The sequence below is a fragment of the Paraburkholderia sp. BCC1884 genome (assembly GCF_900996225.1).
Classification (GTDB): Bacteria; Pseudomonadota; Gammaproteobacteria; order Burkholderiales; family Burkholderiaceae; genus Paraburkholderia.
On the sequence record NZ_CAAJGL010000068.1, the window covers coordinates 571366 to 684408 of the forward strand.

Genomic DNA, 113043 nt, shown 5'->3' on the forward strand with positions numbered 1-113043 from the left:
GACTATCGGCGATATGCAGCGGGATAAAAGACCGCGTGAGAACGGCAAGCTGTTCGTCACCGGCTATTCGCAAGGCGGCTTCGTCGCGCTCGCGACACACCGTGCATTGCAGGCGGCCGGCGTCAAGGTGACGGCGTCGGCGCCGGGGTCGGGTCCGTACGCGCTGGCCGCGACAGCCGATGCGCTGATTCAGGGCGAGGTGAACCTCGGCTCGACGCTCTTCACGACACTCATCGTCACGGGCTACCAGCATGCTTACGAGAATATCTATCGCAGGCCCAGCGACTTCTACGAGGCCGCATATGCGCCGGGTATCGAAACGCTTCTGCCGAGCTTGACGCCGCTCGACACGTTGTTCGCCACCGGCAAACTGCCATCGACGCAACTCTTCAGCAGCACGCCGCCCGCTCCGCAGTTTGCCTCGATGACGCCGCCCACGTCACCGGCGCAAGCACCGCCTGCGCTGATCCCGTTGTTCGCCGCGGGATTCGGCAACGCCGAGCTCGTGCGCAATGTGTACCGGCTGGGTTTGCTCGAAGACGCCGCCGCCAATCCCGATGGCGCGTTCCCCAACACGACCGCGGCGCTGATGCCGGCCGCCCGTCCGCAGCATCCGCTGCGGCAGGCATTCAAGCGTAACGACTTGCGTAACTGGCAGCCGCGCGCGCCGGTTCTGCTGTGCGGCGGCGGCTCGGATCCGACCGTGTTCTTTTTCAACGCACGCATCGAGCAGGCGTACTGGTTGAATGCGAAGGTGCCTGCGGGGTTGACCGCCGTACTGGATGTGGATGCTCCGGTGGCCGGACCGACTGATCCGTATGCACCGATCAAGCAGGGTTTCGCGGGTGCGAAGGCGGCGCTGGCGAGCCAGGCCGTAGCGGGCGGGGCGACCGATGGCGGCGCCTCTGCCGTGTTGCAGGCCTATCACGGCGAGCTGGTGGCGTCGTTCTGTATGGTGGCCGCGCGCGCTTTCTTCGGCAATTTTTGAGGGGCTGCGCGCGTTACGCGGTTCGCTTCCTTGCGCCTCGCGTTACCGCGCCTCAGTTGCCAAATAACGAGGCCTGCGTGCCACGGCTCGGCTCATGGCGTGCAACGGGCTTCTTACGCGGCACGACCGGTGCCGCTTGCGCCGGCATACCGGCTTGCGCATCCGCCGATGCTTCCAGCGACGTCTGCCCCGCTTCCAGCGACAGCAGCAGCATCTTGTTCGCGAGGCCGCCCGCAAACCCCGTCAATTCTCCCGATGCGCCGATCACGCGATGGCATGGCGCGACGATCGAGATCGGGTTTCTGCCGTTAGCCGCGCCGACCGCCCGCACCGCGTTCGCATTGCCGATCTGCCGCGCGATTTCCGCGTAACTGCGCGTCTGGCCGAATGGAATGGTCAGCAACGCAGCCCACACCTGTTTCTGAAAGTCGGTGCCCTGAAAGTCGAGCGCGAGATCGAACACATCGCGCGCGCCGGCGAAATACTCTTTCAACTGTCGTTCGGTCTCGATCAGGATGGCGCGATCATTCGCTTCGAGCAACTCGCCGAGACGCACCCGGTTCGGCTTGTCGTTCTCCCACAGAATGGCTGCGAGGCGCTCGCCGTTAGCGACGAGTTTCAACTGACCAACGGGCGAATCCATCAACTTATAAGCGTGTGTCATGTAGCGTGCTCCTGGTGCTCCAGATCGTGCGGTCCCATTCTTTCACGAAGAATGACTGATACGGTCATCATACGGTGCATTTTGAAACCTGCCGGCCCCGATCGTTCCGTCACTCAGTAGAATTGAACCCTTTGCCACGACCCAATCCGCCATCCGGCGTTTTTCCACGACTGTGACGACGACACTTGAACAACTGCGGGCCGGTCAACTGGCAGGGGCACGCCAGCTCAAACTCGCCTGCGGGCTCACTGAATTTCCGCGCGAGATTTTCGAGCTGGCAGAGACGCTGGAAATGCTCGACCTGTCGGGCAATGCGCTGTCCTCGCTGCCTGACGATCTGCCGCGCCTGAGCAGGCTGCGCATTCTGTTCGCGTCCGACAATCCGTTCACCGTGTTGCCCGACGTGCTCGGGCAGTGCACGCAATTGAGCATGGTCGGCTTCAAGGCGAACCGGATTCGGGAGGTGCCCGGCGCGGCCTTGCCGCCGTCACTGCGCTGGCTGATTCTCACCGACAACGCGATCGAGACGCTGCCGGCCGAAATCGGCAACTGTATGCATCTGCAGAAACTGATGCTGGCGGGCAATCGTCTGCGTAGTCTGCCGCCGGAGTTGGCGGCCTGTACGCGGCTCGAACTGCTGCGGCTCGCCGCGAATCAACTGGAACAACTGCCGCCCTGGTTGTTGCGTCTGCCGCGTCTCGCGTGGCTGGCATCGGCTGGCAATCCGTTCAGTGCGCAGCGGGAGAGCGTGGCGCTGGCCGACGCGTCCGTCGGCGGAATTGCCTGGCAGGATCTGACGCTCGAGCAGAAATTGGGCGAGGGCGCGTCGGGTGTGATCTATCGGGCGGTGCTGGCCGATTCTCGCCACGGCGGCGCGGCACGGCCGGTCGCCGTCAAGCTGTTCAAAGGGGCCGTGACGAGCGACGGCTTGCCGGACTGCGAAATGGCCGCCTGCATGCGCGCCGGCGATCACGCCAACCTGATTCCGGTCACAGGCAAAGTGAAAGGTCATCCTGCCGATGCGCACGGTCTCGTCATGGAGCTGATCGATCCGCACTTTATGAATCTCGCCGGGCCGCCGAGTCTTGCGTCATGTACACGTGATATCTATGGCGAGAACACGCGCTTCGATCTGGCCAGCGTGTTGGGCATCGCCTGCGGGATCGCCTCGGCGGCGCGTCATTTGCATCGGCAAGGCATCATGCATGGCGATCTGTACGCGCACAATATTCTGCATGCCGGTCTTGGGCGTGCCTTGTTAGGCGATTTCGGCGCGGCTTCGTTTTATGACGCCAACCATCCGCAGACGGCGGCCGCGCTCGAGCGCCTCGAAGTCAGGGCGTACGGCTGCCTGCTCGAAGAATTGATCGACCGATGCGACTGGCCGGATGCGCACACACCCATCGCAGCGAAACTGATCGAGTTGAAGGACAATTGCCTCGCCGAGACGATCGACAGCCGGCCTTTGTTCGATGACATCGTCGCTCGTGTGTCGGCGTTGAGGGCCGATTGATGGCGATCCGCCAGCCAGGCCGAGGAGGAGGGAAGCAATGACGCAGAACATGCGCCGCCGCGTGCTGCTGGCCGGCACGCTGGCAGCGGCCGGTCTGACGGGCGCCCCGGGTGCCGGCGCCATGCCGGACGGCAAACTGAAGATCGCGCTGGTTTTGAAGTCGCTCGGCGATCCGTTCACGGTTGCCATGACGAATGCCGCGCAAAACTACCAGCAACACTACGCATCGCAGTTCAGTTTGACGATTCGCGGCACGACCACGGAGAGCGCCACGTCCGTGCAGATCAGGATGGTCGACGATCTGATCAAGGCGAAGATGAATGCGATCGTCATCGCGCCGACCGACTCGAAAGCGTTGACGGCGGTCGTCGCGCGCGGGATCAAGGCCGGCATCATCATGATCACGATCGACAATCCGCTCGACGACGCCGCGCAGGATGCCGCCGGTATTTCCGTGCCGTTCGTCGGCCCGAACAATTTCAATGGCGCAACACAGGTCAGTCACTTTCTGGCAACGCGGCTCAAGCCCGGCGACGAAGTGGGAATCATCGAAGGCATATCGGCGGATCGCAACGCGCAGCAACGCATCAGCGGCAGCAAGGACGCGATGGCCGCGGCCGGCATGAAGGTCGTCGCGATTGCGTCAGGCGACTGGGACTACGGCAAAGGGCGCGATATCGCCTCGAAGATGCTGAACGATCATCCGCAGATGCGCGGGCTGCTGTGCGGCAACGACAACATGGCGATGGGCGCGGTCGACGCGGTTCGCGACGCGGGGCGCACCGGCGGCGTGTATATCACCGGCTACAACGACGTCGAAGCGATCAAGCCGTTGATCGCCGACGGCCGCGTGCTCGCCACCATCAACCAGTTTGCCGACCGGCAAGCGATCTTCGGGATCGACGTCGCGTTGAAGGCAGTGACCGAGCAGCGAAAGCAGAGCGAGTTGTCGAGAGTGATCGAGACACCGCTGCAACTGGTCACGGCCGCGACGCGTTAGGGCGGCGAGCGCGCGGGGCTCGCCGCTGGTCGCCGATCGCCGATCGCCGATCGCCGATCGCCGTTCGCATCGATCGCGAGCGTGGTCGCAGGCGCGGCGCGAACGGTTGACGCCCGCGTGCTTACTCCGTCGCGACCTTGTGCGGCTTGGTCGCCTTTTCAAGTTTGTTGTATTCGAATTCGGGCACGGACTTGAGCGCGTCCTTCGTGGCGCCGGCGAGGAACAGATTGCCGTCGCGGATCTCGAAGTGGTCGATCGGAATCGCAACGTAGTGCTTGCCCATGCCAAGGAAGCCGCCCACCGACACCACCGCGTAGGTGGCTTTCCGATCGGGTGAAATGATCACGTCGTAGATACTGCCGATCTTGTCGTTCAGGTCGTTGTAGACCGGTTCGTCGACGAGCGCCCGGCGCACGCTCCAACCTTTCAGTAGCGAATTGGTCTGCTCGACCGTGCCGCCGAGCGGCTGCAGGCCGGCAACCTGCGCGAAGGCTCCTTGCGAGGCGCAGACGGCGGCGAGAGCGGTCGCGCAAATCAGTGTTCGTGCTTTCATTTCTGGCTCCTGGTTGTCTGTCGAACGGTAAACGTCGTACCAGGAGAATGCGGCAGCACGTGGCGTGCCCGAATCGGGTAGCCAACGCGACGCGCGTAAAGACGCCATTCTGCCGGCTTAGGCCCCTGTTGACTCAGGAAACTAAAATCGTGATAATAGTTTCCATCGGGCAACGAACCGTATGTCCGCGCTTCCCGGCAGTCATCCGAATAGCTTACTTATCAAAACGACGCGATCGCCCGCCGGACCTGTTGTGCCACTCTGGTAAGCGAGGAAGTGATGATGGACTATGCAGCACCCCCTGTTCTGATCGTCGGCGCCGGGCCGACCGGCATCACGTTGGCGCTGACATTGCGCCGTTATGGCGTGAATGTACGCATCATCGACCGCAACGACGCGCCGGCCGACCTGTCCAAAGCGTTGGCGGTATGGAGCGGCAGTCTCGAAGCCTTGAGCGGCTTCGGCGTGGTCGACCGGTTTCAGGCCGCCGGCGTTCCGCTCAAGGCGCTGACTTTCGGTGACGGCGATCGTGTGCTCGCGCGCATTGAGTTCGGCGACGGCATCGACAGTCCTTATCCGCAACCGCTGTTATTGCCGCAGTCGCGCACCGAGGCGATCCTGACCGAGGCGCTGGCTAACGCGGGCGTGGTGGTCGAGCGCAATGTGGAGTTGGTCGGTGTCGCGCAAGACGCATCGAGTGTGACCGCGAGCTTGCGTCATGCAGACGGCCGCGTCGAACCAGCGAGTTGCCTCTATCTCGTCGGTGCGGACGGTGCGCGAAGTGCCGTGCGTCATGCGGTCGAAATCGAGTTCGACGGTTACACCGAGCCGGAGACTTTCCTGCTCGGTGACGTCCACATTACCGGCGCGACACTGGACCGCAACAGCATTCATATCTGGTGGCATAACGGTGGCACGGTCGCGCTGTTCCCATTCGAAAGCGACGTCTGGCGCATCTTTTCCAGCAGACCCGCAAGCGAAGGCGACGCAACGCCCACCCTTGACGAATTGCAAGGCAAGATGGACCGCCACGGTCCTCCGGGCGCACACCTTCACGATCCGGGCTGGCTCGCGGCATTCGCCACCAACGAGCGGCTCGCCGCGCGTTACCGCGCCGGACGCGTATTTCTCGCCGGCGATGCCGCGCATATCCATAGCCCGGCGGGCGGTCAGGGGATGAATACCGGCCTTCAGGACGCGGTCAACCTCGGCTGGAAACTGGCGTTCGCGCTTGCCTCACGCGGCGACGCCGAACTGCTGCTGTCCAGTTACGAGGATGAACGGCGACCGGTCGCGAAAGACATGATTGCCGCCGCGGCACAGAAACTTCACGCGGCTTCGGCAGCGAATCCAGTCGCGCGCGTATTGCGTGACTTTGCGGTGTCGGTCGTGGGGCATCTTCCCGCCGTGCAGAAGAAGCTGGAGCGCGATCTGTCCGAGACGGAATTGACCTATCAGGCGGGCGCACTCGTCGCGCTCGGCGCTCCACCGCGCCATCCGGCGCGTGGCGAGGCGGGCACACGCGCGCTGGACATTCACTTCGTCGATCCGGCCAGCGGCGCCGCTCGCACGTTGTGGCCGATGCTGGGCGAAGCGCGCCATACGCTGCTGGTGTTCGGCGACGTCGACGGATTCGCGGGCCTCGGCGCGATCACGGCGCAGTTCTCTGGTGAACTAGCCGTGCTCGTGTTGGACACCGCGTCAGATCGCACGGGCGAGGCCCGCGCGCGTTATCGGATGGACGCATCGGGTTGGGTGTTGATTCGCCCTGACCAGGTGGTCGCCGCACGCGGCCCGGCGCATGACCTCGCGAAGCTGGCGACGTATCTCGACCACGTCGTCAAGCCGAGGCTCGAGGCATGATGGCTCGAGCCTCGTCCCAGGCAAAGACGGAATTGCCCGACGTCGATTTCGACGACGGACCGGCGGGCCGCATTCTCGCGGCAGCCCGCGAGATTCTGCTGCGCGAAGGTTATAGCGGCTTGACGATGGATAGCCTGACAGCCGCGCTAGGCATGAGCAAGAAAACGCTCTACGTCCACTTCGCGTCGAAAGACGCGATGGTCACGGCGATCTTCATTGCAACCGGTGACACGATTCGCCGCAAGGTGGGCGAATTGCTGGACACGGCGGGTAGTTTCGGCGAAACACTCGACGGCACGCTGCGCATCGTCGGCGAGCACGTGGGCAGCTTGTCGCCCGACGTGCTCGACGATCTGCAGCGTCTCGCGCCGCAACACTACGCCGAGATCAACGCCATGAAGGCGCGCAATATTCCAATGATGTTGACTCGCGTATTGAAGCTCGGTGTCGAGCAGAAGATGGTGCGCGCCGATGTCGATTTACCGTTTCTAAGCGAGTATTGGCTGCTGGTCGCGAGCGGATTGCACGACCCCGCCTTGCTCACACGAACCGGGCTCACGCCGCGCAAGGCCTTCGACAAAGCGCTCGATCTGTTTTTCGCGGGAGCGTTGACGGCTTCGGGCAAGGCGCAGTTCAGAAAGCCGGGGTAGGAGACCTACTGGGGCCGCCTGCGGCGACGTAATAGTACTGATGATCCAACTAGTCGACGGTGCGATTGGCACGTTGGTTGTCCGACCCTCGACGTCGGGACGCGCGCAAGCGGCACCGATCGCACTCACGGGTTTGCGCTGGCCGCTAAACACGCAGGCGTTGTCGTGCCCGCTTCGTGAATGACGGTTGGGCTGGCACAATCCCGATGGTTCCATCTTCGTTTCTTCGGGAAACCTCATGCCAGACGCCGTCCCGCCTTCGCCGCGTATCGGCCCCCTGTTCTCCCTGTTTCCTTTCCTGCGTCCCTATGTCGGGCGTTGGGCACTGGCGTTTCTCGCGCTGGTGACCTCCGCGGGCGCCACGCTCGCGTTGCCGGTGGCTTTCAAGTACCTGATCGACCGCGGTTTCGCTGCGGGAGACCGTGCTCATATCGATCGCTATTTCCTCGCGCTGTTCGTCGTTTCGCTCGTGCTCGCCGGCGCGACGGCGCTGCGCTTTTATCTCGTTTCCTGGCTGGGCGAGCGGGTCACGGCCGACTTGCGGCGAGCGGTCTATGGTCATGTGCTCGAGATGAGTCCGCAGTTCTTCGAAACTACGCAGACCGGCGAAGTGTTGTCGCGACTTACCACCGATACCACCCTGATCCAGACGGTGGTCGGCACCAGCCTGTCGCTCGGACTGCGCAACTTCTTTCTGCTGACGGGCGGCGTGGCGATGCTGGCGGTGACCAGCCCCGTGCTGTCGGCTTACATCATCGTGACGCTGGTCGTGGTGGTCGCGCCCATCGTTATATTCGGCCGACGCGTGCGGCGACTTTCGCGGGCCAGCCAGGACAAGGTGGCGAGCGCGAGCGCGCTGGCGGGCGAAGTGCTCAACGCCATGCCTACCGTGCAGTCGTATACGCAGGAGCCGTTCGAGGCGCGGCGTTTTGCCGGCGCGGTGGAGTCGGCCTTCGAGACCGCGCTCACGCGCATCCGGGCGCGCGCGTGGCTGACTGCCGTCGTGATCGTGCTGGTGTTCAGCGCGATCGTCTTCGTGCTGTGGCTCGGCGCGCAGGCCGTGCTGGCGGGGCGGATGACGGGTGGCCAGTTGTCCCAGTTCATTCTTTACGCCGTCTTCACGGCAGGAGCAGTGGGCGCCGTAGCCGAAGTGTGGGGCGATCTGCAGCGAGCCGCCGGTGCCGCGGAACGATTGCTGCAATTGCTGGCGGCGCGCTCGCCGGTCGTGCAGGCCGAAGCGACGCTCGCGTTGCCGACGCAGGGCGACGGAATCCGCATCGAGAACGTCAGCTTTTCGTATCCGTCGCGCCCCGGCATAGCCGCACTCTCGGCGCTGTCACTCGACATCCGTGCGGGCGAACATGTTGCGCTGGTTGGACCCTCGGGTGCCGGCAAGACGACACTGTTTCAACTGCTGCTGCGCTTTTACGATCCGCAGTCGGGCCGCATCCTGATCAACGGTGTCCCGACGCAGCAGGTGTCGTTTGTCGAGTTGCGCAAAGCCATCGGGGTGGTGCTGCAGGAGTCGGTGATTTTTTCGGGCAGCGTGCTCGACAACATTCGCTACGGCGCGCCCGACGCCACGCTCGCGCAGGTGCAGCGTGCCGCCGACATGGCGGCGGCTGCGGGCTTCATCGAAGCCTTGCCGCAAGGCTACGACACGTTTCTCGGCGAGCGCGGCGTGCGATTGTCCGGCGGACAGCGTCAACGGATTGCGATTGCGCGCGCCATTCTGAAGGACCCGCCGATTCTGCTGCTGGACGAGGCCACCAGCGCACTCGACGCCGCCAGCGAACGGCTCGTGCAAACGGCGCTGGATAACGCCGCGCAGAATCGCACCACGCTGGTCATCGCGCATCGGCTCGCGACCGTCAAGCAGGCAGATCGCATCGTGGTACTCGAGCATGGGCGCATTGTCGCGCAGGGGCGGCATGCCGAGCTCCTGCTCAGCTCGCCGCTCTATGCGCAGCTTGCCGCGTTGCAGTTCGGCGAGCCTGCCGGGCAGGTGGGCAACGGTGACGCCGTGCGCGATCAGATAGGCTCGGCATGAGGACACCGTGCAACGGTCGCGTCAACCGGGCAGACCGCCATTTCTGGAGAGCGCAGCCTTGGCAATGAAAGCTTCGTAGGTGTTTTGGTCACGTGCAAGACCAGGGTTGTTGGCTTGGTGCGGTATTCGGCGCCCATCGCTGCTTAGCGCGATAACCGGTGAGCGACCGACGCTTCGAACTCGAATTGGTAATCATTGGATTTGTCGCCGCCGAAATCGAGCAAGCCGGACTGATTGGCTTTCGTAAAGCGCCGCGTACCGTTGAGCAGCAGGCTTTAAGCGAGCATCAGCCTGGTCTTGGACAGATAGAAGTCCATGCCGGAGTCGCTCGTCGCGCCGACGGCCCTTACCAGGTCGCCCTGTTCCCGATCGGCCGCGCTGCGACTCGCCAATCTTTCCGGGTGTTACGCCCTTTGACATTGGTAATGGATAAGGCCGTCTACACGGCTTGTCCGGTTACGTCGGAAATATGGCCCAACAGTCGGTCGGTTGCCATCCCCGGTGTCGCTTGCTGTAATCGGCTTCCGATAACGCGTTGCGGGTAATGGCATGAGCGAGCAGGGTGGCAACGACGATGCGTCGATCGCGCAATGCATCGGGGACGTGCTGGGCGAGCGGCCGCTGCGACTCGAGCGCCAGATGTTCACCCACAGCGGTAATGCCGTGTACCGCGCGCATCTGGCGGGCGAGCGCTCGCTGGCGGTGCGTGTCAGCCCCGAAGCACAGACGTTTTTGCATACCCGTTCGAATCTCGCCATGTTGCGCGGCCTCGGGCTGCCGGTGCAAACGGTGCTGGCGCAGGGCGCCACGCCCGCTGGCGGCGATTTCGTCGTGCTCGACTGGCTTCCCGGCCGCGATCTCTTCTATGTGTTTGGCTCGCTCGACGCAAGTCAGACCGAGCGGATTGCGCAAGCCGTGGTGGCGTCGCAGTGCAGGGTGGCGCAACGGCTGCCTGTCGCCGGCGACGGCGGATTCGGCTGGGCTGCGATCGGCGCTCGCGCGCCCCATGCGCGCTGGACGGAGATCTTTGGCGAACCCGCGCCGGAGGCGCTGCATGCGGCGACGCTCGCGCGCGCGGACGCCACGCCGCTCGAACGCTTCCGCGCGCGCCTCGGACTCGTCCGTGCCTCGCTCGAAGCCTATTTCGACACGCTCCGCCCGGTCTGCTTTCTCGACGATCTGACTATCAAGAACGTTCTGGTGGAGGACGGCGAACTGCGCGGCCTGATCGATTTCGATACGGTTTGCTACGGCGATCCGTTGCTGGTGCTGGGCTCGACGCTCGCGCACATCGACACGGAGGTGGGAGTGCGCGGGCATCCCTATGCCGAGGCGCTGGTGCGGTACTGGGCGCCGCAGGGAGAGCGCTTGCGGGCGACGGGCTTCTACGCGTCGCTATGGGTCATCGGCCTTCTGTCGCTCGCAATCGAACAGGGCAACGCCACGCGCGTGAACTCGCTGAGTCCGGTTCTCGACGATCTGCTGCGCGTGGCGGAGAGCGCCTGAGTCGCGGCGGGCCGCGCCGATAGCGTCCGGTTCGACCGTTCGCGTAGACGGGCGACTACCTGATCTCGACTTCGACGAACACCACTTCGTGCTCGCTCGCGTTGACCACGTTGTGCTCCACGCCCTTCAGGCCGGCATAACTGCTGCCGGCATGCAGTTGCGACTCGCGATCGCCGGTTTTCGTTTCGAGCAGCAACACGCCGTCGGTTTGCGGCACGACCACGTAGTCGTGCCCATGGATATGCCAGCCTGTCTCCGACCCCGGCGCGAATCGCCACTCGGTGACAATCACGCGATCGTTCGACACTTGCTGTGTGGGTATGGCCTGGGAGCGGGTCATGCTGATTCCTTTCGATTGCGGGATGGAAATCTCAAAGTGGGGGAATGCGCGCGTGCCAGTCGGTGAGCTGCTGATAGTGATGCCCGATCCGGAACACCATTTTTTCGCCCAGTGGACGGCCGATTATCTGCATGCCGTTGGGTAGACCGTTCTGCGTGAAGCCGATCGGTACCGCCAGGCCCGGCAAGCCGAGATAGTTGATCGCGCGGGTCCAGAACGACAGCTGACCGAACGCCCGCTCGTTTTCCGCCAGCGTACCAGCAAGCGTCTCGGCGATTGTCGGCACGGCGAACGGAAGCGTCGGCAGGATCAGGGCATCGGTTCCCGGAAGACATTGTTGGAGGAACCGCTGCAGAAGAATCGGCCGCATGCGCAGGGCTTCGATATAGCGCACGGCGGGATAAAGCAGACCGCGCTCAATGCGCCTTCTGACCTGCGCGCCGTATTCGTCTCCGCGTTGCGCGAGCCACGCACGGTGCGTGGCCGCCGCCTCGGAAGCGGACACCACATTCGCCAGATCGCCAATTTCGCCGAGATCGGGCAGCGTGACCGGCACGATCGTCGCGCCGGTTGCGCTTAGAGTGGCGATGGCTGCGTCGAGCAACGTGCGCACTTCGGTAGTCAACAACGCATCGTCACCGAATATGGGTACCGCGATTTTCACGTCGGCTCCAGGCCGGCACTCGATACCTGCTTCATAGTCTTGCGTTTCTGTCGCGATGCAACTCGGGTCGAGGGGATCAGGACCCACCACGGCGCTCAGAAGTCGCGCGCAATCCCGCGCGGTCTGGGCAAGAAAGCCCACGCAATCGAGCGACGGCGACAGCGGCATCACGCCATGCACCGACACGAGGTTCTGCGTCGGCTTGATGCCGGTGACGCCGCAAATCGCAGCGGGCAAACGGATCGAACCACCCGTGTCGGAGCCGAGCGCCGCGCTTACCAGCCGGCCGCCCACCGCCATGCCGCTGCCGCTCGACGAGCCGCCGCTCACATGTTGCGCCGACCACGGATTGCGTCCGGGTCCGAGATGTTCGTTGAGACCGGTAGGGCTCATGGCGAATTCGGCCATGTGCAGTGCGCCCAGGTCGACGCCGCCTGCTGCTTCGAGTCGCGTAACGACCGTGGCGGTCTGCTCCGGGCGATGGCCCGCGAGAATCCGGCTGCCGCACTCGCACAGTTCGCCTGCCCGAAAATACATATCCTTGCGGGCGAATGGAATGCCGTGCAGCGGGCCCGCTTTGGCCTGTGCCGCATTGCCGCGCACACCTTCGCGTAGGCGTACGAAGCCGCTGTGTTCGCGGGTCGCGATGGCATCGAGACATTGATCGACCACCTGCTCACCTGATGTAGCGCGCCCACGGATGGCATCGGTGAGGTCGGTCATCGAGCAATCCAGTCCCCGTTTGGCGCTCATTGCGACGCTCCTTTTTCCGCGCGCAGGACTGCGCTGAACTCGTGGTTCGCCGTTTTCCAGTCGAGTAAGCGATCCGCCGCGATGCCGGTGGCACGCGAACTTTTGATCGACGCGTGCGACACGTCCACCGCATCGGACGCGCTCAGGGGCGCGCCGTTGAGCACGCTCGCGTAACGCGACAGCATCGCGGAGAGCGATGCCGGGTCGCCGCCGGCGCCCGGTGGCACGGTGTCGGGGTCGAGAGTCAGTTGCGGCGCGACAAGGGTCGCCGCGAGTTCGACCAGACTGAGATCGCTGCCGCGCGGACCCATCAGCGAGATGCCAAACGGCGCACCGTCGCGGCTTGCGAACGGTAGGGACACCTGCGGCAAACCGCACAGCGGCGTCAGGCCGAGCAGATGCGTCGCGCGGTTGCGATAGAGCTCGAAGGCGTCGTTTTCGATGTTCAGGAGCGGCGCGATGTCGGGCATGGTCGGCATGACCACTACGCCGTCGCTACCGAGCAGGCGCGTGACATGGTCCGTAAAAGTCTTTCTGACTGCCGCCGCCGCCTCGGCCTGTTCAGCCGTGACCGTCTTCGAGAAAGCGAAGCGCGCTGCGACGTCAGGCCCAAGCCGCAGCCCCACGCTTTCGATCAATTCGCCCGCCTCCTGCCAGGCTTCCCATCCCTGCAGAATGCGATATGCGTGGTAGAGCTCGTCGAGCCGGCCATCCGTCACGCTGACGGGTGTGGCTTTGCCGAACGCGGTTTCCATCACCGCGATCGCCGGCTTGAGCGCGGCGATCGCGTCCGCGTCGAGCATGGCGAAGAGGTCTTGAGCGAACAGTAAGCGCGGATGCACGGGTAGCGGCGCTGCATCGGCACCGAGCAGCACGGTGGCGACCAGGGCGAAGGTTTGCGCGTCGCGCGTCATGAACCCGCAGGTGTCGAAGCTCGCGCATAGCGGAAAGCAACCCGCGAGCGAGATCCGGTCCTGCGTCGGGCGGATGCCGTAGAGTCCGCAGTGGCTCGCCGGGGCACGCACCGAGCCGCCGGTGTCACTGCCGAGCGCAAAATCGGCGAGCCCGGTGGAGACGGCCGAGGCCGAGCCAGACGACGAGCCTCCCGTGATGCGCCAGGGCGCGGCGCCGTTGAGCGGTGCGCCGAAGTGCGCGTTGTTGCCGCGCGCGGAGAACGCCAGTTCGTCGGTGATGGTCTTGCCGACGAAGCGCGCGCCCGCATCGAGCAGGGTCGCGACGACCGCCGCATGGCGGGTTTTGACGCCCGAGCGCGCCAGCATGTGCGGATTGCCGGCGCTGGTCGGATAGCCGGCGACATCGTAGATATCCTTGACGGCGAAAGTCAGCCCAGCGAGCGGGCCACTGGCTGCATGCGGGACGTCCACGGGCGGGAAGGGCAAAAACGCGTGAGCGGGTGACGACGGGACGAGCATTGGATCTCCGTGGAAGGATCTATGAACCAGCCGGCATGGGGGCAGCTTGTAGCGCCGGGTCCACCAAAACACAACGGACATGGTGTCCGCTACTCACTTCGGTCGGCGGTGGCATGCGCTCGGAACAGACCTGGCGAGCGTACGCGCAACGCGGTGCAAATGAGCAGCCGGGCGCGAGTTGCGAGAGATCGGGCGGAGAGCCGCCGATCGTCGCGAGGCGCTGCCCGCGAACCATGCCGCCTTCGCTGCGGCTGTTGAGCAGGGCGATGGTGTACGGGTGACGTGCACTGCGGATCAGATCGCGCACCGGACCCTCTTCCACGATCGCGCCGCCATACATCACCGCGACGCGATCGGCGATCTCGACGGCGGCCGCGATGTCATGCGTGACGAACACGATCGAGAGCCCGAGCTCACGCTGCAATTCGCGCAGCAGGATCAGCACCTGGATCTGCACCGTGGCGTCGAGCGCGGTGGTCGGCTCGTCGGCGAGGAGCACGGACGGGCCGCCTGCCAGCGACATGGCTATCATTGCGCGCTGTCGCATGCCGCCTGACATCTCGTGTGGATAAGCGTCCAATCTGCGCTCGGGGCTGGGGATGCGCACCGCCTGCAACAGCTTCAACGCTTCGGCGCGAGCTTCGCTGCGGCTCATCGGACGATGCACGCGAATCGCCTCGCCGATTTGCTGGCCGACGGTGTAGACCGGATCGAGTGCGAGCAGGGGTTCCTGGAAAATCATCGCGACCCGGCCGCCGCGCAGCTTGTTCAACTCGGCGCGCGTCATGGCGAGCAGGTCGTCGCCTTCTATCGCGATCGTGCCGGCCAGCCTGGTCGTTCGAGGGTCGTGCAGACGCATCAGCGAGCGCAATGTGACGCTCTTGCCCGAACCGGATTCACCGAGCAGGGCAACGGCCTCACCGGCCTGCACATCGAGCGATACGCCGTTGACGGCGCGCACGGGACGGCTGCTGCGCGTGAACGTCACTTCGAGATTGCGTACGGATATCGCGGGTCTACTACGGTTGACATTCATGCCGATACGCCTCCTTTCGCCGCGCTATGACCGGAACCCGGCTCGTGCATCAGACAGGCGACCATGCCCGCGCCGGTGTCGCGCAACGCGGGCATGCGGGCGGCGCAGATCGCCTCGGCATTCGCGCAGCGCGGATGGAAGCTGCAGCCCGTCGGTACATCCACGGGGTTGGGCGGATCGCCCGCGAGCGGTGGCGTTTGAGTGCGATGGTCGGGGTCCATCGACGGTACGGACGACAGCAGCGCCCGCGTATACGGATGCAGCGGTTGCGTGAAAATCTGCTCGTTGTCGCCGATTTCGATGACCTTGCCGAGATACATGACGAGCACACGATCGCACAGGTAACGCACCACGCCGAGGTCGTGGCTGATGAAGAGATAGGTCAACTGGAACTCTTCTTTCAGGTCCAGCAGCAGATTGAGCACCTGTGCCTCCACCGATTTGTCCAGCGCCGACACGGCTTCGTCGAGAATCACCATGCGCGGGCGCAACGCGAGCGCGCGAGCAATGTTGACGCGCTGCCGCTGGCCGCCGGATAGCTCGTGCGGATAGCGTCCCGCGAAGCGCACCGGATCGAGCCCCACGCGCTGCAGTAACCGATGCGCGCGATCGAGCGATTCGTCGCGGCTCACACCATGCACGCGCGGCCCGAACGCGATCGACTCCTCGATGGTCATGCGTGGATTGAGTGACGAGTAGCTGTCCTGGAACACCATCTGCACCTGGCTGCGATAGCGGCGCAAAGGTAGTGCGCGGGAGCCGACACTTTGCGCGTCGAACACGAGTTCGCCCCTGTCCTGCGCCGACAGCTGCATGAGAAGCCGCGCGGTAGTCGACTTCCCGCAGCCCGATTCGCCGACCACGCCGAGCGTCTCGCCTTTCCTTACGTCGAAGTCGATGCCGTCGACGGCTTTCACCGAACCGCGCGACGCGCCCGGCAAGGCCCCGCGCAAGGGAAAATGTCGCACCAGTCCACGTACCGACAACAGCGGCTGGAGCGGGCCGCCGAGGTCCTCGTTCAAGATGTCCGCCATCGTTTAGCCCTTGATTTCCATCGCCTGGCGAATTGCGTCGGCGAGCAGGTTGAATGAAATCGACGTGATGAAAATCATCACGCCGGGCAACGCGGCAATGATCGGCTGCGTGTAGATCGCGTTGCGCAGCGCGTTGAGCATCAACCCCCATTCCGGGCTCGGCGGCGTCACGCCCAGGCCGAGAAACGAGAGGCCGGCGGCGAGAATCATCGAGACCGAGATCAGGCTCGTGGCGTACACGAAGATCGGCCCGAGCACGTTGCCGAGCAGTTGCACGCGCACGATGGTGAAGGGCGATGCGCCGGACGAGCGCGCGGCGTCGATGAAGTCGCTATTGCGCAATTGCGTGGTCACGCTTTCAGCCACGCGGATCACCTGCGGGATGAACACGATGGTCAGCGACAGCAGCGCGTTCTTAATGCCGGCGCCGATCGTGCCGGAGAGGGCGACCGCCAGCAGCACCGAGGGAAACGCGTAGAACACGTCGACGGTGCGCATCACGAGCGTGTTGGCGACGCCACCCGAGTAACCCGCGAAAATGCCAATCGAGCCGCCCACCAGAAATGCGATCACGACGGGCGCGATGCCCATGAAGAGCGACAGGCGTCCGCCCATGATGAGACGTGACAGCAGGTCGCGGCCGAGTTCGTCGGTACCGAGCAGATGCCCGGGCGTGCCGACGGGCTTCAGACGCTCGAGCATCGATGCCTGGAAGGGATCGTGCGGCGCGATCCAGGGTGCGAGGATCGCCATCAGCAACAGCAGCGCGACCACGGTCCCGGCGACGAGCGCGACGCGGCTTTTGCGCACGCGCCGCAGCGTGTTGCTCCAGTAGCCGGGAGAGCGCAGCGGGGCCGTATCGGCGACATTGGCCGGGGTTAGCGGAGTGGACAATTTGCTTTCCATGGTCAGGTGCGCGCGATGCGTGGATCGAGGACCGTCTGCAACGTATCGACGATCAGATTCACCAGCACGAAGAGCAGCGCCAGCGTCAGGATGGTTCCTTGCAGCAGCGGATAGTCGCGCTGGAAGATAGCCGTGTTGAGCAGGAAGCCGGTGCCGGGCCACGAGAAGATCGTCTCGATCAGGATCGAACCGCCGAGCAGATAGCCGAGTTGCAGCCCCATGACGGACAGCGCGGTAGGCGCGACGTTCTTCGCGACATGCGCGAGGATGGCGCGGTTGCCGAGCCCTTTCGCGGCGAGGCCCACGATGAACTCCTGACCGAGAATGTCCCCGACCAGCGCGCGGACCGTGCGTGCGATGATGCCCATCGGAATCACGGACATGGCGACGGCCGGCAACAGCATGTAGCGCACGTGCTGCCAGTCCCACGTCCAGCCAGCGGCGCCGTCCGGGCCGCCGCCGGTGGCGGGCAGCCACGGCAGGTACACCGCGAAGACGATCACGAGGACGATGGCGAGCCAGTAATGCGGCACGCTCACGCCCAGCACCGACACGAACGACGACACGCGATCGACCAGCGTATTGCGGTAGTAGCCGCCGATGAAACCGAACATCCCGCCAAAGCAGAAGCCGAGCAGCGTCGCGACGAGGGCCAGCCGCAACGAATAGGCGAGTGCGCCGAAGACGTCGGTGGCGACGGGGTCGCCCGTGGAAATCGAGGTGCCGAGGTCGCCGTGCAGCGCGCGCCACAACCACGTCACGAATTGCACCGGCAGCGGCTTGTCGAAACCGTATAACGCGAGCATCTGGTTGCGCAGTCCTTCCGAGGCGTCGGCGGGCAGCACGGATGAGAGCGGGTCGCCTGGCGCCAGATGCAGCAGCAGGAAGCACAGTAAGGTCACACCCAGCATGATCGGGATGGCATAGATCACACGGCGGATCAGATACATGAACATCGCAAGCTCCATCGTGGGTCACGGCACGAAGCCGTGACCGTTTTCATGAACGCGCTATTTGATCGACATCGTGGCGATGTCGATCAGCCAGTTGTGCGGTTGCACGACGCCGGTGACCTTCGGCGACATGGCGCGCGGTCCGACGTCATGCGCGACGAAGATCATCGAGTTCTGGTCGGTCATATAGGCATGCAATTGACCGAGGTAAGCGTCGCGCTTGGCCGGATCGAACGAAGTGCGGGCTTCCTGCACCAGCTTCTCGGTAGTGTCGTCGCTGAAATAGCCCCAGTTGTTCGACGCGGGTGGAAACGCGCCCTTGCTGGAGAAGCGCACCATGCCGAAGAACGGGTCCATCGTGCTCGCGCTGACGTTGATGACATTCGCCCCGTGCGCCGCCGGATTGCTTGCGCCGAGACGCCAGTTGGTCAGCAACGTGTTCCAGTCGAGCACCTCGAGCTTGACGTCGAAGAAGCAGGCTTTGAGGCTCTCCTGCATGTATTGATTCATTTCCTGCGGCTGCATCTGTCCCGAGCCCGACGATGACATCTGCACCCTCACTTCCATCGGTTTGTCCTTTGAGTAGCCCGCTGCGCTCATCAGCTTGCGTGCCTCGTCGGGGTCGAACCTGATCTTGTTGGTGGGGTTGCCCCACCACGGATCGCCCGGCGAATAGATGCCGAGCGCGGGCGTCATATAGCCGCCGAGGAGCGTCTTGAGGCCTTCACGGTCCACGCATTCGTTAGCGGCCTGGCGCACCCGCTTGTCGAGCCAGGGCGAGCCCGGCGCGAACGACAACTGCCACGGCCAGATATGCGGCTGGGTGTTCGCGTAGATCGTGTAGCCGGCCGACTTCAATTGCGGAATCGCATCCGGTGCGGGCGCTTCGATCCAGTCGACCTGATGCGAGAGCAACGCCGCGGTGCGTGCGCTCGCTTCCGGCATCGGCAGCAGGATCAGGCGGTCGATCTTCGGCACACGTTTTTGATCCCAGTACGCAGGGTTCTTCACCATCTCGATGCGCTGGTGGGCGACGAAGGTCACCGCCTTGAATGGACCTGTGCCCGACGGATGCGCCGCGAACGCCGACCATGCCTGTGCGGAACGTTTGGCGGCATCCGTCTGCGAGGCCGGCACGGCGGCCAGGTCCTTGGACCATTCCACGGGCGAAGCGAAGTAGAGGTTGACGAGGTTGTACGGGAAAAAGGCGTCAGGCACGCTCGTGGTCAACTCGACCGTGAGGTCGTCGATCTTGCGGGCCGACACGAGTGTCGGCATGCGCGAGAGCGTGAGGCCGGCCTGGCGCGGATCGAATTGCGGCGCCTGTTTGTCGAGCACCTTCTGCACGTTCCACACCACGGCATCCGCGTTGAACGGCGAGCCATCATGGAACTTCACGCCCGGGCGCAGTTTGAATACCCATTTCGTCCTGTCGGCGTCGTCGACTTTCCAGCTTGTCGCGAGGTCGGGGATCAGGCCGGAGGGCACATTGGCCTTGGACAGATCGAACTGGATCAGCGAATCGAACATCGTGATGCCGGTGAAGCGATTGCCCTCGTATCCCTGGTCCGGCTGGCCGCCGGTGAATGGAATGTCGGCGGCGGTCATGGCTACGCGCAATACCTTCTCCTGAGCGAAGGCAGGAGCGGCGACAACGAGGCTGAGCGCAAGTGCGGCGGTCACGGAGCGCAAGCTGGATTTAGGCGGATTCATGCGTGAACGTTCCAGAGGTTGAGGGAGGCCAAGGGGTTGAGAAAGAAGACATCACGGCTGGACAAAACTGATGCCGATGCGCGCGGCAGCGTTGAGCAGATGGGTCTGCATGGCGAGCATGGCCGCGGCGGGGTCGCGCGCGCAGATCGCAGCGGCGATCGCGCGATGCTCGGCGGCGGGCTCATCGACTCGCTCGCGATTGGAGAAGGGGCGCCGAACGCTGTCGGTGATGCGATCTTCGAAGTCGTGCGTGAGTTGGTACAGGTGCTCGTTGCCGGTCAATTCGGCGATCAGTTGGTGGAATTCGAGGTCGGCTTGCGAAGCGGTGACCAGATCGAGCGAACGCAAGGCTTCTTCGAAGCGCGCCTGCACGCCCCACAGACGCGGCGCGGCGCGCGCATCGCAGAGTCGCGCGGCGAGACTCGCCGCGGCGGGTTCGAGGAGAAAACGAAGTTGCATGATGGCGCCGGACGGCGCTTGCGTCGGCAGAATCGGATTGGTTTCGGTGTCCGCGAGCACGCCATTGCGACCGGAGACGAAAGTCCCTTTGCCTGCGATCGAACGCACGAAGCCGAGTGCTTCGAGCATCGAGATGGCTTCTCTCAAGGAGCCCCGGCTAATGCCGAGCGATTCGGCCAGATCTCGTTGCCCGGGCAGCATTTCGCCGGCGGCGTAAGTGCCAGCAAGGATCTGGCTCTGCAGCGTCTGCGCCGCAATCATGGGCATGCTCATGGGTTCCCTTCGGACGGCGAGGACGGGACTGGACCAACCGGTTGGACCAATGCAAGCTGCGTGCCATCGAGGGTTTGCCCAAGCGCCAAGGGGCTTCTACGTATTGCGAGGCGCCTCGGCGCGCTGACGCGGGGCGTGTCGCACGGACATGGGTGAGGGGTGCGCGTCTTTGGGGCGCGAGGGTGCGCCGGTCCAGAGCGTTGCAGCGATGCGCTGCGCGAGTTGCAGACGGGGTGGCGGAGGTCCCGTCGCCGCTACTGGCAGTCCGCCTGATACCAAACATCGACCCGGCGTTGCGCCGCCTGCAGATCGTCCGGGTAGTCCGGATCGAACCATCTCGACGGGTCATAGCCCGCTTTCCTCAATGCCGCCAGCTCGCTCCCGTTGCGCTCGCGCGTAAGCGGCTCGTTGTTCCTGAGCGCGGTGAGGTCGCGGCATTGAGTCGTGCTCAAATGCGTCGTGTTTTGCGGCATTGAGCCCGTCGCGCAGCCAGCCAGCAAGAGTAGCAAGGCCGGATGCAACGACCGGATCGTTCGTGCGAACTTCATGGTTCTTTTCCTTGCGGCCCGCAGCGGGTCATCGCGGCTTCACGCACCGAAATCCTGCGTACACGTACTGATAATGCGGCTGAAACCAGTTTCGGAAAGCAGGCCGCAACATGCATTGCGCGGTCCGTGCCGAGCCGCCTTTGATAACGTAGTGCTGGCCGTCGAAAAAGTTGGCCGAATAGCCGAGATAAAACGGAAACGCTTCGAATCCGGGTAAGGCGTCGAATACGGTCGACGTCCATTCCCAGCCGTTGCCGAACTGGCCTTCCACGCCGAATGCGCTGACGTTGTCCGGATGCGCGTCGACTGGTTTGGGGTCCCAGCTGCGGAAATCGAAATTACCCGACGCGGCGTGTGGCGCACCGTGAGCCGCGCGTTGCCATTGCGCCTCGGTGGGCAGCGTCTTGCCGGCCCAGCGGGCGTAAGCGTTGGCTTCGGCATGGCTGACGTAGGCGGGCCAGTCGAGCGGCAGCGGCACTTCGTCGAACATGGTGCGCAGCAGCCAGGCGTCGTGCTTGCCGTTTGTGTCGCTCGCGTCGCTTGCGTCGTTTGCCTCGAGCCGCGACCAGCAGGCCGGATGGTCGATCTGTTCGGCTTCTCTCCACGCCCAATCCGGCGCCGACCACCACTTCGGCTCGCGATAACCACCTGCAGCGATGAACGCCAGAAATGCGCCGTTCGTCACCATATAGCGGTCGATCTCGAAAGCGGGCACGTCGACGCGCAACTCGCCGAACTCGTTGTCCCAGCCAAATTGCCCAGCCTCGCGCGACATGCCCAGCACGGTCGAACCCGCCGGTATGCGGACCATCGACGACAAGCTGTGATCGCGCCCGGCATGCGTCACCGCCGCTTCGCGCAACTCGGTGACCTTCTGCGCGAGCGGCAGTTGGTGAAGCATGTATGCCAGCGTCTCGGCATGCATCAGCCGATGTTCGATCGCAACGTTCAGCAATTGCTCCGAAGTCTCGGCTTGTGCGCCGTCGTGGCCGAGGCGCGCCGCGGCTGTCATGGCGCCGAGTTGCCGATCGATCTGTTCCCGGGCCCGCGACGTGTACGCGTGCACGGTATCGAGCGACGGCCAGTCGCTGGGTTGGTCGGTCGGAAAACCGCCGTCGACGGGATCGATGCCGAAGGCAAACAGTTCGTCGAGAGCCGGGTCGAAAGCAGGCAGATCACACAGGCGCTGATCGAACAGATTGCGATCGAAGGCTTCAAGGTGGCCGATATAAAAGACGATCCGGTGACGCTCGCGGATCGGCCGTTCATATAGAAACTCGGGTTTGACGATGGAAAACAGCGCGTCAGTGACCTGACGCGCGTCGATCAGACGCTGGACGAGCGGATGGTGCGGGGCAGGGTCGCGATTCATTTCGCCATGTCTCCTTGCGGGGGACGGACTAAAGACTGTACCCGCTCGCAGGAGCCATGCCAAGCCGAAAGCGCGCTATCCGAGGCTGAACCGGGCGCCTGGCGGCGCGTCGGGAACCCGGCTGGCCGGTTTAGACCTGCCGCAGCGCTTCCAGATCGACGATCCGGATGTGCTTGCCTTGTGTGTCGATCAGGCCGCGTTTTTGAAATCTTGACAGGGTGCGGCTGACGGTTTCAAGCGTCATGCCGAGATAGCTGCCCATGTCTTCGCGTGTCATACGCAGGTTGAATTCCGACCACGAATAGCCGCGTTGTGCGTTGCGTTCCGACACGTCAAGCAGAAATGCGGCAACCCGTTCGTCTGCTGACAGCGACCCGAGCACCATCATCTGCGCGGCCTCGCGGACGATCTGCTCGCCCATCAGTTTGTGCAGGCGCTCCTGCATGGAGCCGATTTCGCGGCACAGCGACTTCAGCGCAGTGTAAGGGACGATGCAGACGGTGCTGTCTTCGAGTGCGAGGGCGCTGCAAGCATGCGTGTCGTCGCTGATGCCGTCGAGACCGAGCGCCTCGCCGGCCAGCCGCAGGCCGGTGACCTGTTCGCGTCCGTCGCGGTGCGCCATGATCGTTTTCATGGAGCCGGAGCGTACCGCGTAAATATTCTCGAAGTGGTCGCCGCTGCGATACAGCGCCTCGCCGCGTTGCACCGAGCGCGCGGAGCAGATCAGCGTTTCGAGTTTCGTCAGTTCGTCGGGCGACAAACCTTGAGGCATGCAGAGTTGTCGCATCGCGCAACTCGAACAACGTGCCGTAGTGCGCGCGGTTGCCCGCACGGGAGTCGCACGTCGGCGGGTGCGCGGCGGCAATGAATTTGCGGTGGAGTCGGGAGCGTCGGCAGCGTCGGCAGGGCGAGTAACAGCGGTAGGAGTGAGCATGTTCTGCAGCCATTTGTCAGGGTAGTGAAGGATTGTCCCACCGCCCATGGCCGCCGCTTCGCGACAAAATGACGCGCTTGGTCGTTTAGGGGTATTGAGCAATGTCACGCCGAGCGTTCGTCGCTTTGGATATGGACTGCTATGTATCGTCAAATGATGGCTGGAGCGCGCAACGGCGACGGTCCGTCGCGTTGCGCGTAGCCGGTTCAGGCGGCGGCTTCGCTCTCGCGGCCGGCTGCGGATGGGATCAGCAGCACCGGCAAGGTGGCCTGGCGGATGCAGCGTTCGGCGACGCTACCCAGAATCAGGCGCTGGAAGCCACGCCGTCCGTGTGTGCCCATCACGAGCAGGTCGGCGTTGAACGCGGCAGCCGCCTTCAGTACCGCGACCGAGACATCGTCGAGCGACGACGCTTCGCCGACCACAAGGTCGCCTTTCACACCTTGCTCAGCCATGATTTTGGCGAATTCCGCGCCGAGTTCCTTACCTTCCTCGACGAGACGGTTGCGCAGCACCGAAGGATCGTAGCCCGGCGCTTCGAAATACATGGGCGTGTTCTCGACGACGTAGAAAGGTTGCAGCACCGCGCCCGACGATTTGGCCAGCGCGAGCGCGGCGTCGAAAGCGCGGCGCGAAGTGTTGCTGCCGTCGACCGCAACGAGAATGCGTGTGTACATGATGACTCCGCTTCTGAGAGATCCAGCTCCTATTGGAGCTTAAATGATTGCTGAAAAAGATGCATCGCGCCAAGATGTAAATCAAACATCTGTCAAATTTTTCGATAAACCACACTTCACGGCTGAGGGCCGACCAGCATGGCTTGCCGGCCGGCGAGTCAAGCCGGGACGCATACATCGGATCGAGTTTGAGGAAAGTTTGCCTTACAATCGATCCCTATTCAGACAAGCTGTTTCAGCCCCGCTGATGAACGAGCGCAAAACCACGGGCTTGCCCGAGAAGATCTACGGCGACATCCTCAATCGCATTCTCGAGGGCGAGTACAAGGAAGGGGAGCGCCTGCCGACCGAGCATGCGCTGGCGGAGCGCTTCGCGACGTCCCGGCCGACGGTGCGCGAAGCCTTGGCGCGCTTGCGGGCGGACGGCATCATCATGACGCGGCACGGCTCGGGCACCACCGTTGCGCGTCGGCCCGATCCGGACGTGCGCCGCTTCGCGCCGCTGGAAACGCTGTCCGACATCCGTCGCTGTTACGAATTTCGCATCGTGACGGAGGCTGGCGCCGCCGAGCAGGCCGCGCTCAAAGCAGATGCTGACGACATCGCCGCCATCCAGCACGCCTGGGATCAACTGGAGCGCATCGTCGAAACGCAGGGGATCGGCGCGCAGGACGACTTCATGTTCCATCTTGCGGTGGCGCGCGCCTCGAAGAACCCGTTTTTCATCACGGTGATGTCGTTCATTGAAGAACAGATTCTGTTCAGCATGAATCTGTCGCGCAATCTGTCGCTCGTGAAGACGGTGGAGCGGCAGCGGCTCGTGCAGGCTGAGCATCTCGCCGTGCTCGCCGCGATTCGTTCCAGGGACGCTGCGGGCGCTGCGGGCGCGATGCGCGCTCACCTCGAGAATGCGCTCGAACGGATGTTTGGCTCCTGAGCGAAGCGGCGTGAGGCACGCGTTGAATGCAGCGCGCCATTGGCGCGCTGCACAGCCGACTGGCCTCGGGTCGTGACCTTCTGTGAATTTTATGTGACCGTTATGCCGCCGCGGCCATCTGCCCGAACAACGCGGTTCGGGTTTTCAGACTCACCGCGATATCCAACGCCACGGCCCGCTCCACGCCGATCTGCAGCGGCGCCCCGAGGCGGGTGATCTCGATGCCGGTCTTGCGTAGCAAGCGCTCGATCGGCGTGGTGGTCACCGTGACATAGCGCGTGATGCCCATCTGGTCCGCGAACGTCACCAGTTCGTGGATGGCGCGCATCGTTACGTCGGCAAAACCAAACGACTGTTCCTCGCCGCCGGTTTCGATCGCGAACCGGCTGAGTTCCCAGATGTGCCGCCCGAGCGGCGCCTCCGCGCCATGGAGCAATTGCGGGAACGTGTCCTTGAGCATATTCGGGCCTTCGGTCGGCATCAGGCGCCAACATCCCCGCACCTGCCGATCGTCGCCTTGAATCAGCATGTAGTGCGGCCCGAGCGCGTCGTAACCGTCGATCTCCATACCCGCGATGGTCGGAATCTCCCAGCCGAGGCGGCCGTGAAACACCCGTGCCCGCAGGCGATACATCTCGTTGATGTCGGCGTTGTCGAATTCCTGACGCATTCCAATCCGGATTGCAGTTTGCATGACGTTCTCCTGAACGTGTTGGGGTACCCAATACGCAAGAAAACTTATGCATTTTGAATCGTTCTGCCACCTACCTACCTGGATAGGTGTGCATGCTTATCGGATAACGCAGAATTCGAGACAGGTATCCGCACACAACCGACAGGGCTCAAAAATGGAACTTCTCGAAAATCACTGGCAACCGCAAACCGGTCTTCAAACCCGCCCGGCGGAGGCTTCGTCGGCGGTCGACCGCGTTCTGATCATTGCTTATCGCAAGAAGAAAAAGGAGAGCCAGCGCCGCTTCTGGGCACGCTTTGGCGTGACGCAGTCGCGTGGCAGCCGGTTCGAATCGGGCGCGGAAATTCCGGCGCCGGTGTCGATCCTGCTGGGCTTGTACTTCACCAAAACCGTGTCCGACGCCGACCTGGGCCGCGCCGAGCGGGTGTTGTACAGCCGCGAAGCCGCTGCCTTTCTCAACCCGGGTCAATAAGACCTAGCTGAGTTGCGATCACGGCCGCCGCGCGCCGCGAATTCACACCGAATTTCGTCCTGATGTTCTTCATGTGGAAGTTCACTACGGCTTCCGAACAACTCAGGATGTGGGAAATCTCCCATGTGGATTTGCCGCGCGCGGTCCATTTCAGGCATTCGCGTTCGCGCGGCGTGAGCTTGGGCAGCAAGGTCTGAGTGTGCGTATTCAAATGACGCTGGCTCGTGTCGATCACCAGATCGCGCAATAGCACGAGATTCGGCAATGCAACGTTGATGTGACGCCAGAATTCGTCGTTCGGATTGCTGTCGTTGACGAAACACATCATGCCCGCTTCCTGATTCGGACCATGAATCGGCAGCGTGACGCCAGAGCGCAGGCCATGCGCGCGGGCCTCCTCATACATGGACTGCTGTGGTTCCGTCGTGAAAATGTCCGGCGACCAGATCAGCGGCGTCGCGCGCGTATGGCAATGCGCGACGGTCGGGTCGATGTGCATCATTCCCTGTTCGTCATACGTGCGCCGCCATTCCGGCGCGTAGGTGCTGCGAATGTAGGCGTCTTCGAGTCGGATGGTCGGGCGCGGCAGCATGGCGATCAACAGCCTGTCGAAGCCCCATGTCTCGGCAAGTCCCGTAATCGCGCCGAACCAGGCCGCTTCATCCGCGGCGTCCAGCAACGGTGCCATCTGCTCGATAAAATGTAGCGACAATTTTTTAACTCTCTCAGGCTCGCAAACGTCCCGTTGCGGTTAATCGCGGTACGGTTTTCCGTCCGGCTTTTATCTATACAAGATATCACTAAAAAATATTTCGCCAAGCCGGCACACTCTCCAGACCTAAAAGCCCAATGGCCGCGGCCCCGCCGGGGACGTGAACGGCACGAACTTTATATAGGATTTACGAAACCAATTATCATTCCCCGCTCAATAACATGGGTAATTGTTCTTGTGCCGGCGTAATCATGCTTTTGATCGGCGACATTATCGGCGCTCCAATACGTTTGAACGCTAACGCCCACATGTCGGCAAAACCGCGCTTTTCTCCGCGAGCCACGACCGCTAGCGCGCAAGCGACGGCTTGCAGCTCGATATCCGCACGCGCTATTGTCATACAAAAGCCGCGCCTTGCGATCCGCCATCCACCTTAGGCACCGGTTTCCGACGCAGTCCCACTATGCCGCCGACATTGCCGCCAGCGCAATTCGACGTCGCCCGGGCATCATGCGAAGATCGACGACGCCGCGCGCATCCGCCCGCGCCGACAGCGCAATCTCGCCAACCAACCCTACCGAACCGTCAACGCCTCCGCATGCCCGATACCAGCCGACGCTATCCCGACCCTTCCATCCGCGTGTTCGACCCGCGTTTTAAACCGCTGATTCTCGCCTCCGCTTCCGTCGAATGTCTGTCTCAGGGCGCGCGCTGGTCGGAAGGGCCGGTCTGGTTCGGCGACGGCCGTTATCTGTTGTGGAGCGATATTCCTAACGACCGCATTTTGCGATGGGACGAACCGAGCGGCGTGGTCACGACGTTCCGGCAGTCGTCGAACAATGCCAACGGGCACACGCGCGATCGCGAGGGGCGCCTCGTCAGTTGTGAGCACCTGACGCGCCGCGTCACGCGCACCGGGTACGACGGCTCGATCACCGTGCTCGCGGACCGCTATCAGGGCAAGCGCTTCAATTCGCCGAACGATGTGGTCGTCAAATCCGACGGCTCGATCTGGTTCAGCGACCCCACCTTCGGGATCGACAGTTTCTACGAAGGCGAGAAGCAGGCGTCGGAGTTGCCGGCCTGCGTCTACCGCGTGGATGGCCAATCCGGCGAGGTGACGATGGTCGTCGACGACGTGCTCGGTCCCAACGGCCTCGCGTTTTCGCCGGACGAGTCGGTGCTCTACATCGTCGAATCCCGTGGCGAGCCGCGCAAGATCCGCGCGTTCGATGTCGACGGCAAAGGTGCCACGCTGTCGAACAACCGCGTGCTGATCGACGCGGGACCGGGCACGCCGGACGGCTTTCGCGTCGACATTCACGGCAACCTGTGGTGCGGCTGGGGCATGGGCACCGACGAACTCGACGGCGTACGCGTCTTCACCGCGCAGGGCGAGCCCATCGGGCATATTGCCTTGCCGGAGCGTTGCGCGAACGTCTGCTTCGGTGGACGTCATCGCAATCGCTTGTTCATGGCGGCAAGTCACGGTCTGTACGCCCTGTACGTCAACACGCAGGGTGTGCGCGGAGGCTGATCGCGTCATGCAAGTTGCCTGACAAGTGGCGGCGCGAGCGCGGCAAGCCCTCCGGGTTTGCCCTTTGATGCGGCGCGCAAACCGCTGGCGTGAGGGGATTTCCGCGAAAATTGGCGATTTTCACGAGGAGCGACGCGCCGCGAACATTTGCTTGACATCAGCTATTCCGCTTCGCTATGTTCCATGCAGAGACGAGAGCAGGACACCATGCGCGACTTACCTGGCCCGGTGTCCCTCCATACGAAGAAGCGAGGAGACGCAATGACTGTTTCGGGCAGGTTGGCGCTCAGGCTGGTGTCTTTATGTCTTGCGGCCAGCGCCGCTTTCGCATCGGCCGCGCGCGCGGCTGACCCGGTCACCCTCAATATCGTCGACGTCGCCGGCGACTTGCAACTCACGCAAAAAGCCTTCGAAGCCTTCAAGGCGAAGTATCCGAATCTCGTCGCCAACTTCACCTTCACGAATGCGCCGGCGCCCCAACTGCCCGGCAAGATCAAGGCGATGCAGGGTGCGGGCCGCTCCGACATCGATCTCGTCCTGACGGGCACGGACGCTCTGGCGGCCGGCATCGAACAAAATCTCTGGATCAAGCTACTGCCCGACAACGCGGCGCAGTTCCCCGGCGTGCTCGACAAATACGCAGCGGGCCCGCGCAAGATGCAAGACCTCGCGCAAGGCTACGGTCTCGAAGTCGCTTATATGCCGGCAGGTCCGCTGCTCGAATACAACCCCGCCAAAGTCAGCGACCCGCCGAAGACGCCTGAGCAATTGCTGCAGTGGTGCAAGGCGCACCCCGACAAGCTGATCTACGCGCGTCCGGCGAATTCCGGCCCCGGCCGCACGTTTCTGATGGGTTTGCCCTACGTGCTCGGCGACAGGGACCCGCAGGACCCGATTCACGGTTGGGACAAGACCTGGGCCTTTCTCAAACAACTGAACGACTGCGTTCCCTACTATCCGGGCGGCACCTCGGCCGTGATGAAAGAACTCGGCGAAGGCTCGCGTGACATGACCGTCACGGTGACGGGCTGGGACATCAACCCGCGCGCGCTCGGCATCGTGCCTGCGGAATTTCGCGTTCAGGCATTCGACAACATGACGTGGGTGAACGATGCCCACTACATGGTGATTCCGAAGGGCGTGCCGAAGGAAAAGCTCGACGTGCTCTACAAGCTGATGAACTTCATGCTTGAACCGGCGCAGCAGGCCATGACCTACGACGACGGCTATTTCTATCCCGGCCCGGCGATCAAAGGTGTGACAGTCGACCAGGCGCCCGCGCACAGCCAGGACGTGCTGAAGAAATATGGTCGGCCGGAATACGCAAAGCTGCTGGCCGAGCGGCCGCATGCATTGCCGTTGAATGCAGCGGCGATGGTCGCCGCCTTCAAGAAATGGGACACCGACATCGGCGCGCAGAAAACCAGATAGCGCATGCGCTGGCGTTGACCGGCTCACCGTTTCAGCGCTTCAGGAAACCACCATGAAGCATCACTTCGAAGAGTTGCGGCTCGATTCGGTGAGCCGCAGTTTTACCAGCACGGAAGGCCAGCCGATCGCCGCGTTGCAAGGTCTCGATCTCACGATCCGGCGCGGCGAGTTCATCGCCTTGCTGGGACCTTCGGGGTGCGGCAAATCGACGGCGCTCAATTGCATCGCCGGTCTGCAGCCGTTGAGCGGCGGCGGTATCTGGCTCGACGAGAAACGCATCGACGTGCTGCCGCCGGAGAAGCGCGGCTTCGGCATGGTGTTTCAGAACTACGCGCTGTTTCCGCATATGAGCGTGCTCGATAACGTCGGCTTCGGATTGAAGATGCGCGGCATCGGCAGAGGCGAAATCACGCGACGTGCGCGCGCGGCTTTGCAACTCGTGCAACTGGTCGGACACGAACGTAAATTGCCCGGTCAATTGTCCGGCGGTCAGCAGCAGCGCGTTGCGATTGCGCGTGCCATCGTGATCGAGCCGCCGCTGATCCTGATGGACGAACCGCTGTCGAATCTCGACACGAAACTGCGCATCGAGATGCGCGCCGAGATTCGTCGCATCCACAGTCAGCTCGAACGCGCGACCCTCTACGTCACGCACGATCAGGACGAAGCGCTCTCGATGGCCGACCGCATCGTCGTGATGAAAGAGGGCGTTGCGCAGCAGATCGCCACGCCGAAAGAGGTGTACACGCGACCACGAAATCTGCACGTCGCGCGCTTCATGGGTTACCGGAACGTGCTGGCGTTCGAACTCGACGGCACCCAGGGCGACAGCGTGGCGGTCAGCGCGAACGGCGTGCGTCTGATCGGCACGCCGATGGCGGGTTTCAACAGCAAGCGGGTGAGCGTCGCGCTGCGGCCCGAAGATATCGAGCGCGCGCCGCCCGGCGCCGACAACGCTTTCGACGCTACCGTCATCACCGTCGAATACGGCGGTCATGATTCGCTGCTGCGTATCAAAACCGCATTCGGCGAGCTGTGGGCCCGCATGGCCGGCGAGTTCGCCGAGGGCGTGCGAATCAGCCTGCGCGTGCCGCCGTCGCGCATACTGATCTACGACGACGAGGCCGCATGAACACGCCTATGCTGTCGCCGCCGCTTGCGCCGCGCGACGCCAAGGCGTGGCTGGTCGCACCGGCGCTGATCTTCATCGGCGCGCTGTTCATCTATCCGTTCGCGTACGGTCTGGCGCTGTCGTTCCGGCCGATGAACGGCGGCAGCCCGTGGGCCAACTATCTGACGTTCTTCACCGACACGTCGATGTGGCCGACGATTCTCGTCACGCTCAAGCTCGCCGTGCCCGCGACGCTAATCAACGTCGGCGTCTCGGTGCCCGTGGCATTCGCGCTGCGCCGCTACTCGCGCTATCAAAAACTCGTCACGACCTTGCTGGTGATTCCGGTGACACTCGGCACGGTGCTGATCGCCGACGGCATGCTTACGTATTTCGGCCCGAACGGCTGGTTTCCGCAAGCGCTGCACGGTTTGCATCTGTACACGAACGAAGTGCGCCTCACGCACAACTTCTGGGGCGTGCTGATCTCGCTGATCGTGTCCGGATTTCCATTCGCGTTTCTGTTGACGCTCTCCTACGTGACCGGCATCGATCCGACGCTGGCGAGCGCGGCCGCGACGCTCGGCGCGAGTCCGTGGCAGCAGTTTCGCCGCATCTATTTTCCGCTGCTGCTGCCGGGCTTGACGATGGCGGCGTGTCTGTCGTTCGTGCAGGCGTTTTCGGTGTTTCCATCGGCTGTGCTGCTGGGCGCGCCGGCCGGACCCACGCGTGTGATGTCGATCGCCGCGGCCGAAGCCGCATTCGAAAGTTACGACTACTCGCTCGCGTCGGCAATCGCCATGGTGATGGGCTTCGTGCAGTTGCTGGTGGTCGCCGCGATGCTCGGCGCGCGCCGCTTCTTCTATCGCGGTCCGGTAACGGGGGGCAAAGGCTGATGACGAGCGAACATCGCGCGACGCCGCCTGCGTGGACGGCGTCGTCACACGATCAGCACGATGGTGCGCGCGAGCCCGACAGGCGCGTCGAGCGCGTCAAACCGCAAGCAAGCTTGCCGGGCCGTGTGTGGCGCTGGCTGGTATGGGGCGCAATGGTGTTTTTCCTCGTCAACGTCGTGCTGCTGATCGCGACCGTGGCGGTGAATTCGGTGGCGACGCGCTGGTTCGGCACCTTGTTGCCGCAAGGCTTCACGCTGCATTGGTATGCGCAGGCCTGGAGCGATTTCCAGCTCGCCAGCGTGTTGTGGGTGACGGTGGAAGTGGTCGGCGCGGTCGTGCTGCTATCGGTGCTGCTCGGCGTGCCCGCGGCTTATGCGCTGGCGCGGGTGCAATTCCGCGGCAAGCGTATGGCGATGCTGATCTTCCTGTTGCCGCTGATGGTACCGCCCGTCACGTACGGCATTCCGATGGCGACCGTGATGTACAGAATCGGCCTGGCCGGCACGCTTGGCGGCGTGATTCTGGCGAACCTCGTGCCGGCGCTGCCCTTCGTCATTCTGGTGATGACGCCGTTCATCGAACAGATCGACCCGAACCTCGAAGCGGCGGCGCGCATTTTCGGCGCGAACACCTTCCGTTATTTTCGGCATGTGCTCTTGCCATTGCTGGTACCCGGCATGCTCGCGGCGGGCTTGCTGGTGCTGGTGCGCACCATCGGCATGTTCGAGTTGACGTTCTTTACCGCCGGGCCCGCGACGCAAACGCTCGTCGTCGCTTTGTATTACGCGGTCTTTTCAACTGGCGTACGCGCACCGCAATCGATCGATGCGATGGCGATGATCTATATGGCGATCACCCTGATCTGGGTGCTGATCGCGCTGCAGTTCGTGAGCCCGACGCAGATCGTGTCGCGCGTGAAGGAACCGACGCGTTGAAGGTTTGCCCGCATCGGGGCAATTACCGATGCCGCAGCAGTTGCTGCAGAAGGAGGCTCGCGATATGTTCTGTATGTGGGAGGTGCGGCGCGACTGTCTGGCGAGCCGACCATTCACCGACTTTACCCAGGGCCGTGAGAGAGAGTGAAGCTGCCGGAGAGTAGCGACACGCAGGATGGGAAACGCGATGCGGCTGGGCCGCATCGCGTGTGTCCCGATCGGACCGTCAGTAACCCACGCGATATACACGACCGGTTTGCACGCCTTCCACGCTGCGCACATAAGCGAGCGCGGCGCGCTGGGCGCTGACCGGCTCGAAGCCGCGAAAGTAGGGGGCATAGGCGCCCATCGCTTCGGTGAGCACAGTCGGGCTGACCACGTTGATCCGAATGCCGCGCGGTAATTCGACGGCTGCGCCGCGCACGAAACCTTCGAGTGCGAGATTGACCGTGGTCGCGCTCGCGCCCTGGTAGATCGGCTCGTCGGCGATGATGCCGCTTGTCAGCGTGAACGAACCACCGTCGTTCAGGTACTGCTGCGCGCCGAGCACCACGTTAATTTGACCCATCAGCTTGTCGCGCAGCCCGACCCAGAATTGCTCGACGGTCATCTCCGGCAGCGGGCCGAAATGCACCTTGCCGGTCGCCGTGACCACACCGTCCACCTTGCCGATCTCGCGAAAGAGCCGCTCGACGCTTGCCGGGTCGGTGCTGTCCACGTGATAGCGGCCGCGCGTCGCGCCCACTTCGATGACTTCATTGCGCGCTTTCAACTCTTCGCACACGGCCGTACCCAGCGTGCCGGTGGCGCCAATCACGACGATCTTTTTCATCTCCTGCTCCGTTTCGGGTTGAATGCAGTCGATTGTGCCGACCTTGGCCACCAGGAAAAAGCCGTACGGATGCGCAAGTCCTGCAACCCTGAGTTTCTAATCCAGCAGAAGCAGTCTGGCCGTGCGCACCGTGAATCAAACGGTGCGCACCAGGTTATTCCCTGGTTAATCGGCTCTCGCGTCGCAATTCAAACGCATTCATGAATCGCGAATTTTATTTCACCCGATGTAATTCGATCACACGCGTCGGCCTCATATGGTTGAGCGCGTAATGAATACGACCACGGTCCTGGCGGCTGCTGACCGGACGCGGATCGTCGTATTGGTGATCTGCGGAGTACGCGCCTTGCGGGGGCACCATGCCCTTGTCGATTACCGTATAACCCGGTTCGAGCGCGAGCAGCAGGTGATTGCCGCCGACCCGGCTGTCGAAGCCCGCCATGCCGTCGTGCGCCTCGGGCACGCTGTTGACGAGGGTCGCATTGCTCGTGGTGATCTCGTCGGGCGAAATCGGGCTATGGCCCGCAATGCGTGCGGCCTCGAGATTTTTTCCGTCGGTGTCGACCGTGCTGTCGTGCGTGCGGTCGTTATGCAACTCAGTCGAACTCAGGCCGTGCATGGCCGGTTGCTTGTCGCTGTCTGCTGGCTTGTTGATATCGCTGTTCATCATGCATTCTCCGTTGAAGAGGACATGGTGTGAGGTGCAGCAAAACCCGTTCCGGCTACCGCAATACCTGGTTCGCCGCGTTTCTGCCGAGCTTTCGCGGCGCGCAGAAGCGCGAGATATTCAGTCGCCAACTACATCCGAGATTCTTTTCGATTTTTTTAATGGACGCGTATTTTCTACAGAGTATGATCTTACTCCGGCGAGCGAAGCACGGTTAATTCGACGAGATTTGCGGCTGACTTTTACGATGGCCGGCAACAACGACCGTGCTACTCAAAACATTCTATGGGGCCGTCAGGGCGGGTGACACATGCACTTCGATGCTGCATTCACACATCGCGGCTATTTGTTGAATTGCGCGCCTGCGCGCGCCGGCGATGGCACTTGGCAACCGTATGTGGTCATCTCCCGTTCGAGCGACGGCGAACTCGTCGCTAACCGTTTTTTCCCCACTGACCTGCGCTTCGCCGACGAAGCCGCCGCCATCGCCCATGCGCGCGACTGGGCGGTTCGCTGGATCGATGCGAGCAGCGTGACAATCTGAATGAGCGCATTTCGCGTCGACGCCGCTGCGTGAGCCGCGCCGCCTGGGCGACGTTACGCGAGTGTGCGCAAAACGCGGTAATCTCTCGGCATAATCACTTCGAACCGTGTCAACGCACGGCGCTGTCTTTTATGCCTAACGTGCCTGCCCATAACTGGGGCCTCGAACAGATCGTTGCCGACTTGCGCGCCTCGCGTGAAGAATTACATCGCACGCGGCATCCGCTTGGCATTCGCGAATTGCCGTCGCGCGAAGCGGTGAGCAACATCGTCACCGGGCTGCGCGCCGCGCTGTTTCCCACGCACTACGGCGCGCCCGATCTGACTGACGAAACCGTCGATTATTACGTCGGCCACACGCTCGAAAGCACCTTGCGTCTGCTCGCCGAACAGATTCGCCGCGCCTTGCGGTTTCTGCCCGAATTCGGCGAGACACCCGACGCCGATCTGAAGGAGCGCGCCTTCAACGTCGCGCGCGAATTCGGCACGCAACTGCCGGCCATTCGCGCGCTGCTGGTAAGCGACATTCAGGCGGCGTTCACTGGCGACCCCGCCGCGCAACACATCACCGAAATCCTGCTTTGTTATCCGGGCGTGTGGGCCATGACACATCATCGGCTCGCTCACGCATTGCATCGTCTCGGCGTGCCGTTGCTGGCGCGTTTCATCAACGAGATCGCGCACTCGGCCACCGGCATCGACATTCACCCGGGCGCGACGATCGGGCCGAGTTTCTTCATCGACCACGGCACGGGCGTGGTGATCGGCGAGACCGCGATCATTGGCGAACGTGTGCGTGTCTATCAGGCGGTCACGCTCGGCGCGAAGAGTTTCGCGGCGGACCTCGACGGCACGCTGATCAAAGGAAACGCGCGTCATCCGACCGTCGAAGACGATGTCGTGATCTACGCCGGCGCGACGATTCTCGGACGCGTGACGATCGGACGAGGCTCGGTGATCGGCGGCAATGTGTGGCTCACGCATAGCGTGCCGGCGGGCAGCAGCGTCTCGCAAGGCAAGATCCGCGAAGGCGAGCGTACCGACGAGGCGCGTCGATGATGCGCAAGGCGGCGCGTGTGGCATGGGTGTTACCTGGTGCGTCAGGAGAGTCGGGTGCGCCGGGAGCGCCGCATACGCCAAGAGCATCGCCTGCATCAGATGCGTCACATCCACCAGGTGCATCACACGCGCCACGGCCTGCGCGGCGCCAGGCGCCAACGTGCGCGCTCCCGCACCACGGCTGAGCACCGAGTCATGTCGCGCGGCCGTATCCACATGCCTCGCTGTGCGATTACCGGCATCGAAGCGACGGTGGCTGAAACCGCCCATTCGTTTCCGCGTCATTCACACGACCGTTTCGGCGTGGGGGTGATCGTGCGCGGCGGACATCGGTCGGCGAGCGGGCGGGGCCCCGTCGAAGCGCGTGCGAACGACGCGATCATGGTCAACCCCGGCGAAGTCCACGACGGCGCGTCGCTCGACGAGCGCGGGCGAGCCTGGCGCATGCTGTATTTCGAGCCGTCGATGTTATCCATTGCCGCCGCCGAACTGAGCGGCGCCGCGGCGCGCGAGATCGAGCTGATGCAACCGGTAGCGCATGACGCCTTGCTGAAGCGTCTGTTCGAGCGCTTGTTTTCGGTGTCGGTGGAAGCGCCGTCCGTGCTGGACGATCTGGTGCGCGAAGAGGCGTTGCTCGAATTGCTCGCGCATCTGGTGCGCACTCACGCGACGCAATCCGCGCCGTTGGTGCGTGTTGTCGCCGGGCCGATCGCGCGAGCCAGAGCGCGTATCGACGACGACCCGGCTTCGCCGCTCACCCTAACCGATCTGGCAGCCGATTCCGGCATGAGCCGTTTCCAGTTGCTACGCAGCTTTGCGCGTGAGACGGGTCTGCCGCCGCATGCGTACCGAATGCAGCGGCGCGTCGTACTCGCGCGGCGCTCGATCGCGCACGGCGCGACGCTGGCGGACGCAGCAGCAACAGCGGGCTTCGCGGACCAGAGTCACATGACGCGGGCGTTCGTGCGCCTGCTTGGCGTGACGCCCGCCAACTACGCAGCGGCGGTGCGCCAGCGCGTCTAGCCGGCTCGCAGATGCTGCAACCAGGGGACTCCGTGCATTCCGTGCAACCAGACTTGTTGCCCGACGAAATACGCCGCCGCCCACGAAGCCGCCACCACGATCAGATCGCAGTGTCCGCTGTTCCACAGATTCAACGAATGGCGTCGGGCAATCCAGGGCACGCCGAGCGGATTCGGCCAGTCCGCAAACAAGTGCATCAGACCTCCGCAAGCGAAGCCGAACGCAGGCGCGGCGTACGCCGAATGTCCGAGCCAGTGATAGGACACCGCGAGCAGAGCGAGCCAGCCGATGCCCCAGTGCGTGAGCGTACGATGGGTGATCCACAAACGCCGCGCGCGCGACCACCACGCTACCTCGAGCCAGTCGGGCGCCGTGCTGCCCGCCACGCCGGCAACGAAACTCAGCAGCACGCCGATATGAAAGGGAGCGCCACCGCCAATGCGCGCGACGATCGCCGCCGCGATGACGCCGGCGGCAAAACCGGTGGCGTGATGTGCTTTGCTGGATGCCATCGAAACTCGCGGCGTCACGCGCCGCCTGTAGAACAAAGGGCGGCTATGTTGGCAGAAGGGACGATAAAAAAATAGCCGACGCGCGAGTTAAAAAAATCACGTATCGGCTTTGCCGTTGGAAACGCCGCGGCTCGATCGAAAGTTCAGGTCGCGCAGCGTGCAATATCGAAGCGCATTTCCGGTTCCGGTGGATCGTCCGGTGCATTCGCGGGATGCATCACCTTGATGACCGAGCCGGTGTTCGACGGTGTCAGCGTGACGAAGTAGGAGTTGTTCGAATCCGAGCCGACCGCGATCTCTGTCGCGCTGCCGACGCGAGACAGACGCACGCGTGACAAACGGCTTTCGAGGCAATCGGCAATGTAAGCGGGCGCGCGTTGCGACGACACGTACACCAGGGGTTGGGAGGCATCGCGCGCGGGGCCGCTGGACGAACCGCAGGCAGCGAGTGAAGCGAGGACGGCAACAGCGGAGGTAAGCAGGAGAAGTCTTTTCATGGTCACATCGTCGTGGCAAGGAAGGCGGCCGGGCTCAGTATAACCACCGCATGCTCGCGTCGTCACCCGTTGAGGCTGCCAGGCTTGTGTCGAAACGTAAGGCCCACAAAAAACCCGCGCACGATCGTGTCGCGCGCGGGTTCGGCAGCAGGACGAATCGGTCGACTCGCCCCGCCCGGTTCGACAAAAAACTCAGAAGCGGTGACGCAGCCCGACAGCCGCTGCGATCTGGTTGCCGTTCGACGACGGTGCCAGCGTATTGATCGCCGCGACGTTCGAGCCGAAGTTACCGAGTTCGCCCGATGCATGCTGATATACGCCTTCCACGTACACATCAGTGCGCTTGCTCAGCGAGTAGTCGCTCTGCAGCGAGACCGTGTGCCACTTCGGATCGCCCGTGCCGTTCGCGCCCGACATCTTGCCGTCCGTGAACGTGTACGATGCCGCGAGACTCAATGCCGGCGTCAGCGCGTAACGGCCGTTCAGTTCGTAGTTGTCGAGATGCAGATTGGTGCCGGCTACGCCCGGCAGGGTCGCGCCGCCGACGTCGACGCCGGTGATGCCGTCCAGTTGCGTGTGCGTGTACACGAAGCCCGCGGTGGCCGGGCCGTACGTGTAGTTGATGCCCGCACCGAACGTGCGCTGCAGATCGGCCGCAATGGCTGCGGTGCCGTCGCCTTGCGAAACGGCGCCGCTCAGGTTCGAGCTGCCCGACTTGTTCAATTGCAAATACGCAGCGGCGACGCTCAACGGGCCGTTGTCGTACGAAGCGCCCGCGCTCCACGCGCGATTGTTCGAGAACTGGCCGGCCGAGTTACTGAAGCCATACAAGCCGCCAAATTTGAGGCCCGCGTAATTTGCGCTGGTGTACTTCACGGCGTTCCTGATCGAGAACGAGTTGTCGAGATTGTCGTTGTCGAACGGATGGGCGGCCAGGTTGTTGCCGTAGCCCGCGCCGGCTTCGGACAGCGGTGCCAGATAGTCGACCACCGAGTCGTACTGACGGCCGAGAGTCAGCGCGCCGTACTGATCGCTTTGCAGGCCGACGAACGCCTGACGATTGAACATCGTGCCGCTTTCCGTGTCCTGGCCATTGTTCAGGTTGAAACCGTTTTCCAACGTGAAGATCGCGTGCAGACCGCCGCCGAGATCTTCACTGCCGCGCAGGCCGAAGTAGGTGTTCGACACCGAGCCGCTACCCTGCTGCCAGTTGCTGTGGCCGCCCTGGTTGTTCGAGTAGACCAGGCCGGCGTCGAGCGTGCCGTACAACGTGACGCTGCTTTGTGCGTGAGCGGTGACGGCGAATACGCTCATGAGGCCGGCTGCAACGAGGATTTTTTTCATGATTGGATAACTCCGGGACAGTGCATTGGGGATTCGCATTCCAGTGTTTGCCGCCGATCGAACCGGCGGCCTGACGATCCGCTGCGAAGTGTATGCCGCCTATTCGCCGGTTTAATCGTGAATGGCACAACAATGAATTCTTGAATCCGGAATGAAAAATCGGACCGATGTAAGTGCGGGTAAATAAAGAAAAAATCTGTTTAATGGCGAATGGCTGCGTAGTGTGTCAATTCACTGCGTGTTGTTCGCTTGCGACGCACGCCTGGCATGCCTGTCTGGCTTGATTTTGCGCGATCGTTCCGGTGTCGGAAGATTCATTCTGTTTTCTGCAAAGCACTCTTCCAGTTAATGTGATCTATTGCAATGAAATACGGTTCTACAATTCGCCTTACCCTTTGACCAAGGGTGTCTTTTTCATCTTTTATACGCGGCCTTCGGGCCGCGTTTTTTTATTCTGCTTTTCGAATAGATTGAGAAATCACGGTAAATCTCGAGATCGGACGTCGCAGCGGGTGAAAGGCCCGGTTCGCCTTGTCCGTTCGTCAGAGGGCCGGGTTCGGTGCGGGCGGGGCGGGTAGAATTGCGTGCTCGAAATGTGTTTCTGCCCCACGAACGTGAGTAAACCTGTCATGACCGATATACCCCTTCCCTCGTCCGACGACGCTGCCGACCTCACGACGGAAGGCGCGCCCGAGTTGGGCGATAGCGTGCATGAAGCGCGCTTGTGGCGCGATGACGGCTGGACCGCGCGCGTCATCAAGAACGAAGACGACGAAGGCTGGGCCGTCGCCATGATCAAGGACGGCGAAGCGGAACCCGCGCTCGTCGGGCCGTGGACGATGGGCCGCAACAAGAAAGATCCGAAGCCGCTCGACACCTCGGCGTTCAACACGCTGGTCAAGACCGCATCTGAGGTGCTGCGCCGTCACGAGCAGCAATTGCGTGCGCAACTCCATAAGGAAGTGCGCGTAGCGACCGCGGACGGCAACGGCGAACTCGACATTACGCTCGACATCGTCCCCGACGAAGACGAGCCCTACGCGTTGCTCACCGCGCTCGACACATTTGGCGAGCAGCTCGCGCAAGTGCAGGTGGCGCCGAACTTCAAGCTCAGCAAGGCAAGTGCCGCGGCGTGGGTCGAAAACGAATTCCGCCGGCCGGGCTAAGGTCAGTCAGCCGTGAAGACCGGCAGGCGACCTTTGACACTCGGGTAAACATTACTAATCACTGTCAATATACTTTCATATTCACTTCATAGAATCCTCGCGTCATAGCGGCGCGAGCGTGAACCATCCGGTTTGGGTCTGAGTGCGTGCCGACTGTGCATCCACCCACACTACTCAAACTCTGGATCACGACAACATGGCCGAGCCCTTCGACCTTTCCCGCCGCAAGGCCCTGAAACTTCTCGCTGGCGCACCCATGTTGCCGTTAGGCGGCCTCGCCACGGCGTCGATGCTGAGCGCCTGCGGTGGTGGCGACGAACTGGCCGCGGCGCCGGCTACGCCCGCCACGCCGGTCGCGAATTTCAGCGCGGCGTCGTTCTCCAGCATGGCGGCGCCGTCGCTGGCCGACCCCGCGCAGATGGCCACCACGGCCGTCGGTTCGGCCCTGACGGTGTCGTACTCCGATGGCTCGCAAAAGGCCTACAAGCTCGCCTATCAACCGTTCTTCATGACTGGCGACCTGGTGCCGGACGGCAAGGGAGGCACGGTGCTCGCCGGCGGTTACTTCAATATCGACAATCAGCCGATCTACGACGATTCGGTGCCCGCACAGCGCCGCCAGTTCTTTTCGGATTCGCCGGATGGCACGTCCTTGCTGAAGATCGACGGCGCGAAAGTGGCCGGCGTGAAAGGCAACACCGTGTTCGCCGTGGTCCAGTTCGAATACACGACGTCGGCGCAATCCGGCACGAGCATGTATGGCCGCCTGCCTTCGCCCATCGCGGTGCTGACACTCGATCAGGACGCCGCGACGGGCAAGCTCACGCTCGTCAAATATCACAACGTGGATACGTCGCCGGCGAACGGGTTGTGGATTACGTGCGGGGCGAGTCTGTCGCCGTGGAACACGCATTTGTCGAGTGAGGAATACGAGCCGGACGCGTTCACCACGAGTTCGAGCAATCTCGCGCAATACAAGGCGTTCAACGACAACCTGCACGGCAACACGAGCACTACCTTCAATCCCTACCTTTACGGTCATTTGCCCGAGATCACGGTCAAGGCCGACGGTACCGGCACGGTCAACAAGCACTACTGCCTCGGGCGCATTTCGCACGAACTGGTGCAGGTAATGCCGGACAACCGCACCGTGCTGATGGGCGACGACGCGACCAACAGCGGCCTCTTCATGTTCGTCGCGGACAACGAGAAAGACCTGTCGGCCGGCACCCTGTATGTGGCCAAGGTGGGCGCGGGCTTCTCGGTCGATCCCGCGGCGGCAGGCGCCGATTTGAAGTGGCTCAAGCTGGGTCACGCGACGAGCGCGGAAGTCGAGGCGATGGCCAAATCGAATCGTCCGCAGGATGTGATCGACGTCAAATGGAGCGATCCGGCCGACGCCCGCTACAAGAAGATTTTCGCGAGCGGCGTCGCGCAGTGGGTCAGGATCATGGACGGCAAGGACAAGGTCGCCGCGTTCCTGGAAACGCATCGCTACGCGTATCTCGCGGGCGGCAGCATGGGTTTCACGAAGATGGAAGGCACGACGGTCAACATCAAGGACAAGGTCGCGTACTCGGCGCTGCAGAACATCGTCGATTCGATGGTGAAGGGCAGTTCGAAGGGCTGGAACGCGGAGAGCAACATTTCAGTCGATGCCGCGATCAATGCAGGCGGCGTGCTTCAACACAAGCTTGCCGGCGGCCAGAAGGACGATCAGGGCGCGGCGATCAACAGCGAGTGGGTGCCTGTGCATACGAGCGCCTTACTGGTCGGCAAGGACCTGCCGGCCGCCGACGCGCTCGGCAATCTGGCCGATCCGGAGCGTGTCGCCAACCCCGACAACCTGAAGTTCTCGGAAAAGCTGCGCACGCTCTTCATCGGCGAGGACAGCGGTTATCACGTGAACAATTTTTTGTGGGCTTATAACGTCGACACGAAGCAACTGTCGCGTCTGCTATCGACGCCGGCGGGCGCTGAATCGACGGGGTTGCATGCAGTCGACGAGTTGAACGGTTGGACCTACATCATGAGTAACTTCCAGCACGCCGGCGATTGGGGCAGTCAGCATACGAAGGCGCTGAAGGATGCACTGGAGCCCTTGGTCCGCGCGAATTACAAGGATCGGTTCGGGGCGTCGGTGGGGTATCTGACGGCAGATCCGGCGGCGGTGAAGTTGTAAGAATCAAGGGCATGGCATAGGCCATCCGGCCGAGGCGCCGACTCGGGGGAATCTCGCGATAATTTGCGGTTTCCCCCGCGGCATCGGCGCAAAATGGTCGATCTGCCGCCACCACTTGCCGGGACCGGCTTGCAGTAACCCGCCTCAACTCCGCTTGCAAAAAATCGCCGTAATCAGCGGCGCGACGTGATGCACGATGGCCGTGCTGCCCGCTGCGGTCACAGCGGCCTTCACCTTGGCTTCGCTGCCGAACACGACCACGCCATACGCCGAACTGGCGACCGGGTCGCCGTCGCCGACACGAAACATCGGATCATCTTTTTCGTAGCCGACCACCGCGAATACACGAAAGCCGTACGCGGTCATCGCGGCGCCCTGGGCCGGCGAAAAAGCGTTGATCGAATTGCTCTCCACGCGCGTCGGTTTCGGGTCGATCAGTTGTTGTTGAGCGAGGTCGGCAATGAACTGGTGTCCGCTTTCATTGCAAGCGAGCGGCGTGTCGAGCGATGCAGCGTGACTGGTCAGCGGCAGGGCGGCGAGTAGCGCAAGGAGTGCAGAGCAAAAAAGGCGTTTCATAAGCGTGAACAGCGGCCTGAGTTCGATGTAGTGAGTTCGCAACGGGCGGCGGCAAGGCGCCGGGATCCGAAAAACGTTGCGCATCGAAACGAACCCACGCGACAGACGCAACTGGATTGGCACTTTATATCGATTCAGCAAATTTTGCTCGGCCGAAAGCATAGCGCGGTAACGTGCGAATCTCAAAGAAACGTGCGGGAAGAAAGCAATGTTTCTCGATCCCGTATATATTTCCGGGTTATGAATTCGCGACCCCAAACTCCAATCAACGTTCCGCCGCCCAGAACATGGGACGCGCGGCTCGCCCGCCGCCTCGTGACTCCGCTCGTGAACACGTGGGTCACCCCAAACCATCTGACTACCCTGCGTTTGCTGATCGGGCTCGCAGGCGCGCTGTGTCTGGCTCACGGCGACTTTGCCTGGGCCAATGCGGGCGCCTTCCTGATCGTGCTGTCGAACTTTGTCGATCATACGGACGGCGAACTCGCGCGCATCGGCGGCAAGTCGAGCCGGATCGGTCATTTTTACGACCTCGCCTGCGACGGGATCGTGACGATCACCTTGTTCATTGGCATGGGCATGGGGGTTGGCGCTGCGCAGACGAGCGCATTGAAAGTCGCGCCGGGCTGGCTTGGCGCAATGGCTGGCGTGGCGATTGCCCTGATCTTTTTCTTGCGCATGCGGATCGAGGAAATGGCGGGCAAGGCGGGCACGAGGCAGGCGTCGGTCGGCGGTTTCGAAACCGAAGACGTGCTGTACCTGCTGCCGATTGTCACGCTCACCAGCGTGGTCATGCCGTTCGTCGTGATCGCATCGATCGGCGCGCCGCTGTTCGCGCTGTGGGTCGTGATCGATTTTTGGCGCGTGGCGCGCCGTACGGCCAGCCTGTCGCCGGTTGCGGCAGCCGTCGCGCCGGAAGCCAGTCGAGTGTGAGTCAGGACATGAGTACGCCCGCCCAAGACGACGTGATCGCCCCCGTGTCCGTCGAGCAATCCAAAGCCGCTTCACCGGCAGCACCGAACGCCGACCGCGCGGTCGCGAGCCGCACCCGCGCGTTCGACAATCCGCGTCTGCGCAAAGATTTCGCCGATCAAGGCGCGTTCCTGTACCTGGAAGATTTTCTGGCCCCCGAAGTCACGGCGCAGTTGGTCAGCAGCGCCCGCGGCCTGCTCGACGAAGTGAACCGCAACTATCTGCCGGGCCACAAGCAGGGCGGCAGCGTGAGCCGTCACACCATCGACCGCCTCGCGCCGTTCATCGCCGAGTTGTATCGCTCAAAGGAACTGATCGGCTGGCTCGAGCAGATGAGCGGCGACAAGCTGCAGCTTTCGCCCGTCGACGATCCGCACGCGTACGCGCTCTACTACTACACGCGGGCTGGCGACCACATCGGCTGGCACTACGATACTTCGTACTATGACGGTCGCCGCTACACCGTGTTGCTCGGCGTGATCGACGAATCGTCGTGCCGGCTCGACTACGAATTGCACACACGCAATCCGGATGTGCCGGATCAGCCGGGCTCGGTGCAGATCCCGCCGGGCGGCCTGGTATTTTTCGACGGCGACAAGCTGCGCCACCGCATTACGCCGGCCAGCGCGAACGAAATGCGCGTCTCGCTTACGTTCGAATATGTCACCGACCCGAATATGCGGCCGTGGCGCCGCTTCATCTCCAACATGAAGGACGCGATTGCGTACTTCGGGTTCCGCCAGGTGTTTCGCCAGATGACCGCGCGCGGCAAGGATCGCGCATGAGTCGCGCGGCTTTGATTCTGCTGTCGATCGGGACGGCGCTGTTTGTCGGCCTGCTGGCCTGGCAGGGTTTCGGCTCGGTCGCGTCGACGCTGCTCGCAGCGGGCTGGGGCCTCGCGCTGGTGGCAGTGTTTCACATCGTGCCGCTCGCGCTGGACGCGGCTGCGATCTCGGTGCTGTTCCATCGTCGCCGTGACGGCGTGCATCACGATCTGACCTTGCGCGACGCGCTGTTCGCCCGCTGGATCGGCGAATCGGTGAATAGTCTGCTGCCGGCCGGCCAGATCGGCGGCCCGGTCGTGATGGTGCGGCAACTGTCCCAGCGCGGCATGCGCATGCGCGACGCGGCCGCGTCGATCACGGTCAGCACGACCATGCAGGCGCTCGGGCAGATCATTTTCGCGCTGGCCGGCCTGTTGCTGTTCGGCGCGTACGCGGCGCACGGCGCACTGCACGATTTGCGAACCGCCACGCTGATCGCCACGGGCGTGCTCGGCCTGATGATCGCCGGCTTCTACTATGCGCAACGGCGCGGCCTGTTCGGCCGCCTGCTCGGCGTGGTCTCAAGAATGTTCGGCAAGCGCGACTGGTCGGCTCTCGCCACCCGTGCGGAAGCCGTCGACGCCGCCGTCGAGGCGCTGTATCGCGAACGTGGCCGGGTGGCCGCGAGTTTCGCGTTCAGTCTGCTGGGCTGGATCGTCGGCACGGTCGAGGTATGGCTCGCGCTGCGCTTTCTCGGCCATCCGGTCGACTGGGTCGACGCCTTGCTGCTCGAAAGCCTGGGGCAGGCCATCCGTGGCGCGGCCTTCATGATTCCGGGCTCGCTCGGCGTGCAGGAAGGCGGTTATCTGCTGCTTGCGCCGATGGTCGGTTTGCCGCCCGATGCGGCGCTGGCATTGTCGCTCGCTAAACGCGCGCGGGAAATCCTGTTAGGCTTGCCGGGCCTGCTGGTTTTGCACTTCACCGAACGAAGCTGGCAACGGCGGCGCGCCACTGGGCGCGTGCCGGTCGTCGATTAATTTCCGTATTTTTTCAAAGGACTGCGCATGCGTGCCATCATCCTCGCAGCGGGCCTCGGCCTGCGTCTCCAGCAACCGCCGCAGGCTCAGTTCCCCAAGTGCCTCTTGCAGTTCGACGGCATGAGCCTGCTCGAGCGGCATCTGCAGATGCTTGAAACCGCTGGTGTGACAGACGTCGTGCTGGCGCTCGGTTTCCAGCCGGAGTCCGTGCAGGCGGAACTGGAACGCATCAACTGGCCGCATCCGGTTGAAACCGTGCTGAATACGCGTTTCGATCTGGGCAGCGTGCTGACGATGCACACGGTGGCCGATGCGTTGACGCGTGGTGGCGACGTGCTGGTGATGGACGCCGACGTGCTGTACGACGAGCGCATCCTGAACGCACTGGTGGCGGGCGAATCGGTGAACCGTCTGTTGATCGACCGTGACTTCGAAGCCGGCGACGAACCCGTCAAGCTATGTCTGAAAGACGGCGTGCCGGTCGAATTGCGCAAGCAGCTGGCCGTCAATCTCGAGTACGACACCATCGGCGAGTCGGTCGGCTTCTTCCGGTTCCGCGAAGAAACCGCGCGACGTTTCGCGCAGATCGTGGCCGGCTACGTAGACAGCGGCCGATCCAACATGCCGCACGAAGAAGCGGTGCGCGACCTGCTGCTCGAACGCAGCCAGGTGTTCGACACCGCCGACGTGACCGGCGCGCCGTGGATCGAAATCGACTTCCCGAACGACGTAGCACGCGCAACGGCCGAAATTCTGCCGCAGTTGCAACCGCTGGTCAGCGCGTCGCGCTAATAACCCGGCGCTGAGTCCTGCCGCCCGCAGTTTTCGCGGGACGACGCTTCACCATGAGCCGGCTCGATGCCGGCTCATTGCTTTTCCGGCCCCGAGCAGCGCCCCATATCGCCGACGCGATGCCATAATCGACGCTTTACATCGACGGCCTAGCCACCCGTCGTCATGCCAATGCCTCTCGCTTTAGGCACCTTCATTGTTCCGCTCATCGTCGCGTGCGCGATGTTCATGGAGAACGTGGACGGCACGGTCATCGTGACGTCGCTGCCGGTGCTGGCACGCGATCTCGGTCAGGACCCCATCACCCTCAAGCTGGCCGTGACTGCGTATGTCATCGGCCTCGGCGTGTTCATTCCCATCTGCGGCTGGGTCGCGGACCGCTTCGGTTCGCGCACGGTGTTCCGCACGGCCATCGGCGTCTTCATGGCCGGCTCGCTGATGTGCGCGGCTTCCACTTCGCTCGGCACCTTCGTGGTGGCGCGCTTCGTCCAGGGTATCGGCGGCGCGATGATGGTGCCGGTGGGACGCATCATCATTTTCCGCTCGGTGCCGAAGTCGGACTTCATTCGTGCGGTCAACTATCTGACGGTGCCGGCTTTGCTCGGTCCTGTGGTCGGGCCGCCGCTTGGCGGCTTCATCACGACGTATCTGCACTGGCGCCTGATCTTCTTCATCAATATTCCGATCGGCCTGCTCGGCATCTGGCTGGCAAACAAACATATCGCCAACGTGCGCGAAGCGCATCCGGGCCGGCTCGACTGGACTGGTTTCATCCTGTCCGCGAGCGGGGCGTCGCTGTTCATGCTGGGGCTTTCGCTGGTAGGCGGCGAATTGGTGACAAACGAGGTGTCGGTCAGCATGTGTGTGATCGGCGCCGTGCTGCTCGCGATCTACTGGTTCTATGCGAGCCGCGTCGAATTGCCTGTGCTCGATCTGCGCTTGCTGCGCATTCCGAGTTTTCACGCAAGCGTGGTGGGCGGCTCGCTGTTTCGCATCGGACTCGGCGCGGTGCCGTTCCTGTTGCCGCTGGCCTTGCAGGAAGGCTTGGGCATGACCGCTTTCAAGTCCGGCTCGATCACGTGTGCCTCGGCGTTCGGTTCGATCTTCATGAAGGCGGCGGCCTCGCGCATTCTCGAACGCTTCGGCTTTCGCACGGTGCTGATGTTCAACGCCGCTTGCGCGGGTCTCGCGATTGCGATCTATGGCCTGTTCTTCCCCGGCACGCCGCATTGGCTGATCTGGTGTGTCGTGCTGTTCGGCGGCTTTTTTCCGTCGCTGCAATTCACGTCGCTGAATACCTTGGCCTATGCGGATATTCCAAGCCGCGACGTTGGTCGCGCGACGAGTGTCGCGAGTGTCATCCAGCAGATTTCGCTGGGGCTCGGCGTGACCATCGCGGGTATCGTGCTGCAGATTTCGCATAACGTGCAGGGTCATTCGAGCATCGTTTTCTCCGACTTCTGGCCGGCGTTTCTCGTGGTCGGTCTGTTCTCTTTTCTGTCGATTCCGATCACTGCGCGTTTGCCTCAAGGTGCTGGCGATGAGATCGCCCGCGGCAGTCGCGGGCGTGCATAACCGCTCGCCGCACCTGAAATTACAGGGTGGGGCACGCGCCTTGCTACCCACAGCGTGGCAAGTTTGCTGGAAGCTTTGCATCGCGCGCCGCCGGTCCCGGTTTTACACGTTGCAGCAGGCTATTCATGAAAATCTGCCGCTACGCAAGGGACTCGCCCGCAGGTCGTCAGCCCAAGGCAGCTTGAATTATTTTCAGACGACAGCTGTCCCGGGGGACAAACAATGAAGTGGTTGAGCAACGCTAAAACGTCTGCGAGCGGGTTTGCGCTGATTGCACTCGTCTCTGTGTCGACCGGCTTTCTGGAGGCCACACCGGCCTATGCGAAGGCGCCTAAAGGTCAACCCGCCGTACTCACCGCCTCCGCAATCGCGGTTGCGGATAAATACAGCGCCGATGCCGCCGAGCAGATCTTCAAGGAAGGCGGCAATGCCGTCGATGCGGCTGTCGCCATCGCCTTCACGCTGGCCGTGACCTATCCGGAAGCGGGCAATATTGGCGGCGGCGGGTTCATGACGCTGTACGTCGACGGCAAACCGTACTTTCTCGACTATCGCGAACGTGCGCCGCTCGCGGCGACCAGGAACATGTATCTGGACGACAAGGGCGCGGTCATTAAAGGCATGAGCCTGTTCGGCTATCGCGCCGTGGGCGTGCCGGGCACCGTCGACGGTATGTGGCAGGCGCAACGCCGCTTCGGCAAGCTCAAATGGAAACAGGTGCTCGCCCCCGCGATTCAATACGCGCGCGATGGCTTCGTAGTCGATGCGCAATTGCAGCAACGCCGTGACGATGCCGCGAAGGACTTCGCGGGCAAGACCAACTTCGACACCTACTTCGGCAATCTGAAAGAGGGCGTCAATTTCAGGCAGCCCGATCTGGCGGCTGTCTTGCAGCGCATCTCGGATGAAGGCGCGAAAGACTTCTACTCCGGCAAGACCGCCGATCTGATCGCGGCGTCGATGCGCGGCCACGGTCTGATCACGAAGGCCGATCTGCAGCAGTACAAGGCCGTCTGGCGTGAACCCGTTCAGGCCGACTGGAACGGCTATCGCGTCTACACCGCGCCGCCGCCGAGCTCGGGTGGCATCGGTCTCGTGCAATTGCTGAAAATGAAGGCCGACCTCGCGCCCGACTTCAAGGGCGTCACGCTCAATTCCCCGCAATACGTGCATCTGATCGCGGAAATCGAGAAGCGTGTGTTCGCCGACCGCGCGCAGTACCTCGGCGATCCCGACTTCTACAAGGTGCCGGTGGCGCAATTGACCGACGACGCGTATATCGCCAAACGCGCCGCCGAAGTCAATCCGGGCGCACCGTCGGACACGAAGAGCGTGCAGGCGGGACTCGGCACCAGCATGCCGGAGAAAGCGGAAACCACTCATTTCTCGGTGATCGACAAATGGGGTAACGCGGTCTCGAACACGTACACCCTCAACGGCTATTTCGGCTCGGGCGTGGTGGCCGACCGTACGGGTATCGTGCTGAACGACGAGATGGACGACTTCTCCGCGAAGCCGGGCGTAGCGAACATGTTCGGCGTGGTGGGCAGCGACGCGAATGCGATCGAACCGAAGAAGCGTCCGCTCTCGTCGATGACTCCAACCATCCTGACCCGGGACGGCAAGGTCTCGCTCGTGATCGGTACGCCCGGTGGCTCGCGTATCTTCACGTCGATCTTCCAGGTGATCAACAACGTCTACGACTTCAACATGCCCTTGCCGGATGCGGTTGCCGCAATGCGTTTCCATCACCAGTTGCTGCCGCCGAACACGATCTTCTGGGAGCCGTATAAGCCGATCGACGGCGAGCTCGCGAAGCAGATCGAAGCCAAAGGCTACAAGCTGGAAGGGCAGGATTTCAGCGGCGACATTCAGGCGATCAAGGTGAACGGCGATACGCCGGAAGCCGCCGCCGATCCGCGCGGACGCGGTGTGACGCGGGTGATCCCGTAAGCGCTTGTCAGACCGACCCGGGCGGTGCTTCGCTGCAGAAGCACCGCCTCAACTCACCTGTTCGACCGGCGTCAAATTCAACTCGAGACGCTGCGCACCGCGCAGCACCGTCACGTTGGCCGGCCGATCGATTTTCGATGCATCGAGCGTGCGCTGCAGGCTATCCACGTCCTGCACGGGCTGACCATCGATCGCGATGACGGTGTCGTCGGTGCGCAATCCGCCGAGTGCGGCGGGGCTGCCCTTGACGATCTCCATCACATACACGCCGCTCTCCGAACTCAGGCCGAAGTAACGCTGCACACGCCGTGACAAAGGACGTGTGGTGCCGGCCACGCCGATATACGCGCGCCGCACACGGCCGTGCGCGAAAATCTGCATGATGACCCACTTGGCGGTGTCGATTGCCGTGGCAAAGCAGATCGCCTGCGCGCCCGGGATGATCGCCGTATTCACGCCGATCACCTGCCCCGCCGAATTGATCAGCGGACCGCCGGAATTGCCTGGATTGAGCGCCGCATCGGTCTGGATCACGTCGTAAATCATGCGGCCGGAATCCGAGCGCAGCGAACGGCCCAGCGCCGAAACCACGCCCGTTGTCACGGTTTGCGCGAGACCGAGCGGATTGCCGACGGCGATCGCGATCTGCCCCACGCGCAAGCTGGACGACTGGCCCAGTTCGACGTGCGGTAGCGGTTCGGGCGAGCCGATCCGCAGCACGGCCAGATCGCTGCCGGGATCGTCGCCGACCAGATCGGCGTCGAATTTTGCACCGTCGGCGAGCGTCACCTGAATGTGGGTGGCGTTGTGCACGACGTGGCTGTTGGTGAGCAGATAGCCGTCGGGCGTAAACAGGAAGCCTGAGCCGGTGCCGCCGCGCGTGCGGCCGGGCGGCTCGCCGGCAACACGGCGTTCCACGGAAATGAAGGCGACCGCCTGCTGTACGCGATCCAGTGCGCCGATCACGGTGCGAGAATAGGCGTCGAGCAGGGCTACGTCGGATAATGGGTCGAGTGAATGTGGCCCGGGTGCGTCGGATGCGGCGCGCGACAGGTCATCGATGAAGCGCGGGCGGCTTCCCATGGCGATGCTCCGGATAAACGGGAAAGCAGATGCGGGGCGTCGGCAAATTTTTCAAGAGTGCCCTGAGCAGCAGACAAAACCGGGCACGCTCCGTGCCTCGCATAGGAATAGTCCGCGAGTCACTCGTGCAGCACATGCGTTCAATGCGCGTCCTTTCAAGGAGCCAACCGTCATGAATCCCACCGATCATTCCTCCGCCTCTGAGGCGACCACCGGGCCGCAGATCGAATCCCTCAGCGCCATCACGCTTGCCACGCGCGACATGCCGCGCGCCGTGCTGTTTTACGAAGCCCTCGGCTTTCCGATGAAATTCGGCGGCCCGCAGGAGGCTTTTACCTCGTTCGAGTTCGGCGGGTCGTATCTGAACCTGATTGTCGATTCACGCGCGCCGGTCAACTGGTGGGGCCGCGTGATTCTGTACGTGTCAGACGTCGACGCGCTATACCGTAAAGCGCTGACGGCGGGACTGAAGCCGTCGCTCGAGCCGTCCGACGCGCCCTGGGGCGAGCGCTATTTTCACATCAGCGATCCTGACGGCCATGAGATCAGTTTCGCGAAACCGTTGCGTTAGCCACGGTTGGCGGCTTGAAACTCGCTATCATGAGAAACCCCCAGCATTAAGCGCGGCGTCGCCTCGGTAACACGGCTGACACCTCGTGCTTCGATAATCAGACGCGTTCGCGTCGCGTTTCTCGCCGCGCGCCTAATCATTTCCGTTGCAGGAGAGCCGCAATGAAAGAGCAGGATCCCAGACCTGAAGCCGAAGTGATGGCCGAGCGGCAACGCCGTTTCGAGGAAGACCTCATCGACGCCTACGACGAGGAACTCGAGATGGAGGTGGACGACCGCATCATCGACGGCGCGGAGGGCTTCACGCCCGAGCATCGCGAAGCGCGCAAGGTGTACTTCCGCGAGCTGTTCCGCCTGCAAGGCGAACTGGTCAAATTGCAAGACTGGATCGTGCAGACCGGACATCGCCTGGTGGTGATTTTCGAGGGACGCGATGCGGCCGGCAAGGGTGGCGCAATCAAACGCATCACGCAGCGCCTCAATCCGCGTGTCTGCCGCGTGGCGGCACTGCCTGCGCCGAACAACCGCGAGCGCACGCAATGGTATTTCCAGCGTTACGTGTCGCATTTGCCGGCCGGCGGCGAGATGGTGCTGTTCGATCGCAGCTGGTACAACCGCGCGGGCGTCGAACGCGTGATGAATTTTTGCAGCGACGAGGAATACGAAGAGTTTTTCCGCTCGGTGCCTGAATTCGAAAAGATGCTGGCGCGCAGCGGCGTGCAGATTCTCAAATACTGGTTTTCGATCACGGACGAAGAGCAGGAAATCCGCTTTCAGAACCGTATCCACGATCCGCTGAAGCAGTGGAAGCTGAGTCCGATGGATCTGGAAAGCCGGCGCCGCTGGGAAGCCTATACGCAGGCCAAAGAGGTCATGCTGCAGCGCTCGAACATTCCCGAGGCGCCTTGGTGGGTGGTGCAGGCCGTCGACAAGAAGCGCGCGCGCCTGAACTGCATTCATCACCTGCTGAGCCAGGTGCCGTATCACGAGATCGAGCATCCGACGGTCGAGTTGCCGTCGCGGGTGTATCACGACGAATATAGCCGTCAGGCGGTGCCGGCTTCGATCATCGTGCCTGAAGTGTATTGATCGCAACGTAGCGTTGTTCTGCCTGGAAACAAAAAAGCGCGGCTTCTGCCGCGCTTTTTCTTTATGCCGTTCGATCGATTCAGAACACCATCCGGAACACCCAGTACAAGCCTGCCGCCAGCGCGATCGACACCGGCAGCGTCAACACCCAGGCCATGATCAGGCTGCGCACGGTGCCCCATTGCAAGCCGGAGCCGTTTGCCGCCATCGTGCCCGCTACGCCCGAAGACAGCACGTGGGTCGTCGAAACGGGCAGGCCGTACATGTCGGCGGCACCGATGGTCAGCATCGCGACGAGTTCCGCCGAGGCGCCTTGACCGTACGTCAGATGTTGCTTGCCGATCTTTTCGCCGACCGTTACGACAATCCGCTTCCATCCCACCATCGTGCCGAGACCCAGGGCGATCGCCACGGCCACCTTCACCCACGTCGGAATGAACTTGGTGGCGTGATCGGTCTGCGCCTTGAAGTTGTCGATGACTTTAACGTCTTCAGGCGAGAAGACCGGCTGTTTGGCTTTGTCCATCAGGCGAATGGCTTCGGAAGCGACGTACATGTTGTTGCGTACGTTGTCGACGATGCCTTGCGGTACTGCGGCCATCGAGCCCGATGCGCCGACCTGATTGCCGATCAGATCGGTCAGCTGTTGCAAGGCCGGCACGGTGGCCGGCGTCAAGTGACGGGTGCGGACGTACGCTTCGACTTCGGCGCGCGGATTCGCGGGCGACGCGACACCCTGGGTGTATTTGCCGAGGGTCGTCGAGGCCTGATGCGCGACCGCGAGGAAGGTTTGCGTTTGCTCCGGCGTGACGGCCTTGTTCAACGCATAGGCCGTCGGCACCGTGCCGATCAGGATCAGCATGATGAGCCCCATGCCTTTCTGACCGTCGTTAGAACCGTGTGCGAACGAGACGCCCGTGCAGGTCAGAATCAGCAGGCAGCGAATCCAGAACGGCGGCGGTTCTTTGCCCTTCGGTTCGGCATACAGCGCGGGCACGCGCACCACGGCTTTCAGAATCAGCAGCAGCAAGCCCGAGGCGAGAAAGCCGACCAGCGGCGAAAACAGCAGCGACTTGCCGACGCCGAGCGCCTGGTTCCAGTCCACGCCGCTGGTGCCGTTCGAGCCATGCATCAGCTGGTTCATCAGGCCGACACCGATGATCGAACCGATCAGCGTGTGCGAACTCGACGACGGCAAGCCGAAATACCACGTTCCCAGATTCCAGATGATCGCGGCGATCAGCAGCGCGAAGACCATGGCGAAGCCGGCGCTGCTGCCGACTTGCAGAATCAGCTCGACGGGCAGCAGTTGCAGAACGCCGAAGGCGACTGCGCCAGTCGAGGTCAGCACGCCGAGGAAATTCCATGTGCCGGACCAGACCACCGCCGCGTTCGGTGCGAGCGAGTGCGTATAGATCACGGTGGCGACCGCATTGGCCGTGTCGTGAAAGCCGTTCACGAACTCGAATCCGAGCGCGATCAGCAAGGCAACGCCGAGCAGCAGATACGGTAAAACCGAGCTTTCCCGGACGGGCTGCAAGTCATCCATCAGATTGACTGCACAGTAGACAGCGCCGACTGCGATCACGACGAGAAAAACGATGAGGCTGATACTGCGCCCCTTTGGACTTGCAGTTCCCGGTTGCGGATACGAAAGTTCCGGCATGGCGTGTGCCTCGAAAAGTTTGTCGCGGAACTACCGATCCTGCGGGGCCGGTATGTCGTAATGATGACAATAACGTGACGCCAGACGGGGCGTGGCTTCGCGGCAGCACGTTGCAAAATTCGCAGCGCGGCGTCTGGACGGAAGTTCTGAAAGTGGCCGATCCGGAAGCTCAGACGTCCGAAAGAAACTATGGGACGGTCGAACTGCGCATCGGCGAGCAGGCTGAGGGATGCTATGCGTCTCAGCTAGGAAAAGATGCCAGGAGCCGCCAGGACCTTTTTTTGCTAGGCTTTGATTACGCCGTTTGAAGAGCGTTTTCCAAGGGGAGCTATGAAGCAGGCGAGCCCGAAGGTGATCCGCAAAGCCGATCGACCCACTGAAAATGACAGCCCGGCCGTCGGGCAACCCTCCGCGCAGGCCGCTTTCACCTCGTTCGCGGCGCCGCTCGTCGACGATGCCATTGGCTATGCCCATGCGGTGCGAGAAGACGCTTCGCCCGAAGCGCTGCACAAGCTGCGGGTTTCACTGCGGCGTTTGCGCTCGCTGTGGTGGGCATTCGAACCCTTGCTCGACAAAGGCGAAGGCACCCGTCAACGCGCCTTGTACAAATATCTGGCGACGGCGGCTGGAAAAACGCGCGATTGGGACATCCTGATCGAACTACTTGCCCAGGAAGACGTCAGTGTGCGCACAGAGGTTCGCGAGATGGCACCCAAAATGGGCGAGGCTCGCGACAACGCGTTCACGGCAAGCCGTGAGACGCTCTCGAACGCGGACGTGAAGCATCTGCTGCGTGAGGCGCTTACGAGCGCTTCAACGACCCTGAACACCTCTAACCAGCGCATGCCGTTGCGCAAGTTCGCCAAACAGCGAGTGGCGGCATCGGAGCGGTCGTTGCGCAAGAGCGTGAGACGTGCAGCGCGCGCGAGGCGTTCCAACTATCCCGCCTTTCATGCTGTCAGGAAAGCGGGCAAGAAATTGCGCTATCTGCTCGAGTTCTTCGAGCCGATTCTGGGTGGCGGCCGCAAGCGCGCGCTCAAGCGTTTGAAGCAGATTCAAAAACGCTTCGGTGCACTCAACGACTTCGTCGCGAGCGAGATGTTGCTGCGTGAGAATGCAAGCCTGCTTTCCGCGTCGAGCGATACGGAGGCGGCGCTCCACTGGCTCAAGCAGGAGCGCAAGCGCCGCATGCGCGCGGCGGCTGGGTTGTTGCGTAAGCTGTGATGGGCGGGAACTGCCTGGCATACATCGGTGCCGGGCGATTCGGCTAACGACATAGGCCGAGCGTCCGCATCGCAATCAGGGGTGCGGATCTTTTGCAAGGAGGTGCTGCGCAGGTGCCACATCAAACGCTTTCGCCGCGTCGACGGTTGCGCCAATTCGTGCGCGCTGCGGGAATCGGCGTGTCGCACTATGTGGGCAATCATCCGTTTTTCGCCGGGCTGGCCGGCACGCTCGTGGCCGTTGCCATGGCGGGATTGACGCTGCTCACACTCAGCGATGGCCGCATCGAGGCGCTCGATCACGCGCGCGAGACTTCGCAGAATATCGTTTCGATCATGTCCTCCGACCTCGAACGCAACGTCGAAATCGACGATTTGTCCTTGCAGGCGATGGTGGACGGCGCCCGCAATCCGGCCTCCTGGACTTTGCCCGCCGACGTTCAGCGCGCCGTGCTGTTCGATCGCGCGACAACGGCAGCCTACCTGGGCGGCGCTTATGTGATCGGCCGGGACGGGCAGGTGATCGCGACGCAGACCGGCGAGGTCAAAGGCTCGGTTCGTCTCGCCGATCGTGACTATTTTCTGGCGCATCAACGCAGCCCGTCGGTCGGACTGTATTTCTCGCATCCGTTCCGCTCGCGTTTGCGCGACGGCAAACTCTCGATCGGTCTCACACGGCGCATCGACGATGCCGCCGGCGCGTTCGCCGGTGTCGCATTGCTGGCCATCCGCATCGAATACTTCCAGAACCTGCTCGACCGGATCAACACCGGCAAGCAGGGCTCGGTGTTCATCGTGATGGACGACGGCACGCTGCTCGCACGCAAGCCATTTGCGCCGAACGATATCGGCGGGAGCATAGCGAAGTCGCCCACCTTCCAGAAAATGGCGGCCCGTGATGCGGGCACCTATGTCGCTATTTCGGCCGTCGACGGCGTGCGCCGCATGTACACCTACTCGCGCGTGCCCGGCACGCCGCTGATCGCCGTGGTGGCGCCCGCCGTGGACGACGTGCTGGCGCCGTGGCGGCATCGCGGCGTGATAGTCGGCGTGTTGACGATCGCCTTCGGCGCGGTCTTCGTGATGGTTTCGTGGTTGCTGGCGTTCGCGCTGCGCGACAAGCTGCATGCGCAGGCCGCACTGGTCAGGCTCGCCGCAACCGACCCGCTCACGGGTCTGAGCAACCGGCGTGTGCTCGACAGCCGGCTCGATGAAGAGTGGCGGCGCGCGCGGCGCACCCGGCAACCGCTTTCGGTGCTGTTCATCGACGTCGATCATTTCAAGCGGTTCAACGATACCTACGGCCATGCGAGCGGCGACGAGGCACTGATCGCCGTGACCGAATGCATCACGGCGGTGGTGCGCCGCTCGATCGATGTGGTGGCGCGCTACGGTGGCGAGGAGTTCGCGGTGGTGTTGCCGGAGACGTCCGTCGAGGGCGCGCTCCAGGTGGCCGAGAAAATCCGCCGCAGGGTGCAGAACCAGAGCATCGCCCAGAGCGACGGCGAAAAGACGGCTGTGACGGTCAGCATCGGCTGTGCGACTTCGGTGCCGGCCGACGGCGTCAATGTGCTCGATCTGCTGGCCGCCGCCGACCGTCAACTGTACGCGGCCAAAGCGGCCGGCCGCAATCAGGTCAGCTCGACCGCGCGCATCGAGCGCCCGGTGACCCAAGGCTCGCCTTCATAGGCGGATCGGGATTACACGCTCTGACCGCTGCGGGGCGCAAAGCCTCGCAGCGTGACCGCGCCGCGCAAGTCGCCGGCCGGTTCGGAAGCGCGTTTGCCGGTGACCAGTTCATCGACCGGGCCGAGCGGCTGAACCGGAAAGCCGCGCCGCTGCCATGCATCGAGACCGCCGCGTAACGCGCGGATGCGCGTGTAGCCATTGCGGCGCATCTGCAGGGTGATTTCGACGGCGGTCGCGCTGTCGGGGCAAATGCAGTAAATCACCATATCGTGCGCCCGCAAGGCGCCGTCGATCTGCTCGGGCGAATGCGGGTCGAGCGCCAGCGCGCCGGGAATGCCGCTTTGCGCATCGGACATCGACGCTTGCGGGCGGGCGTCGAGCACCTTGGGTGCGGCGATCCTGCGCCAGCCCGCGATTTCCGGCGACATGTCGGCGGCCGCCGCGGCCGCGAGACGGCGGCGCGCGCGACGCCGCTGCAACAGGCGATAAGCCAGATAGGCCAGCGCCGTTGCCAGCAGAATGTCGATGACCGTGCCGCCACGGCTTCTGACGACGGCCAGCAGCATATGGAGTTGCCGTTCGGCCGCCGCGCCGCCGAGCAGCCAGAACGTCGCCCATGCCAGCGCGCCGAGGAAATCCCAGGCGGCGTAGATGCGCGTGTCGACGGCGGTGGTGCCCATGAGCGGCGGAGTGATGAGCGCGAGGCCGGGGACGAACTTCGAGATCGACACGAGCGGAACCCCGAAGCGCTCGAACAGCGCGCGCGCTTTTTCGACCTTGGCATCGAGCGCGGGAGAGATCCGGCCGAGTGCGGCGATCAGCTTACGTCCGTAAAGGCGGCCGGCGGCGAACCATGCGCCGTCGCCGAGCAGCGCGCCACAGACGGCGGCGGCGAGCGTCGGCCAGAACGGCAGCGTGCCGGCGGCGATTGCCGAACCCGCGAACAGCAGCACGGGAACTGCGGGGATCGGCACGCCCAGACGCGTAACCAGCACGTTGAGGAACACGATCGCGCCACCCCAGGTGGATACCGCCGAAGACGGAAATTCTACCAATTGAGAAACTCCTGTTTTTAGCGGTAGGACCGGCCACCTGCAGACGTTTTTTTACACGGATGCAAAGTGTGTTCCCGAAGCGCGTTTTTTGGAGCTCCTGGATTCGACGGAGCATTCCTTACGATCAGGATACTCGAATGGTCCTCCGCGACTCTCTGCAATTTCGTTCAAGACCGCGTGGTTGCGCACGCCTAAGCTGCGTCCTCAATATGAAAAGAAGAGGACGGCGGCATGAATTCACGCTATATGGGCTATCTGTTTTGCGCGCTGGCGATGATCGGCGTGGGCAGCACGGTCGTGGTCAGCAAATCGATCGCGGCCGGCTTGCCGCCGTTCAGTGCGACCGCGCTGCGCTTCGCGATTGCGTTCCCTGTGTTCGTGGTGGTCATGCGCTGGCGTGGCGTGCGCTGGCCGCGCCTCGACCGGCGCGACACCTGGCTGGTGATCGCGCAGGCCGGCGCGGGCAGTGTCGGCTATACGGTGTTGCTGATCAGCGGGATGAAGCTCGCCTCCGCCGCCGACGCCGGTGTGATCGCCGGCACCTTGCCGGCCGTGTCGGCGGCACTCGCCATGTTCGCGCTCGGTGAGCGGCCCGCGCCCGCGCTGATCGGCGCAATTCTGCTCGCCACGATCGGCGTGCTGGTATGCACCGTACCGGTCGATGCGTTCACCTCGGAGCATGTCGAAAGTTCGTTGCCGGGTAATGCACTGGTGTTCGCGGCAATCGTCTGCGAGTCGCTGTTCATTTTGCTCAACCGCAAGTTGCGCACGGCGGTCGCGCCGCTGCCGCTGTCGGCGTTGATGTGTGGGATTGGTTTCGTGGTGGCGATCGTGCCGGCCTGCTTCGAAAAGCCCTGGACATTGCCGGTCGATACAGGCGCACTGCTCGGCGTGTTGTATTACGCGCTCGTGCCGACCGTGGCGGGCTTCGTGCTCTGGTATGCGGGCGCCGCGCGCATCAGCGGGGCGGAAGCGGGCTTGATGACCGCGCTTGTGCCCGTGAGCGCGGTGGCGTTGGCCGCGCTCGTGTTGCACGAGCCGGTCAGCGCGGCGCAACTGGCCGGGGTGGCGTGCGTGCTCGGCGCGGTGCTGCTTGCCAGCTTTGGCCCGTTGCGTTCGACCCGTGGTGCGGCGTGAGAAAGACGCCTGCCGACTCAGGTATTCGCGACCGCGACCACACCCGGATTGCCGACGATCGACAGAAACTCCCGGCGCGTCGAGGGATCGGTACGGAAGGTGCCGAGCATGCGCGAGGTGACCATCGTCACGCCGGCCTTGTGTACGCCGCGCGTCGACATGCATTGGTGCGCCGCTTCGAGAATCACGCCGACGCCGGCCGGTTGCAGCACGTCGTTCAGCGTGTCGGCGATCTGCACCGTCATCTTTTCCTGGATCTGCAGGCGCTTGGCGAAAGCATCGACGAGCCGGGCCAGCTTCGAGATTCCCACCACCCGATGCTGGGGCAGATACGCCACGTGCGCCCGCCCGATGATCGGCACCATGTGATGTTCGCAATAGCTTTCAAAGCGGATATCTTTCAGCACGATCATCTCGTCGTAGCCGTCCACTTCCGAGAAGGTGCGGGCAAGGATCTCGCGCGGGTCGACCTGATAGCCCGCGTAAAACTCCTCGTAGGAGCGCACTACGCGCGCCGGCGTGTCGAGCAGGCCTTCGCGCTCAGGATTGTCCCCGGCCCAGCGCAGCAGCACGCGAACCGCTGCTTCAGCTTCCTCCCGGCTCGGGCGTTGTGCCTCGGCTGCGGGTTTGCTCTTTTTTGCCTTGCTGCTGGTCATCCGTGAGTCCTCCGGGATCGCGCGCCGAACGTTCAGGCGCGTGCGGGTTCAGTAGTTCGATAAGTGCGGCCATTGTTCCATGTTTTGCATCGAATCGTGTCGATGCCCCTTTCGGCGTCGGGGCGCAGGCCCGACGCCGACCTATTTGGGCCACTCGTCCTTAGCGTCGTTGAAGAGTTCGGCGACCACGCTACGCAGCCAGGTTCCGCGCGGGTCGTTGTGAAACTTGCGATGCCAGTGCTGGCGCAAATCGAAGCGCGGCAACGGCAGCGGCGGCTCGACCAGCGTGATCGACGCATGCTGCGCGACATACGCAAAGCCGATCGCATGCGGCACCGTCGCGAGCAGATCGGTGCGCGCGAGAATGAATGGCAGGCTCATGAAATGCGGTGTTTCGAGCACGGCGCGCCGCTTGATGCGCTTCTTCTCCAGGTATTGTTCGAGGACTTCCTGGCTGCGTCCTTCGGAACGCACGACGGCATGACCCGACGCCACGAATTGCGCGAGTGTCAGCGGCGCCTTCGCGAGCGGATGCCCCGCGCGCATCAGGCAGATGAAACGATGCGTGAAGAGCCGCTGCTGAAAGAAGTTATTGCCCGACAGATCGGGAAAGTAGCCGACGGCGAGGTCCACGTCACCCGATTCGAGTCCACGTTCCACATGGGATGGCGGCAGCGTCACCGAGCGCAGATTGGCGTACGGTGCGCGCTCCGCGAAGAGTTGCAGAAGCCGCGGTAGAAAGACGATCTCGCCGACGTCGGAGAGCGCGATCGAAAAGGTATGCGTGCTGGTAGCCGGATCGAAGTCCTGCACGTCGAGCATGCCCTTTTCGATGCGTAGAAGCGCGTCGCGCGCGGCGGGGAGGATCGCAAGCGCACGCGGGGTCGGCTCCATGCCTTTGGAGGTGCGCACGAAGAGCGGATCGTCGAAGTAATCCCGCAAACGGCCCAAGGCGGTGCTCACGCGCGGCTGGCTCACGCCGAGCTGCTCGGCGGCGCGGCTGACGTTACGGGTGTCCTCCATCGCGACGAGGAAAGGGATGAGGTTGAGATCCAGATTTGTCTCTGACATGTCGTTTGCCACCGCCCGCGCGGGGGTGCGTTATTCGATGTGGAGATAGAGGGTACCCCAATAATCGCTTTTCTGAATGCCTGTCCGGCAGCAACCAGCCGGCGGAATCCGCGTCGAAAACCTATGATTAAGGGAAAGCCCCTGCCTTGACAAGCAACGCGCCGGGCAACCATAATCGCCTCAGCGTTCGCTAAACGAATCAGTGTTCATATATAGAACAAATTTCGGGGCGAGCAAGATCAAAGGCGTGAGCCTGCACCGCCCTCAGAGGAATCGACATGATCAACAAGATTTTCGAGTCACTTCAGTCGGCGGTTGCCGACGTCCAGGACGGCGCGACCGTCATGATCGGCGGCTTCGGCACGGCCGGCATGCCGTCGGAGTTGATCGACGCGCTCATCGAACAGGGCGCGCGCGAACTCACGATCGTCAACAACAATGCAGGTAACGGCGATATCGGCCTCGCGGCGCTGCTCAAGGCGAAACGCGTGCGCAAGATCATCTGCTCGTTCCCGCGTCAGACCGATTCGTACGTGTTCGACGCGTTGTATCGGGCCGGAGAGATCGAGCTCGAACTGGTGCCGCAGGGCAATCTCGCGGAGCGCATTCGGGCGGCAGGCGCGGGCATCGGCGGCTTCTTCACGCCGACCGGGTATGGCACCAGGCTCGCCGAAGGCAAGGAAACGCGCTTGATCGACGGCCGCCACTATGTGCTCGAATCGCCGTTGCATGCGGATTTCGCACTGGTGAAGGCGTATAAGGGCGATCGCTGGGGCAACCTCGTCTATCGCAAGACGGCCCGCAATTTCGGGCCGATCATGGCGAGCGCCGCGAAAACGGCGATCGTGCAGGTGTCGCAAGTCGTGCCGCTCGGCGCGCTCGATCCGGAAGAGATCGTTACGCCCGGCATCTTCGTGCAGCGCGTGATCGAAGTGCCGCAAGCGGCCCATGCGCCGATGCCCAACCCTCACGACGCTGCCGCCTGACCCGGAGACCGACATGAAAAAACTGACCCGCGATGAAATGGCCAAGCGCGTGGCGCTCGATATTCCCGAAGGCGCTTACGTCAATCTCGGCATCGGCGTGCCGACGCTGGTGGCGAACCATCTCGCCGCCGACAAGGAAATCTTCCTGCACAGCGAGAACGGCTTGCTCGGCATGGGCCCGGCGCCCGCCAAAGGCGAGGAAGACGACGAACTGATCAATGCCGGCAAGCAACACGTTACGTTGCTGACGGGCGGCGCATATTTCCACCACGCCGACTCGTTCGCGATGATGCGCGGCGGCCACCTGGACTTCTGCGTGCTCGGCGCCTTTCAGGTGTCGGCCACGGGCGACCTCGCCAACTGGCACACTGGCGCACCCGATGCGATTCCGGCAGTCGGCGGCGCGATGGATCTGGCGATCGGCGCGAAGCAGGTCTACGTGATGATGGAACACCTGACCAAGCAGGGCGAAAGCAAGATTGCCGTCGAATGCACGTATCCGGTGACGGGTGTCGGTTGCGTCGACCGCATCTACACGGACCTGGCGATGATCGATGTCACGGATAAGGGCCTCGTGGTGCGCGAGATTTTCTCGGACATCGATTTCGATGCGCTGCACGAGCTGACCGGCGTGCCGCTGATCGACGGCACCCAGGCCGCAGGCGCGGCCTGACCCTGGCCACGTTGCGGCCGCTGCGCCGCAACGGCTCGCTGCGCATAAAATGCACGGCGACACTTCCACTTTCGATTCCATCGATCATCGACGCCACCATGCTCGACTCCAGCGCCCGTTTGACCGGCCTCCTGTGCGGCACACAGCCGATGAACGACATCTGGTCGCCGCGCGCCACGTTGCAGCGGATGCTCGATGTCGAAGCGGCGCTCGCGCGCGCTTCGGCGTTGCACCAGGTGATTCCGCAGGCGGCGGTCGCGGCGATCGAAGCCGCCTGCCACGCCGATCAACTCGACGCCGACGCGCTCGCGCGTGACGCCGCGCTCGGCGGCAACCTCGCGATTCCGCTCGTCAAGCAACTCACTGCGCGCGTCAAAGCGGCGGACGCCGAAGCGTCGAAATACGTGCATTGGGGCGCGACGAGCCAGGACATCATCGACACGGCGACGGTGCTGCAACTGCGCGATAGCTTCGATCTGCTCGATCGCAGCCTGCAATCCACCTGCGATGCCATTGCTGGACTCGCCGCCGCTCACCGCGCCACGCCGATGATCGGCCGGACCTGGTTGCAGCAGGCTTTGCCCATCACACTCGGTCTGAAGTTCGCGCAATGGCTCGACGCGTTGCTGCGTCACCGCGACCGGCTCGACGCGCTGCGTGAGCGCGTACTGGTGCTTCAGTTCGGCGGCGCGGCCGGCACGCTGGCCAGTTTGCGCGACGCCGCACCTCGAGTCACGCAAACGCTGGCGAACGAACTCGGCCTCGCCGTACCCACGCTGCCGTGGCACACGCAGCGCGATCGCATCGCGGAAACGGCCGCGTTGTTCGGCATGCTGATCGGCACGCTCGGCAAGATCGCGCGCGACATCTCGCTGCAGATGCAAACCGAAGTCGATGAACTTGCCGAGCCGGCCGCCGCCGGCAAGGGCGGTTCGTCGACGATGCCGCACAAGCGCAACCCGGTCGGCTGCGCGGCCGTGCTGACCGCCGCGACCCGCGCGCCGGGCCTCGTCGCCACGGTGCTGGCGGGCATGGTGCAGGAGCACGAGCGCGCGCTCGGCGGCTGGCAGGCCGAGTGGGACGCATTGCCGGACCTCGCGCGTCTCGCGGGCGGCGCGCTCGCCAATATCGACCAGATCGCCACGGGTCTGAATGTCAACGTGCCGCGTCTCGCCGCCAATCTCGACATCACGCATGGCCTGATTCTCGGCGAAGCGGTGATGCTCGCGCTCGGCGACAGCATCGGCCGGCTCGATGCGCATCATCTCGTGGAGCGCGCCTCGAAAGCAGCGATTCGCGACGGCAAAACGCTCTTCGGTGTGCTCGCCGCCGATCCGGCCGTGACCGCACATCTTCCGCTCGATCGTCTGAAGCAACTGCTCGATCCCGCTCAATACGTCGGCCAGGCCCACGCCTATGTGGATGCCGCGCTCGCCCTTCACAGCAAGCGCGCCGAGCGCGCTTCCAATCAGGAGTAACCGGCATGCCTTACGCCGCAGTCAACGGCACCGAACTGCACTATCGAATCGACGGAGACCGGCATGGCAACGAGCCATGGATCGTGTTGTCGAATTCGCTCGGTAGCGATCTGTCCATGTGGACGCCGCAGGTTGCGGCACTGTCGCGGCACTTTCGTGTGTTGCGCTACGACACGCGCGGACACGGCCACTCGGAAGCGCCGAAGGGTCCATACACGATCGAGCAGTTGACCGGCGACGTGCTCGGCCTGATGGATACGCTGAAGATTGCGCGCGCGAATTTCTGCGGCGTGTCGATGGGCGGCCTGACCGGCGTCGCGCTGGCTGCGCGTCACGGAAACCGTTTCGAACGGGTCGTGCTATGTAATACCGCAGCCCGTATCGGCTCGCCGGAAGTGTGGGTGCCGCGCGCGGCCAGGGCGCGCACCGAAGGCATGCTCGCCCTGGCCGACGCCGTGTTGCCACGCTGGTTCACGTCGGACTATATCGAACGCGAACCGGTGGTCCTGGCGATGATTCGCGACGTCTTCGTGCACACCGACAAGGAAGGCTACGCCTTGAATTGCGAAGCGATCGACGCCGCCGACCTGCGCCCCGAAGCGCCCGGCATCGAGCTGCCAACCCTGGTGATCAGCGGCACGCACGATCTGGCGGCGACGCCCGCGCAAGGCCGTGAACTCGCCGAGGCGATTGCGGGCGCGCGCTATGTCGAACTGGACGCCTCGCATATTTCCAATATCGAGCAAGCCGACGCTTTCACGAAGACGCTGCTCGATTTTCTGACGGAGACGCAATGAACGACGAAGACCGTTACGAAGCAGGACTCGGTGTGCGCCGCGCGGTACTGGGCAGCGCGCACGTCGACCGGTCGCTCGCGAATCGCACGGAATTGACCGAGGAGTTTCAGAATTTCATCACACGTTATGCGTGGGGCGAAATCTGGACACGCGAGGGATTGCCGCGTCATACGCGCAGCCTGCTGACCATTGCCATGATGGTCGCGCTCAATCGCAGCGAAGAACTCGCCTTGCATTTGCGTGCGGCGAAAAACAATGGCGTGACGCGCGAGCAGATCAAGGAAGTGTTGTTGCAGAGCGCCATTTATTGCGGTGTGCCGGCGGCGAATTCGGCGTTTCACCTGGCCGATAAACTGTTCCGTGAAGACGACGCAGCGGCGGCGCAACCGTAACGCTACGAGAGTGCCCATGCAGTAAGAAAAAGCGCGCCGCCAGAACGGCGCGCTTTTTTATGCCGCGCCGCGTTGACGTTCTTGATCGTGTCGATTCATCAAAGCCCTGGCTTCCTGGGGCAGTTCTACACGCACCGCACGCAACACCGTGTCTTTGATCACGTCGCGCCAATGCGCGAGCGCGGCCTTGTCCATCAGCGGCTCGCCGAGAAATGCGCCCAACGTGTACTGGTTGGCGTTATAAAAATAGCCGAGCGATGCAATCATCAGATACACATCACGTGCCTTGACGTCGGTACGAAAAACCTGTTGCTCCTGGCCCGCGTTCAATAGCCTTTCCACTACTGAAATCGCATAGCCCGAAATCTCCTTCAGCTTGGACGACTTCCTGACATGCTTGCCTTGATGCAGGTTCTCGCTCGACAGCAGCGTGACGAACTCGGGATGATCGAGGTAATACTGCCAGACGAATTCGACCATCTGTTCGAGACCGTGCACCGGGTTGTCCAGGTCGAGATCGAGTTGGCTTTCCGCCTCGTTGAACTGCGTGTAGATCGTCTCCAGTACTTCGACGAACAACTGTTCCTTGCTGCCGAAGTAGTAATAGATCATCCGATCGTGCGAACGCGCGGCCTTCGAGATGCTTTCGACGCGGCCGCTCGCATAGCCCTGCTTCGCGAATACCTTGATGGCCGCTTTCAGGATCTTGGCGCGCGTGTCTTGCGCCTGTTTCGCACGGATGCCGGTAGCACCAGGCTTGCGGGCGGCAGTTGGACTCATGACGGTCTCGGCTCTCCTGGATTGAAGCGCGGCCCTGGCCCGGCTCAAGCTGCGATGTGGCGCTGCACCATTGAAGCGAACACTGGGAAACACATTGCGCAGTCTATTTTGATCGAGTAGATTTCAAAGCAGTTTGGTGTAGCGGATACTACACGAACGGTAAGTGACCGCAACATGGAAAAAACGCCTCACGCGAAAGTCCCATGATTTAAGGGCTATTCGTGAGCCGGGGCAGGGCCGGTTGTAATGTCGTCGTATGGGAACCCCACCATGACAGAACATACGAAGGTCGATTTCGGTGCGGAACGCGTCGACGGCGAAACCGCCTCGACGCCGGGTCCGACCGTGCTCGAGAAGGCGGTGCCGCGCAGCGAGCGTATGGCGTCGAACAAGATCGAATGCAATGCGTGCCCCGTGCTTTGCCAGATATCGGAGGGCCGTACCGGCGCGTGCGATCGCTATGCGAATGCGCAAGGAAGGTTGATTCGCGTCGATCCCGTCGTGTTTCTGTCGCGCGCGGTTTCGTCGAATGCGGCGAGTGCGGAGGCGAACACTACCGGCGCCACGGTCGAGTTTGGTGCGTCTTCCGAAGCGCACAATCCCGCCGCTGAACAGGCGCTCTTCGTGACCGGCGTCGGCGCCTCGTCCACCTATCCCGACTATAAACCCGCGCCGTTCATCGTCGCGTCGAAGCTCGACGACGTCGATATGATCACCGTCGTCACCGAAGGCATTTTCAGCTACTGCAGCTTCAAGGTGAAGATCGACACGGACCGTTTTCTCGGGCCCGAGCAATCCAATGTGCGCTGTCAGGGCGAAATCGTCGGCCATGTGACGACCGCGGAGTACGGCTCGCAAATGCTGAGCCTCGGCGGCGTGCATCATCTGACCGGTGGCAGCAAGAAAGAAGGTCGCGTGACTTGCGACATGATGCTCGCGCTCGGCAACAAGGAAGCCGTGGAGTTGACCATCGACGGCGGCGCGAGTCTCGTGATTCGTGCGGGCGCCGCGCCAATTGTGGACGGCGTCGAAGAGCGGCGCATGCGCGTGGGTTGCGGCTCGGCCACGATCGGCATCTTCGCCAAACAATGGTTCGGTCACGCCGACGAAGTCGTGGTGGTCGACGATCACATTACCGGCGTGCTGACCGAACATCAGGCGGGACGTTGCCTCGGCATGACGCGCTCGGGTCTGAAGATTCGCGGACGCAAATCGACGCCCGGCCGCTATTTTCAGGTAGCGAATCCCGGCACCGGCTGGGGCGGCACCGATATTCAGGACCCGCTGGCGATCGTGGAAGGTTTCGACCCGGCGGTCGCGAAGCCGGGCATGCGTCTGCTGATGGTGTCGACGACTGGCGAGCACGCGCAATGGTACGAGCTGGATCAGGACCTCGTGCCGCGTATCGCGGCCATGCCGGATGCGGTGCGCCGTACCGTCGAGCGGATCGGCGAAAACTGTGAACCGTCGCTCGCCACGGTGCTGTTCCTCGGCGGCGCGGGCGGCAGCCTGCGCGCGGGCGCGACGGAAAACCCGGTCCTGCTCACGCGGGCCATCAAACAGAAACACGTCAACGTGACATGTGGCGGCGCGCCGGCTTATGTCTGGCCGGGTGGCGGCATCACCGTGATGGTCGACGTCGCGCGCATGCCGGACCGTTCGTTCGGCACCGTGCCGACCCCGGCGATCGTCGCGCCGATCGAATTCACCATGACGTATGACGCGTACCGCGATCTCGGCGGCCATCTCGACGCGGTGCGTTCGCTGGAAAGCGTGCTGGCGAACGGGCCGGAGCATACCGAAGGCGCGCCGCTCGCGCGCCGCACGCTGGCGCGCAATCCCGACAACCCGTGGCCGCCGTCCATGCCGCCCATGCTCGGCTAGGCGCGATCGAACGATGAATCCCACCCGTACCCAACTCGATGCGAGCCGCTGGCATTGGCAGCATGGACCGATCGATCTGATCGTCGGCGTGAACGGCGAGCCTGCTGCGGTGCAGGCCGCGCTTGCGGCGTGCTGGGCGCGTTTTGTCGAGGTATTGCCGGAATTAGTCGTCGAACTGACGGTGTTGCGGCGGCCGGTGTGCGCCGATGTTTCGTTAGGCGACAATCCATTGCAAGGCGCGGTGGCGCGGCGGATGTGGTCCGCTTGCCATCCTCATCGCGCATGTTTCGTCACGCCGATGGCCGCAGTGGCGGGTAGCGTCGCCGATGAACTGATTGTTGCGTTCGAACGCGAAGGCATCGCCCGCGCCTATATCAACAACGGTGGTGACATCGCGTTGTATTTGTCCGCCGGGCAGCAGTACCGTATTGGCGTGTTCGCCGATCTGGCGCAGTACGAAATGACGCCGTTGTCAGCGGATCATGGATTCGACGCCAACCTGACGCTCGACGCAAGTCAGCCGGTTCGAGGCGTCGCGACCAGCGGCTGGCGCGGCCGCAGCTTTAGCCTCGGCATCGCCGACAGTGTGACCGTGCTCGCCAGCCACGCGGCCACGGCCGACGCCGCCGCCACGATGATCGCCAACGCCGTCGACCTGGAGCATGCGGGCATCGTGCGGCGTCCGGCGTCGTCGTTGAAAGACGATAGCGATCTCGGCGACCTGCTCGTTACGGTGGACGTGCCGGCTCTACCGCTGTCGCTGATCGATTTCGCGCTCGCGCGCGGTGTCGATGTTGCACAAGGTCTGCGGGAGCAAGGTTTGATCGAAGGCGCGGCGCTGTTCCTGCAAGGGCGGGTGCGGGTCGCCGGAATTCAGGGCACGGGCGGATTGCTCACGCCGCGTGCTCGGATAAACAAGGAGGCTCCGTGTTCGAAATACGCCGCGTGCTGACGCACGTCGAAGATATCTTCCACGAGTTCGGTCCTGCGCCCGCGCAGCCGTTGCGACGCGGCGCGATTGCTGCGGTGATGACGAACCCGTTCGCCGGCCACTACGAAGCGAAGATCGAGCACGCAATGGAAGCGCTCAAGCCGATTGGCTTCGACATGGCGCAACGGTTGCTCGCGGCGATGGCCGTGCCGCATGCGGCGATCGAGAGTTATGGAAAGGGCGCGATCATCGGCTCGCGTGGGGAACTCGAACATGGCGCACTGTGGCACGTTCCGGGTGGCTACGCGATGCGGGAGCTGCTGGAGAAAAACGGCGTGCCGACTCATGCCATCGTGCCGTCCACCAAGAAGGTCGGTGCGCCGTCCAGTGCGCTCGACGTGCCGCTCACGCATGTCAACGCAAGCTACGTGCGCAGCCACTTTGACGCGATCGAAGTACGCGTGCCTGGCGCGCCTGCCGCTGACGAACTGGTCTACATCCTCGTGATGAGCACGGGGCAGCGGGTGCATGCGCGCGTCGGCGGGCTTGCCAAAGAGACGATCGAGGGCAAGGACGGTTTGCGCTGAAGCGCGGCGCCCGATCGTCGCATTGGACATTGGAACAGGCAGAATACGCATCGAAACCCGGAGAGCGACATGGCAATCAAGCTTCGCAAGCTGATCGTGCAGGTGGATGAAACACGCATTGAAATGGGCCAGATCATCGATCCGCCCGCGCGTCGCGCCGTCGCGATCGCGGTGATCGATAATCCCTATGCCGGCCGCTATGAGGCGAAGCTCGACGCGCTGATCGAAGCAGGTGAAGAACTGGGCGCGTTGCTCGGCAAAAAATGCGTCGAAGCACTCGGCATTGCGCCGGGTGATGCGCAGAGCTACGGCAAGGCGGCGATCGTGGGCGAAGCGGGCGAACTGGAACACGCCGCGGCGATCCTGCACCCCAAGCTCGGCGCGCCGCTGCGCGTGGCGGTCGAAAAGGGCGCGGCGCTGGTGCCGTCGGCGAAAAAAATGGGCACGCTCGGCACCGCGATCGACGTGCCGCTCGGCCACAAGGATGCCGCCTTCGTGCGCAGCCATTTCGACGCGATCGAAGCGCGCGTGTCGGATGCGCCGCGTGCCAATGAAATCGTCGTGGCCGTCGCGGTGACGGCTTCGGGCCGCCCGCTGCCGCGCATCGGCGGCTTGCAGGCGAGTGAGATCAAGGGCGAAGACGGACTACGCTGACTTAAAGCTGCAGGGGATCGGATGCTTTCGAATTTGCTGGTACAGCTGGTCAATGGACTCGCCGACGCGTCGACGCTGTTTCTGGTCGCCGCCGGGTTGTCGTTGATTTTCGGCGTGACGCGCATCGTCAATTTTGCGCACGGGTCGTTCTACATGTTCGGCATCTATGTCGCGTACAGCATTGCCAGCCGCTTCGGACAGACGACCGGCGGCTTCTGGCTGTCGGTGCTGGCAGCCGCGCTGGTGGTCGCGGTGCTCGGCGCGCTGGTCGAAATGATCGTCTTGCGGCGCATCTACCAGGCGCCCGAACTGTTTCATCTGCTCGCCACCTTCGCGCTCGTGCTGATCTTTCGCGACGCCGCCTTGTGGTTATGGGGACCGGAAGACCTGTTCGGCCCGCGCGCGCCGCATCTGGCCGGCGCGGTCGATTTCCTCGGCCATCCGCTGCCGACTTACGACATCGCCTTGATCGTGATCGGGCCGCTGGTGTTGCTGCTGCTCTGGTACGCCTTGACACGCACGCGTTGGGGCACGCTAGTGCGCGCCGCGACGCAGGATCGCGAAATGCTCGGCGCGCTCGGCATCAATCAGGCGTGGCTGTTTACCGGCGTGTTCTTCGTCGGCGCGTTTCTGGCCGGATTGGGCGGCGCGTTGCAAGGGCCGCGCATGTCCGCGAATCTGTCGCTGGATCTGGAGACTATCGGCAATGCGTTCGTGGTGGTGGTGGTCGGCGGCATGGGTTCGATTCCAGGCGCGTTCGTCGCCGCGCTCATCATCGCGGAGATCAAGGCGCTGTGCATCGGCATCGGACATGTGACGATTTTCGGCGTTGGCTTTTCGCTGAGCCGCTTTACGCTGGTGGCCGAATTCGTCGTGATGGCGGTGGTGCTGGTGGTGCGGCCGTGGGGGTTGTTGGGCCGCGCGAGCGCCGCCGTTCGTGGCATGGCAGCGCCGGAAACGCCTTTGCGCCCGGCAGGAAAACGCCTGAAATGGCTGGCCGCCATCGCCTTGCTGATTCTCGTGCTGGCGCCGCTCGCGGCCAACGCGTTCCCGTATATGCCCGTGCTGCTGGTCGAAATCCTGATCGCCGTTCTGTTCGCCACGAGCCTGCACTTCATCATGGGACCGGGCGGTATGCATTCGTTCGGCCATGCCGCTTACTTCGGTCTGGGCGCCTATGGCGCAGCGCTGTTTCTCAAGGTATTGAATCTGCCGATGGAAGCCGCACTGCTGCTCGGCCCCTTGCTGGCAGTGGGCGGTGCGCTGGTGTTCGGCTGGTTCTGCGTGCGTCTCTCGGGCGTCTATCTCGCGATGCTGACGCTCGCCTTCGCGCAGATCGTCTGGTCGGTCGTGTTCCAGTGGGACGATGTAACGGGCGGCAGCAATGGCGTTCTCGGACTGTGGCCGTCGAACTGGTTGGCGTCGCCGGTGGCTTTTTATTATCTGACGCTGGTGTGCTCGGTGATCGGCGTGTGGCTGCTGCGCAAGATGCTGTTTTCGCCGCTCGGCTACGCCATGCGCGCCTCGCGCGATTCCGTGCTGCGCGCCGAGGCGATCGGGATCGACGTCAAGCGTGTGCAGTGGGCGGCTTTCGTGATCGCCTCGCTGTTTTGCGGGCTGGCCGGTTCGCTTTATGCCTTCTCCAAAGGGACGATCTCGCCGGAAGTCATCAGCGTGAGCCGTTCGGTCGACGGCCTCGTGATGGTCCTGCTTGGCGGCTTGCAGACCTTGACCGGCCCGATCGTCGGCGCGGCCGTGTTCACCTGGTTGCAGGACACCGTCGCGCGGCAAACCGACTATTGGCAGGCGCTGCTGGGCTTCGCGATCTTGTTGCTGGTGATCGCGTTTCCGCAAGGGATCGTCGGTTTCATTCGCGAACGCTTTGGCGACGACACCGTCGATACAACCGACACCAACGCCGTATCGCCCTCACAACGTGCCGCGATCGAGGAGGGACTATGAGCTTGCTGCGCGTGTCCAGCCTCTGCAAATCGTTCGGCGGCCTGAAGGCGGTCGACGACGTCTCCTTCGACCTCGAAGCCGGCCAGCTGCTCGCCTTGCTCGGTCCGAACGGCGCGGGCAAATCGACCTGCTTCAACATGGTCAACGGTCAACTGACGCCCTCGTCCGGGTCGATCCGCCTCGACGGCCAGGAACTGGTCGGGATGCGTCCGCGCGACATCTGGCGACTGGGCGTGGGCCGCACGTTCCAGATCGCCGCGACCTTCAATTCGATGACCGTGCTCGAAAACGTGCAGATGGCCCTCGTGTCACGCGAACGAAAGACCTTCGGCCTATGGAGGTCCGCCGGCTCGCGCTACGCCGATGAAGCCCTCGCGTTGCTCGATCAGGTCGGCATGGCCGCCGACGCCAACCGTGCATGCGGCGTGCTCGCTTATGGCGACGTGAAACGCGTCGAGCTTGCCATTGCGCTAGCGAACCGGCCGAAGCTACTTCTGATGGACGAACCCACCGCCGGCATGGCGCCCAGGGAGCGCAACGAATTGATGGCCCTGACCAGGCGCCTCGTTACCGAACACCAGATCGGTGTGCTGTTTACCGAGCACAGCATGGACGTCGTATTCGCCTACGCCGATCGCATGATCGTGCTCGCGCGCGGCAAGCTGATCGCCGAGGGCGACGCCGACACGATCCGCAACGACCCGCACGTGCAGGAGGTGTATTTCGGCACCGGCAAGACTTTCCAGCCGCGCGCGCCTTTGCATGACGCAGCGGGCGGACGGCAAGGTCAAGGAGCGCTGCAATGAGCGAGCCGATGCTGAAAGTCTCCGGCCTCAACGCGTTCTACGGGCGCGCGCATATCCTGTTCGACGTCGGGCTCGAAGTCGGACGCGGTGAAGTGGTTGCGCTGATGGGCCGCAACGGCGCAGGTAAATCCACCACCATGAAAGCCGTGATGGGTCTGCTGCCGCGCCGTCAGGGCGAAGTGCATTTTCGCGGCCAGAATATCGCCGCTTTGCCGCCGTACAAGATCGCGCGGATGGGCATGGGCTTCGTCCCCGAAGACCGGCGCGTATTCGGCGATCTGACCGTGATGGAGAATCTCGACACGGGCCGTCAGCCGCCGCGCGAAGGCGCGCCGCAGTGGACGCCCGAAAAACTGTTTCGCCTGTTCCCCAACCTCGGCGAAATGCCGCAACGTCCGGGCGGCCAGATGAGCGGCGGCGAGCAGCAGATGCTCACCGTATCGCGCACGCTGATGGGCAATCCCTATCTGGTTCTGCTCGATGAACCGTCCGAAGGCGTCGCGCCCGTGATCGTCGAACAGATGGCGAACATGATTCTCGAACTCAAGCGCGAAGGGCTGTCGATTCTGTTGTCCGAACAGAACCTGCACTTCGCCGAGCTGGTCAGCGACCGTGCCTATGTGCTCGAAAAAGGGCAGATCCGGTTCAGCGGCACGATCGGCGAACTCGCGCAGAACGAGACAGTGAGACGCGCTTATCTGAGCGTGTGATTCCATCGGCGCCGCAATCGAGCACGAAGCACGCGGGCGGCGCCCGGCAGTCGTTGCGAAAGGAGAGGCAGATGGCAGCAGAGACGTTGACAGGCTTGTCGGGCAAGGTCGCGGTAACGAACATCGGACTGCTGTTGTCCGGCGACATCGATCAGCCGATTCTAGACGCCGACACGCTGGTGATCGACGACGGCGTGATCGTCGCGATCGGCAAGGAAAAGGACTGCGATCTGGAAGGCGCGCGCACCACGGTCGATTGCAAGGGCACGACGGTCGCGCCCGGGCTGATCGACTCGCATGTGCATCCCGTGTTCGGCGACTGGACGCCGCGTCAGAATCAGATGGGCTGGATCGAATCCAACCTGAACGGCGGTGTGACGACGATGATCTCGGCCGGTGAAGTGCATTTGCCCGGCCGCCCGAAAGACGTGCTCGGCGTGAAGGCGCTCGCGATTACCGCGCAACGCTCGTTCGAAGGGATGCGCGGCGCGGGTGTCGGCGGCGGCGTGAAGGTGATGGCGGGCGCGCCGGTGATCGAGAAGGGCATGGTCGAAGAGGACTTCAAGGAGCTCTCGGAAGCGGGCGTGAAGCTGCTCGGCGAAGTCGGTCTCGGCAGCGTGAAGGGCGGCGAGGAAGCCGCGCAAATGGTGGCGTGGGCGCGCAAATACGGGATTCAGAGCACGATTCATACGGGCGGGCCGTCGATTCCCGGCTCGGGGCTGATCGATCGCGACGTGGTGCTCGCCGCCGATGCCGATGTGATCGGCCACATCAACGGCGGGCATACGTCGCTCTCCTATCGCCATGTGTGCGACCTGTGCGAGCAATCGAGCCGCGCGCTGGAAATCGTCCACAACGGCAACGAACGGATCGCTTTGCTGACTGCGCGTCATGCGATCGAACTCAAGTGTCCGCACCGCATCATTCTCGGCACCGATAGTCCCGCCGGTTCCGGCGTGCAACCGCTCGGTATTTTGCGCATGATCGCGCTGATCTCCAGCCTCGCCGACGTCCCCGCCGAAATCGCTTTCTGCTTTGCGACCGGCAACACCGCGCGGCAACGCAATCTGCGCCAGGGGCTGATCGAAGTGGGCCGCCCCGCCGACCTGGTGTTCATGGACCGCGCCCAGCACACTGCCGCCGACACGCTGCTCGAAAGCGTGCAGCTTGGCGATCTTCCAGGCGTAGGCATGGTGATGATCGACGGGCTGATCCGCTGCCGGCGCAGCCGCAATACGCCGCCGGCCACCGAAGTGCCGGTGGTGTCGTGAAGCCGCGCCGTCACGTGTGCCCGCTTCGCTCATGAACCGCCGCGTGCCGCTTGCGCTGCAGGTGAACGGCGCGACTCATCTGGTCGATGCCGCCGCCGACACGCCCTTGCTCTATCTGCTGCGCAACGACCTCGCGCTGAACGGGCCGAAGTTCGGCTGCGGACTGGGCGAATGCGGCGCGTGCACGGTACTGCTCGACGGCGTGCCGACGCGCGCCTGTGTCACGACCGCCAAGGTCGCCCTGGGCCGCGAGATCACCACGCTCGAAGGGCTCGGCACACGGGCGGCCTTGCATCCGGTGCAGCAGGCTTTCATCGAGGAACAGGCGGCGCAGTGCGGCTATTGCCTGAACGGCATGATCATGACCGCCAAGGCCTTGCTCGATCGCGATCCGCATCCGGGCGTCGAGACGATCCGCCGCGAGTTGTCGCGCAATCTGTGTCGTTGCGGCACGCATGTCGAGATCGTGCGCGCGGTGCAGCGCGCCGCCGAATTGCTGGCGGCGCAGGCCGCCGCGCAATCGTCGGTGCAGGAAGGAGCGCGCGCATGACCGGCCCGGACCTGAGCGTCGACCGACGCGTGCCGCCGCCGTCACGCAAACATTTGTACGACGCGCAGAGCGTGCTGATCGTGACGCGACCGCCGCAGGCACCCGTGAAAGCTGCGATCGGGCAACCGGGTTCACGTTCGTCGTTCGTGCCGACCGAGGCAGATCTTTTCCTCGTGGTACGCGATGACGGCAGCGTGGTCGCGTTCAATGGGCATGTCGATCTTGGCACCGGCATCGGTACGGCGCTCGCACAGATCGTCGCGGAAGAGCTGGATGTACCTTTGACACGCGTGTCGATCGTGTTGGGCCACACGGGCGAAGCGCCGAATCAGGGGCCGACGATTGCCAGCGCCACGATCCAGATGTCGGCGGTGCCGTTGCGGCATGCGGCGGCGCAGGCCCGCCAGTATCTGCTCGCACAAGCCGCGGCGCGTTTCGAGGTCGACGCGGAACAACTCGATATACGCGACGGTGTGATCTTTCGGCGCGACGCCGACGCCACCACGAAAGGCATCCCTTACGCCGAGTTGGTGAGCGGCAGGCGCGTCGAACTGCAACTCGCTACCGACGCGCCGTTGAAGTCGCCCGACAGCTACAAGATCGTCGGCAAGAGCACGCCGCGCGTCGATATCCCCGCGAAGGCCACGGGCGAATTGAGTTTCGTCCATGACGTGCGCGTGCCGGGCATGCTGCACGGCCGCGTGGTGCGGCCGCCTTATGCAGGCGTCGCGCAGGGCGACTTCATGGGCAATAGCCTGCTGCAGGTCGATGAACACTCGCTTGCCGATTTGCCTGGCATCGTCGACGTGGTGGTGATTCGCGATTTTGTCGGCATCGTGGCGGAGCGCGAAGAAGTCGCACAGCAAGCCGTCAAACGTCTCGACGTGCGCTGGAAAGCGGTCGAAGGTCTGCCTTCGCTCGACACCAGCGAAGAGGTGGAAGCGGCACTGCGCGCGAATCCTTCCAGTCGGCGCGATCTGCTGATCGAAGGCGACGTGGACGCTGCGCTGACTCAAGACCCGGCCCGCACGATGGAGCGCACCTACGTGTGGCCGTTTCAGATGCACGCCTCGATCGGCCCGTCATGCGCGGTCGCCGACTATCGCGAGGGCGCGTTGAAGGTCTGGTCGGGCACGCAGAACCCGCATTCGCTGCGCGCCGATCTTGCCTTGTTGCTGACGCTGGACGAAGCGTGCATCGAGATCGTGCGCATGGAGGCGGCGGGCTGCTACGGCCGGAATTGCGCGGACGATGTCGCCGCCGACGCCGCGCTGCTCTCACGCGCGACCGGCGCTCCGGTGCGCGTGCAACTGTCGCGCGAAGACGAGCACGCGTGGGAGCCGAAGGGTGCTGCGCAATTGATGGACGTGCGCGGCGCATTGAGCGCGTCGGGCGAACTGGCGGCTTACGACTTCGCGACGCGCTATCCATCGAACGACGCACCGACGCTCGCATTGCTGCTGACCGGCACGATCTCCGCACAGCCGCAGGTGTTCGAGATGGGCGACCGCACGGCCGTGCCGCCGTACGATTACCGGACCATGCGTATCGTTTGCGACGACACGCCGCCGATCGTGCGCGCGTCCTGGCTGCGTGGCGTATCCGCATTGCCGAATACGTTCGCGCATGAATCTTTCATCGACGAACTCGCCACGCAGGCGGGCATCGATCCCGTCGAATTTCGCTTGCAGCATCTGAGCGATCCGCGTGCGATCGATCTCGTCAAGGCGGTCGCCGACAAGGCCGGCTGGACGCCACGCGCGGCTGCATGGACAGTGCCGCGCGAAGAGGGCGACGGCGACATCGCACGCGGCCGTGGCATTGCTTATGCACGCTACGTGCATAGCAAATTTCCCGGCTTCGGCGCCGCGTGGTCCGCATGGATTGCGGACGTCGAAGTGAATCGCAAAAGCGGCGAGCTTGCCGTGACGCGTGTGGTGGTCGGTCAGGACACCGGCACCATGGTCAATCCCGACGGCGTGCGTCATCAGATTCACGGCAACGTGATCCAGGCCACCAGCCGTGCGTTGAAAGAACGCGTGACATTCGGCGAGAACGCGGTCACGAGCCAGGAGTGGGGCGCTTATCCAATCCTGACGTTCCGCGAAGTGCCGGTGATCGACGTAGTGATGATGCCGCGCCACGGCGAGCCGCCGATGGGCGCGGGCGAGTCCGCCTCGCTGCCGGGCGCGGCGGCGATTGCCAATGCGCTCTACGACGCGACGGGCGTACGGTTTCGCCGCCCGCCATTCACGCCGGAGACGATCCGCGCAGCACTCGCCGATGCCCAGGCCGAAGAAGCCGCCGCGCGAAAAAAGAAGCGCTGGCGTCTGGGCTTGCTCGGTGCGTTCGCTGCGGGCGCGGCTGGCTGGCTCGGTGCGCTTGCGCTCACGCCGCAAGCCATTGCGCCGATCACGCCGCCGCTCGCGAGTGCATTCGCCCCGGACCTGGTAGCGCGCGGCAAGCTGCTTGCGTCGCTCGGCAATTGCGCGGTGTGCCATACCGCGCATAACGGGGTGCCGAACGCCGGCGGCAAAGCGCTCGACACGCCGTTCGGCACGGTCTATAGCACCAACCTCACGCCCGATGGCCTCACCGGCATCGGCAACTGGTCGCTCGAGGCCTTCATTCGTGCGATGCGCGAAGGCATCAGCCGCGATGGGCATCGGCTGTATCCCGTGTTTCCGTACACGTCGTTCAAGAATACTTCCGACGACGATCTGCAGGCGCTCTACGCCTACCTGATGGCGCAAACGCCAGTGCGCGCCCGTGCGCCGGAAACGAAGCTGGCGTATCCGTTCAGTGTGCGTCCGCTGATGGCCGTGTGGAACGGTCTCTTCCTCGGCCGCCATACGTTCAAGCCGAGCGCGACGCAAAGCGCGCAATGGAATCGTGGCGCGTATCTCGTGAACGGGCTCGGCCATTGCAGCGCGTGCCACACACCGCGCAACGCATTCGGCGCGGAGAAATCCGGCGCGGCGTTCATGGGCGGCGGCCTCGCGGAAGGCTGGGAAGCGCCTGCGTTATCGACGCTGTCGAGCGCGCCGGTTCCGTGGAGCGAGCAGGAATTGTTCAGTTATCTGCGTCACGGTCATGCCCCTTTGCACGGCGTGGCCGCCGGGCCGATGGCGCCGGTCGTAGGCGATCTGGCCGCTTTACCCGACAGCGACATTCGCGCGATGGCCACCTATCTCGCCTCGCTCAATCCGCTCGAACCCAATGCGGACCCCGCGGCGCTCGCGCGTCAGTACGAGCAGGCCAGCGCGATCACCGGTGCTCCTGCGGGGCTCGGCGCGCGCCTCTTCGACGGGGCATGCGCCGCCTGCCATCACACGGGAAGCGGACCGCAATTGTTCGGCGCGCACCCCTCGCTCGCGCTTAACACGAATCTGCATAGCGCAACGCCTGATAATCTGATTCGCGTGATTCTGGAGGGCATCGGCTCGCCGGCGCGGCCCGAACTCGGTACGATGCCGGCTTACCGCGACAGTTTCAACGACGCCCAGGTCGCCGAGCTCGTGTCGTACCTGCGTCAACAATTCGCCGGCGGCAAGCCCGCCTGGCAGGACGTGACGGCGAGCGTGACGCGCATCCGCGCGACGCCGACGGCGCACTGAGCCGTCCACGTTGGGTCGCTGGCTTGAACGCTGCAGAACAACCACCCGCATTCCCGCAATCCTTTTGATAACGGAGAAACGCATGACCACGCGCGCACGATGGATTTCCCGCCTGACGGTATCGACCGTACTGTCGTTTGCTGCCTTGGGCGCGAACGCCCAGCAGACCATCAAGATTGGCGAGATCAACAGCTACAAGGCGCAGCCCGCCTTTCTCGGCCCTTACAAGAACGGCTGGAATCTCGCGCTCGACCAGGTGAACGCTGCGGGCGGCGTGCTCGGCAAACAACTCGAAGTCGTCTCGCGCGACGATAACGGCAACCCGGGCGATACGATTCGCGTGGCGCAGGAATTGATCGCGCGTGAGCAGGTGCAATTGCTGTTCGGCGGCTTCCTGTCGAATACCGGGCTTGCGCTGAGCGACTTCGCGAAGCAGAAGAAGATTTTCTTCCTCGCCGCCGAGCCGCTGACCGACAAGATCGTTTGGGCCGATGGCAACAAGTACACGTACCGTCTGCGGCCGTCGACGTACATGCAGGTGGCGATGCTGGTGCCCGAAGCGGTCAAGCTGAAGAAAAAGCGCTGGGCGCTGGTGTATCCGAACTATGAGTATGGTCAATCGGCGGTCGCGACCTTCAAGAAGCTGATGCAGGCGGCACAGCCCGACGTGGAGTTCGTTGCCGAACAGGCTACTCCCCTGGGCAATGTCGACGCGGGCGCCGTCACGCAAGCCATCGCGGACGCGAAACCCGATGCGATTTTCAACGTGCTGTTCGGCGCCGACCTCGGCAAGTTCGTGCGCGAAGGGAATACGCGTGGGCTCTTCAAGGATCGCAGCGTGGTGTCGCTGCTGACCGGCGAACCGGACTATCTCGATCCGCTCGGCGCCGAAGCACCGACCGGCTGGATCGTGACGGGCTACCCGTGGTATTCGATCGATACGGCGGCCAACAAGAAGTTCGTCGATGCATACCAGGCGAAGTATCACGACTATCCGCGCCTGGGGTCCGTGGTGGGGTACTCGGCGCTGATGTCGATTGCGGCGGGCATCAAGAAGGCGGGTTCGGTCGACCCGGATAAGCTTGCCGCCGCGTTCAAAGGGTTGGGAGTGGAAACGCCGTTTGGGCCGATCACGTATCGCGCGCAGGACAACCAGTCGACCATGGGCGCCTATGTTGGCGTCACGGGTCTGAAGGATGGCAAGGGCGTGATGACGTCGTATCGGTATATCGACGGCGCCAGCGTTCAGCCTTCGGATGCCGAGGTGAAGAAGCTGCGGCCCGCGGAGTAAGTGCTGCTGTGTAACAACAGGTGAGTCCGGTCTGCGGCGTGATGTGTCAGCCGCAGACTGGCTTGCTTGCAGCGCTCGCGCATGTGCAAGTGCATTGCATTGCACATGCGCGAGCGATTGCCGCGACAGCCGGCTTCGGCTATTCCTCGGCGTCGTGCTCGATCACGAAACGCTTCAGATACGCGAGCACGGCGGCCTCCACCGCCCGATGATCGGCGGTGCTCTTCGAGCCCGCGTTCTCTTCGTCGCCGAACAGCGTGGAGGGTGCGTTGTGCACATCCACTTCCTGGCCTTCCCGGAAGACGCGAATCTCATGCACGTCTTCGGCGTATTCGGCGATCCAATGCACGCCTTCGATATGTGCGCCTGCACGAACGGTCGGTATCTTCATGGACGTCTCCCGCGGGTCGGACCAGCGCGCCAACCCTCAGGTACACCATACGCCGTCCAGCCGGCAGGCGCGAGCCCCGTCGGAGCGATTCATAAAGTCTGGGCGCAACTGGGCGCGTTAGGCGCATCTTTATCCAACATCGCTGTGCTGCGTGCAATTCCATGCGACGGGTGCAGGTTGGTCGACGCCCTCGGCACACGCGTTGCTGCATGACGAAGACACTCGCCCAACAGGAGAACTGTCATGCCCGAACAACGAACCCTCAAGCGTGCCCAAGCCGACAAGCGTGCCGGCAAGGCATCGAGTACCCAGGCCGGAGAATTCGTCAAGGAACAGGTCGACAAGGTGCGCGCCGGCAAACACGGCGTGAAATCGGCGAAGCAGGCGATTGCTATTGGTCTGTCGGAAGCGCGTCGCGCAGGCGTCGCCGTGAAGTCGCCGAAGAAGGGCACCACAAGCGAAGCGACCCGCAAGAAAGCCGATCAGGACAATGCGGCTGGCCAGCCCAAGAGCACGGCCAGAAAGCGCACGGAATCGAGCGCGAAGCGTTCGCGTGCGTCGTCCGATGCGCTGAAGCGGGAGGGGAGCGCCGGTGCCTCGCACGCGGCGCTGTCGAAGCAGACGAAGACAGCAGCGGCCAAACGTCCGGCAGCCAGCCGGTCAGCAACGGCCAAGAAAGCCGCCGCGACTAAGGGAGCGGCAGGCCGTTCCGCCGCAGCAAAAAAGGCCGCCCATACACGGGCTGCACGCGCGCACCGCTAACGCCCGCGCGTCATGTCATGGAAACCGGCGCGGCCCACCCGCGCCGGCTTCCGCCCGGTCTACTTACTGCACGGTTGCCAGCACCTCGCCCACCGTCTTGAAGAGGTGCGCGATCTGCTCTTCGTCGATGATGAGCGGCGGCGAGAAAGCGAGAATGTCGCCGGTGAAGCGCACCAGCACACCCGCCTCGAAGCATTTCACGAATGCCTCGTAAGCGCGCGCGCCTGGCGCCCCCTCACGCGGCTCGAGTTCGACGCCGGCGATCATGCCCAGGTTGCGAACGTCCTTGACGTGTTTCGCGTTGCGCAGCGAGTGAGCCGCGGCTTCGAACGTCGGCGCCAGCGTGGCGGCGCGCTCGAACAGGCCTTCTCGACGATACAGATCCAGCGTGGCCACAGCGGCGGCGGCCGCCGCCGGGTGCGCCGAATACGTGTAACCGTGAAACAGCTCGATCGCGCCCTGCGCGCCGCTGTTGACGATCGTGTCGTGGATCGTGCGGCTCGCGGCGACGGCGCCCATTGGAATCGCGGCGTTGTTGATCGCCTTCGCCATCGTGATCAGGTCCGGCGTCACGCCGAAATACTCGCTGGCCGTGGCCTTGCCGATGCGGCCGAAACCGGTGATCACTTCGTCGAAAATCAGCAGGATGCCGTGCTTCGTGCAGATCTCGCGCAGCTTCTGCAGATAGCCTTGCGGCGGAATCAGCACGCCCGTGGAGCCGGCCACCGGTTCGACGATCACCGCCGCGATCGTAGAGGCGTCGTGCAACGTGACGATGCGTTCGAGTTCTTCGGCGAGATGCGCGCCCCACGCGGGCTGGCCCTTCGAGAACGCGTTGTGTTCGAGGTTATGCGTGTGCGGCAGATGGTCGACCGCCGGCAACAGCGCGCCGGAAAAAGTCTTACGGTTCGGCGCGATGCCGCCCACCGAGATGCCGCCGAAGCCCACGCCGTGATAGCCGCGCTCCCGGCCGATCAGGCGCGTGCGCTGGCCTTCGCCGCGCGAACGGTGGTACGCGAGGGCGATTTTCAGCGCGGTGTCGACCGATTCGGAACCCGAGTTGGTGAAGAAGATGCGGTCGAGACCGGCGGGCATCAACTCGGCCACCTTGGCGGCCGCTTCAAAGGCGAGCGGATGGCCCATCTGGAAAGTCGGCGCGAAGTCGAGCGTGGACAATTGCTCGGTGATCGCGGCGATGATTTCCTCGCGGCCATGGCCCGCGTTCACACACCACAATCCTGCGCAGCCGTCGAGCACCTCGCGTCCGTCCGAACTACGGTAGTACATGCCCTTGGCCGATTCCAGCAGGCGCGGAGCGGCCTTGAACTGGCGATTGGCGGTGAACGGCATCCAGAAGGACGACAGATCGTCGATGACGGGGCGCGAAGTCATGGGTATCTCCTCGAAGTGGTCCCCCAAGGTGACTTGCATTGGGGCGTAGCGAAACTGTAGCGTTCGCGGTTTAATGGCGGCATAAACAGTTGGCGTAGTGTGATGCTAACTGTGCTGGTGAATTCGCGCTAACTGTGCCGCTGGAACTGATCATGATCGAACTAGAACTTGAGCGCGACCGACGCGCCGCTCCCACCCTCGTCGAGCAGGTGGTGCAGGGCTTCACGCGCGCCATCGAGGCGCAGTCGCTGCGCGCGGGCGCGCTGTTGCCGTCGGTGCGGCAACTGGCGCAGAGCCACGCGCTGAGCACCTTTACGGTGACGGAAGCGTACAACCGGCTGGTGTCGATGGGGCTGGTGGTCGCGCGGCGCGGGTCCGGCTATCGGGTGGCGGCGCGCACACAGCCCGCGCGGGTCGCCGCGACCGACTGGCAACCGCCCAGCCTCACGGCGACGTGGCTGCTGTCGGATGTGTTCGCCGATCATTCGGTGCCGATCAAGGCGGGCGGCGGCTGGTTGCCGAACGAATGGATCAACGAAACCGGCCTGCAACACGCCTTGCGCGCGATGAGCCGGGTGCCGGCGGCGCGCCTCGGCGATTACGGCCATCCGTACGGCTTCGCGCCGTTGCGCGAACGGATCGCCGAGCAGCTCGACCGGCGCGGCTTGCCGGTGGACGTCGACAACGTGCTGCTCACGCAAGGCGCGACCCAAGGGCTCGATCTGATCGTGCGGACCTTGCTGCGCGCGGGCGACGCCGTCATCGTCGAAGACCCGGGTTATTGCAATCTGCTGCAGATTCTCAAGCTGGCCGGTCTCGACGTGCATGGCGTGCCGCGCACGCCGGCGGGCATCGATACCGAGGTACTGGAGGCGCTGGTCGCGCGGCACAAGCCGAAGGCGATCTTCGTCAACACTACGCTGCAGAATCCGACCGGCGCGACCTTCGGCATGTCGGCCGCGTTCCGCTTGCTGCAGATCGCCGAGCGGCAACGCATGTGGGTGATCGAAGACGATGTGAGCCGTGAGCTGGCGCCGTCGGGCGCGCCGCTCTTCGCGGCGATGGAGGGCCTGCAGCGGGTGCTCTATGTCGGCGGATTTTCGAAGACGGTGACGCCGGGACTGCGCTGCGGCTACGTGGTCGCCGAGCGCGCGGTGCTGCGCGAACTGGCGCGCACGAAGATGGCGGTGGGATTGACGTCGTCGGAAGCAATCGAGCGGATCGTCGACAAGGTGCTGCTCGAAGGACGCTACGCGCGCCACGTGGAAGCGGTGAACGAACGCCTCAAGCTGGCGCATGCGACGGTCGAAGAGCGGCTCGATTCGCTGGGCCTGGAATTGTTTCATCGGCCGCGCGCCGGTCTGTTTCTGTGGGCGCGCTTGCCGATCGAGCCCGCTCAGGCTGGCGACGTGGCGACGGCGGCGCTCAAACACGGTATCTGGCTGGCGCCCGGCTCCTACTTCCGTCCCGACGACGCGCCGAGCGCCTGGTTTCGTTTCAACGCGCCGTATTCCACCGACGACGCGTTGTGGCGCTTCATCGAACGGGTCGGGAAGGGCACGGTATGACCGCGCTCAAGCGGCGTGGCCGAGCAGCCGCAACGCGATCGGATACAGCGAGAGCACCAGCAGCAGCGCCATGCCGAGATTGAAGATGCGCAGGCGCTTCGGGTCCGACAGCACCGTGCGCATGGCCGTGCCGAAACCTGCCCACAGGCAGATGCACGGAAAACCGATCACATAGAAGACCGCGGCCATTGCGAGGGCATTCATGCTGTAGCTCTCGCTGAGGTGGATCGTCGTCGCGGCGGTCAGCACCATCATCCATGCTTTCGGATTGACCCACTGGAACGCCAGCGCTTCATGAAACTTCATGGGCCGACGCTCGCCCTTCTTGACCTTCAACTCGCCCGACGTGCCGATTTTCCACGCCAGATACAGCAGATAAGCCACGCTCGCCACTTCGAGCACCGTGTAGAGCACGGGGAAGTGAACAAAAGCTTCACCGAGGCCGATACCGATCGACAACATCAACAGGACGACGCCTGCGCTAATGCCCGAGAGGTGCGGCAGCGTGCGCCGGAAGCCGAAGTTGACGCCCGAGGCCAGCAGCATGGTGTTGTTCGGACCGGGGGTGATCGAAGTCACGAGCGCGAAGAGAATGCCGGCGGGCAGCGCGCTGAGTGTGAGGTAGGACATGGGATGGCTCCGCTGACGGACGAGTGAACGTCGGATCATTCTAGTCAGGGCGGCCGGTACAGTACCGGTACGGAGCGTGAGATGCTGGCCGGTACGATCGAGAGGGCGATCGGTAGGAGACGGGCGTCGACCGCCCGCAAGGCGGTGGCCGACGCATTTGTCACTCGCGCTTACGGTGTGGGAAGCGGGTTGTCGAGGATCATCTGATTGAAATAGTCCACCACGCCGTGTTCGTTCGGACCGGCTGCGTCGCGCAACTGTCTGGCCGATTCCACCACCACTTCCGATGTCGCTTCTTCGAGGAGCTTCATCGTCTCTGCAATGAACGCTTCGGGCTGCATCGCGCGCGGATCGCCGCTTTTGAAGACCAGATCCGTGTCCACCCACGGCGGGGCGATTTCCAGCACCCGCACCGAGCTATTGCGCAGCGCAAAACGTTGCGACAGCGTGTAGGAGTGGATTGCCGCCTTGGTCGCCGAATACAGCGCCGACATGGCCATCGGGATGTAGGCGACAACCGAACTCGTGTTGATGATGGCGGATTCCGGCTGTGTCTTCAGATGTTCGACGAAGGCGCCGCTGACACGCACCGGTCCCAACAGGTTGGTGTTCACGAGGTGGACCGCCTGAGCATCGTCCAGGGGACCGGTGATGTCGTCGAACGGCATGATGCCCGCGTTGTTGAAAACGACGTTGAGGGTGGGATATCGAGCGATCAGCGTCCTCGCGACACGGGCGATCTGATCCGCGTTGGTGACGTCGAGCTCGATCGTGTCGATGCCCGGATTGGCCTTTGCTACTTCATCGAGCAACGCTTTACGGCGTCCGCTAATAATGACTTTATTGCCTTTGCGATGAAGTGCCTCGGCCAGACCGCGGCCGATTCCCGATGCGCCGCCAGTAATGAAGATGGTGTTGCCGCTGAGTTTCATGATGTCCACGCCGTTCAAAGAATTTGATCTGGAGAAAATAGCGAGGGCTTATGCCTCGAATGCTTTGCGATTGGCGACAACAAATGCCTCGACCGTCTGCGGTGACTGGCCGGTGATCCGGTGAACCACATCGTTCATGCCGGCGAAAATGCCGTTCTGGTAATCGACCGCCACCTCTTCGAAGTGCTGAATGATGAATTCCGGCAGCTTGTACGATTCCAGATGCTTGCGATATTGCTCGAGGGTCGATGGGCTATAGACAACTTTGCGCCCGATCACTTGACCCACCACTTCGGCTATCTGCCGATGGTCCATTTCGACGGCGCCGTACAGCGGATAAATCTTGCCGACGTGCTCGGCGGGATGGGTGAGAAGCGCGGCAATCACACGAGCCTGATCTTCGGCGCCGATCGCCGCGTGACGACCTTCGCCGTACGGCAGCGTGATCTTGCCTTCGTTCACGATGGGGTCGCGCACCCACGGAAAGGTGAGCCATTCCGAGAAGAAGGTCGGACGGATATGCACGGTCGGCACGCCGGACCAGTCGAGCACGCGCTCCGCAATCCAGTGATCGCGTGCGGCATGGCTCTTCGCGTTTTCGCGCGCCGAGATCTGAGACATGTTCACGACGATGTCGAGGCCTGCCCGGCGAGCGGCGTCGGCGAAATAAGCGGTGGCCTGGATGAATCCCGGGCTCACCGGATAGCACAGGTAGGCACCCGCGACGCCGTCGGTCGCCCGAATGGCGTCGTCGTGTTCGAGCAGATCGCCGACGATGACTTCCGCGCCGGTTTGGCGAAGTGCGTCGGCGCGCGCGTCTTCCGTGTGGACGAGGGCACGAACCGCGTGACCGCTCCTGATGAGATGCTCCACGGTGTACACACCCGTCTTGCCCGTAGCTGCAGTGACCAGATATTTGCGCTGCTTCATGATACGAAACTCCATTCGAAAAGATGTGCACTCCTGGGAGTGCGAGAGAGGCTCACTCCGTCGTCAGTATTTCAACGGCGGGCATATCGTTAGTCTGTGTATATGCACATAAATGAGCGAAGGGAAACGGGATCACAGCTACCCGCTGCGGTCTCTAAAGTGTCTTGAGGCGTTCTCTTACAATTTCAAGCACGGACGCCGAAGCATCAGGATCGGCGATGACCCGCGCCATCGTGATAGCGCCGATCATGGTCGCTACGGCGAATATCGCTTCCGAGCGAGCGGATTCCGGCTGGCCGGGTTCGAGGCCCTTGGCGATGACGCCGACCATGTCGTCGAATCCTTTCGCTGCAATTTCACGTGTCGGCAAGTCGGCGCGTGCCAGTTCGCTGCCCATGCCGGCTAGCGGGCAACCTTCTTCAGGGTTGTCGCGATGGCCGGTGGAGACGTAGCTGTCCACGATGGCGTTGAAACCTTCACCGTCGTCGCGCTTCGTGGCGGCCTCGAATGCTTCGGTAACCGGCCCGAAACCGGCTTCGCAAGCTTCCGCGACCAATTGATCCTTGGAACCGAAGTGGCGGTAAAACCCGCCGTGGGTCAGTCCGGCCTCAGCCATCACTTCCGCCACGCCGGTAGCTTGAATCCCATTGCGCCGAAATTGTCGAGCTGCCGTCTCGACGATGCGCCGGCGAGTTTCTGCGGTTTCGGTTTTCGACTTTTTCATGGCCGTCCTTGCTCCTTCGTTTTCCTGTTTTAGATTGTATGTATCATCTTTAGCGAAATCAAGAAGATTTTTGTGGAGCCGGCAGGACGGCTGTGTACGCCTGCTTCGCCGCGCTTTGCTCGCGGCATGATTGCCCGGTCAGGCGCGCTCTCGCCACGTCGAGAATCCGGCCGGACACGGCTGGGTCATTGACGATTCGTGCCATGGTGACCGCCCCTATCATGGACGTGACCGTAAACAGTGCGCTGTCCTCGGAAACTCCGCCGTCCATCGATCCTTCGCGTCTGGCGACGATCTCGATCAATTCCAGAAACCCCGTCGTCGCCGCACGACGCGTATCCGCATCGGCGCGAGCCAGCTCGCTTCCCATCGAGACGAAAGGGCAGCCGGCCAGACTGTCGTCGTGATAGTCCGCCGAAAGAAATTGTTCGAGGTGGTCGAGGAAGGCTTCGGTACCCCCTTCGGCGGCGATCTCCGCCGAATCGACGAGCACATCCACGCCGGCCGCGCACGCCTCGGCGATCAGTTGATCCTTCGAATCGAAGTGGCGATAGAACGCGCCATGCGTCAGTCCCGCCGCAGCCATGATTTCCGCCACGCCCGTCGCGCGAATGCCGTTGCACCTGAACGCATCGGTAGCGACTTCGACGATCCGTTTCCTGGTCTCGGCTGCTTCTGCTTTCGACTTTTTCATATCGCTTGCTCCTTCTGGCCACATTCATCGGGTAACAGAAGCGCCAGCCCGACATCACCATCATAGCAAAATAGATGATGCATGCAATCTAACCTTGACTTTTTAGATTATGACTATTATCTTAAGTCCAGATAGTGCCAACTAGTCATCTAACCTGTGTTTTGCCGACGATCTGTTCGGACGGGTTCAGAGAACGAGTCGACGCGCCGGGCGCAGCGCTGCGTGTGTTCTTCAGCGGTGCACACGTCTCCAACATTGAACGAGGAATGCAATGAACGACAGCCTTTACCGGTCTGGAACCGGAACGATTGCCCCCGAACGAAAAAACCGACGCCGTAGCACGGTCCGACTCGGGACGGCCGCGGCGCTGATCGGGCTTGCCGTGGCGGGCGCGTTGGCGTGGCGTGCCAACGGGCACGCCGCGAGGGCCGTCGCGACTGCGCCGTCTGCCCCGCCGGTTACGGTCAGTGCGCCGTTGCAACGCAATATCGAGCAAAGGCTTGGGTTTCTCGGCCAGTTCTCGGCGGTGGAGCGGGTGGAGTTGCGTGCTCAGGTCGGCGGCACGCTCACCGGCATCCACTTCAAGGACGGCGACATCGTTCATAAGGGCGATCTTCTCTTCGAGATCGACCCCGTCCCCTATGAAATCAAATTGAGTCAGGCGAACGCGCAACTCGAAAGCGCGCATGCCCGGCTGGATCTGGCGACCCGCGAACTGACGCGCGCTGAAACGCTGAAGAGCACCGACGCCGGCACTGCGGAGAACGTGGAGCAACGCGCGGCAGAAAAGCAGGCTGCGCAGGCTGCCGTGGACGATGCGAAGGCGCGGGTTCGCGACGCCCAGTTCGACCTGGACCGTTGCAAGATCAGCGCGCCGTTCACGGGCCGCATCGGCACCCATCTGGTGTCCACGGGTAACCTGGTGGCAGGCAGCCGGGCGGCGAGCAGCCCCACGACTTTGCTCGCCACACTCGTCTCGCTCGATCCGGTCTATCTGGACTTCGATATGAGCGAAGGGGAGTACATGACCTTTCTCCGCGCGCGCGAGCAGCAAAAGAATCAGTTGGCGAACAGCGTGGATATCTCGCTCAGCGACGAAACGAAGTACACGCATCAGGGCACCCTCAATTTCGTCGACAACGCGCTCGATCGATCCAGCGGGACCATCCATGCCCGCGCGACGGTTCCCAACGCCGATCTGCTGATGACGCCAGGCGGTTTCGCCCGGGTGCGCCTTGCCGTGTCGATGCCGCAGGCGGCCTTGCTGGTGCCGGACGCGGCCGTGGTTCAGGATCAGTCGAACCATATCGTTCTGACAGTTGGGCCGAACGACGTCGTGACCCCCAAGCCTGTTGAACTCGGCGACATGCGCGGCGGCTTGCGTGTGATCCGTTCGGGTCTCGCGCCCACCGACAAGGTGATCATCGAAGGTCTGCCCACGGCCATGCCGGGGTCCAAAGTGTCCCCTCACGCAGGGTCGATTCAACCTGCGTCCGATCAAGGCTAAGGACGAGTCCAATCATGAAACTGGCTCATTTCTTCATCGATCATCCGCGCTTCGCCGCGGTGCTCAGTATCTTCGCGACGCTGTTCGGCCTCGTGGCGCTGACTTTCTTGCCGGTCGCGCAATACCCGAACATCGTTCCACCGACCATTCAGGTCACGGCAGGCTATCCCGGTGCTTCGGCCGACACGATCGCGCGAACGGTCGCCACACCGCTCGAACAGGCGATCAACGGCGTCGAAAACATGGACTACCTGAGTAGTCAGTCGACCAGCAACGGCGTCATCACGATCACCGTGACGTTCAAGATCGGCACCGACATGAACATCGCGCAGATGCTGACGCAAAACCGGGTGCAGGACACGCTGTCGCGTTTGCCCGACGAAGTTCAGCGGCAGGGCGTGCAGGTCAAGAAGACTATCCCTGCTGTTCTGCTCGGGATTCATCCGTATTCACCGGACGGTTCTCGCGATGCCCAGTACGTCTCGAACTACATGATCCTGCACGTCAAGGACGAAATCGCGCGGCTCCCGGGCGTGTCCGACCTGACGTCGACGGGTGAGCGACAGTTCGCGATGCGTATCTGGGTCGATCCCGACAAGGCAGCGGCGCACGACATCAGCGCGAGTGAGATTCTGACCGCGCTCAGGGCGCAGAACGCCCAGGTCTCCGCAGGGGTGCTGAATCAGCAACCGGTGCGCAGCAGCGCGGCATATCAGATCAACGTCGAAGCACTCGGCCGGCTTACCACGTCCGAACAGTTCGGCGACATCATCGTGAAGTCGGACGATCAGGGACACGTCACGCGTATTCGCGACATCGGCCGCGTGGAGTTGGGCGCGACGGACTACGGCAGCATCGCTTACGCCGACCGCAGTCCGTCTGCGCCGTATTGGGTGTTCGCCGTGCCGGGGTCGAACGTGGTCACGGTGGAACACGAGGTGCTCGACAAGATGGCGGAGCTCAAGAAGAGCTTTCCGCCGGGCATGGATTACAAGATCGTCTACGACCCGACGACTTTCGTCAGCAACTCGATCGACGAAGTGGTGAAGACGATTTTTATCGCGATCCTGCTCGTGGTGGGTGTCGTCTATGTGTTTCTGCAAAGCTGGCGCGCGACGATCATCCCGGTCATCGCTATCCCTGTTTCGCTGGTGGGGTCGTTCACCATCCTCGCGGCTCTCGGCATCTCGATCAACAATCTGTCGCTGTTCGGTCTGGTGCTGGCGGTGGGTATCGTGGTGGACGATGCCATCGTGGTGGTCGAGAACGTCGAGCGGAACATGCGTCTGGGCATGTCGCCCCGCGATGCCGCTCACCGGACGATGGACGAAGTGTCGGAAGCTTTGATCGCCATCGCGTTGACGCTGTGTGCCGTGTTCGTTCCCGCGGCTTTTATTTCCGGCATCTCAGGCCTCTTCTTCAAGCAGTTCGCGACGACGATCGCCGCATCGACGGTAATTTCCTGCTTCGTCTCGTTGACGCTGAGTCCGGCTTTGTGCGCGATTTTGCTCAAGCCGCACGTCACGGGTGACGCGCATGTCGAACCGCGTGGCATCAACCGGCTTGTTCAAGGGGTATTCGGTCGCTTCAATCTTGGCTTCGAGTGGCTGTCTACCAGCTATGGGCGTATGACGAAACGCTTCGTCCGCGCGACGTCGCTCATTTTGGTCGTCTACGCAGTGCTGATCTCGATCACGGGTTTCCAGTTTTCGAAGATGAGCACCGGCTTCATTCCGGAGCAGGACCAGGGCTATCTCGCGGCGGTGGTGCTCTTGCCGCCCGGATCAAGCCTGGATCGGACCGACAAGGCGGTCCGCGAAGTGAACGAAATCATGTTGAATACCCCCGGGATCGAACACACGTCGCCGCTGACCGGCTTCGACGTGACGACGCAGACCAGCGCGCCGAACGCCGGAACGGTCTACATCGGCTTGCCGTCGCTGTACGGCCATCACATTCCCGGCGTCAACGCTGCGGTGATGATGCAGAGACTGCGTGAGCGTCTGAAGGTGGTGAACGATGCGTACATCATCGTCGTTCAGCCGCCGCCGGTTCAAGGCCTCGGCAGTGCAGGCGGCTTCAAGTTGATGCTCGAGGATCGCGGTGGCCTGGGTCCCGATGCCTTGGCCAAAGCAACCAGGTCACTGGTAGCGGCCGCTAACAAGGACCCGGTTTTCGGCGGCGTATTTACGGTGTACAACGCGGACTCGCCTACTATTTACGCGGACGTCGATCGTTTGAAAGCGGAGAAAGTCGGGCTGACGCCAGGTGACGTGTTCTCGACACTTCAGCTTTATCTTGGATCGCAGTACGTCAACGATTTCAACTATCTCGGCCGCACCTATCAGGTGTTTGCTCAGGGCGATGAGTCATTCCGTCAAACGCCGGAGGATATTCTCCGCTTGAAAGTGCGCAATACGGCGGGGCAGATGGTGCCGATCGGTACGGTTGCCACGCTGACTGACCGCACCATGCCGTATCGCATTCCGCGCTACAACCTGTACTCCGCAGCTGAGGTGCAGGGCGCAGCGGCACCGGGCGTCGCGTCCGGTACGGCGCTCAAGCGAATGGAAGAACTGGCTCAGCAAGTCCTTCCGCCGGGCATTGCGTATGAATGGACGGACCTCGCTCACCAGCAGCAACAGCAGGGCACACCGACACTGGCGATTTTCGGTGCCGCGGCTCTGTTCGTCTTCCTCGTATTGGCGGCGCAGTATGAAAGCTGGAAGATGCCGCTGTCGATCGTGCTGATCGTGCCGATGTGTTTACTGGCTTCGTCTACTGGCTTGCATATTCGCGGGATGCCGATCGATATCCTCGCGCAGATCGGATTCGTCGTGCTGGTCGGGCTCGCGGTCAAGAATGCGATTCTGATCGTGGAGTTTGCGCGTCAGCGTGAAGACGATGGAGTCGATATAGAGAAGGCAGCAGTCAGCGCCGCGCAGACGCGCTTGCGTCCCATCCTGATGACGTCGTTCGCTTTCATCATGGGGGTGGCCCCGCTCGCGGTGGCAACCGGCGCTGGCGCGGAAATGCGTCAATCGTTGGGGACGGCCGTGCTGTTCGGGATGATGGGCGTCACGGTCTTCGGCCTGTTGTTCACGCCGGCCTTCTACACCTTCGTCCGCAAGCTGGGTGGTCAAAAGAGCGCCGAAGTGTTCAGTGAAGAGATCACGAGCGGGAGTGCAAAATGAATCGCATTGTTCCCATGATGTCGAGGACTGCACTGGCGAGTCTGGTGCTCGGACTGAGTCTGGCCGGCTGCGCTGTGGGTCCTGACTACCAGGCGCCAGCACCGCAACTTGCGGCGTTTCACAATACTGTCGGGGCGAGCGCGAAAGAGGCGGCACGAACACCGTCGCTCGATCAGTGGTGGACGGGCTTCAATGACCCGATGCTCGTCAAGGTCGTGCAGCGTGCGTTATCGGAGAATCTGGACCTCGCGTCGGCATTCGCACGAGTACAACAGGCGCGCGCGGCGGCTTCGGGCGCTGGTGCGCAGTTGTTGCCGACGGTCGATCTCGGTGCGTCGGCCACTTACGAACACCAGAGCCTGCGCGGGCCAATCGGTTCGATTGCTTCCAGTGATCCGGGTTATGCCCGAGGCACGCACGAGTACACGGTCGGGCCTGCCGCCAGTTGGGAAATCGACCTTTCCGGTGGGTTGCGGCGTGGCGCTACCGCCTCGCGTGAAGAAGCCGAAGCCGCGGAGGCCGATCAAGCGGGCACGCGTGTCACGGTCGCCGCCGATGCGGCCGATGCGTATCTGCAAATCCGGGGCTATCAGGCTCGTCTGGCGGTTGCCGAAGACCAGGTGCAGACTGACGAACACTTGCTGAGTCTGGTGCGTAACCGGTACAACGCAGGTTCGGCGACCGGGCGGGAGATCGCTCAAGCGGATGCTTTGTTGAAGCAGGCGCGCGCGAGTATTCCTCCACTTCGGATCGGCCTGGAGTTGCAGTTGAACCGTCTGGATGTCCTGATGGGCGCTCAACCCGGAACCTACGCCCAGGAACTTGGCGCGATTCAGGCTATTCCACTGGTTCCGGGTATCCCCGGCGATGACAAGCCCGTCGACATGCTGCGCCGGCGCCCCGACATCATTGCCGCCGAACGGCGTCTGGCCGCCTCCAACGAACGTATCGGGGCAGCGATCTCGGACTACTATCCGAAGATCTCGCTGTCCGGGGCACTCGGGTTCGACAGCCTGAGTCCCGGACATCTGTTCACAGGCTCGGCGTTTCAGGCGGTCGGCGGCGGTGCACTGCGTTGGCGGCTGTTCGACTTCGGCAAAGTCGACGCCGAAGTGGCGCAGGCCAAGGGCGCAAATGCAGAGGCTCTGGCGGTGTATCGTCAGGCGGTTTTGCATGCGGCCGAGGACGTGGAGAACTCGCTGATCGCGCTCTCGCAAACCCAGATTCGTGTCGATGCGGTGCAGGAGCAGGTCGACGCACTGGTCAAAGCGCGCGATCTGTCTGAGCAGGCATACCGGGCCGGATCGATCACCCTCACCGACGTGCTCGATGCCGATAGTCAACTGCTTACGGCGAGAGATGAACTCGACTCGAATCGCGCCGATGCGGCGAGGGCTGCGGTGGGAGTTTATCGGGCGCTCGGCGGTGGTTGGGAGCCGGAGGCCGTACCGGCGAAGCGCAACTCTTAGCGCTTCCAGTCCGCAAAACCTTTCGACACGAACGGACTCTGTCGCCGACAGGCGACGGGGTCATTCGTTAAGTGGGCGAATTGGCCACCGCCTGACTCATTTGATGAGTTGGAGCACGTCGCGAAATTGCGGGTGCTGACTTGAACGCAGCCATTCGAACGCCACCATTTCAACGGTTGCGATCTCCGCGCCCGCCTTGGCGAGTCGATTGATTGCCGCATCCCGATCTGTCGATTTGCGCGCTCCGACCGCATCGCTGACCAGTGTGACCTGCAGGCCGCGGTCCAGCAGTCCCAACGCCGTCTGCAGGACACAAACGTGCGCTTCGCAGCCCGCCAGCACGATTCTGCTGCGGGCCATAGGGAGCTCGTCGATGAGCCCGTCTGAACAGGCGTCAAAGTGATTCTTGGCCACCGTGTTCGAGCAGAGTGCCCGAATGTCTTGCAGGTTATTGCCGAGCCGGTCTGGCCGCTGCTCAGTGCCGATGACAGAGATGTCGAGAAGTCGTGCAATTCGACCGAGGCGAACCGCCTGCGCCACGACCCGCGTTCCATTCTCGATTGCCGGCATGAGTCGTTCCTGCAAATCGACCAGCAACACAATTGAATTCTCTGCACTGTTCAACATATCGAGCTTACCTTGTGAGCGGCGTGACGCTACTTTACCGCTTGCGGCGCGGTGAAGGAGCCCAGTTGATCGTACGACGGGAACTCAGCTTTCGAAAGGCGCATGATCGATCAGATCGCAGACGTTCGGGCAGTCGAAACCGTGCACGTGGCGGCGCGCAACGTCGGCCAGTCCCGAATCCGGTGCGGTCAGGCTTCCGATAGTGATAGGCGTAGTCATACGATCTTCCTGAAATGGAACCGACGAGGATTTCAGTGTAGTCAGATTGAGCATGGCGAAAATGACTGTTTCCAGTTGATTTGTGACGGAATAATTTCTTGTCTGAGCGATTGCAAGACATGACTGGATGCCCGTCGGGCAACGATGCACTGGCGAATGGCGCAGCGCCTCGCCGAACGCTATCCGAAGATACGGGTTGATGCGGCCCCGATCTGGGTGAAGGACGGGAATGTGTACACGTTAGCCGGTGTCTCGGCAGGAATCGATTTCGCGCTCTCGTTAGCGGCTGAAGATCCTCGCGACAACGTCGCTCTGGAAATAGCGAAGAATCTTGTTCGGTTTCTCCGTCGAGCTGCCGGACAGGCGCAATTCAGTGTTTCACTGCGGTCGCAGCAAACGTCGAACTCAGACCTCGACGAGTTGTGTGTGGATCAGTGAGCGTCTGGAGGCCGACCTCACAGTCGCCATTCTGGCAAGCCGATTGCGGATACCGAAGCGTGGACGTGTTGCGAAAGGTGTTCATGCGTCGCGTTGGGGGTAAGTCCGAGAGAATACGCGAGCCGATTTACGTGGGCTTGGCGAGAGCGTCAATCAACGATTCCACGCCTTGAATCCAGGGGTTTCTGAACTGTCGCCAACGATTCGCGTTGACAAGTGTGTAATTGCACACTAGCATTCGATTCAACACTTCTCCGTTGGCTGAGATTGACTTTGGCAGATAGGGAAGCTCATCGGTTTCCCTTCACATTAAGGAGTAGATCCATGTCAGACCACAACGGAGATCGCCACCCGTTCCTCGACGACCTGACCGCTGACGCGGTGTTGAGTAGCACTATCATGCGTCGTTCGGTTTCCGGGCGCGAGAACATCAAGAAACTGGTTGCGGCAGTTGGGTCGGTGTACGAAACCCAAACACCGCTTTACTTGGGGAGTCTTGGTAATCGAAGCCTGTTGCAATATGAAGCAGTCCTCGACAACGGCAAGGCAATTCGTGGTGTCGCAGTCGTCGAGCGGAACGAGGCCGGCGGCGTCGAACACGTCAGTGTGACATTTAGTCCGCTGGATTCCGCGCTGTCACTCTCCGCGCGGGTCGGGTCGTTACTGGAGCGGGAGTTGGGGGAAGGTCTTTTTCTTTGACGGCGGATTTGACCGTCGAGCCAATGACGCCGACGCAATACCTGTTTTTTACCCATAGTCCATGTGGAGTATGGGAACCGAAATAAGCACCGAAAATCGCAGGAGATTGACCATGCAGATCAAAAATTCAGTCGTGTTCGTGACAGGGGCGAGCCGCGGGCTCGGCCGGGCATTTGCCCGTGAGGCACTTGCCCGAGGAGCGGCGAAGGTCTACGCCGGCGTGCGCAATCCGGAAGGCTTCGATGAACCCGGCATCATCCCCGTCAAGTTCGACGTGACGGATCCCGAGTCGGTCGCGGCGGCAGCAAAATTTGCTTCCGATACCACGTTGCTGGTCAACAACGCCGGCATCGCCGAAGTAACGGAAAGTCTGTTCTCTGTGAACACGGAAGAACAGTCGCGCCGTTTCTTCGAAACGAACTACTATGGCGTGATGCGTACGACCAGCGCGTTTCAGGCGCTTCTGCCGAACGACGGAAAGGGCGGCATCATTAACGTGCTCTCGGACGCGACATGGAGCGTGATTCCTTTTCTGGCTCCGTATGCGGCATCCAAGGCGGCGGCCTGGAGCTATACCAACAACGCGCGCGCCGTTTTGAAAGAGCGCGACATTCAGGTAGTCGCTTTACATGTGGGCCTGATGGATACGGATCTCACGAAGGCTTTTGATGCTCCGAAGTCGAGCCCGGCCGATGTCGTGCGTCAAACTTTTGACGCACTCGAGTCCGGCGAAAGCGAAGTGCTGGCCGATGCCGGCACACGTGCGTTGAAACAAACGCTCTCGGCGAAAGTCCCGGCTTATATCGACCCGGCAGCCCGCTAAGCCGCATAGGCAATCTGCTGGCATCGGCTCTTTTAAAGAACGCCCCCGCGATGAAAAAGGCCAACACACCAACCTTGACTGACCTTGATGGTCCGGATCTGTGCTTTTGCCTTGCGGGGCGACGTAGCGCGCGTTACGTCGCGCGCATTTACGAAAGTTTTTTAGAGCCGGCGGGCATTACGTCTTCCCAGTTTTCCATCCTGTCGATTCTCGACTATTACCCTGGCATGACGGTGGCAGAGCTGGCCGATAAAATGGAAATGGATCGTACGACGATAGTCCGGGCCTTGAAGCCTCTGAAAGACCAGGGCTTCGTCGTCGAAGGTGATGAAAAGCGAGGTCGCGCGGCGATCTTGCAGGTCGGTCCATCCGGAATGGACAAGCTCGACGAGAGCCGTCCCTATTGGGACGCGGCACAACTGGCTTTCGAAGAGAAAGTTGGAAAGGGGATTGCTGCGCGGTTTCGCGAGATGGCGATATCCGTCATCTCGCGCTGAGTTTTTTTGTGACTTGAACATCTTACTAGGGAACGGCAATGCCTCTTTACGACTACCAGTGTGATGCGTGCGGAGTCTTTGAGGTGATGCGCAAGCTTGCCGAACGGGACGACCCGGTGCGTTGTTCGCGCTGCGACGCGCTTGCCGGGCGTATCCAGACATCGGCATCGCTTCTGCTCGGATCGGGCGGGCAGTCGTCCGAATCGCCTGAAGGTGCAGGGGCGTACGGCATGCGTCACCGCTTCGGATGCGGGTGCTGCTAGGCCGCGACAATTGCATGCCGTACAACGCGCGACAACCATCTGGCTGCCATCGCAGCGCAGTTCCTCAAGCAGCCGGCGCAGGCGGGGCATCCGAGGTGTATTTGCGCAAGCGCTGCGAAAGCAGATGAGAAGGCCGCTCGATCATTCGATAGAACGCGTAGCTAATGGCAAACGCCAAGGCCACCTGCACGAACCAGGCAAAGCGGGATGTGCCGTCGAATTGAGTCATTTCCAGAAGCGAAAGTGCCATCTTGTGGCAAAGATAGAGGCTATAAGACCACGCGCCTAAGGCAGCGAGTTTCGGCCATACGGCGGCGTCGGAGGGCGTGACGGTCTCCGTCGCGATCCAGATTGCGGCCAGGAACTGAAAAAACGGAAGCGTGATGTCCGGCGTGACGATCGGCATGAATGCCGGTTTGAGATTCGATCCGGACAGCAGGATCATGACGAACGCGCCTGCCATCACAACCGTCACCCTTAGCGCGACGAGGTGGTGCGCGAGCAACCGGGTGCTCGCAGCGAGGCCGCGAGTGATGAGCATGGTTAGGGGCGAGTAGGCGCCACGAACCTTGAACTGCGCCTTGTTGCGCTGCATTTCTGCGATCAGGCATCCAGAAATCCACCCGGCTGCATACAGCAGAGCGGTACCGGGAACGCCGTAAGTCTCGATCACGCAGCTATGGCACACCGGATGCCCGACGAGACGAACCGCTGCCACCATCACGCCAGCCGCAATCGTGCTGCCCACGATCATTTCGCCCAGGTATCGGAAGCGCATACGCATGAGCGGGTACACGGCGTAATACACCATTTCGCAATAGAGCGACCAAAGCACGGACTCGAGATAGTTTTGTCCCGTGGGAAGAGGCTGGACGAGACATAACAGAATGACCAGCGGCAATCCGATGCGGACGAACCTGGACGCGTAATAGTTGATCGGTTTGAGTGTGACGTCTCTTTGATAGGCGTTATGGATGCAATAGCCTGAAATGACAAAGAAAACGATGACGGCGGCGGGTCCGGCAAACAGCGCTGTCGATCCTGACCACAGTGCGTTGCCCAGAAAGGCCAGCCGATGCGGCAACAATTCTTTAAACAGGGGCGGCCGGAAGTGGTACATCAGGACCCACACAGCCGCAAGGAACCGGATGGCATCGACCTTGAGGGACTTCGTCAGATTCGCGGACGCTAACGGATTCGATGCGCTTGCCATGCTGTCCCCTCCTTATTCGGTTTGTGACGATTCTGCCTCCGCTAAACGTGAAAAAAATCGAAAACAATGGTGAAATTAATGCCTTGAAGAGATCATCAGGGGAACGCTTCAGATGCTCGACTCCGCTTTTTTTCTAACCGATTCGCCATACATGTCCAATTAACGAGATTGGAGGCACACCATGCGGCAGGAAGCCATTCTTGAAACGCTGAATGCACACTGGCACGCCTCGGCGGCCGGCGATCTCGACGCAGAACACGACATTTATGATGTGGATGCCATCTGCGAATACCCGCAGTCAGGTGAGCGAATCCATGGGCGTGCCAATTTGCAGGCACTGCGGGCTCATCATCCGGGCAAACCATCGGGGTTCGCGGTTAAGCGAATTCAAGGGCAGGGTAATCTCTGGGTGACGGAATACGCCATCAACTATCACGGGCAGGTGGCTTACACGGTCAGCATCATGGAGTTCCGCGACGGCAAGGTTGTCCATGAAACCCAGTACTTCTCGGAACCCTTTGAAGCGCCGGCCTGGCGAAGTCAATGGGTTCAGCGGGACGCGTAACTATGCCAATCCGACCAAAGCGCCGCAGTTCAGCGCAGACGGGGCGCTGCTGCTATCAGGCTGCGCAGGAACACCATGATCATATGGCCGATGGGTACCTCGGACAGCATTGATCTCTGGAGTGCAAGACCTTGAGAAAGCCCCATGAACGAAGCGGCCAATACGCTCGGCGCTTCGGGCGGCACTCTTTTCATCCTGCTGAAAATCTGCTCGATGCAATAGGCGAGGCCGTCACGATGGGCGTCGAGCAGCGCCTGTGAGGCGCGGGCAAAAGCGGGGTTGCGACGCCCCTGCAGCGTAAATTCCACACCCAATACAGACCACTCGGGCTCCGCATCGAGTGTCTGCGCCCAAGCCTCCAACGCGGCCAATATGTCGTCCGCTGACGCTGACGGATCACTCAGCGTTCGGGCGATATCAGTCACTTGCGCCTTCGAGCGCTCCTGCATCAGTTCGACGAAAAGATCTTCTTTGCTCGTGAAATTCGAATAGAACGCACCCTGCGTATAACCTGCCTCGTTCGCGATATCTCTGAGCGAGGTCGCGCCGAACCCTCTCTCCACGAACAGCCGCTTGGCCGCCGCAAGCAGATGTGCGCGCGTCTGCAGACGACTTTCTTCGCGAGTCAGCCGTGTAGGTGGGGTCGTCCTGTTCATGACCCGAAGGATATCAGTTGATATTTAAAATCCCGTTCGATATTATTACGATTTCATTTCATATGTCAGTTGATATGTGAAGTGGAGTGGCGTGGGTTGTGCCGGGAGCCCAATGCAATAACCGGGTCGTGTACTACGGAAAGCGAACATGAGCAGCAGGGTAAAGACGTTGAAACAGCAACTCGCGCAACTCGATGAGCGGATATCCGTGGCTTGGCAACAGGAGCAGAAGGCGGCTATCGAACATGTCCGCCAGGTCATGAACTTCTTCAACCTCGTGCCAAACCAGTTGCGGGTCGACCGTCGCGGCACCTATAACACCACGCCGCTTCAGGTGAAGTATCAGGACCCCGCCACCGGCGCGACCTGGAGTGGGCGTGGGCGCGCACCGTCGTGGATCCGGAATCGCAGCTACAACGATTTTCTCATCGGGTCGTCCGGCAGCGCCGGGCCCAGGAAGCGTCGGTAGACATTCGAGCTCGCACTGACTCGGTGACGATGCGGGAACGCAATGCGCCGAACACATGGATCGAGCGCTTGCGTTCCCACAGTCTCTTCGATCAATCGAACCTGGCCAGGTCCTGGAAAATCAATTGGGCCCAGGTGTTGCCTCGGGCCTGGATGAGCCGGCCTCCCTCATCGATCTTGCCGAGCGCGACCGGCGCGAAGCCGAGTCGATCGACGAGTGCCGCCACCGAGTCGCTTGCCGCCTCATCGTCGCTTGAAATAAACACGACCCGGCGGGCTCCATGGTGGGTCGTTGGCCCTTGCGCGAGGACTTCCGCCGGCAAGTGATTGAATGCCTTGACCACCTTCGCGCCCGGGAACGATCTGGCGAGGGCAGCGGTCGACGGCAACCCACCCAACTCTTCCGGCGGAACGCCGAACGCATTCGTGGCGTCGACCACGATCTTCCCTTGCCAGTTTTCCAGTGCGCGCCCGATTTCCCCATGCATGGCGAACGGAATGGCCAGGATGACGACGTCGGCCTCGATCGCGTCTTCGAGTTGCCGGGGGACGAGCGATGAACCGATCTGCTTCGCGCGCGCGTCCAGCGGACGCCTGCCGGCCACGGCGAGTTCGATGTCCCGATGGGCGAATGCCTGAGCGATGGCCGTGCCAATCTTGCCAAGCCCGATGATTGCGTAGCTCATTGAATTCTCCTTGATGGACGGAATGATCTCGATGCCGACTTCGCGTCTCAGACCTGAGCGATGCCGCCGTCGATCATCAGGTCAGAGCCCGTCATATACGAGCTCTGATCCGATGCGAGAAACAGCGCCGCGTTGGCAATTTCTTCGGCCCGGGCGAGTCGGCCGATCGGGACCATGCTCTGGTACATGTTCACCAGATCCTCGCGCGTCTCCGTCTGGGAGTCGAGAATCGGCGTGTCCGTCACACCGGGGCTGAGCATGTTCACGCGAATGCCGCGATCCTTGAATTCCGCAGCCCAGGTGCGGGCATAGGAGCGCAACGCCGCCTTGGTCGCGGCATAGGCGGTGTGGCCCGGAATGCCCATGCCGTGCATGGCCGACGAGACCAGCACGATCGATCCGCCGCCCGTCATCATCGGCAGCAACTTCTGCACGAGGAAGACCGGACCGCGAGCCATCAGGTTGAACGCCTTGTCGAAATGCTCCGGCGTGAGGGTGTCGATCGGTGCCTGCTCCGTAAAACCGGCGTTCGACACGACGATGTCGACAACGCCTTTTTTATCCCGAACGGTCGCGGCGACGCGGTCGAGGTCATCGAGGTTTGCGGCGTCGGCCTGGATCGCCGTGACGTTGCGTCCAATCAGTCTGACTGCCTCGTCCAGTTGAGCTTGCCGGCGGCCAAAAATAAACACGTGGGCGCCTTCGGCGACCAATCGCTGGGCGATGGCGAGGCCGATACCGGTTGTTCCGCCGCTAATGACGGCGATCTTGTCCGTGAGAGTGGGCATAAGGACCTTCTGTCGGTTCGTGAATGACAGAACCATGGTAATTGCCGTTCCGCACGACGATAATCCATGAATTTTTGATAAGATTTATGCTTCAATGGAATTGATCGGGCGAAAGGAAGTTCATGGACCGCTTTCACGAATTGAATGCTTTTATCGCCGTGGTCGAGGCGGGCGGTTTCTCCGCGGCGGCGCGCAGAACCGGCGATTCACAATCCGTCATCAGCAAAGCGGTCGGCGCGTTGGAGAAACGGCTCGGCGTGATGCTGCTGAATCGCAACACCCGCAGCGTGACGCTCACCGATCAGGGGCAGCGCTACTACGACCGGACAAAACCGCTGGTCGACGAGATGGACGAAGCCGACAGCGAACTGACGAGCAGTACGCTGGATACCTCGGGCCCGATCCGCATTGCCGCTTCCTCCACGTTCGGCCGCCTTCACATCCTGCCGCTGATACCCGAACTGTTGTCACGCAATCCGGGCCTTCAGGTCGATGTCGTTCTCTCGGACTTCGTGCGAGACATGGTGGAAGATCGAATCGATCTGGCAATCCGCGTGGGCCGGGTCGACGATCTTGACGCCGTCGTCAGGCGGGTGGCCGGCACACCGCTTGTCTGCGTCGGATCGCGGCGCTACTTCGACCAGCACGGCGTACCCAGGACCCCCGCCGAGCTGGTCGACCACAACTGCCTGTTGTATGGCGGTTTGACGGAATCGGCGAATTGGCCGTTTGTCGGACCGGAAGGGCGTTTCAACGTGTCCGTTCGCGGCAATCTGTCCTCCAACAGTGTCGAAACGATTCGCACGGGTGTTCTGGCGGGCGTGGGTATCGGCCTGTTTGCCAAGGTCTCTCTCGCCGACGAACTGCGCCACCCGGATGTGATGACGATACTCGACGAATTTATCGGCGAGGTCAGAGACATTAGCCTCGTCTGGCCGAAACGCCGCTTTGTCCCGACACGTGTGCGACGCACGACGGATTTTTTTGCGGCGGCCCTTGCCGAGCGTATTTAGGTCGAAGGCGTCACCGCGCGTCGGGATTTCTGCGTCGTTTGCCCGGTGTCCCCTTTGCCCGCTTCGAACTCCGGCTAAAGCGCTGCTCGACGACCGTCGCGCCCCATTGTTGCCCTTCGGCCTCATGCGTCAACGCGAACCCGACTGAATCGTACAGATGCCGCGCAGCATCGAGGCCTCTAAAGGTCCAGAGATAAGTCTGGTCGAAACGCTCGTCGACGAACTCCATCGCGCGACCGATCAACTGACGGCCAATTCCCGAACCGCGCAGCGAGTCGTCAACGATGAACCACCGCAGATGCGCAATCCGCGTCGCCGCGTCGCCATCGATAGCCAGCGAAGCCAACGATCGTCCGTTCTCCATATAGAGCCAGAGTGCCTTGTCGGAATGGGGCAAGGACTGCGCGAATTCCGCGAGTTCGGTTGCCACCTTGCGTTCAAAGAAGACGCCGAATCCCGAGTGCTTTGCATAGAAGCGCGCATGCAGGCTCGCTACGTCGCCGATACAACCAGGCCGATAGCCCTCGAATATCCGGCCCGCGCCGGTATCGCCTTTCGGCGTCGCGTTGCTGTCGTTGTCGTGTGCCAGAGCATCGGCGTAGAGGGAAAGCGATTTGACCAGCGTTTGCTGGTCGGCCGGTGCCAGGCGGCGCAATGCGTGCGATACCTGGTCGGTAGCAAACTGATCGATCCTGGTGCGCAGGCTTTGGCCGGCGTCCGTCAGATACAACTCCGACGAACGCGCGTCGTCGGTGGAAGTCGTGCGCGTGACAAGGCCAATCGACTCCAGTTTGGCGATTTGCCGGCTTGCATTTGATTTGTCCAGCCGCAGGATGTTGGCGAGATCGCGCGCCTGAATACCCGGCGAGGCACCGATTTCGATCACGGCATGAACGGCCGACGGGGCAAGATCGCTGTCGGCCAACGTGCTGCGCATGAATCCCAACTCGCGCACCAGCTTTCTGGAGAATTCCCGCAGGTCGAGAATGGTCCTTTCGCGCGTCTGCGCAGGTGCGTCGACGAAATCCATGGCAAGCCTCCATAAAGTTGCGCGTCGCAACCAATATACTTGCGCTTCGCAACTTGTTCAAGTGTGGAGACCATGTCTCGATCGCAAGGGAAGTTGTACCCCGAGGTCATGCATGACCCAAGGATCGGAAATTGCTCGGTTCACAAACCCCGCTGGCCACACCCGAACCTATTGGGAGCAATCATGCACTTCCTCATCAACGGCGACGAGGTCGAACTGGACCTCGACCCCAGGACCTCGCTGCTCGATCTGCTGCGCGAGCAGCGCCATCTCTTCGGCGCCAAGAAAGGCTGCAACCAGGGCGCATGTGGCGCCTGCACCGTGCTGGTGGACGGCACGCGGATCAACAGTTGCCTCGCTCTCGCCGTGCAGTATCAGGACCGCGAGATCACCACGATCGAGGGCCTTGGCGCGCCGGGACAACTCCATCCCCTGCAGGCGGCCTTCGTCGAACACGACGGCTTCCAATGCGGCTACTGCACTCCCGGCCAGATCTGCTCGGCGCTCGGCATGGTTCACGAGTTGAAGTGCGGCGTGCCTAGCTACGTGAGCGAGGCCATGAGCGCGGAAACTTTTGCATTGACCGACGCCGAGCTACGCGAACGGATGAGCGGTAACCTGTGCCGCTGCGGTGCCTACAACGGCATCGTCGACGCGATCAAGGACACGTTCGGTACGGCCAGCACCGAGCCTGACGCGCGCGAGGTGGCCTGATGAACCCCTTTACCTACGAACGCGCCGCCGACCCACAGACGGCGCTCGAACTCGGCGCCCGGTCGGGCGCCAAATACCTGGGCGGCGGCACCAACCTCGTCGACCTGATGCGCGAGACTATCGAGCATCCCACTGCGCTGATCGACGTCACGAGTCTTTCGTGCGAGATAGAAGAGACCGGCGACGGCTGTCTGCGAATCGGCGCCGGGGTCAGGAACACGGCCGTGGCGGCGGACCGGCGAGTGCGCGAGCGTTATCCCATGTTATCCGAAGCGATCCTCGCGGGCGCCTCCGCCCAGATACGCAACATGGCGACAGTGGGCGGTAATCTCCTGCAGCGAACGCGCTGCGGCTATTTCTACGACGACGCCGCGCATTGCAACAAGCGCGAGCCTGGAACGGGCTGCGACGCCGTGGATGGCTTCAATCGCATGCATGCCATCTTCGGCGCCTCCGCTGCGTGCGTCGCCACTCATCCGTCGGACATGGCCGTGGCGCTTGCGGCCCTGGACGCGCGCGTGACGGTAGACGGCCGCAACGGCTCACGCGACATTCCATTGGTCGATTTTCACGTGCTGCCCGGCGAGACACCCCACATCGAGACGATGCTGGAGGCCGGCGAATTGATCACGGCGGTCACGTTGCCTGCCGGTATCGCGGGCCGTTCCTGCTATCGCAAGGTGCGCGATCGTGCGTCTTATGCGTTCGCCCTGCTTTCGGTTGCGGCGGTTCTGGAAGTGCGGGACGGCCTCGTCGATGACGTGCGGATCGCCCTCGGTGGCGTCGCTCATAAACCATGGCGCGCCAATGCGGCCGAGGCGGCTCTCAAAGGCGGTCCGGCGACCGAAGCGGCTTTCCATGCGGCGGCACAAGCGGAGTTTGCGTCTGCTCGAAGTCTTCGCGACAACGCCTTCAAAATCGAATTGGGTCGGCGCGTCATCACCGACACGCTGGTCAAGTTGACCGCACTTCAGGAGATCCGTTGATGCCTATCCTCAAGGACACCATGCAGGCGGTGATGAAAAAGGCCATTGCTCTCGCCCCTGACAGCTTCATTCCCGGCGGCAAGCCGGACCCGCTGATCCAGCACAAGCATGGCCTGATCGGCGCACCCGTGAGCCGCATCGACGGGCCGTTGAAGGTTTCCGGCCGCGCGGCTTTCGCCGCGGAATTCCCGCTGGAGCATATGACTTACGCGGCGCTCAAGTATTCGTCGATCGCTCGCGGCCGCATCGTCGCCATGGACACCGCTGCCGCCGAGGCCGCGCCCGGCGTCGTTCTGGTGATGACGTATCGAAACGCACCGCGTCTCAAACCTATGCCGGCGTTCATGACTCAGCCCAAGGCCGCGGGCGGCGACGATCTGCCGGTCATGCAGGACGACCAGATTCACTGGAATGGCCAACCGATCGCGCTGGTGCTGGCCGACACGCAGGAACAGGCGGACCATGCCCAGTCCCTGATCCACGTTAGCTACGAGGCGGCCGGCGACGCAGTGACCTCGCTCGAAGTGGCGAAAGCAAACGGCTCCGAGCCCGGTGTGTTTCAGGGTGAGCCGCTGAAGCTCGAGATCGGCGATGCCGAAACCATGCTGGCGGCCGCGCCCCACAAGATCGATGCGCGCTACACGACCCCTCGCCAGAATCACAATCCGATCGAACTGCATGCAGCGACGCTTGCCTGGAAGGGCGATACGCTGCGAATTCACGACACGGTGCAGGCGGTCGCTCACGAAGCGTGGACCATCGCCCACGTGTTCGGCATCGACGAGAAAAAGGTGCACGTCACGTCGCCCTATGTCGGCGGCGGCTTCGGTTCGAAGACGGTGTGGCAGCATCAGGTGCTCGCAGCGGCAGCGGCGAAGCTATCGCAACGCCCCGTGCGGATCATGTTGTCCCGGGAGGGCGTGTACCGTATCGTCGGCGGCCGCACTCTCACGGAACAGCGCGTGGCGTTAGGCGCGCAAGCCGACGGGACGCTCGACGCCGTGATCCACACCGGCACGGTCGCCATGACGCAGCACAACAACATGCCGGAGCCTTTTATTCTGCCGGCGAAAAGCGCGTATGCGTCGAGAAGCTTCCTGCTCGATGTCGAGACCGTCAAAATGAACATGACGGCCAATACTTTCATGCGAGCACCGGGCGAGGCGGTCGGCACCTTCGGGCTGGAATCCGGCATCGATGAACTGGCCCACGCGATAGGCATGGACCCCATCGAATTACGGATTGCGAACGAACCGGATAAGGATCCGACAACGGGACTGCCGTTCTCGCAGCGCGGCATCGTCGAAGCGTGGCAGACCGGCCGCGAACGATTCGGCTGGGGCAGGCGTGGGGAACCAGGCGCCCGGCGCGAGGGCGACTGGCTGGTCGGCATGGGCTGCGCCACGGGTACTTATCCGTATTACCGGATGCCTGGCGGCGCGGCGCGCATCACGCTGACTCACGCAGGGCGCGCCACGGTCAGCATTGCCGCGCACGAAATGGGCATGGGCACATCGACCGCCCAGACGCAGATCATCGCGGAGCGTCTCGGGCTGACCATGGACGACATCGACTTCGAATACGCCGACTCCAGTTTTCCCGGCGTGGTACTGGCGGGCGGCTCTCAGCAGACGGCCGCCGTCGGCGCCGCCGTGATTGCGGTCCATCACAAACTCGTGAAGGCGCTGCTCCAGTTTGCGGGCAACAGTTCGCCGCTTTCCGGCCTGTTGCCGGACGAGGTAGGTGGGCGCGATGCCGGTCTTTGCGCGCTCGAAGATGAAAGCCGGTTCGAGACTTACGCCACGCTGCTTGCCCGCGCCAGAGTGAACGAAGTGACGGTCGAGGCCGAGGCGCCGATGCCGTTCGAGTTGCAACACTGGTCCATGCACAGTCATAGCGCGTTGTTCTGCGAGGTGCGGGTCAACGTCGTCACCGGCGAGATCCGCGTGAGCCGATTCCTCGGTTCGTTCGATTGCGGTCGGATCATCAACGCGAAAACCGCTGCCAGCCAGTTTCGCGGCGGGATCATCATGGGCCTCGGCCTCGCATTGATGGAGCAAACCCAGTTCGACGAGAGAACCGGGCGCGTGATGAATCCATCGCTCGCCGACTATCACGTCCCGGTGCACCTCGACGTGCCGGCAATCGACATCATCTGGAATGAGGAAGCGGACCCTCACACGCCGATGGGTGCGCGCGGCGTGGGTGAGATCGGCATTACGGGCGTGGGCGCGGCCGTTGCGAACGCCGTTTTCAACGCCACCGGCAAGCGCATACGAGACCTTCCCATCACTTTGGACAAGGTCATTCTTTAATGTGAAGAAGGACCGGGGGCGGCGGACAAAATCGACGATTTCCGGATCGAGCCTCGCGTCGCCCATGTCGGGCCCACTGCAAACCTTCGACACCGCCAGCGAAGAAGCGACGGGCGATCGCTATCGGTGCGACGGCCCGTTAAAGCGCATTCACCGGAATCCTGATGTACGACACACCGTTGCTTTCGGGCTCGGGCAGGCGGCCGCCTCGCATATTCACCTGCACGGAAGGCAACATCAGCACGGGCATATCGAGCGTCACGTCGCGCGCCTGGCGCATCGCGACAAAGCTGTGCTCGGTCGTGCCCTCGCGTAGATGAATGTTGTGCGCACGTTCATCTGCCACCGAACTCGTGTACTGCACTTCACGGCCGCCCGGTCGATAGTCATGGCACATGTACAGGCGGGTCTGCGGTGGCAGACTCAGGACGCGCTGGATCGAGCGGTATAGCGTAGACGCATCGCCGCCCGGGAAGTCGCAGCGCGCTGTGCCATAGTCGGGCATGAAGAGCGTGTCGCCGACGAACGCCGCGTGATCGTCCCCTTCGCTGACGATGTAGGTCGAACACGCGGGCGTGTGCCCCGGCGTGTGCATGACACGCACTTGCAGTTGCCCAACCGCGAAGAGCTCGCCGTCTGCGAACAGGTGGTCGAATTGCGAGCCGTCGGTGGCGAACTGATCGCCTGCGTTGAATAGTTTGCCGAACACCTTCTGCACTTGCGTTACCTGATCGCCGATCGCGATGCGTCCGCCTAGCCGTTCCTTGAGATATGGCGCGGCGGATAGATGGTCGGCGTGTACATGGGTTTCGAGCAACCACTGCACGCGCGCGTCCAATGCTTCGACGCGTGCGGCCAGCCGATCCGCCGACGCCGTTTGCGTGTGGCCGGACTTCGGATCGTAGTCGAGTACGCTATCGATCAGCGCGCATTGGCGCGTATGAGGATCCAGCAGCAGATAGCTGATGGTCGAGGTGACAGGATCGAAGAATCCTTCCACGATGAATTTGCCGGTAGTCATTGCAGTCGTTCCTTTTGCCGAACACGCCAGGGACTGGTATCAGTGGGTGAACGCTATTCTCAACTACCCACTGCCTTGAACAGCCGGTTTTTGTCGAGCGTGACGGGATCGAGTGTCTTCTCGGCTTCGTCCGCGGGTAGCGTGGGGCTCGCGTCTTCAAGCGCACCGCCGGTATAGCGGCCGCGTGGCCGGATCACCTTGCCCACGCGGAGTTGCTCGATGCAATGCGCGAACAGCCCGACGCTACGTGCCGTCGCGAACAGCGCGAACGACGCATCGCGCGGCAGGGTCAACTGCGCGGCGAGAGCAGCGAGCGCAACATCGATATTCGGCTTAAGGCCGGTTAGCTCGACCACCTTGTCGATAAACGACGTGAGTTCCCGAGGCGGATCGAGCACGGCGAGTAAAGCGGCGGCGCGCGGATCGCCGTCCGGATACAGATGATGTCCAAAGCCCGGAATGGGAATGGCCGACTGCAGGTGGTGAGCGACGACGTGCTCGGCGCCGAGTCGACTCACATCGTCGAACACCGCCCGCACGCGGCCCGATGCATCGCCATGCAAAGGCCCGGATAAAGTGGCGAGTCCCGAGAGCAGGCACCCCGGCAACGACGCACCCGTCGAAGCGGTGATCCTCGCGGCGAACGCCGAACTCGTGATCTCGTGGTCGGCCACAAGCACCATCGCTTTACGGATCAGTTCGGCGCCCTGGCGGTCCTGGCCCCAGCCGAGCGCGAGCCGCTCATGCGTCCATGAGGTAGTCGAATCGCGTTGCGCGCCGAATGCCTGGGCGATGAGCGCCACGAGTCGGCCGGCTTCGACGTGCAGCGCGCTATCGGTGCGTCCGAGTGTGGAGTGTCCGCAAGCAGCGAGCGCGGCAAGCGAGGTGAACGCGCATTGCCTGCCGCGCTCGTCGCCCTGCAATGCAGCGTCGCCCATGTCGAACGATACGGGTGTGCGGGCATTCCAGAGAATGGCCGCTACGTCTTCGAGTGTCGCCGTCTCCGAAAGCCGGATACTGTCGCGTCCCCGGTAATAAGGCCGGCCTTTCGAGAAGGTGGTGATACCGCTGTAAATGCAGGGCTCCGCACCGAATATCGTGCCCGCGGCGAGTGCCTCGCGTTTGCGCCCCACCTGTTTCTTGCGGCATAGGGCGGCGACGTCTTCGGCACGATAGAGGCTCTTGCGCGGATCATCCGGATCGGGCATCACGGCGATATTGCCGCGACTGACGTAAGCGTAGACAGTTTGCGCTCGCACGCCGAGTTGCCGCGCCGCTTCAGTCAGAGTGATCCAGTTTCGCATGAGATGGCGGCGAGCAAAGGCAGGAGGACAGAGGGCCGGGGGCCACCGGCAGACCGCGCCTCAGGTTGGGGCGCGACTGCTTCACAGTCGATTCTGCCGCTGTTTCAGGTAAAAGTCATCTCCGCCGGCCGCCGCTCCAGAATTTCGACGAGGATGTCGCCCGGCGAGCGCACGAAGCAGGCCCTCACCCCAGGGCGAACCTGCTTGATCGCCTCGACGATTTCCGCGTCGCACCGCGACAGGTGCGCGAACGCGGCGTCCAGATCGTCCACTACCACGCCGAAATGGTCGATGCCTTGCCGGCGCTCCCCATGAGCGGACCGTCCGCTCTGCGCATTCGCCAACGACGTGATGAAAAGATTGATGCTGCCGATGCGCAAATCCACTCGCCCCGGACGACGCACCACTTCAGCATTCAGACAGCGTGCGAACCATGCCGCGGTGGCTTCGGCGTCCGCCGAGCACAATTGCAGATGATCCCATTTGAATTCGATCATTCGATTCCTCCGGATAAAGAGCGTGTCACAGTTCAATGCGCGAGAGCTTGCCCAGCAGCACGGAATACGCGAGCGTGCCGAGCAGACAGATCGCGCCCATCAGATTGAGGGCCCAGTAGAAGTGGCCCGTGTGCTGGGTGATATAGCCGATCATGAGCGGCGTGGTCACGCCCGCGATGTTGGCCGCGAGGCTCGTGATGCTGCTGGTCAGCCCCACGTACTGCCGCGGCGCGATTTCGGAAACGGCGGCCCACGACATCGAACCGACGCCCTGTGCGAAGAACGCAATCGTCAGGATGATGATCACCACCTCGTTCGACTCGACGAAATTGACGAGCATGATCGATGCGCCGAGCAACGTGCCGATGATCAGCGGCGCTTTGCGTGCAGTGGAAAGTGAGACGCCGCGCCGGATGAAAAAGTCCGAGAGGAAGCCGGCGATCAGAATGCCGAGCGTCGCGCCGATAAAGGGCAGTGCCTGGAAAATCCCGACCTTGATCATCGACATATGCCGTGCTTCGATCAGATAGGTCATGAACCACGTGGTGAAGAACACCAGTAGCGTGTTATTGCAGAACTTGCCGATGCAGATCGCAATGACCTGGCGGTAGCTGAGCAGCTTGAGGGCAGTGCGCCAATCGAACCTGGTGCGTGGCTTGCGGGTCGGCGCCGCTCCTTCGTTGATGTACTGCAGTTCAGCGGCATTCACGCCCGGATGCTGAAGCGGGTCGCGATAAACCCGATACCAGAGCAGACTGAACAGAATGCCGAAGCCGCCGGTCACGTAAAAGACAGTGCGCCACCCGTAGGCCGCGGAGATCCACAGCAACAGGCCCGTGAAGAGAGGTGTACCGATGTATTGCCCCATCACATACACGCTGGTCGCGAAGCCGCGTTCCCTGGCGGGAAACCACAATGTCACGGCTCGCGCGTTCGACGGGAAGGCCGGCGCCTCCAGCGCGCCGATCGAGAGACGCGATCCGAGCAGCATGTGATAGCCGGTGGCGAATCCCTGGGTCAGCGTGGCGAACGACCACCCGACGAGAGACAACGCGTAAGCGAGACGTGAACCGAGCACATCGGTCAGCACCCCGCCGGGCACGAGCGCGATCGAATACGCCAGGCCGAACGCGGCGAACAACTCGCCCATTTGCATCTTGTTGAGCGCGAGTCCCTTCGAGAGACCCGGCGCCACGATGCCCAGCGCCGACCGGTCCACGTAGTTGAGAACGGTCGCCATCAGCAACATCGAGAGCACGACATACCGCACCCTGGAGCGCTTGGTGGTGTCCGCGTAAGCCGGGGTTCTCGCCGACAAT

At 62.7% G+C, this 113043-nt stretch carries 109 protein-coding genes and 1 pseudogene (2 of these 110 cut by a window edge); 62 read left to right on the forward strand and 48 right to left on the reverse strand.

Going from position 1 to position 113043, the window contains the following annotated elements; translation table 11 throughout:
- Positions 1–988, forward strand: the 3' portion of a protein-coding gene (locus FQ705_RS09430; protein ID WP_144140085.1) for an alpha/beta hydrolase family protein. It extends 605 nt beyond the left edge of the window; the window shows 988 of its 1593 coding nt (coding positions 606–1593); its start codon lies beyond the left edge, outside the window; its stop codon occupies positions 986–988.
- A 52-nt stretch (positions 989–1040) separates the two neighbouring features.
- On the opposite strand, the gene FQ705_RS09435 is transcribed toward FQ705_RS09430, so the two are convergent.
- Positions 1041–1652, reverse strand: coding sequence for a methylated-DNA--[protein]-cysteine S-methyltransferase (locus tag FQ705_RS09435; protein ID WP_144140088.1), 612 nt, complete (start codon positions 1650–1652; stop codon positions 1041–1043).
- A 172-nt stretch (positions 1653–1824) separates the two neighbouring features.
- Here FQ705_RS09435 and FQ705_RS09440 point away from each other — a divergent pair, with 172 nt between their 5' ends.
- The gene (locus tag FQ705_RS09440) at positions 1825–3165 is read left to right on the forward strand and encodes a leucine-rich repeat-containing protein kinase family protein (RefSeq protein WP_144140091.1); all 1341 of its coding nucleotides are present in this window, start codon (positions 1825–1827) and stop codon (positions 3163–3165) included.
- A gap of 37 nt (positions 3166–3202) precedes the next feature.
- A complete protein-coding gene (locus FQ705_RS09445) occupies positions 3203–4165 on the forward strand; it encodes a substrate-binding domain-containing protein (RefSeq protein ID WP_144140094.1) in 963 nt (320 codons plus the stop codon).
- Positions 4166–4286: 121 nt separating this feature from the next.
- Here the strand turns inward: FQ705_RS09445 and FQ705_RS09450 are convergent, their stop codons facing one another.
- Positions 4287–4718, reverse strand: coding sequence for a PRC-barrel domain-containing protein (locus FQ705_RS09450; protein ID WP_144140097.1), 432 nt, complete (start codon positions 4716–4718; stop codon positions 4287–4289).
- Between the two features lie 279 nt (positions 4719–4997).
- Between FQ705_RS09450 and FQ705_RS09455 the strand changes: the two genes are divergently transcribed.
- The 3 genes from FQ705_RS09455 (at position 4998) to FQ705_RS09465 (ending at position 9281) form a co-directional block, all read left to right on the forward strand.
- Positions 4998–6581, forward strand: a complete 1584-nt coding sequence (locus tag FQ705_RS09455; RefSeq protein ID WP_144140100.1) for an FAD-dependent monooxygenase — start codon at positions 4998–5000, stop codon at positions 6579–6581.
- The gene (locus FQ705_RS09460; protein WP_144140103.1) at positions 6578–7231 is read left to right on the forward strand and encodes a TetR/AcrR family transcriptional regulator; all 654 of its coding nucleotides are present in this window, start codon (positions 6578–6580) and stop codon (positions 7229–7231) included. The genes FQ705_RS09455 and FQ705_RS09460 overlap by 4 nt, the downstream gene beginning before the upstream one ends.
- Before the next feature lie 238 nt (positions 7232–7469).
- Complete coding sequence (locus FQ705_RS09465; RefSeq protein ID WP_144140105.1) at positions 7470–9281, forward strand: ABC transporter transmembrane domain-containing protein; 1812 nt, start codon at positions 7470–7472, stop codon at positions 9279–9281.
- A gap of 143 nt (positions 9282–9424) precedes the next feature.
- Here the strand turns inward: FQ705_RS09465 and FQ705_RS34930 are convergent, their stop codons facing one another.
- Positions 9425–9505, reverse strand: coding sequence for a hypothetical protein (locus tag FQ705_RS34930; protein ID WP_409934711.1), 81 nt, complete (start codon positions 9503–9505; stop codon positions 9425–9427).
- Positions 9506–9830: 325 nt separating this feature from the next.
- Between FQ705_RS34930 and FQ705_RS09475 the strand changes: the two genes are divergently transcribed.
- Positions 9831–10787, forward strand: coding sequence for a phosphotransferase family protein (locus tag FQ705_RS09475; RefSeq protein WP_144140107.1), 957 nt, complete (start codon positions 9831–9833; stop codon positions 10785–10787).
- 55 nt (positions 10788–10842) lie between these two features.
- Here the strand turns inward: FQ705_RS09475 and FQ705_RS09480 are convergent, their stop codons facing one another.
- From FQ705_RS09480 to FQ705_RS09540, 13 genes and pseudogenes are all read right to left on the reverse strand, one after another.
- Complete coding sequence (locus FQ705_RS09480; protein ID WP_144140112.1) at positions 10843–11127, reverse strand: cupin domain-containing protein; 285 nt, start codon at positions 11125–11127, stop codon at positions 10843–10845.
- Positions 11128–11158: 31 nt separating this feature from the next.
- Entirely contained in the window at positions 11159–12544 is a 1386-nt protein-coding gene (locus FQ705_RS09485; protein ID WP_144140115.1) for an amidase, read from the reverse strand.
- 257 nt (positions 12545–12801) lie between these two features.
- Positions 12802–13977 (reverse strand): annotated as a pseudogene (locus FQ705_RS09490) (amidase); the annotation flags it as partial.
- Positions 13978–13996: 19 nt separating this feature from the next.
- Positions 13997–15013, reverse strand: a complete 1017-nt coding sequence (locus tag FQ705_RS09495) for an ABC transporter ATP-binding protein (protein ID WP_144140121.1) — start codon at positions 15011–15013, stop codon at positions 13997–13999.
- Positions 15010–16035, reverse strand: coding sequence for an ABC transporter ATP-binding protein (locus FQ705_RS09500; RefSeq protein WP_409934686.1), 1026 nt, complete (start codon positions 16033–16035; stop codon positions 15010–15012). Before FQ705_RS09500 ends, FQ705_RS09495 begins: the two co-directional genes overlap by 4 nt.
- Before the next feature lie 15 nt (positions 16036–16050).
- Positions 16051–16953, reverse strand: coding sequence for an ABC transporter permease (locus tag FQ705_RS09505; protein ID WP_144140127.1), 903 nt, complete (start codon positions 16951–16953; stop codon positions 16051–16053).
- 2 nt (positions 16954–16955) lie between these two features.
- Positions 16956–17909 (reverse strand): ABC transporter permease, encoded by a 954-nt coding sequence (locus FQ705_RS09510; protein WP_144140130.1) that lies wholly within the window; start codon positions 17907–17909, stop codon positions 16956–16958.
- A gap of 54 nt (positions 17910–17963) precedes the next feature.
- Positions 17964–19619, reverse strand: coding sequence for an ABC transporter substrate-binding protein (locus FQ705_RS09515; RefSeq protein ID WP_144140133.1), 1656 nt, complete (start codon positions 19617–19619; stop codon positions 17964–17966).
- Positions 19620–19670: 51 nt separating this feature from the next.
- The gene (locus tag FQ705_RS09520; RefSeq protein ID WP_144140136.1) at positions 19671–20351 is read right to left on the reverse strand and encodes a FadR/GntR family transcriptional regulator; all 681 of its coding nucleotides are present in this window, start codon (positions 20349–20351) and stop codon (positions 19671–19673) included.
- 254 nt (positions 20352–20605) lie between these two features.
- Positions 20606–20899 carry a DUF4148 domain-containing protein gene (locus tag FQ705_RS09525; RefSeq protein ID WP_144140140.1) on the reverse strand — a complete coding sequence of 98 codons (294 nt, stop codon included), beginning with the start codon at positions 20897–20899 and terminating at the stop codon, positions 20606–20608.
- A gap of 28 nt (positions 20900–20927) precedes the next feature.
- Positions 20928–22271 (reverse strand): SUMF1/EgtB/PvdO family nonheme iron enzyme, encoded by a 1344-nt coding sequence (locus FQ705_RS09530; protein ID WP_144140143.1) that lies wholly within the window; start codon positions 22269–22271, stop codon positions 20928–20930.
- Between the two features lie 130 nt (positions 22272–22401).
- The gene (gene fnr, locus FQ705_RS09535; protein WP_144140146.1) at positions 22402–23205 is read right to left on the reverse strand and encodes a fumarate/nitrate reduction transcriptional regulator Fnr; all 804 of its coding nucleotides are present in this window, start codon (positions 23203–23205) and stop codon (positions 22402–22404) included.
- A gap of 206 nt (positions 23206–23411) precedes the next feature.
- Complete coding sequence (locus FQ705_RS09540; RefSeq protein WP_144140148.1) at positions 23412–23882, reverse strand: universal stress protein; 471 nt, start codon at positions 23880–23882, stop codon at positions 23412–23414.
- 247 nt (positions 23883–24129) lie between these two features.
- Between FQ705_RS09540 and FQ705_RS09545 the strand changes: the two genes are divergently transcribed.
- Positions 24130–24819, forward strand: coding sequence for a FadR/GntR family transcriptional regulator (locus FQ705_RS09545; protein ID WP_144142288.1), 690 nt, complete (start codon positions 24130–24132; stop codon positions 24817–24819).
- Between the two features lie 100 nt (positions 24820–24919).
- Here the strand turns inward: FQ705_RS09545 and FQ705_RS09550 are convergent, their stop codons facing one another.
- On the reverse strand, positions 24920–25513 hold the full coding sequence (locus tag FQ705_RS09550; protein ID WP_144140151.1) for an acyl-homoserine-lactone synthase: 594 nt from the start codon (positions 25511–25513) through the stop codon (positions 24920–24922).
- Positions 25514–25667: 154 nt separating this feature from the next.
- Between FQ705_RS09550 and FQ705_RS09555 the strand changes: the two genes are divergently transcribed.
- Positions 25668–25985, forward strand: coding sequence for an XRE family transcriptional regulator (locus FQ705_RS09555; protein ID WP_144140153.1), 318 nt, complete (start codon positions 25668–25670; stop codon positions 25983–25985).
- On the opposite strand, the gene FQ705_RS09560 is transcribed toward FQ705_RS09555, so the two are convergent.
- A complete protein-coding gene (locus tag FQ705_RS09560) occupies positions 25969–26673 on the reverse strand; it encodes a helix-turn-helix transcriptional regulator (RefSeq protein WP_144142290.1) in 705 nt (234 codons plus the stop codon). The two genes, FQ705_RS09555 and FQ705_RS09560, sit on opposite strands and share 17 nt — an antisense overlap.
- A 622-nt stretch (positions 26674–27295) precedes the next feature.
- Here FQ705_RS09560 and FQ705_RS09565 point away from each other — a divergent pair.
- From FQ705_RS09565 to FQ705_RS09585, 5 genes are all read left to right on the forward strand, one after another.
- Positions 27296–28234: an SMP-30/gluconolactonase/LRE family protein gene (locus tag FQ705_RS09565; protein ID WP_144140156.1), complete on the forward strand. Its 939-nt coding sequence runs from the start codon at positions 27296–27298 to the stop codon at positions 28232–28234.
- Between the two features lie 261 nt (positions 28235–28495).
- Positions 28496–29665, forward strand: a complete 1170-nt coding sequence (locus tag FQ705_RS09570; protein ID WP_144140159.1) for an extracellular solute-binding protein — start codon at positions 28496–28498, stop codon at positions 29663–29665.
- 52 nt (positions 29666–29717) lie between these two features.
- Complete coding sequence (locus FQ705_RS09575) at positions 29718–30797, forward strand: ABC transporter ATP-binding protein (RefSeq protein WP_144140161.1); 1080 nt, start codon at positions 29718–29720, stop codon at positions 30795–30797.
- Positions 30794–31672 carry an ABC transporter permease gene (locus tag FQ705_RS09580; protein ID WP_144140164.1) on the forward strand — a complete coding sequence of 293 codons (879 nt, stop codon included), beginning with the start codon at positions 30794–30796 and terminating at the stop codon, positions 31670–31672. Before FQ705_RS09575 ends, FQ705_RS09580 begins: the two co-directional genes overlap by 4 nt.
- Positions 31672–32607 carry an ABC transporter permease gene (locus tag FQ705_RS09585; RefSeq protein WP_144140167.1) on the forward strand — a complete coding sequence of 312 codons (936 nt, stop codon included), beginning with the start codon at positions 31672–31674 and terminating at the stop codon, positions 32605–32607. Before FQ705_RS09580 ends, FQ705_RS09585 begins: the two co-directional genes overlap by 1 nt.
- A 226-nt stretch (positions 32608–32833) precedes the next feature.
- Here the strand turns inward: FQ705_RS09585 and FQ705_RS09590 are convergent, their stop codons facing one another.
- Entirely contained in the window at positions 32834–33439 is a 606-nt protein-coding gene (locus tag FQ705_RS09590) for a short chain dehydrogenase (protein ID WP_144140169.1), read from the reverse strand.
- Positions 33440–33653: 214 nt separating this feature from the next.
- A complete protein-coding gene (locus FQ705_RS09595; RefSeq protein WP_144142292.1) occupies positions 33654–34106 on the reverse strand; it encodes a DUF3005 domain-containing protein in 453 nt (150 codons plus the stop codon).
- A 310-nt stretch (positions 34107–34416) separates the two neighbouring features.
- Between FQ705_RS09595 and FQ705_RS09600 the strand changes: the two genes are divergently transcribed.
- The 3 genes from FQ705_RS09600 to FQ705_RS09610 all read left to right on the forward strand — a co-directional run bounded on the left by FQ705_RS09600 (position 34417) and on the right by FQ705_RS09610 (position 36731).
- Positions 34417–34650, forward strand: a complete 234-nt coding sequence (locus FQ705_RS09600) for a hypothetical protein (RefSeq protein WP_144140172.1) — start codon at positions 34417–34419, stop codon at positions 34648–34650.
- Positions 34651–34781: 131 nt separating this feature from the next.
- Entirely contained in the window at positions 34782–35708 is a 927-nt protein-coding gene (epsC, locus tag FQ705_RS09605) for a serine O-acetyltransferase EpsC (protein WP_144140174.1), read from the forward strand.
- Positions 35709–35903: 195 nt separating this feature from the next.
- Positions 35904–36731, forward strand: coding sequence for an AraC family transcriptional regulator (locus FQ705_RS09610; protein ID WP_144140176.1), 828 nt, complete (start codon positions 35904–35906; stop codon positions 36729–36731).
- Here the strand turns inward: FQ705_RS09610 and FQ705_RS09615 are convergent.
- The 3 genes from FQ705_RS09615 to FQ705_RS09625 form a co-directional block, all read right to left on the reverse strand.
- Positions 36728–37243 (reverse strand): metal-dependent hydrolase, encoded by a 516-nt coding sequence (locus FQ705_RS09615; protein WP_144140178.1) that lies wholly within the window; start codon positions 37241–37243, stop codon positions 36728–36730. The genes FQ705_RS09610 and FQ705_RS09615 overlap by 4 nt on opposite strands.
- A gap of 143 nt (positions 37244–37386) precedes the next feature.
- The gene (locus FQ705_RS09620) at positions 37387–37740 is read right to left on the reverse strand and encodes a sugar ABC transporter ATPase (protein WP_144140180.1); all 354 of its coding nucleotides are present in this window, start codon (positions 37738–37740) and stop codon (positions 37387–37389) included.
- A gap of 192 nt (positions 37741–37932) precedes the next feature.
- Complete coding sequence (locus FQ705_RS09625; protein WP_144140182.1) at positions 37933–39084, reverse strand: porin; 1152 nt, start codon at positions 39082–39084, stop codon at positions 37933–37935.
- A 629-nt stretch (positions 39085–39713) separates the two neighbouring features.
- Here FQ705_RS09625 and FQ705_RS09630 point away from each other — a divergent pair.
- Positions 39714–40250: a hypothetical protein gene (locus tag FQ705_RS09630; RefSeq protein ID WP_144140184.1), complete on the forward strand. Its 537-nt coding sequence runs from the start codon at positions 39714–39716 to the stop codon at positions 40248–40250.
- Positions 40251–40446: 196 nt separating this feature from the next.
- On the forward strand, positions 40447–42432 hold the full coding sequence (locus FQ705_RS09635; protein WP_144140186.1) for a PhoX family protein: 1986 nt from the start codon (positions 40447–40449) through the stop codon (positions 42430–42432).
- Between the two features lie 144 nt (positions 42433–42576).
- On the opposite strand, the gene FQ705_RS09640 is transcribed toward FQ705_RS09635, so the two are convergent.
- On the reverse strand, positions 42577–43008 hold the full coding sequence (locus FQ705_RS09640) for a hypothetical protein (protein ID WP_144140188.1): 432 nt from the start codon (positions 43006–43008) through the stop codon (positions 42577–42579).
- 240 nt (positions 43009–43248) lie between these two features.
- Here FQ705_RS09640 and FQ705_RS09645 point away from each other — a divergent pair, with 240 nt between their 5' ends.
- From FQ705_RS09645 to ggt, 6 genes are all read left to right on the forward strand, one after another.
- Positions 43249–43941, forward strand: coding sequence for a CDP-alcohol phosphatidyltransferase family protein (locus tag FQ705_RS09645; protein WP_144140190.1), 693 nt, complete (start codon positions 43249–43251; stop codon positions 43939–43941).
- Between the two features lie 8 nt (positions 43942–43949).
- The gene (locus FQ705_RS09650; protein ID WP_144140192.1) at positions 43950–44765 is read left to right on the forward strand and encodes a 2OG-Fe(II) oxygenase; all 816 of its coding nucleotides are present in this window, start codon (positions 43950–43952) and stop codon (positions 44763–44765) included.
- Positions 44762–45781, forward strand: a complete 1020-nt coding sequence (locus tag FQ705_RS09655) for a flippase-like domain-containing protein (RefSeq protein ID WP_144140194.1) — start codon at positions 44762–44764, stop codon at positions 45779–45781. The genes FQ705_RS09650 and FQ705_RS09655 overlap by 4 nt, the downstream gene beginning before the upstream one ends.
- Before the next feature lie 27 nt (positions 45782–45808).
- Entirely contained in the window at positions 45809–46573 is a 765-nt protein-coding gene (locus FQ705_RS09660; RefSeq protein ID WP_144140196.1) for an NTP transferase domain-containing protein, read from the forward strand.
- A 171-nt stretch (positions 46574–46744) separates the two neighbouring features.
- The gene (locus FQ705_RS09665; protein ID WP_144140198.1) at positions 46745–48148 is read left to right on the forward strand and encodes an MFS transporter; all 1404 of its coding nucleotides are present in this window, start codon (positions 46745–46747) and stop codon (positions 48146–48148) included.
- Between the two features lie 222 nt (positions 48149–48370).
- Complete coding sequence (gene ggt / locus FQ705_RS09670) at positions 48371–50101, forward strand: gamma-glutamyltransferase (RefSeq protein WP_144140200.1); 1731 nt, start codon at positions 48371–48373, stop codon at positions 50099–50101.
- A 48-nt stretch (positions 50102–50149) separates the two neighbouring features.
- On the opposite strand, the gene FQ705_RS09675 is transcribed toward ggt, so the two are convergent.
- Complete coding sequence (locus FQ705_RS09675; RefSeq protein ID WP_144140202.1) at positions 50150–51184, reverse strand: S1C family serine protease; 1035 nt, start codon at positions 51182–51184, stop codon at positions 50150–50152.
- 172 nt (positions 51185–51356) lie between these two features.
- Between FQ705_RS09675 and FQ705_RS09680 the strand changes: the two genes are divergently transcribed.
- Positions 51357–51755 (forward strand): VOC family protein, encoded by a 399-nt coding sequence (locus FQ705_RS09680; RefSeq protein ID WP_144140204.1) that lies wholly within the window; start codon positions 51357–51359, stop codon positions 51753–51755.
- A gap of 161 nt (positions 51756–51916) precedes the next feature.
- Positions 51917–52843, forward strand: coding sequence for a polyphosphate kinase 2 (ppk2, locus tag FQ705_RS09685; RefSeq protein ID WP_144140206.1), 927 nt, complete (start codon positions 51917–51919; stop codon positions 52841–52843).
- 79 nt (positions 52844–52922) lie between these two features.
- On the opposite strand, the gene FQ705_RS09690 is transcribed toward ppk2, so the two are convergent.
- A complete protein-coding gene (locus FQ705_RS09690; protein ID WP_144140208.1) occupies positions 52923–54509 on the reverse strand; it encodes an inorganic phosphate transporter in 1587 nt (528 codons plus the stop codon).
- Positions 54510–54839: 330 nt separating this feature from the next.
- Here FQ705_RS09690 and FQ705_RS09695 point away from each other — a divergent pair, with 330 nt between their 5' ends.
- Both FQ705_RS09695 and FQ705_RS09700 read left to right on the forward strand, forming a co-directional pair.
- The gene (locus FQ705_RS09695; RefSeq protein ID WP_144140210.1) at positions 54840–55733 is read left to right on the forward strand and encodes a CHAD domain-containing protein; all 894 of its coding nucleotides are present in this window, start codon (positions 54840–54842) and stop codon (positions 55731–55733) included.
- A gap of 113 nt (positions 55734–55846) precedes the next feature.
- On the forward strand, positions 55847–57421 hold the full coding sequence (locus tag FQ705_RS09700; RefSeq protein WP_144140212.1) for a sensor domain-containing diguanylate cyclase: 1575 nt from the start codon (positions 55847–55849) through the stop codon (positions 57419–57421).
- A gap of 11 nt (positions 57422–57432) precedes the next feature.
- Here the strand turns inward: FQ705_RS09700 and FQ705_RS09705 are convergent, their stop codons facing one another.
- On the reverse strand, positions 57433–58476 hold the full coding sequence (locus tag FQ705_RS09705; protein ID WP_144140214.1) for a VTT domain-containing protein: 1044 nt from the start codon (positions 58474–58476) through the stop codon (positions 57433–57435).
- Positions 58477–58707: 231 nt separating this feature from the next.
- Here FQ705_RS09705 and FQ705_RS09710 point away from each other — a divergent pair, with 231 nt between their 5' ends.
- Positions 58708–59613, forward strand: a complete 906-nt coding sequence (locus FQ705_RS09710) for a DMT family transporter (protein ID WP_144140216.1) — start codon at positions 58708–58710, stop codon at positions 59611–59613.
- Positions 59614–59630: 17 nt separating this feature from the next.
- Here FQ705_RS09710 and folE read toward each other — a convergent pair whose 3' ends face one another.
- Together folE and FQ705_RS09720 are read right to left on the reverse strand one after the other, a co-directional pair.
- The gene (gene folE / locus FQ705_RS09715) at positions 59631–60269 is read right to left on the reverse strand and encodes a GTP cyclohydrolase I FolE (protein ID WP_144140218.1); all 639 of its coding nucleotides are present in this window, start codon (positions 60267–60269) and stop codon (positions 59631–59633) included.
- Positions 60270–60410: 141 nt separating this feature from the next.
- Positions 60411–61340 (reverse strand): LysR family transcriptional regulator, encoded by a 930-nt coding sequence (locus tag FQ705_RS09720; RefSeq protein WP_144140220.1) that lies wholly within the window; start codon positions 61338–61340, stop codon positions 60411–60413.
- 278 nt (positions 61341–61618) lie between these two features.
- Here FQ705_RS09720 and FQ705_RS09725 point away from each other — a divergent pair, with 278 nt between their 5' ends.
- The 5 genes from FQ705_RS09725 to pcaC all read left to right on the forward strand — a co-directional run bounded on the left by FQ705_RS09725 (position 61619) and on the right by pcaC (position 65666).
- Positions 61619–62326: a 3-oxoacid CoA-transferase subunit A gene (locus FQ705_RS09725; protein ID WP_144140222.1), complete on the forward strand. Its 708-nt coding sequence runs from the start codon at positions 61619–61621 to the stop codon at positions 62324–62326.
- 13 nt (positions 62327–62339) lie between these two features.
- Positions 62340–62999 (forward strand): 3-oxoacid CoA-transferase subunit B, encoded by a 660-nt coding sequence (locus FQ705_RS09730; protein WP_144140224.1) that lies wholly within the window; start codon positions 62340–62342, stop codon positions 62997–62999.
- A gap of 98 nt (positions 63000–63097) precedes the next feature.
- Positions 63098–64477 carry a 3-carboxy-cis,cis-muconate cycloisomerase gene (locus FQ705_RS09735; protein WP_144140226.1) on the forward strand — a complete coding sequence of 460 codons (1380 nt, stop codon included), beginning with the start codon at positions 63098–63100 and terminating at the stop codon, positions 64475–64477.
- A gap of 5 nt (positions 64478–64482) precedes the next feature.
- On the forward strand, positions 64483–65274 hold the full coding sequence (gene pcaD / locus FQ705_RS09740) for a 3-oxoadipate enol-lactonase (RefSeq protein WP_144140228.1): 792 nt from the start codon (positions 64483–64485) through the stop codon (positions 65272–65274).
- Positions 65271–65666: a 4-carboxymuconolactone decarboxylase gene (gene pcaC / locus FQ705_RS09745; RefSeq protein ID WP_144140230.1), complete on the forward strand. Its 396-nt coding sequence runs from the start codon at positions 65271–65273 to the stop codon at positions 65664–65666. Before pcaD ends, pcaC begins: the two co-directional genes overlap by 4 nt.
- Positions 65667–65723: 57 nt before the next feature.
- Here pcaC and FQ705_RS09750 read toward each other — a convergent pair whose 3' ends face one another.
- Positions 65724–66446, reverse strand: a complete 723-nt coding sequence (locus FQ705_RS09750) for a TetR/AcrR family transcriptional regulator (RefSeq protein ID WP_144140232.1) — start codon at positions 66444–66446, stop codon at positions 65724–65726.
- 270 nt (positions 66447–66716) lie between these two features.
- Between FQ705_RS09750 and FQ705_RS09755 the strand changes: the two genes are divergently transcribed.
- From FQ705_RS09755 to FQ705_RS09805, 11 genes are all read left to right on the forward strand, one after another.
- Positions 66717–68330, forward strand: coding sequence for a 6-hydroxynicotinate reductase (locus tag FQ705_RS09755; RefSeq protein ID WP_144140234.1), 1614 nt, complete (start codon positions 66717–66719; stop codon positions 68328–68330).
- Positions 68331–68343: 13 nt separating this feature from the next.
- Positions 68344–69282 (forward strand): UPF0280 family protein, encoded by a 939-nt coding sequence (locus FQ705_RS09760; RefSeq protein WP_144140236.1) that lies wholly within the window; start codon positions 68344–68346, stop codon positions 69280–69282.
- Entirely contained in the window at positions 69258–69848 is a 591-nt protein-coding gene (locus FQ705_RS09765) for an amino acid synthesis family protein (RefSeq protein WP_144140238.1), read from the forward strand. Before FQ705_RS09760 ends, FQ705_RS09765 begins: the two co-directional genes overlap by 25 nt.
- A gap of 69 nt (positions 69849–69917) precedes the next feature.
- Positions 69918–70502 carry an amino acid synthesis family protein gene (locus tag FQ705_RS09770; protein WP_144140240.1) on the forward strand — a complete coding sequence of 195 codons (585 nt, stop codon included), beginning with the start codon at positions 69918–69920 and terminating at the stop codon, positions 70500–70502.
- Positions 70503–70523: 21 nt separating this feature from the next.
- Positions 70524–72464 carry an ABC transporter permease gene (locus FQ705_RS09775; RefSeq protein WP_144140242.1) on the forward strand — a complete coding sequence of 647 codons (1941 nt, stop codon included), beginning with the start codon at positions 70524–70526 and terminating at the stop codon, positions 72462–72464.
- A complete protein-coding gene (locus tag FQ705_RS09780; RefSeq protein ID WP_144140244.1) occupies positions 72461–73270 on the forward strand; it encodes an ABC transporter ATP-binding protein in 810 nt (269 codons plus the stop codon). Before FQ705_RS09775 ends, FQ705_RS09780 begins: the two co-directional genes overlap by 4 nt.
- Positions 73267–73980 carry an ABC transporter ATP-binding protein gene (locus FQ705_RS09785; protein WP_144140246.1) on the forward strand — a complete coding sequence of 238 codons (714 nt, stop codon included), beginning with the start codon at positions 73267–73269 and terminating at the stop codon, positions 73978–73980. Before FQ705_RS09780 ends, FQ705_RS09785 begins: the two co-directional genes overlap by 4 nt.
- Before the next feature lie 71 nt (positions 73981–74051).
- Positions 74052–75251 carry an amidohydrolase family protein gene (locus tag FQ705_RS09790; RefSeq protein ID WP_144140248.1) on the forward strand — a complete coding sequence of 400 codons (1200 nt, stop codon included), beginning with the start codon at positions 74052–74054 and terminating at the stop codon, positions 75249–75251.
- A gap of 31 nt (positions 75252–75282) precedes the next feature.
- Positions 75283–75801, forward strand: coding sequence for a (2Fe-2S)-binding protein (locus FQ705_RS09795; protein ID WP_144140250.1), 519 nt, complete (start codon positions 75283–75285; stop codon positions 75799–75801).
- Positions 75798–79418, forward strand: a complete 3621-nt coding sequence (locus FQ705_RS09800; RefSeq protein ID WP_144140252.1) for a molybdopterin cofactor-binding domain-containing protein — start codon at positions 75798–75800, stop codon at positions 79416–79418. Before FQ705_RS09795 ends, FQ705_RS09800 begins: the two co-directional genes overlap by 4 nt.
- 82 nt (positions 79419–79500) lie before the next feature.
- Positions 79501–80709 (forward strand): ABC transporter substrate-binding protein, encoded by a 1209-nt coding sequence (locus FQ705_RS09805; protein ID WP_144140254.1) that lies wholly within the window; start codon positions 79501–79503, stop codon positions 80707–80709.
- 139 nt (positions 80710–80848) lie between these two features.
- Here the strand turns inward: FQ705_RS09805 and FQ705_RS09810 are convergent, their stop codons facing one another.
- The gene (locus tag FQ705_RS09810) at positions 80849–81100 is read right to left on the reverse strand and encodes a hypothetical protein (RefSeq protein WP_007178046.1); all 252 of its coding nucleotides are present in this window, start codon (positions 81098–81100) and stop codon (positions 80849–80851) included.
- A 243-nt stretch (positions 81101–81343) separates the two neighbouring features.
- Here FQ705_RS09810 and FQ705_RS09815 point away from each other — a divergent pair, with 243 nt between their 5' ends.
- Complete coding sequence (locus FQ705_RS09815; protein WP_144140255.1) at positions 81344–81862, forward strand: DUF6496 domain-containing protein; 519 nt, start codon at positions 81344–81346, stop codon at positions 81860–81862.
- 63 nt (positions 81863–81925) lie between these two features.
- On the opposite strand, the gene FQ705_RS09820 is transcribed toward FQ705_RS09815, so the two are convergent.
- Positions 81926–83254: an aspartate aminotransferase family protein gene (locus tag FQ705_RS09820; protein ID WP_144140257.1), complete on the reverse strand. Its 1329-nt coding sequence runs from the start codon at positions 83252–83254 to the stop codon at positions 81926–81928.
- Positions 83255–83406: 152 nt separating this feature from the next.
- Here FQ705_RS09820 and FQ705_RS09825 point away from each other — a divergent pair, with 152 nt between their 5' ends.
- Positions 83407–84822, forward strand: a complete 1416-nt coding sequence (locus FQ705_RS09825; protein ID WP_144140259.1) for a PLP-dependent aminotransferase family protein — start codon at positions 83407–83409, stop codon at positions 84820–84822.
- A gap of 6 nt (positions 84823–84828) precedes the next feature.
- Here the strand turns inward: FQ705_RS09825 and FQ705_RS09830 are convergent, their stop codons facing one another.
- The 5 genes from FQ705_RS09830 to FQ705_RS09850 form a co-directional block, all read right to left on the reverse strand.
- Positions 84829–85452, reverse strand: a complete 624-nt coding sequence (locus tag FQ705_RS09830; protein WP_144140261.1) for a LysE family translocator — start codon at positions 85450–85452, stop codon at positions 84829–84831.
- A gap of 170 nt (positions 85453–85622) precedes the next feature.
- Positions 85623–86384, reverse strand: a complete 762-nt coding sequence (locus FQ705_RS09835) for an SDR family oxidoreductase (protein ID WP_144140263.1) — start codon at positions 86382–86384, stop codon at positions 85623–85625.
- 48 nt (positions 86385–86432) lie between these two features.
- Complete coding sequence (locus tag FQ705_RS09840) at positions 86433–87314, reverse strand: NmrA family NAD(P)-binding protein (protein ID WP_144140265.1); 882 nt, start codon at positions 87312–87314, stop codon at positions 86433–86435.
- Between the two features lie 154 nt (positions 87315–87468).
- Positions 87469–88038, reverse strand: a complete 570-nt coding sequence (locus tag FQ705_RS09845; RefSeq protein WP_144140267.1) for a TetR/AcrR family transcriptional regulator — start codon at positions 88036–88038, stop codon at positions 87469–87471.
- Between the two features lie 58 nt (positions 88039–88096).
- The gene (locus FQ705_RS09850; RefSeq protein ID WP_409934689.1) at positions 88097–88636 is read right to left on the reverse strand and encodes a TetR/AcrR family transcriptional regulator; all 540 of its coding nucleotides are present in this window, start codon (positions 88634–88636) and stop codon (positions 88097–88099) included.
- A 367-nt stretch (positions 88637–89003) separates the two neighbouring features.
- Here FQ705_RS09850 and FQ705_RS09855 point away from each other — a divergent pair, with 367 nt between their 5' ends.
- Genes FQ705_RS09855 through FQ705_RS09865 form a run of 3 tightly spaced genes read left to right on the forward strand, consistent with a single transcriptional unit; the run spans position 89004 to position 94902 of the window.
- Complete coding sequence (locus FQ705_RS09855) at positions 89004–90239, forward strand: efflux RND transporter periplasmic adaptor subunit (protein ID WP_144140271.1); 1236 nt, start codon at positions 89004–89006, stop codon at positions 90237–90239.
- 14 nt (positions 90240–90253) lie between these two features.
- Complete coding sequence (locus tag FQ705_RS09860; protein ID WP_144140273.1) at positions 90254–93433, forward strand: efflux RND transporter permease subunit; 3180 nt, start codon at positions 90254–90256, stop codon at positions 93431–93433.
- On the forward strand, positions 93430–94902 hold the full coding sequence (locus FQ705_RS09865) for an efflux transporter outer membrane subunit (protein WP_144140275.1): 1473 nt from the start codon (positions 93430–93432) through the stop codon (positions 94900–94902). Before FQ705_RS09860 ends, FQ705_RS09865 begins: the two co-directional genes overlap by 4 nt.
- A 96-nt stretch (positions 94903–94998) precedes the next feature.
- On the opposite strand, the gene FQ705_RS09870 is transcribed toward FQ705_RS09865, so the two are convergent.
- Both FQ705_RS09870 and FQ705_RS09875 read right to left on the reverse strand, forming a co-directional pair.
- Positions 94999–95529: an isochorismatase family protein gene (locus FQ705_RS09870; protein WP_144140277.1), complete on the reverse strand. Its 531-nt coding sequence runs from the start codon at positions 95527–95529 to the stop codon at positions 94999–95001.
- 84 nt (positions 95530–95613) lie between these two features.
- Positions 95614–95748, reverse strand: a complete 135-nt coding sequence (locus FQ705_RS09875) for a hypothetical protein (RefSeq protein WP_260854429.1) — start codon at positions 95746–95748, stop codon at positions 95614–95616.
- Positions 95749–95904: 156 nt separating this feature from the next.
- On the opposite strand from FQ705_RS09875, the gene FQ705_RS34030 reads away from it, so the two are divergent.
- From FQ705_RS34030 to FQ705_RS09900, 5 genes are all read left to right on the forward strand, one after another.
- Entirely contained in the window at positions 95905–96186 is a 282-nt protein-coding gene (locus tag FQ705_RS34030; protein ID WP_186307819.1) for a hypothetical protein, read from the forward strand.
- 324 nt (positions 96187–96510) lie between these two features.
- Positions 96511–96885 (forward strand): hypothetical protein, encoded by a 375-nt coding sequence (locus FQ705_RS09885; protein ID WP_144140279.1) that lies wholly within the window; start codon positions 96511–96513, stop codon positions 96883–96885.
- Between the two features lie 112 nt (positions 96886–96997).
- Positions 96998–97708, forward strand: coding sequence for an SDR family oxidoreductase (locus FQ705_RS09890; RefSeq protein ID WP_144140281.1), 711 nt, complete (start codon positions 96998–97000; stop codon positions 97706–97708).
- 50 nt (positions 97709–97758) lie between these two features.
- A complete protein-coding gene (locus FQ705_RS09895; RefSeq protein ID WP_144140283.1) occupies positions 97759–98205 on the forward strand; it encodes a MarR family winged helix-turn-helix transcriptional regulator in 447 nt (148 codons plus the stop codon).
- A 38-nt stretch (positions 98206–98243) separates the two neighbouring features.
- Positions 98244–98468 (forward strand): FmdB family zinc ribbon protein, encoded by a 225-nt coding sequence (locus FQ705_RS09900; RefSeq protein WP_144140285.1) that lies wholly within the window; start codon positions 98244–98246, stop codon positions 98466–98468.
- A 64-nt stretch (positions 98469–98532) separates the two neighbouring features.
- Here the strand turns inward: FQ705_RS09900 and FQ705_RS09905 are convergent, their stop codons facing one another.
- Entirely contained in the window at positions 98533–99681 is a 1149-nt protein-coding gene (locus tag FQ705_RS09905) for an acyltransferase family protein (protein WP_144140287.1), read from the reverse strand.
- 181 nt (positions 99682–99862) lie between these two features.
- Between FQ705_RS09905 and FQ705_RS09910 the strand changes: the two genes are divergently transcribed.
- Positions 99863–100246: a nuclear transport factor 2 family protein gene (locus FQ705_RS09910; RefSeq protein WP_144140289.1), complete on the forward strand. Its 384-nt coding sequence runs from the start codon at positions 99863–99865 to the stop codon at positions 100244–100246.
- Positions 100247–100275: 29 nt separating this feature from the next.
- Here FQ705_RS09910 and FQ705_RS09915 read toward each other — a convergent pair whose 3' ends face one another.
- The gene (locus FQ705_RS09915; RefSeq protein ID WP_144140291.1) at positions 100276–100902 is read right to left on the reverse strand and encodes a TetR/AcrR family transcriptional regulator; all 627 of its coding nucleotides are present in this window, start codon (positions 100900–100902) and stop codon (positions 100276–100278) included.
- Between the two features lie 148 nt (positions 100903–101050).
- Between FQ705_RS09915 and FQ705_RS09920 the strand changes: the two genes are divergently transcribed.
- Positions 101051–101371 (forward strand): H-NS family nucleoid-associated regulatory protein, encoded by a 321-nt coding sequence (locus FQ705_RS09920; RefSeq protein WP_144140293.1) that lies wholly within the window; start codon positions 101051–101053, stop codon positions 101369–101371.
- 91 nt (positions 101372–101462) lie between these two features.
- Here FQ705_RS09920 and FQ705_RS09925 read toward each other — a convergent pair whose 3' ends face one another.
- Positions 101463–102056, reverse strand: coding sequence for an NAD(P)-binding domain-containing protein (locus FQ705_RS09925; RefSeq protein WP_144140295.1), 594 nt, complete (start codon positions 102054–102056; stop codon positions 101463–101465).
- 47 nt (positions 102057–102103) lie between these two features.
- Complete coding sequence (locus tag FQ705_RS09930; protein ID WP_144140297.1) at positions 102104–102844, reverse strand: SDR family NAD(P)-dependent oxidoreductase; 741 nt, start codon at positions 102842–102844, stop codon at positions 102104–102106.
- A 122-nt stretch (positions 102845–102966) separates the two neighbouring features.
- Here FQ705_RS09930 and FQ705_RS09935 point away from each other — a divergent pair, with 122 nt between their 5' ends.
- Positions 102967–103857 carry a LysR family transcriptional regulator gene (locus tag FQ705_RS09935; protein WP_144140299.1) on the forward strand — a complete coding sequence of 297 codons (891 nt, stop codon included), beginning with the start codon at positions 102967–102969 and terminating at the stop codon, positions 103855–103857.
- 10 nt (positions 103858–103867) lie between these two features.
- Here FQ705_RS09935 and FQ705_RS09940 read toward each other — a convergent pair whose 3' ends face one another.
- The gene (locus tag FQ705_RS09940; protein WP_144140301.1) at positions 103868–104887 is read right to left on the reverse strand and encodes a helix-turn-helix domain-containing GNAT family N-acetyltransferase; all 1020 of its coding nucleotides are present in this window, start codon (positions 104885–104887) and stop codon (positions 103868–103870) included.
- Between the two features lie 183 nt (positions 104888–105070).
- On the opposite strand from FQ705_RS09940, the gene FQ705_RS09945 reads away from it, so the two are divergent.
- Genes FQ705_RS09945 through FQ705_RS09955 form a run of 3 tightly spaced genes read left to right on the forward strand, consistent with a single transcriptional unit; the run spans position 105071 to position 108902 of the window.
- Positions 105071–105601: a 2Fe-2S iron-sulfur cluster-binding protein gene (locus FQ705_RS09945; protein WP_144140303.1), complete on the forward strand. Its 531-nt coding sequence runs from the start codon at positions 105071–105073 to the stop codon at positions 105599–105601.
- Complete coding sequence (locus FQ705_RS09950; protein WP_144140305.1) at positions 105601–106587, forward strand: FAD binding domain-containing protein; 987 nt, start codon at positions 105601–105603, stop codon at positions 106585–106587. The genes FQ705_RS09945 and FQ705_RS09950 overlap by 1 nt, the downstream gene beginning before the upstream one ends.
- Positions 106587–108902 carry a xanthine dehydrogenase family protein molybdopterin-binding subunit gene (locus FQ705_RS09955; protein WP_222105636.1) on the forward strand — a complete coding sequence of 772 codons (2316 nt, stop codon included), beginning with the start codon at positions 106587–106589 and terminating at the stop codon, positions 108900–108902. Before FQ705_RS09950 ends, FQ705_RS09955 begins: the two co-directional genes overlap by 1 nt.
- 139 nt (positions 108903–109041) lie before the next feature.
- Here FQ705_RS09955 and FQ705_RS09960 read toward each other — a convergent pair whose 3' ends face one another.
- The 4 genes from FQ705_RS09960 to FQ705_RS09975 form a co-directional block, all read right to left on the reverse strand.
- Positions 109042–109923 carry an MBL fold metallo-hydrolase gene (locus tag FQ705_RS09960; protein WP_144140307.1) on the reverse strand — a complete coding sequence of 294 codons (882 nt, stop codon included), beginning with the start codon at positions 109921–109923 and terminating at the stop codon, positions 109042–109044.
- A gap of 59 nt (positions 109924–109982) precedes the next feature.
- Positions 109983–111227, reverse strand: a complete 1245-nt coding sequence (locus FQ705_RS09965) for a citrate/2-methylcitrate synthase (protein WP_144140309.1) — start codon at positions 111225–111227, stop codon at positions 109983–109985.
- 104 nt (positions 111228–111331) lie between these two features.
- Entirely contained in the window at positions 111332–111724 is a 393-nt protein-coding gene (locus FQ705_RS09970) for a VOC family protein (protein ID WP_144140311.1), read from the reverse strand.
- A 25-nt stretch (positions 111725–111749) separates the two neighbouring features.
- Positions 111750–113043, reverse strand: the 3' portion of a protein-coding gene (locus FQ705_RS09975) for an MFS transporter (protein WP_144140313.1). Its footprint extends 23 nt past the window's final position; only the last 1294 of its 1317 coding nucleotides appear in the window; its start codon lies beyond the right edge, outside the window — the gene reads right to left on this strand; the stop codon is at positions 111750–111752.

Coding starts and splice junctions, on each gene's coding strand:
- FQ705_RS09435 (WP_144140088.1), bottom strand. CDS start 1,652: ATGACACACGCTTATAAGTTGATGGATTCGCCCGTTGGTCAGTTGAAA.
- FQ705_RS09445 (WP_144140094.1), top strand. CDS start 3,203: ATGACGCAGAACATGCGCCGCCGCGTGCTGCTGGCCGGCACGCTGGCA.
- FQ705_RS09450 (WP_144140097.1), bottom strand. CDS start 4,718: ATGAAAGCACGAACACTGATTTGCGCGACCGCTCTCGCCGCCGTCTGC.
- FQ705_RS09455 (WP_144140100.1), top strand. CDS start 4,998: ATGATGGACTATGCAGCACCCCCTGTTCTGATCGTCGGCGCCGGGCCG.
- FQ705_RS09460 (WP_144140103.1), top strand. CDS start 6,578: ATGATGGCTCGAGCCTCGTCCCAGGCAAAGACGGAATTGCCCGACGTC.
- FQ705_RS09465 (WP_144140105.1), top strand. CDS start 7,470: ATGCCAGACGCCGTCCCGCCTTCGCCGCGTATCGGCCCCCTGTTCTCC.
- FQ705_RS09475 (WP_144140107.1), top strand. CDS start 9,831: ATGAGCGAGCAGGGTGGCAACGACGATGCGTCGATCGCGCAATGCATC.
- FQ705_RS09480 (WP_144140112.1), bottom strand. CDS start 11,127: ATGACCCGCTCCCAGGCCATACCCACACAGCAAGTGTCGAACGATCGC.
- FQ705_RS09485 (WP_144140115.1), bottom strand. CDS start 12,544: ATGAGCGCCAAACGGGGACTGGATTGCTCGATGACCGACCTCACCGAT.
- FQ705_RS09495 (WP_144140121.1), bottom strand. CDS start 15,013: ATGAATGTCAACCGTAGTAGACCCGCGATATCCGTACGCAATCTCGAA.
- FQ705_RS09505 (WP_144140127.1), bottom strand. CDS start 16,953: ATGGAAAGCAAATTGTCCACTCCGCTAACCCCGGCCAATGTCGCCGAT.
- FQ705_RS09510 (WP_144140130.1), bottom strand. CDS start 17,909: ATGTTCATGTATCTGATCCGCCGTGTGATCTATGCCATCCCGATCATG.
- FQ705_RS09515 (WP_144140133.1), bottom strand. CDS start 19,619: ATGAATCCGCCTAAATCCAGCTTGCGCTCCGTGACCGCCGCACTTGCG.
- FQ705_RS09520 (WP_144140136.1), bottom strand. CDS start 20,351: ATGAGCATGCCCATGATTGCGGCGCAGACGCTGCAGAGCCAGATCCTT.
- FQ705_RS09525 (WP_144140140.1), bottom strand. CDS start 20,899: ATGAAGTTCGCACGAACGATCCGGTCGTTGCATCCGGCCTTGCTACTC.
- FQ705_RS09530 (WP_144140143.1), bottom strand. CDS start 22,271: ATGAATCGCGACCCTGCCCCGCACCATCCGCTCGTCCAGCGTCTGATC.
- fnr (WP_144140146.1), bottom strand. CDS start 23,205: ATGCTCACTCCTACCGCTGTTACTCGCCCTGCCGACGCTGCCGACGCT.
- FQ705_RS09540 (WP_144140148.1), bottom strand. CDS start 23,882: ATGTACACACGCATTCTCGTTGCGGTCGACGGCAGCAACACTTCGCGC.
- FQ705_RS09545 (WP_144142288.1), top strand. CDS start 24,130: ATGAACGAGCGCAAAACCACGGGCTTGCCCGAGAAGATCTACGGCGAC.
- FQ705_RS09550 (WP_144140151.1), bottom strand. CDS start 25,513: ATGCAAACTGCAATCCGGATTGGAATGCGTCAGGAATTCGACAACGCC.
- FQ705_RS09555 (WP_144140153.1), top strand. CDS start 25,668: ATGGAACTTCTCGAAAATCACTGGCAACCGCAAACCGGTCTTCAAACC.
- FQ705_RS09560 (WP_144142290.1), bottom strand. CDS start 26,673: ATGGCACCGTTGCTGGACGCCGCGGATGAAGCGGCCTGGTTCGGCGCG.
- FQ705_RS09565 (WP_144140156.1), top strand. CDS start 27,296: ATGCCCGATACCAGCCGACGCTATCCCGACCCTTCCATCCGCGTGTTC.
- FQ705_RS09570 (WP_144140159.1), top strand. CDS start 28,496: ATGACTGTTTCGGGCAGGTTGGCGCTCAGGCTGGTGTCTTTATGTCTT.
- FQ705_RS09575 (WP_144140161.1), top strand. CDS start 29,718: ATGAAGCATCACTTCGAAGAGTTGCGGCTCGATTCGGTGAGCCGCAGT.
- FQ705_RS09580 (WP_144140164.1), top strand. CDS start 30,794: ATGAACACGCCTATGCTGTCGCCGCCGCTTGCGCCGCGCGACGCCAAG.
- FQ705_RS09585 (WP_144140167.1), top strand. CDS start 31,672: ATGACGAGCGAACATCGCGCGACGCCGCCTGCGTGGACGGCGTCGTCA.
- FQ705_RS09590 (WP_144140169.1), bottom strand. CDS start 33,439: ATGAAAAAGATCGTCGTGATTGGCGCCACCGGCACGCTGGGTACGGCC.
- FQ705_RS09595 (WP_144142292.1), bottom strand. CDS start 34,106: ATGAACAGCGATATCAACAAGCCAGCAGACAGCGACAAGCAACCGGCC.
- FQ705_RS09600 (WP_144140172.1), top strand. CDS start 34,417: ATGCACTTCGATGCTGCATTCACACATCGCGGCTATTTGTTGAATTGC.
- epsC (WP_144140174.1), top strand. CDS start 34,782: ATGCCTAACGTGCCTGCCCATAACTGGGGCCTCGAACAGATCGTTGCC.
- FQ705_RS09610 (WP_144140176.1), top strand. CDS start 35,904: ATGTCGCGCGGCCGTATCCACATGCCTCGCTGTGCGATTACCGGCATC.
- FQ705_RS09615 (WP_144140178.1), bottom strand. CDS start 37,243: ATGGCATCCAGCAAAGCACATCACGCCACCGGTTTTGCCGCCGGCGTC.
- FQ705_RS09620 (WP_144140180.1), bottom strand. CDS start 37,740: ATGAAAAGACTTCTCCTGCTTACCTCCGCTGTTGCCGTCCTCGCTTCA.
- FQ705_RS09625 (WP_144140182.1), bottom strand. CDS start 39,084: ATGAAAAAAATCCTCGTTGCAGCCGGCCTCATGAGCGTATTCGCCGTC.
- FQ705_RS09630 (WP_144140184.1), top strand. CDS start 39,714: ATGACCGATATACCCCTTCCCTCGTCCGACGACGCTGCCGACCTCACG.
- FQ705_RS09635 (WP_144140186.1), top strand. CDS start 40,447: ATGGCCGAGCCCTTCGACCTTTCCCGCCGCAAGGCCCTGAAACTTCTC.
- FQ705_RS09640 (WP_144140188.1), bottom strand. CDS start 43,008: ATGAAACGCCTTTTTTGCTCTGCACTCCTTGCGCTACTCGCCGCCCTG.
- FQ705_RS09645 (WP_144140190.1), top strand. CDS start 43,249: ATGAATTCGCGACCCCAAACTCCAATCAACGTTCCGCCGCCCAGAACA.
- FQ705_RS09650 (WP_144140192.1), top strand. CDS start 43,950: ATGAGTACGCCCGCCCAAGACGACGTGATCGCCCCCGTGTCCGTCGAG.
- FQ705_RS09655 (WP_144140194.1), top strand. CDS start 44,762: ATGAGTCGCGCGGCTTTGATTCTGCTGTCGATCGGGACGGCGCTGTTT.
- FQ705_RS09660 (WP_144140196.1), top strand. CDS start 45,809: ATGCGTGCCATCATCCTCGCAGCGGGCCTCGGCCTGCGTCTCCAGCAA.
- FQ705_RS09665 (WP_144140198.1), top strand. CDS start 46,745: ATGCCTCTCGCTTTAGGCACCTTCATTGTTCCGCTCATCGTCGCGTGC.
- ggt (WP_144140200.1), top strand. CDS start 48,371: ATGAAGTGGTTGAGCAACGCTAAAACGTCTGCGAGCGGGTTTGCGCTG.
- FQ705_RS09675 (WP_144140202.1), bottom strand. CDS start 51,184: ATGGGAAGCCGCCCGCGCTTCATCGATGACCTGTCGCGCGCCGCATCC.
- FQ705_RS09680 (WP_144140204.1), top strand. CDS start 51,357: ATGAATCCCACCGATCATTCCTCCGCCTCTGAGGCGACCACCGGGCCG.
- ppk2 (WP_144140206.1), top strand. CDS start 51,917: ATGAAAGAGCAGGATCCCAGACCTGAAGCCGAAGTGATGGCCGAGCGG.
- FQ705_RS09690 (WP_144140208.1), bottom strand. CDS start 54,509: ATGCCGGAACTTTCGTATCCGCAACCGGGAACTGCAAGTCCAAAGGGG.
- FQ705_RS09695 (WP_144140210.1), top strand. CDS start 54,840: ATGAAGCAGGCGAGCCCGAAGGTGATCCGCAAAGCCGATCGACCCACT.
- FQ705_RS09710 (WP_144140216.1), top strand. CDS start 58,708: ATGAATTCACGCTATATGGGCTATCTGTTTTGCGCGCTGGCGATGATC.
- folE (WP_144140218.1), bottom strand. CDS start 60,269: ATGACCAGCAGCAAGGCAAAAAAGAGCAAACCCGCAGCCGAGGCACAA.
- FQ705_RS09720 (WP_144140220.1), bottom strand. CDS start 61,340: ATGTCAGAGACAAATCTGGATCTCAACCTCATCCCTTTCCTCGTCGCG.
- FQ705_RS09725 (WP_144140222.1), top strand. CDS start 61,619: ATGATCAACAAGATTTTCGAGTCACTTCAGTCGGCGGTTGCCGACGTC.
- FQ705_RS09730 (WP_144140224.1), top strand. CDS start 62,340: ATGAAAAAACTGACCCGCGATGAAATGGCCAAGCGCGTGGCGCTCGAT.
- FQ705_RS09735 (WP_144140226.1), top strand. CDS start 63,098: ATGCTCGACTCCAGCGCCCGTTTGACCGGCCTCCTGTGCGGCACACAG.
- pcaD (WP_144140228.1), top strand. CDS start 64,483: ATGCCTTACGCCGCAGTCAACGGCACCGAACTGCACTATCGAATCGAC.
- pcaC (WP_144140230.1), top strand. CDS start 65,271: ATGAACGACGAAGACCGTTACGAAGCAGGACTCGGTGTGCGCCGCGCG.
- FQ705_RS09750 (WP_144140232.1), bottom strand. CDS start 66,446: ATGAGTCCAACTGCCGCCCGCAAGCCTGGTGCTACCGGCATCCGTGCG.
- FQ705_RS09755 (WP_144140234.1), top strand. CDS start 66,717: ATGACAGAACATACGAAGGTCGATTTCGGTGCGGAACGCGTCGACGGC.
- FQ705_RS09760 (WP_144140236.1), top strand. CDS start 68,344: ATGAATCCCACCCGTACCCAACTCGATGCGAGCCGCTGGCATTGGCAG.
- FQ705_RS09770 (WP_144140240.1), top strand. CDS start 69,918: ATGGCAATCAAGCTTCGCAAGCTGATCGTGCAGGTGGATGAAACACGC.
- FQ705_RS09775 (WP_144140242.1), top strand. CDS start 70,524: ATGCTTTCGAATTTGCTGGTACAGCTGGTCAATGGACTCGCCGACGCG.
- FQ705_RS09780 (WP_144140244.1), top strand. CDS start 72,461: ATGAGCTTGCTGCGCGTGTCCAGCCTCTGCAAATCGTTCGGCGGCCTG.
- FQ705_RS09785 (WP_144140246.1), top strand. CDS start 73,267: ATGAGCGAGCCGATGCTGAAAGTCTCCGGCCTCAACGCGTTCTACGGG.
- FQ705_RS09790 (WP_144140248.1), top strand. CDS start 74,052: ATGGCAGCAGAGACGTTGACAGGCTTGTCGGGCAAGGTCGCGGTAACG.
- FQ705_RS09795 (WP_144140250.1), top strand. CDS start 75,283: ATGAACCGCCGCGTGCCGCTTGCGCTGCAGGTGAACGGCGCGACTCAT.
- FQ705_RS09800 (WP_144140252.1), top strand. CDS start 75,798: ATGACCGGCCCGGACCTGAGCGTCGACCGACGCGTGCCGCCGCCGTCA.
- FQ705_RS09805 (WP_144140254.1), top strand. CDS start 79,501: ATGACCACGCGCGCACGATGGATTTCCCGCCTGACGGTATCGACCGTA.
- FQ705_RS09810 (WP_007178046.1), bottom strand. CDS start 81,100: ATGAAGATACCGACCGTTCGTGCAGGCGCACATATCGAAGGCGTGCAT.
- FQ705_RS09815 (WP_144140255.1), top strand. CDS start 81,344: ATGCCCGAACAACGAACCCTCAAGCGTGCCCAAGCCGACAAGCGTGCC.
- FQ705_RS09820 (WP_144140257.1), bottom strand. CDS start 83,254: ATGACTTCGCGCCCCGTCATCGACGATCTGTCGTCCTTCTGGATGCCG.
- FQ705_RS09825 (WP_144140259.1), top strand. CDS start 83,407: ATGATCGAACTAGAACTTGAGCGCGACCGACGCGCCGCTCCCACCCTC.
- FQ705_RS09830 (WP_144140261.1), bottom strand. CDS start 85,452: ATGTCCTACCTCACACTCAGCGCGCTGCCCGCCGGCATTCTCTTCGCG.
- FQ705_RS09835 (WP_144140263.1), bottom strand. CDS start 86,384: ATGAAACTCAGCGGCAACACCATCTTCATTACTGGCGGCGCATCGGGA.
- FQ705_RS09840 (WP_144140265.1), bottom strand. CDS start 87,314: ATGAAGCAGCGCAAATATCTGGTCACTGCAGCTACGGGCAAGACGGGT.
- FQ705_RS09845 (WP_144140267.1), bottom strand. CDS start 88,038: ATGAAAAAGTCGAAAACCGAAACCGCAGAAACTCGCCGGCGCATCGTC.
- FQ705_RS09855 (WP_144140271.1), top strand. CDS start 89,004: ATGAACGACAGCCTTTACCGGTCTGGAACCGGAACGATTGCCCCCGAA.
- FQ705_RS09860 (WP_144140273.1), top strand. CDS start 90,254: ATGAAACTGGCTCATTTCTTCATCGATCATCCGCGCTTCGCCGCGGTG.
- FQ705_RS09865 (WP_144140275.1), top strand. CDS start 93,430: ATGAATCGCATTGTTCCCATGATGTCGAGGACTGCACTGGCGAGTCTG.
- FQ705_RS09870 (WP_144140277.1), bottom strand. CDS start 95,529: ATGTTGAACAGTGCAGAGAATTCAATTGTGTTGCTGGTCGATTTGCAG.
- FQ705_RS09875 (WP_260854429.1), bottom strand. CDS start 95,748: ATGACTACGCCTATCACTATCGGAAGCCTGACCGCACCGGATTCGGGA.
- FQ705_RS34030 (WP_186307819.1), top strand. CDS start 95,905: ATGGCGCAGCGCCTCGCCGAACGCTATCCGAAGATACGGGTTGATGCG.
- FQ705_RS09885 (WP_144140279.1), top strand. CDS start 96,511: ATGTCAGACCACAACGGAGATCGCCACCCGTTCCTCGACGACCTGACC.
- FQ705_RS09890 (WP_144140281.1), top strand. CDS start 96,998: ATGCAGATCAAAAATTCAGTCGTGTTCGTGACAGGGGCGAGCCGCGGG.
- FQ705_RS09895 (WP_144140283.1), top strand. CDS start 97,759: ATGAAAAAGGCCAACACACCAACCTTGACTGACCTTGATGGTCCGGAT.
- FQ705_RS09900 (WP_144140285.1), top strand. CDS start 98,244: ATGCCTCTTTACGACTACCAGTGTGATGCGTGCGGAGTCTTTGAGGTG.
- FQ705_RS09905 (WP_144140287.1), bottom strand. CDS start 99,681: ATGGCAAGCGCATCGAATCCGTTAGCGTCCGCGAATCTGACGAAGTCC.
- FQ705_RS09910 (WP_144140289.1), top strand. CDS start 99,863: ATGCGGCAGGAAGCCATTCTTGAAACGCTGAATGCACACTGGCACGCC.
- FQ705_RS09915 (WP_144140291.1), bottom strand. CDS start 100,902: ATGAACAGGACGACCCCACCTACACGGCTGACTCGCGAAGAAAGTCGT.
- FQ705_RS09920 (WP_144140293.1), top strand. CDS start 101,051: ATGAGCAGCAGGGTAAAGACGTTGAAACAGCAACTCGCGCAACTCGAT.
- FQ705_RS09925 (WP_144140295.1), bottom strand. CDS start 102,056: ATGAGCTACGCAATCATCGGGCTTGGCAAGATTGGCACGGCCATCGCT.
- FQ705_RS09930 (WP_144140297.1), bottom strand. CDS start 102,844: ATGCCCACTCTCACGGACAAGATCGCCGTCATTAGCGGCGGAACAACC.
- FQ705_RS09935 (WP_144140299.1), top strand. CDS start 102,967: ATGGACCGCTTTCACGAATTGAATGCTTTTATCGCCGTGGTCGAGGCG.
- FQ705_RS09940 (WP_144140301.1), bottom strand. CDS start 104,887: ATGGATTTCGTCGACGCACCTGCGCAGACGCGCGAAAGGACCATTCTC.
- FQ705_RS09945 (WP_144140303.1), top strand. CDS start 105,071: ATGCACTTCCTCATCAACGGCGACGAGGTCGAACTGGACCTCGACCCC.
- FQ705_RS09950 (WP_144140305.1), top strand. CDS start 105,601: ATGAACCCCTTTACCTACGAACGCGCCGCCGACCCACAGACGGCGCTC.
- FQ705_RS09955 (WP_222105636.1), top strand. CDS start 106,587: ATGCCTATCCTCAAGGACACCATGCAGGCGGTGATGAAAAAGGCCATT.
- FQ705_RS09960 (WP_144140307.1), bottom strand. CDS start 109,923: ATGACTACCGGCAAATTCATCGTGGAAGGATTCTTCGATCCTGTCACC.
- FQ705_RS09965 (WP_144140309.1), bottom strand. CDS start 111,227: ATGCGAAACTGGATCACTCTGACTGAAGCGGCGCGGCAACTCGGCGTG.
- FQ705_RS09970 (WP_144140311.1), bottom strand. CDS start 111,724: ATGATCGAATTCAAATGGGATCATCTGCAATTGTGCTCGGCGGACGCC.